This is a genomic window from Actinomadura sp. NPDC048394 (assembly GCF_040651755.1).
Classification (GTDB): Bacteria; Actinomycetota; Actinomycetes; order Streptosporangiales; family Streptosporangiaceae; genus Spirillospora; species Spirillospora montaniterrae.
On the sequence record NZ_JBEZJL010000007.1, the window covers coordinates 1 to 113831 of the forward strand.

Annotated in this window: 100 protein-coding genes and 1 rRNA gene (1 of these 101 running past the window's edge); 58 read left to right on the top strand and 43 right to left on the bottom strand. The window is 72.8% G+C overall.

The genetic code is table 11. The features are described from left to right. A 5S ribosomal RNA gene (gene rrf, locus AB0C78_RS06045) occupies nt 1-95 on the top strand; the annotation flags it as partial. Between the two features lie 52 nt (nt 96-147). Here the strand turns inward: rrf and AB0C78_RS06050 are convergent. Beyond that, complete coding sequence (locus tag AB0C78_RS06050; protein WP_360742368.1) at nt 148-984, bottom strand: NAD(P)H-binding protein; 837 nt, start codon at nt 982-984, stop codon at nt 148-150. A gap of 82 nt (nt 985-1066) precedes the next feature. Between AB0C78_RS06050 and AB0C78_RS06055 the strand changes: the two genes are divergently transcribed. Next, nucleotides 1067-2011, top strand: coding sequence for an AraC family transcriptional regulator (locus AB0C78_RS06055; protein WP_360742371.1), 945 nt, complete (start codon nt 1067-1069; stop codon nt 2009-2011). Nucleotides 2012-2027: 16 nt separating this feature from the next. On the opposite strand, the gene AB0C78_RS06060 is transcribed toward AB0C78_RS06055, so the two are convergent. Next, nucleotides 2028-2750, bottom strand: a complete 723-nt coding sequence (locus AB0C78_RS06060) for an SDR family NAD(P)-dependent oxidoreductase (protein WP_360742374.1) — start codon at nt 2748-2750, stop codon at nt 2028-2030. Nucleotides 2751-2829: 79 nt separating this feature from the next. On the opposite strand from AB0C78_RS06060, the gene AB0C78_RS06065 reads away from it, so the two are divergent. Continuing rightward, on the top strand, nt 2830-3462 hold the full coding sequence (locus AB0C78_RS06065) for a TetR family transcriptional regulator (protein ID WP_360742377.1): 633 nt from the start codon (nt 2830-2832) through the stop codon (nt 3460-3462). Here AB0C78_RS06065 and AB0C78_RS06070 read toward each other — a convergent pair whose 3' ends face one another. Continuing rightward, a complete protein-coding gene (locus tag AB0C78_RS06070; protein WP_360742380.1) occupies nt 3463-3960 on the bottom strand; it encodes a DUF523 domain-containing protein in 498 nt (165 codons plus the stop codon). It lies immediately after the preceding gene. 94 nt (nt 3961-4054) lie between these two features. Here AB0C78_RS06070 and ctaD point away from each other — a divergent pair, with 94 nt between their 5' ends. Beyond that, entirely contained in the window at nt 4055-5722 is a 1668-nt protein-coding gene (gene ctaD / locus AB0C78_RS06075; protein ID WP_360742384.1) for a cytochrome c oxidase subunit I, read from the top strand. 71 nt (nt 5723-5793) lie between these two features. Here ctaD and AB0C78_RS06080 read toward each other — a convergent pair whose 3' ends face one another. From AB0C78_RS06080 to AB0C78_RS06095, 4 genes are all read right to left on the bottom strand, one after another. Then, on the bottom strand, nt 5794-6606 hold the full coding sequence (locus AB0C78_RS06080) for an SDR family oxidoreductase (RefSeq protein WP_151544768.1): 813 nt from the start codon (nt 6604-6606) through the stop codon (nt 5794-5796). Nucleotides 6607-6699: 93 nt separating this feature from the next. Further along, nucleotides 6700-8280 (bottom strand): NAD(P)/FAD-dependent oxidoreductase, encoded by a 1581-nt coding sequence (locus AB0C78_RS06085; RefSeq protein WP_360742388.1) that lies wholly within the window; start codon nt 8278-8280, stop codon nt 6700-6702. Nucleotides 8281-8283: 3 nt separating this feature from the next. Further along, a complete protein-coding gene (locus tag AB0C78_RS06090) occupies nt 8284-9285 on the bottom strand; it encodes a diiron oxygenase (protein ID WP_360742391.1) in 1002 nt (333 codons plus the stop codon). A gap of 61 nt (nt 9286-9346) precedes the next feature. Further along, complete coding sequence (locus AB0C78_RS06095; RefSeq protein ID WP_360742394.1) at nt 9347-10093, bottom strand: TetR/AcrR family transcriptional regulator; 747 nt, start codon at nt 10091-10093, stop codon at nt 9347-9349. Between the two features lie 292 nt (nt 10094-10385). On the opposite strand from AB0C78_RS06095, the gene AB0C78_RS06100 reads away from it, so the two are divergent. From AB0C78_RS06100 to AB0C78_RS06110, 3 genes are all read left to right on the top strand, one after another. Beyond that, entirely contained in the window at nt 10386-11114 is a 729-nt protein-coding gene (locus AB0C78_RS06100; RefSeq protein ID WP_360742836.1) for an ABC transporter ATP-binding protein, read from the top strand. Beyond that, the gene (locus tag AB0C78_RS06105) at nt 11111-13621 is read left to right on the top strand and encodes an FtsX-like permease family protein (protein WP_360742397.1); all 2511 of its coding nucleotides are present in this window, start codon (nt 11111-11113) and stop codon (nt 13619-13621) included. Before AB0C78_RS06100 ends, AB0C78_RS06105 begins: the two co-directional genes overlap by 4 nt. Nucleotides 13622-13707: 86 nt before the next feature. Then, nucleotides 13708-14919: a pyridoxal phosphate-dependent aminotransferase gene (locus tag AB0C78_RS06110; protein WP_360742400.1), complete on the top strand. Its 1212-nt coding sequence runs from the start codon at nt 13708-13710 to the stop codon at nt 14917-14919. A 35-nt stretch (nt 14920-14954) separates the two neighbouring features. Here AB0C78_RS06110 and AB0C78_RS06115 read toward each other — a convergent pair whose 3' ends face one another. Further along, nucleotides 14955-17021 (bottom strand): ATP-dependent DNA helicase, encoded by a 2067-nt coding sequence (locus AB0C78_RS06115; protein WP_360742839.1) that lies wholly within the window; start codon nt 17019-17021, stop codon nt 14955-14957. A 183-nt stretch (nt 17022-17204) separates the two neighbouring features. Here AB0C78_RS06115 and AB0C78_RS06120 point away from each other — a divergent pair, with 183 nt between their 5' ends. From AB0C78_RS06120 to AB0C78_RS06130, 3 genes are all read left to right on the top strand, one after another. Further along, entirely contained in the window at nt 17205-17702 is a 498-nt protein-coding gene (locus AB0C78_RS06120) for a phosphoribosyltransferase (RefSeq protein WP_151544774.1), read from the top strand. Between the two features lie 61 nt (nt 17703-17763). Then, entirely contained in the window at nt 17764-18771 is a 1008-nt protein-coding gene (locus AB0C78_RS06125) for a DUF4192 domain-containing protein (protein ID WP_360742403.1), read from the top strand. A 147-nt stretch (nt 18772-18918) separates the two neighbouring features. Beyond that, entirely contained in the window at nt 18919-19524 is a 606-nt protein-coding gene (locus AB0C78_RS06130; RefSeq protein WP_360742406.1) for a TetR/AcrR family transcriptional regulator, read from the top strand. Nucleotides 19525-19864: 340 nt separating this feature from the next. On the opposite strand, the gene AB0C78_RS06135 is transcribed toward AB0C78_RS06130, so the two are convergent. Beyond that, on the bottom strand, nt 19865-20236 hold the full coding sequence (locus tag AB0C78_RS06135; protein ID WP_360742409.1) for a hypothetical protein: 372 nt from the start codon (nt 20234-20236) through the stop codon (nt 19865-19867). 172 nt (nt 20237-20408) lie between these two features. Here AB0C78_RS06135 and AB0C78_RS06140 point away from each other — a divergent pair, with 172 nt between their 5' ends. The 4 genes from AB0C78_RS06140 to AB0C78_RS06155 all read left to right on the top strand — a co-directional run bounded on the left by AB0C78_RS06140 (nt 20409) and on the right by AB0C78_RS06155 (nt 24731). Next, nucleotides 20409-21239 (top strand): polysaccharide deacetylase family protein, encoded by an 831-nt coding sequence (locus AB0C78_RS06140; protein ID WP_360742412.1) that lies wholly within the window; start codon nt 20409-20411, stop codon nt 21237-21239. A 35-nt stretch (nt 21240-21274) separates the two neighbouring features. Next, on the top strand, nt 21275-21796 hold the full coding sequence (locus AB0C78_RS06145) for a DUF1707 and DUF4870 domain-containing protein (protein WP_360742415.1): 522 nt from the start codon (nt 21275-21277) through the stop codon (nt 21794-21796). A 210-nt stretch (nt 21797-22006) separates the two neighbouring features. After that, nucleotides 22007-23374, top strand: a complete 1368-nt coding sequence (locus AB0C78_RS06150) for an FAD-binding oxidoreductase (RefSeq protein ID WP_360742418.1) — start codon at nt 22007-22009, stop codon at nt 23372-23374. Nucleotides 23375-23465: 91 nt separating this feature from the next. Then, nucleotides 23466-24731, top strand: coding sequence for a class I SAM-dependent methyltransferase (locus AB0C78_RS06155; RefSeq protein WP_360742421.1), 1266 nt, complete (start codon nt 23466-23468; stop codon nt 24729-24731). A gap of 346 nt (nt 24732-25077) precedes the next feature. Here AB0C78_RS06155 and AB0C78_RS06160 read toward each other — a convergent pair whose 3' ends face one another. Continuing rightward, complete coding sequence (locus AB0C78_RS06160) at nt 25078-27075, bottom strand: BTAD domain-containing putative transcriptional regulator (protein WP_360742424.1); 1998 nt, start codon at nt 27073-27075, stop codon at nt 25078-25080. 108 nt (nt 27076-27183) lie between these two features. Between AB0C78_RS06160 and AB0C78_RS06165 the strand changes: the two genes are divergently transcribed. Beyond that, the gene (locus AB0C78_RS06165) at nt 27184-28062 is read left to right on the top strand and encodes an alpha/beta hydrolase (RefSeq protein ID WP_360742427.1); all 879 of its coding nucleotides are present in this window, start codon (nt 27184-27186) and stop codon (nt 28060-28062) included. A gap of 65 nt (nt 28063-28127) precedes the next feature. Here AB0C78_RS06165 and AB0C78_RS06170 read toward each other — a convergent pair whose 3' ends face one another. Further along, entirely contained in the window at nt 28128-29021 is an 894-nt protein-coding gene (locus AB0C78_RS06170) for an alpha/beta hydrolase (protein ID WP_360742430.1), read from the bottom strand. A 205-nt stretch (nt 29022-29226) separates the two neighbouring features. Between AB0C78_RS06170 and AB0C78_RS06175 the strand changes: the two genes are divergently transcribed. The 3 genes from AB0C78_RS06175 (at nt 29227) to AB0C78_RS06185 (ending at nt 34237) form a co-directional block, all read left to right on the top strand. Continuing rightward, nucleotides 29227-30618, top strand: a complete 1392-nt coding sequence (locus tag AB0C78_RS06175) for an aspartate aminotransferase family protein (protein WP_360742433.1) — start codon at nt 29227-29229, stop codon at nt 30616-30618. A 216-nt stretch (nt 30619-30834) separates the two neighbouring features. Further along, nucleotides 30835-32079 (top strand): cytochrome P450, encoded by a 1245-nt coding sequence (locus AB0C78_RS06180; RefSeq protein WP_360742436.1) that lies wholly within the window; start codon nt 30835-30837, stop codon nt 32077-32079. Nucleotides 32080-32239: 160 nt separating this feature from the next. Beyond that, complete coding sequence (locus AB0C78_RS06185; RefSeq protein ID WP_360742439.1) at nt 32240-34237, top strand: glycosyltransferase; 1998 nt, start codon at nt 32240-32242, stop codon at nt 34235-34237. Nucleotides 34238-34243: 6 nt separating this feature from the next. Here the strand turns inward: AB0C78_RS06185 and AB0C78_RS06190 are convergent, their stop codons facing one another. After that, a complete protein-coding gene (locus AB0C78_RS06190) occupies nt 34244-34984 on the bottom strand; it encodes an SDR family NAD(P)-dependent oxidoreductase (protein ID WP_360742442.1) in 741 nt (246 codons plus the stop codon). Between the two features lie 113 nt (nt 34985-35097). Between AB0C78_RS06190 and AB0C78_RS06195 the strand changes: the two genes are divergently transcribed. Further along, nucleotides 35098-35940, top strand: coding sequence for a helix-turn-helix transcriptional regulator (locus AB0C78_RS06195; protein ID WP_360742445.1), 843 nt, complete (start codon nt 35098-35100; stop codon nt 35938-35940). 55 nt (nt 35941-35995) lie between these two features. On the opposite strand, the gene AB0C78_RS06200 is transcribed toward AB0C78_RS06195, so the two are convergent. Further along, nucleotides 35996-36739 carry an SDR family oxidoreductase gene (locus tag AB0C78_RS06200; RefSeq protein WP_360742448.1) on the bottom strand — a complete coding sequence of 248 codons (744 nt, stop codon included), beginning with the start codon at nt 36737-36739 and terminating at the stop codon, nt 35996-35998. 113 nt (nt 36740-36852) lie between these two features. Here AB0C78_RS06200 and AB0C78_RS06205 point away from each other — a divergent pair, with 113 nt between their 5' ends. Beyond that, nucleotides 36853-37695, top strand: a complete 843-nt coding sequence (locus AB0C78_RS06205; protein ID WP_360742451.1) for a helix-turn-helix transcriptional regulator — start codon at nt 36853-36855, stop codon at nt 37693-37695. A 124-nt stretch (nt 37696-37819) separates the two neighbouring features. Here AB0C78_RS06205 and AB0C78_RS06210 read toward each other — a convergent pair whose 3' ends face one another. Continuing rightward, nucleotides 37820-39364, bottom strand: coding sequence for a long-chain fatty acid--CoA ligase (locus tag AB0C78_RS06210; RefSeq protein WP_360742454.1), 1545 nt, complete (start codon nt 39362-39364; stop codon nt 37820-37822). A 166-nt stretch (nt 39365-39530) separates the two neighbouring features. Further along, nucleotides 39531-40154, bottom strand: coding sequence for a lytic polysaccharide monooxygenase (locus AB0C78_RS06215; RefSeq protein ID WP_360742457.1), 624 nt, complete (start codon nt 40152-40154; stop codon nt 39531-39533). A 357-nt stretch (nt 40155-40511) separates the two neighbouring features. On the opposite strand from AB0C78_RS06215, the gene leuS reads away from it, so the two are divergent. Further along, complete coding sequence (gene leuS, locus AB0C78_RS06220) at nt 40512-42980, top strand: leucine--tRNA ligase (protein WP_360742460.1); 2469 nt, start codon at nt 40512-40514, stop codon at nt 42978-42980. 144 nt (nt 42981-43124) lie between these two features. On the opposite strand, the gene lexA is transcribed toward leuS, so the two are convergent. Then, on the bottom strand, nt 43125-43823 hold the full coding sequence (lexA, locus tag AB0C78_RS06225; protein WP_151541018.1) for a transcriptional repressor LexA: 699 nt from the start codon (nt 43821-43823) through the stop codon (nt 43125-43127). A gap of 175 nt (nt 43824-43998) precedes the next feature. Between lexA and AB0C78_RS06230 the strand changes: the two genes are divergently transcribed. The 3 genes from AB0C78_RS06230 (at nt 43999) to AB0C78_RS06240 (ending at nt 48001) form a co-directional block, all read left to right on the top strand. Continuing rightward, nucleotides 43999-44352 (top strand): LysM peptidoglycan-binding domain-containing protein, encoded by a 354-nt coding sequence (locus AB0C78_RS06230; protein WP_360742464.1) that lies wholly within the window; start codon nt 43999-44001, stop codon nt 44350-44352. A 251-nt stretch (nt 44353-44603) separates the two neighbouring features. After that, nucleotides 44604-45077, top strand: a complete 474-nt coding sequence (nrdR, locus tag AB0C78_RS06235) for a transcriptional regulator NrdR (protein ID WP_151541020.1) — start codon at nt 44604-44606, stop codon at nt 45075-45077. Nucleotides 45078-45196: 119 nt separating this feature from the next. Next, a complete protein-coding gene (locus tag AB0C78_RS06240; protein WP_360742467.1) occupies nt 45197-48001 on the top strand; it encodes a vitamin B12-dependent ribonucleotide reductase in 2805 nt (934 codons plus the stop codon). 99 nt (nt 48002-48100) lie between these two features. On the opposite strand, the gene AB0C78_RS06245 is transcribed toward AB0C78_RS06240, so the two are convergent. Together AB0C78_RS06245 and AB0C78_RS06250 are read right to left on the bottom strand one after the other, a co-directional pair. Further along, entirely contained in the window at nt 48101-48856 is a 756-nt protein-coding gene (locus AB0C78_RS06245) for a hypothetical protein (RefSeq protein WP_360742470.1), read from the bottom strand. A gap of 73 nt (nt 48857-48929) precedes the next feature. After that, on the bottom strand, nt 48930-49418 hold the full coding sequence (locus AB0C78_RS06250; RefSeq protein ID WP_360742473.1) for a MarR family transcriptional regulator: 489 nt from the start codon (nt 49416-49418) through the stop codon (nt 48930-48932). Nucleotides 49419-49499: 81 nt separating this feature from the next. On the opposite strand from AB0C78_RS06250, the gene AB0C78_RS06255 reads away from it, so the two are divergent. Further along, nucleotides 49500-50201, top strand: a complete 702-nt coding sequence (locus tag AB0C78_RS06255) for a DUF4386 domain-containing protein (protein ID WP_360742476.1) — start codon at nt 49500-49502, stop codon at nt 50199-50201. An 82-nt stretch (nt 50202-50283) separates the two neighbouring features. Here AB0C78_RS06255 and AB0C78_RS06260 read toward each other — a convergent pair whose 3' ends face one another. After that, the gene (locus tag AB0C78_RS06260) at nt 50284-50646 is read right to left on the bottom strand and encodes a hypothetical protein (RefSeq protein ID WP_360742478.1); all 363 of its coding nucleotides are present in this window, start codon (nt 50644-50646) and stop codon (nt 50284-50286) included. A gap of 273 nt (nt 50647-50919) precedes the next feature. Between AB0C78_RS06260 and AB0C78_RS06265 the strand changes: the two genes are divergently transcribed. The 21 genes from AB0C78_RS06265 (at nt 50920) to AB0C78_RS06365 (ending at nt 73145) form a co-directional block, all read left to right on the top strand. Next, complete coding sequence (locus AB0C78_RS06265; RefSeq protein ID WP_360742481.1) at nt 50920-51948, top strand: oxidoreductase; 1029 nt, start codon at nt 50920-50922, stop codon at nt 51946-51948. After that, on the top strand, nt 51929-52801 hold the full coding sequence (locus AB0C78_RS06270; protein ID WP_360742484.1) for a TIM barrel protein: 873 nt from the start codon (nt 51929-51931) through the stop codon (nt 52799-52801). The genes AB0C78_RS06265 and AB0C78_RS06270 overlap by 20 nt, the downstream gene beginning before the upstream one ends. After that, a complete protein-coding gene (locus AB0C78_RS06275; RefSeq protein WP_360742487.1) occupies nt 52798-54096 on the top strand; it encodes a M20/M25/M40 family metallo-hydrolase in 1299 nt (432 codons plus the stop codon). The genes AB0C78_RS06270 and AB0C78_RS06275 overlap by 4 nt, the downstream gene beginning before the upstream one ends. Continuing rightward, nucleotides 54093-55268 (top strand): Ldh family oxidoreductase, encoded by a 1176-nt coding sequence (locus tag AB0C78_RS06280; RefSeq protein ID WP_360742490.1) that lies wholly within the window; start codon nt 54093-54095, stop codon nt 55266-55268. The genes AB0C78_RS06275 and AB0C78_RS06280 overlap by 4 nt, the downstream gene beginning before the upstream one ends. Then, complete coding sequence (locus tag AB0C78_RS06285) at nt 55265-56251, top strand: Gfo/Idh/MocA family oxidoreductase (RefSeq protein WP_360742493.1); 987 nt, start codon at nt 55265-55267, stop codon at nt 56249-56251. The genes AB0C78_RS06280 and AB0C78_RS06285 overlap by 4 nt, the downstream gene beginning before the upstream one ends. After that, nucleotides 56248-56664 carry a hypothetical protein gene (locus tag AB0C78_RS06290; protein ID WP_360742496.1) on the top strand — a complete coding sequence of 139 codons (417 nt, stop codon included), beginning with the start codon at nt 56248-56250 and terminating at the stop codon, nt 56662-56664. Before AB0C78_RS06285 ends, AB0C78_RS06290 begins: the two co-directional genes overlap by 4 nt. 257 nt (nt 56665-56921) lie before the next feature. Beyond that, nucleotides 56922-57449, top strand: a complete 528-nt coding sequence (locus tag AB0C78_RS06295) for an EF-hand domain-containing protein (protein ID WP_360742499.1) — start codon at nt 56922-56924, stop codon at nt 57447-57449. Between the two features lie 157 nt (nt 57450-57606). Next, nucleotides 57607-58767: a DegT/DnrJ/EryC1/StrS family aminotransferase gene (locus tag AB0C78_RS06300; protein WP_360742502.1), complete on the top strand. Its 1161-nt coding sequence runs from the start codon at nt 57607-57609 to the stop codon at nt 58765-58767. After that, entirely contained in the window at nt 58764-59915 is a 1152-nt protein-coding gene (locus AB0C78_RS06305; protein WP_360742505.1) for a DegT/DnrJ/EryC1/StrS family aminotransferase, read from the top strand. Before AB0C78_RS06300 ends, AB0C78_RS06305 begins: the two co-directional genes overlap by 4 nt. Beyond that, nucleotides 59912-60868 carry a UbiA family prenyltransferase gene (locus AB0C78_RS06310; RefSeq protein ID WP_360742508.1) on the top strand — a complete coding sequence of 319 codons (957 nt, stop codon included), beginning with the start codon at nt 59912-59914 and terminating at the stop codon, nt 60866-60868. Before AB0C78_RS06305 ends, AB0C78_RS06310 begins: the two co-directional genes overlap by 4 nt. Continuing rightward, entirely contained in the window at nt 60865-62346 is a 1482-nt protein-coding gene (locus tag AB0C78_RS06315; protein ID WP_360742511.1) for an FAD-dependent oxidoreductase, read from the top strand. Before AB0C78_RS06310 ends, AB0C78_RS06315 begins: the two co-directional genes overlap by 4 nt. Before the next feature lie 5 nt (nt 62347-62351). Next, on the top strand, nt 62352-63971 hold the full coding sequence (locus tag AB0C78_RS06320; protein ID WP_360742514.1) for a class I adenylate-forming enzyme family protein: 1620 nt from the start codon (nt 62352-62354) through the stop codon (nt 63969-63971). Further along, entirely contained in the window at nt 63968-65707 is a 1740-nt protein-coding gene (locus AB0C78_RS06325) for a CoA transferase (RefSeq protein ID WP_360742517.1), read from the top strand. Before AB0C78_RS06320 ends, AB0C78_RS06325 begins: the two co-directional genes overlap by 4 nt. Next, nucleotides 65704-67380 (top strand): fatty acid--CoA ligase family protein, encoded by a 1677-nt coding sequence (locus tag AB0C78_RS06330; RefSeq protein WP_360742520.1) that lies wholly within the window; start codon nt 65704-65706, stop codon nt 67378-67380. Before AB0C78_RS06325 ends, AB0C78_RS06330 begins: the two co-directional genes overlap by 4 nt. Beyond that, a complete protein-coding gene (locus AB0C78_RS06335) occupies nt 67377-68189 on the top strand; it encodes a class I SAM-dependent methyltransferase (RefSeq protein ID WP_360742523.1) in 813 nt (270 codons plus the stop codon). Before AB0C78_RS06330 ends, AB0C78_RS06335 begins: the two co-directional genes overlap by 4 nt. Continuing rightward, nucleotides 68186-68620, top strand: a complete 435-nt coding sequence (locus AB0C78_RS06340) for a carboxymuconolactone decarboxylase family protein (RefSeq protein ID WP_360742526.1) — start codon at nt 68186-68188, stop codon at nt 68618-68620. Before AB0C78_RS06335 ends, AB0C78_RS06340 begins: the two co-directional genes overlap by 4 nt. A 45-nt stretch (nt 68621-68665) precedes the next feature. Beyond that, a complete protein-coding gene (locus tag AB0C78_RS06345) occupies nt 68666-69292 on the top strand; it encodes a GntR family transcriptional regulator (RefSeq protein WP_360742529.1) in 627 nt (208 codons plus the stop codon). Between the two features lie 49 nt (nt 69293-69341). Further along, complete coding sequence (locus AB0C78_RS06350) at nt 69342-69812, top strand: OsmC family protein (RefSeq protein ID WP_360742532.1); 471 nt, start codon at nt 69342-69344, stop codon at nt 69810-69812. Between the two features lie 28 nt (nt 69813-69840). Continuing rightward, entirely contained in the window at nt 69841-70743 is a 903-nt protein-coding gene (locus AB0C78_RS06355) for a LysR family transcriptional regulator (protein ID WP_360742535.1), read from the top strand. Nucleotides 70744-70852: 109 nt separating this feature from the next. Beyond that, complete coding sequence (locus tag AB0C78_RS06360) at nt 70853-72016, top strand: alpha/beta fold hydrolase (protein WP_360742538.1); 1164 nt, start codon at nt 70853-70855, stop codon at nt 72014-72016. A 142-nt stretch (nt 72017-72158) separates the two neighbouring features. Beyond that, nucleotides 72159-73145 carry a hypothetical protein gene (locus tag AB0C78_RS06365; RefSeq protein ID WP_360742541.1) on the top strand — a complete coding sequence of 329 codons (987 nt, stop codon included), beginning with the start codon at nt 72159-72161 and terminating at the stop codon, nt 73143-73145. Between the two features lie 122 nt (nt 73146-73267). Here the strand turns inward: AB0C78_RS06365 and AB0C78_RS06370 are convergent, their stop codons facing one another. Both AB0C78_RS06370 and AB0C78_RS06375 read right to left on the bottom strand, forming a co-directional pair. After that, nucleotides 73268-73849 carry a TetR/AcrR family transcriptional regulator gene (locus AB0C78_RS06370; protein WP_360742544.1) on the bottom strand — a complete coding sequence of 194 codons (582 nt, stop codon included), beginning with the start codon at nt 73847-73849 and terminating at the stop codon, nt 73268-73270. Nucleotides 73850-73931: 82 nt separating this feature from the next. After that, the gene (locus AB0C78_RS06375; RefSeq protein WP_360742547.1) at nt 73932-74897 is read right to left on the bottom strand and encodes a pirin family protein; all 966 of its coding nucleotides are present in this window, start codon (nt 74895-74897) and stop codon (nt 73932-73934) included. 146 nt (nt 74898-75043) lie between these two features. Here AB0C78_RS06375 and AB0C78_RS06380 point away from each other — a divergent pair, with 146 nt between their 5' ends. Continuing rightward, a complete protein-coding gene (locus tag AB0C78_RS06380) occupies nt 75044-76093 on the top strand; it encodes a biotin/lipoate A/B protein ligase family protein (RefSeq protein ID WP_360742550.1) in 1050 nt (349 codons plus the stop codon). A gap of 80 nt (nt 76094-76173) precedes the next feature. On the opposite strand, the gene AB0C78_RS06385 is transcribed toward AB0C78_RS06380, so the two are convergent. Beyond that, nucleotides 76174-77301, bottom strand: a complete 1128-nt coding sequence (locus AB0C78_RS06385) for a Gfo/Idh/MocA family oxidoreductase (RefSeq protein ID WP_360742553.1) — start codon at nt 77299-77301, stop codon at nt 76174-76176. A 228-nt stretch (nt 77302-77529) separates the two neighbouring features. On the opposite strand from AB0C78_RS06385, the gene AB0C78_RS06390 reads away from it, so the two are divergent. Beyond that, entirely contained in the window at nt 77530-79095 is a 1566-nt protein-coding gene (locus AB0C78_RS06390; RefSeq protein ID WP_360742556.1) for a TerD family protein, read from the top strand. A gap of 93 nt (nt 79096-79188) precedes the next feature. Here the strand turns inward: AB0C78_RS06390 and AB0C78_RS06395 are convergent, their stop codons facing one another. The 6 genes from AB0C78_RS06395 to AB0C78_RS06420 form a co-directional block, all read right to left on the bottom strand. After that, nucleotides 79189-79818 (bottom strand): endonuclease, encoded by a 630-nt coding sequence (locus AB0C78_RS06395; RefSeq protein WP_360742559.1) that lies wholly within the window; start codon nt 79816-79818, stop codon nt 79189-79191. Nucleotides 79819-79891: 73 nt separating this feature from the next. Next, on the bottom strand, nt 79892-80605 hold the full coding sequence (locus AB0C78_RS06400; protein ID WP_360742842.1) for a ribonuclease HII: 714 nt from the start codon (nt 80603-80605) through the stop codon (nt 79892-79894). An 89-nt stretch (nt 80606-80694) separates the two neighbouring features. Beyond that, complete coding sequence (locus tag AB0C78_RS06405; protein WP_151541036.1) at nt 80695-81300, bottom strand: response regulator transcription factor; 606 nt, start codon at nt 81298-81300, stop codon at nt 80695-80697. A gap of 133 nt (nt 81301-81433) precedes the next feature. Further along, nucleotides 81434-82684, bottom strand: a complete 1251-nt coding sequence (locus AB0C78_RS06410; protein WP_360742563.1) for a sensor histidine kinase — start codon at nt 82682-82684, stop codon at nt 81434-81436. A gap of 47 nt (nt 82685-82731) precedes the next feature. Next, nucleotides 82732-83460 (bottom strand): ABC transporter permease, encoded by a 729-nt coding sequence (locus AB0C78_RS06415; RefSeq protein ID WP_360742566.1) that lies wholly within the window; start codon nt 83458-83460, stop codon nt 82732-82734. Continuing rightward, the gene (locus tag AB0C78_RS06420) at nt 83457-84434 is read right to left on the bottom strand and encodes an ABC transporter ATP-binding protein (protein ID WP_360742569.1); all 978 of its coding nucleotides are present in this window, start codon (nt 84432-84434) and stop codon (nt 83457-83459) included. Before AB0C78_RS06420 ends, AB0C78_RS06415 begins: the two co-directional genes overlap by 4 nt. A gap of 185 nt (nt 84435-84619) precedes the next feature. On the opposite strand from AB0C78_RS06420, the gene AB0C78_RS06425 reads away from it, so the two are divergent. The 3 genes from AB0C78_RS06425 to AB0C78_RS06435 all read left to right on the top strand — a co-directional run bounded on the left by AB0C78_RS06425 (nt 84620) and on the right by AB0C78_RS06435 (nt 89124). Beyond that, complete coding sequence (locus AB0C78_RS06425; protein ID WP_360742572.1) at nt 84620-87214, top strand: AAA family ATPase; 2595 nt, start codon at nt 84620-84622, stop codon at nt 87212-87214. A 48-nt stretch (nt 87215-87262) separates the two neighbouring features. Beyond that, nucleotides 87263-88348, top strand: a complete 1086-nt coding sequence (locus AB0C78_RS06430) for a winged helix DNA-binding domain-containing protein (protein WP_360742575.1) — start codon at nt 87263-87265, stop codon at nt 88346-88348. Nucleotides 88349-88428: 80 nt separating this feature from the next. After that, nucleotides 88429-89124, top strand: a complete 696-nt coding sequence (locus AB0C78_RS06435; RefSeq protein WP_360742578.1) for a histidine phosphatase family protein — start codon at nt 88429-88431, stop codon at nt 89122-89124. A gap of 62 nt (nt 89125-89186) precedes the next feature. On the opposite strand, the gene AB0C78_RS06440 is transcribed toward AB0C78_RS06435, so the two are convergent. The 10 genes from AB0C78_RS06440 to AB0C78_RS06485 all read right to left on the bottom strand — a co-directional run bounded on the left by AB0C78_RS06440 (nt 89187) and on the right by AB0C78_RS06485 (nt 99690). Beyond that, nucleotides 89187-90035 (bottom strand): biotin-dependent carboxyltransferase family protein, encoded by an 849-nt coding sequence (locus tag AB0C78_RS06440; RefSeq protein WP_360742581.1) that lies wholly within the window; start codon nt 90033-90035, stop codon nt 89187-89189. Further along, a complete protein-coding gene (gene pxpB, locus AB0C78_RS06445; protein WP_360742584.1) occupies nt 90032-90646 on the bottom strand; it encodes a 5-oxoprolinase subunit PxpB in 615 nt (204 codons plus the stop codon). Before pxpB ends, AB0C78_RS06440 begins: the two co-directional genes overlap by 4 nt. After that, a complete protein-coding gene (locus AB0C78_RS06450; RefSeq protein WP_360742587.1) occupies nt 90643-91395 on the bottom strand; it encodes a 5-oxoprolinase subunit PxpA in 753 nt (250 codons plus the stop codon). The genes pxpB and AB0C78_RS06450 overlap by 4 nt, the downstream gene beginning before the upstream one ends. Before the next feature lie 47 nt (nt 91396-91442). After that, nucleotides 91443-91811 carry a hypothetical protein gene (locus tag AB0C78_RS06455; protein WP_151541046.1) on the bottom strand — a complete coding sequence of 123 codons (369 nt, stop codon included), beginning with the start codon at nt 91809-91811 and terminating at the stop codon, nt 91443-91445. After that, nucleotides 91808-94051, bottom strand: a complete 2244-nt coding sequence (locus AB0C78_RS06460; RefSeq protein ID WP_360742591.1) for an SseB family protein — start codon at nt 94049-94051, stop codon at nt 91808-91810. The genes AB0C78_RS06455 and AB0C78_RS06460 overlap by 4 nt, the downstream gene beginning before the upstream one ends. Before the next feature lie 62 nt (nt 94052-94113). Further along, nucleotides 94114-96036 (bottom strand): hypothetical protein, encoded by a 1923-nt coding sequence (locus AB0C78_RS06465; RefSeq protein WP_360742594.1) that lies wholly within the window; start codon nt 96034-96036, stop codon nt 94114-94116. 97 nt (nt 96037-96133) lie between these two features. Beyond that, nucleotides 96134-97684 carry a hypothetical protein gene (locus AB0C78_RS06470; protein ID WP_192808773.1) on the bottom strand — a complete coding sequence of 517 codons (1551 nt, stop codon included), beginning with the start codon at nt 97682-97684 and terminating at the stop codon, nt 96134-96136. A 157-nt stretch (nt 97685-97841) separates the two neighbouring features. Next, the gene (locus tag AB0C78_RS06475; protein ID WP_360742597.1) at nt 97842-98090 is read right to left on the bottom strand and encodes a hypothetical protein; all 249 of its coding nucleotides are present in this window, start codon (nt 98088-98090) and stop codon (nt 97842-97844) included. 138 nt (nt 98091-98228) lie between these two features. Then, nucleotides 98229-99002, bottom strand: a complete 774-nt coding sequence (locus AB0C78_RS06480; protein ID WP_360742600.1) for a cytochrome b/b6 domain-containing protein — start codon at nt 99000-99002, stop codon at nt 98229-98231. Next, complete coding sequence (locus AB0C78_RS06485; RefSeq protein ID WP_360742603.1) at nt 98989-99690, bottom strand: molybdopterin-dependent oxidoreductase; 702 nt, start codon at nt 99688-99690, stop codon at nt 98989-98991. Before AB0C78_RS06485 ends, AB0C78_RS06480 begins: the two co-directional genes overlap by 14 nt. 150 nt (nt 99691-99840) lie before the next feature. Here AB0C78_RS06485 and AB0C78_RS06490 point away from each other — a divergent pair, with 150 nt between their 5' ends. From AB0C78_RS06490 to AB0C78_RS06500, 3 genes are all read left to right on the top strand, one after another. After that, complete coding sequence (locus AB0C78_RS06490) at nt 99841-100422, top strand: HhH-GPD-type base excision DNA repair protein (RefSeq protein ID WP_360742606.1); 582 nt, start codon at nt 99841-99843, stop codon at nt 100420-100422. Between the two features lie 404 nt (nt 100423-100826). Further along, nucleotides 100827-102959, top strand: a complete 2133-nt coding sequence (locus AB0C78_RS06495; RefSeq protein ID WP_360742609.1) for a SpoIIE family protein phosphatase — start codon at nt 100827-100829, stop codon at nt 102957-102959. A 267-nt stretch (nt 102960-103226) separates the two neighbouring features. Then, nucleotides 103227-104882 carry an RNA polymerase sigma factor gene (locus AB0C78_RS06500; protein ID WP_360742612.1) on the top strand — a complete coding sequence of 552 codons (1656 nt, stop codon included), beginning with the start codon at nt 103227-103229 and terminating at the stop codon, nt 104880-104882. A gap of 102 nt (nt 104883-104984) precedes the next feature. On the opposite strand, the gene AB0C78_RS06505 is transcribed toward AB0C78_RS06500, so the two are convergent. Continuing rightward, a complete protein-coding gene (locus tag AB0C78_RS06505) occupies nt 104985-105725 on the bottom strand; it encodes a peroxide stress protein YaaA (RefSeq protein WP_360742615.1) in 741 nt (246 codons plus the stop codon). 26 nt (nt 105726-105751) lie between these two features. On the opposite strand from AB0C78_RS06505, the gene AB0C78_RS06510 reads away from it, so the two are divergent. Then, nucleotides 105752-106495 carry a GNAT family N-acetyltransferase gene (locus tag AB0C78_RS06510; RefSeq protein WP_360742618.1) on the top strand — a complete coding sequence of 248 codons (744 nt, stop codon included), beginning with the start codon at nt 105752-105754 and terminating at the stop codon, nt 106493-106495. A gap of 188 nt (nt 106496-106683) precedes the next feature. Here the strand turns inward: AB0C78_RS06510 and AB0C78_RS06515 are convergent, their stop codons facing one another. The 3 genes from AB0C78_RS06515 to AB0C78_RS06525 all read right to left on the bottom strand — a co-directional run bounded on the left by AB0C78_RS06515 (nt 106684) and on the right by AB0C78_RS06525 (nt 109027). Then, nucleotides 106684-106914 (bottom strand): hypothetical protein, encoded by a 231-nt coding sequence (locus AB0C78_RS06515; RefSeq protein WP_151540381.1) that lies wholly within the window; start codon nt 106912-106914, stop codon nt 106684-106686. A 140-nt stretch (nt 106915-107054) separates the two neighbouring features. Further along, the gene (locus AB0C78_RS06520) at nt 107055-108128 is read right to left on the bottom strand and encodes an ABC transporter permease (protein ID WP_360742622.1); all 1074 of its coding nucleotides are present in this window, start codon (nt 108126-108128) and stop codon (nt 107055-107057) included. Next, nucleotides 108125-109027, bottom strand: a complete 903-nt coding sequence (locus AB0C78_RS06525; RefSeq protein ID WP_360742625.1) for an ABC transporter ATP-binding protein — start codon at nt 109025-109027, stop codon at nt 108125-108127. Before AB0C78_RS06525 ends, AB0C78_RS06520 begins: the two co-directional genes overlap by 4 nt. 250 nt (nt 109028-109277) lie before the next feature. Between AB0C78_RS06525 and AB0C78_RS06530 the strand changes: the two genes are divergently transcribed. After that, nucleotides 109278-111344 carry a DNA topoisomerase IV subunit B gene (locus AB0C78_RS06530; protein ID WP_360742845.1) on the top strand — a complete coding sequence of 689 codons (2067 nt, stop codon included), beginning with the start codon at nt 109278-109280 and terminating at the stop codon, nt 111342-111344. A 111-nt stretch (nt 111345-111455) separates the two neighbouring features. Here AB0C78_RS06530 and AB0C78_RS06535 read toward each other — a convergent pair whose 3' ends face one another. Continuing rightward, on the bottom strand, nt 111456-112328 hold the full coding sequence (locus tag AB0C78_RS06535) for a hypothetical protein (protein ID WP_360742628.1): 873 nt from the start codon (nt 112326-112328) through the stop codon (nt 111456-111458). Between the two features lie 256 nt (nt 112329-112584). Here AB0C78_RS06535 and AB0C78_RS06540 point away from each other — a divergent pair, with 256 nt between their 5' ends. Both AB0C78_RS06540 and AB0C78_RS06545 read left to right on the top strand, forming a co-directional pair. Next, a complete protein-coding gene (locus AB0C78_RS06540) occupies nt 112585-113067 on the top strand; it encodes a hypothetical protein (RefSeq protein ID WP_360742631.1) in 483 nt (160 codons plus the stop codon). Continuing rightward, nucleotides 113064-113831: the 5' portion of a sensor histidine kinase gene (locus tag AB0C78_RS06545; RefSeq protein ID WP_360742634.1), read on the top strand. Its footprint extends 369 nt past the window's final position; the window shows 768 of its 1137 coding nt (coding positions 1-768); it begins with the start codon at nt 113064-113066; its stop codon lies off the right edge, out of view. The genes AB0C78_RS06540 and AB0C78_RS06545 overlap by 4 nt, the downstream gene beginning before the upstream one ends.

Genomic DNA, 113831 nt, shown 5'->3' on the forward strand with positions numbered 1-113831 from the left:
AAACACCCGGTCCCATTCCGAACCCGGAAGTTAAGCCCTTCAGCGCCGATGGTACTGCATGGGAGACCGTGTGGGAGAGTAGGACACCGCCGGACTCATATTAGAAAGGCCCCGCCGGAAACGGCGGGGCCTTCTGCATTTCCGGGGTCAGTCCCAGTGGCCCGCGGCGGCGGCTTCGGCGACGTAGTCCTCGAATGGCGTGGCTGGGCGGCCGAGGGCGCTTTCCACGCCGTCCGACACTGTGGCCCTCCGGTCGTCGCGGATGTCCTCCAGGAGGCCGGCGAGCATGCGGGCGGCGTCCGGGTGGACGCCGTTCGCGGCGAGGCGTTCGGCGAAGGCCTCCGCGGTGACGTCGACATGGCGGATCGTGCGGCCGGTGGCCTTGCCGATCAGTTCGGCGGCCTCGGCGAAGCTGATCGCGCGCGGTCCGGTGAGCTGGTAGATCCGGCCGCTGTGCCGGTCGTCGGTGAGCGAGTCGGCGGCGACCTCGGCGATGTCCTCGGCGTCGACGAACGGGGTGCGGCCGTCCCCGGTCGGCACCGCGAGGGTGCCGCTGAGCACCCACGGTTTCCAGAACGACTCGCTGAAGTTCTGCGCGAACCAGTCGGGACGCAGGATCGTCCAGCCGACACCGGATCCGCGTACCGCCCGCTCGGCGGACTTGAGAGGGTGATCGTCGTCGGCCTCGCCGACGCCGTGGGCGGACAGCAGGACGAGCCGCCGCACTCCCGCGGAGGCCGCCTCGGTCACGAACTTCGGGATGCGCGCGTCTCGGTCCGGGACCGGCTGGAGGACGGGCTCCAGGAGGTAGACGGCCGTGACGCCGTCGAGAGCGGCGGGCCAGGTCGCCGGATCGCCGAGATCGACGGCCACGTCGCTGCCCGAACGGGACGCGGTGCGGACGGAATGCCCGGCGGCACGCAGGCGCCGGACGATACGGCGGCCGGTCTTTCCCGTGGCGCCGAGGATGAGCGTGTTCTCCATGCCCCCTACGCAACCGCACGACGGTCAGACGATCCATGAGAGAACGTCTCGGATTCCTTTGTCATCGTCTAGCGTGTGCGGCATGGACGTCCTCAGCGATCTGCTGCACCGGGCGCGCGCCGGCGACGCGCTGGTGAGGCAGCTGGTCCAGCGGCCGCCGTGGGCGCTGACCTTCGCCGATGCCACGGCGCTGACGGTCGTGGCCACGCTCGGCGGGACCGCCGCGATCCGTTTTGATGAGACCGGCGCCGCACCGGTGGCCCTCGCCGCGGGAGACATCGCGCTGATCACCAAGGCCGGGGAGTACACGATCGCGGACGACGCGTCCACGCCGTCCCAGGTCGTGATCAGGCAGGGGCGGAAGTACCGGGCGGACAGCGGTGAGCCGGTCGAGCGAGAAGGGTGGAACCTGGCACCCCGCACCTACGGTGACGGGCTGCCCGGAGCCACGGTCATGCTCCGCGGCGCCTACGAACTGCACGGTGACGTGGGCGGACGGATCCTCGCGATGCTGCCTCCGGCGGCGGTGGTGCCGGCCGGGCCGCGGACGCGCGGCGCGCTGGATCTGCTCGCCGCCGAGGTCGGCCGGGACGAGCCCGGTCAGGACGCCGTCCTTCACCGGCTGCTGGACCTGGTACTCGTCCTGGCGCTGCGGGCGTGGTGCGCGCGGCCGGGGTCGGACCTGCCGTCCTGGTACCGGGCGCTGGCGGATCCGGCGGTGGGCGACGCGCTGCGGCTGCTGCACGAGGACCCGGCGCGTCGCTGGACCATCGCGGCGCTCGCCGCCGAGGTCGGGATGTCCCGTGCGGCGTTCGCCGCGCGTTTCGCCGGGCTGGTGGGCGAGCCGCCGCTCACCTACCTGACCGGGTGGCGGATGACCCTCGCGGCCGACCTGCTGCGCGACACCGACGCGACGGTCGCCGCCGTGGGCCGCGAGGTCGGCTACGAGGACGCGTTCGCGTTCAGCGTGGCGTTCAAGCGCACAAGGGGCGTCAGTCCGTCCCGCTGGCGGCGCGGGACGGACTGACCCCCCGGGCGCACGCTCAGGATGCGAAGGCGTTGAAGGTCGCTTCGGCTCTGTCGCGGTTCTTGTAGAGGTCCCAGGCGGTGTCGGCGAGGTCGTCCGGGTTCAGCGTCCCGACCGTCATGCCGTCGAGCCGGTCCGCCTCGCCGACGATCATGCGATGGATGTCGCCGCGCTCGATGAGGCCGCCGATGGTGAGCGTGCCGGCGTACACGCCCTGGTCGGCGAGCGCGGCGTGCAGGGTGATCGCGTAGTTGCGGAGGGCGGCGGACGAGAGCGCCAGGTTCCCGATCATCGGCAGCGGGACGACGGAGCTGAGTCCGCCGGCGAACAGCAGCCCGCCGTCTCCGCGCTCCAGCATGCCGGGCAGGACCGCGCGGACCGCGTCGATGGCCGGATACACCCAGCTCATCGCCTCCTGGGCGGCGGGCACGTCCGTCTCGGTGATGGGCGCGGGCCGCGCGGCGGGGTCGGCCGCGCCGGGGCCGTAGTAGACGACGTCGACGGCGCCGTGCCGTGCGGTGATCTCGTCGAGGGCACCGAGCAGGGCGTCGTGGTCGCGGACGTCCGCCGGATGGGATGTCGCCTCGATGCCCGCGGACGCGAGCGAGGCGAGATAGCCGGGGTGGCGGTCGCCGTTGCGGGAGATGAGGGCGATGGCGTGCCCTTCCCGGCCGAAGCGGTGGGCGATCGACATGCCGAGCCCGGGGCCGGCGCCGATGACGACGGTCGTCGCGGTCATGGTCGGAACCTCCAGAAGTTGAGGGGACCCTCAAGTTAGCCGAAAGTCGAGGGTTTCCTCAACTTCGTAGGATGGCGGTATGTCCAGGAGCAGGCCGGCGCGGGCCGACGCCGCGCGGAACCGCGAGAAGCTGGTGGCGGCCGGGGCGCAGGTGTTCGGGGACCGCGGTCTCGACGCGCCGCTGGAGGAGGTCGCGCGCCGCGCCGGGGTCAGCATCGGCACGCTCTACAACCACTTCCGCGCGCGGCAGGACCTCCTTGACGCGATCTTCCCCGTCCGGCTGGCCGAGCTCGACCGGCTCGCCGCGCAGGCCCTGGACGACCCCGATCCCTGGACGGGGTTCGCCGGGTTCGTCGAGGGGATCGTCGCGCTGCAGGCGCAGGACCGGGGGCTGAACGACGTGCTCGCGCGCCGCTTCCCGCTCGCGTCCGAACTGAGCGAGGCATGCGATCGCGGCTTCGCGCACCTGGCCCGGATCGTTGAACGGGCCAAGGGCTCCGGCCGGCTGCGGAGCGACTTCGAGGTCACGGACATCGTGCCGCTGATGTGGGCGATGTCCCAGATCATCCGCGAGTCGGGGGGCGCGGAGCCCCCGGTCTGGCGCCGGTTCCTCGCCCTCTTCCTCGATGGCCTGCGGGCGGACGCCGCGCGCCCGCTGCCCGTCCCCGCGCTGTCGCCGGATCAGATGGCCGAACTCATGGGCGGCCGCTGATCAGTCCGCGCGCTCCAGGGCGGTCAGGAGCTCCTGGACGGCGTCGAGGTCGTCCTCGCCGAAGACGCGGATGCCCTCGCGGCGCAGGAGGGCCGTCGTCACGCCCGTGCCGGGGACGGACGCGCCTGAGAATGTCCCGTCGTAGACGCGGGCGCTGCCGCAGGACGGGCTGCCCTCCTTCAGCAGGGCGATGCGGGCGCCGGCGCGCTGGGCGGCGGCCAGCGCGAGACGTGCGCCCCGCAGGAACTCGGCGGTCACGTCGGCTCCGCCCCTGGTGACGACCCGAGCGGTGCCGTCGAGGACGGCGCCACCGTCGCCGCCGACGATCTCGGCAGGCGGCCGGGGGACCGGAAGCCCGCCGGACACCTCCGGGCAGAACGGTACGAGCCGCCCTTCCGCGCGCCACCGCTCGAAGAGGCCGCCGGCCACCGGTTTGGCGGCTCCGTCGTATCGGACGGGCCGTCCCACGAGGCAGGAACTGACCAGTATGCGCTCCACGCCTTTCAGCCTATGCGGGACGCGGAGACGTCTTGCGCCCCCCTGATCCCCGGCGAATAGTTGTGGGCATTCCCCCGTCGATTGGGAGCCCGGCATGGTCCTTCTCGGCCGTCCGCTCCCGGAGGCGCCTTCCGAGGGACGTCCCCGGGGTTCGGTTCTGGTGTCCTGGCTGACCACCACCGACCACAAGGTGATCGGATATCTGTATCTGACCACATCGTTCGTCTTCTTCCTGCTGGCCGGCCTGATGGCGATGGTGATGCGGGCGGAGCTCGCCTCCCCGGGCCTGCAGATCGTCTCCAACGAGCAGTACAACCAGCTGTTCACGATGCACGGCACGGTGATGCTGCTGCTGTTCGCGACGCCGTTGTTCGTCGGCTTCGCGAACGTCGTGATGCCGCTGCAGATCGGGTCGCCGGACGTGGCGTTCCCGCGGCTGAACATGCTGAGCTACTGGCTGTTCCTCCTCGGCGGGCTGATCGTGTTCGCGTCGTTCATCTCGCCGGGCGGCGCCGCGAGTTTCGGCTGGACGGCGTACGCGCCGTTGAACAGCGCGCTGCGGAGTCCGGGCGTCGGCGGCGACATGTGGATCATGGGCCTGGCGCTGTCCGGATTCGGGACGATCCTCGGCGGCGTCAACTTCATCACCACGATCATCGGGATGCGGGCGCCGGGAATGACGATGTTCCGGCTGCCGATCTTCACCTGGAACGTGTTCCTGACGAGCCTGCTCGTGCTGATGGCGTTCCCCGTGCTGGCGGCGGCGCTGCTGTGCCTGGAGGCGGACCGCCGGCTCGGCGCGCACGTGTTCGACGCGGCCTACGGCGGCGCGCTGACCTGGCAGCATCTGTTCTGGTTCTTCGGGCATCCCGAGGTGTACATCATCGCGCTGCCGTTCTTCGGGATCGTCACCGAGGTCATCCCGGTGTTCAGCCGCAAGCCGCTGTTCGGCTATTTCGGGATGGTCGGCGCCACCATCATGATCGCCGGGCTGTCGATGTCGGTGTGGGCGCACCACATGTTCACCACGGGCCAGGTCCTGCTGCCGTTCTTCTCGTTCATGTCGTTCCTCATCGCCGTGCCGACCGGGGTGAAGTTCTTCAACTGGGTCGGGACGATGTGGCGCGGCAATCTCAGTTTCGAGACGCCGATGCTGTTCGCCGTGGGGTTTCTCGTGACGTTCCTGTTCGGCGGGCTGACCGGCGTCATCCTGGCGTCGCCGCCGCTGGACTTCCAGGTGCAGGACTCCTACTTCGTGGTGGCGCACTTCCACTACGTCGTCTTCGGGACGGTCGTGTTCGCGATGTTCTCCGGCTTCTACTTCTGGTGGCCGAAGATGACGGGGAAGATGCTCAGCGAGGCGTGGGGGAAGGTCCACTTCTGGACGCTGTTCATCGGTTTCCACACGACGTTCCTCGTCCAGCACTGGCTGGGCGCCGAGGGGATGCCGCGCCGGTACGCCGACTATGCCAAGCAGTTCACCGCCCTGAACCGCGTCTCCAGCGCGGGCGCGTTCCTGCTCGGGATCTCGACGCTGTTCTTCATCTACAACGTGTACCGGACGTCGCGTCACGGCACGCGGGTCCAGGCGGACGACCCATGGGGGTACGGCAATTCGCTGGAATGGGCGACGTCGTGCCCGCCGCCGCGGCACAACTTCACCTCGATCCCGCGGATCCGCTCGGAAAGACCCGCGTTCGACCTCCACTACCCGAAAGCAGCAGAGGTGGAAGCCAAGACCACGCCGGAGGAGGGCCCCTGACCGGGCACCGCCGGACGGGCGAGCGTGACGGCGCCCGCGCGCGCTTGGTGGGCGCGCGCGGGCGGGGAACGCTACTTGGAGATGCGGCTGACGGCTATCTGGGCGACGCGGACCGCGGCGGCCGGGTTGAGGCGGACGCCGCGCCAGGCGAGGCGGCCGTGCGCGGGCGCGACGATGAGCGCCTGGTTCTTGGCGACGCCGCGCATGATGTCGCGCGCGAGCTTCTCGGCGGTGTAGAGGCGCGGTGACGCCTTGGCGATGTCCTCGGTGGCGTTGCCGCTCAGCTGCGTCTCGGGCAGGTCCGGGTTGACGTTGTGCAGCAGCGGGGTGTCGACGAAGCTCGGGCAGACCACGCTGACCTTGACGCCGCGCCCGGCGGCCTCGGCGCGCAGGCCGAGCGACAGGCCGACGACGGCGTGCTTGGTGGCGGTGTAGGGGATGCCGATCGGCATCGGGACGAGCCCGGCGAGCGAGGCGGTGTTGACGATGTGCCCGCGGCCCTGCTCCAGCATGATCGGGTAGGCGGCGTGCACGCCGTGCACGACGCCCTTGAGGTTGATGTCGATCGCGCGGTTCCAGTGGTCGAGGGTGAGCTCCTCGGCCAGCCCGCCGATCGCGATGCCGGCGTTGTTGAACACCAGGTCGAGGGTGCCGTTCTCGGCCTTGACGCGCTTGTAGAGGTCGGTGACGGCCTCGGCGTCGGTGACGTCGAGGGGGGCGGAGGACGCCTTGCCCTTGCCGAGGGTGTTCAGCTTGTCCGCGACGGCGGCGGCGCCGTCGGCGTTGATGTCGCTGACCACCACGGTGTCGCCGCGCGCCACCAGGGACGTGGCGATCGCACGGCCGATGCCGGATGCGCCTCCGGTCACGATCGCGATGCTCATTCTGCGCGCTCCGCTCGATGCTGGGCTAATTGGATGTTCTGTTCAATTGCGGGGATTCTACGGGGTGGGACGGCATGGCCGACACTCACCCGGCTACGAAACGGGGACCGCCGGCTCGTCGTCGCGCCCCTCCACCCGGAAGTCGCGCGGGTCGAGGCGGCGCGTCCGCAGCCAGTAGTTCACGGTCGACGCGGGCCAGGCGGCCCGGTTGACGCCGTCGCGGTCGAGGTACCAGCTGTCGCAGCCGCCGGCCACCCACACCGCGCCCTCGGACTTGCGCTGCACCCAGGCGTTGAACCGGTCCTGCACGGACGGCTTCACCGAGATCCGCGCGCCGCCCGCCGCGTCCAGCATCGCCAGGCACTGCAGGACGTAGCGGACCTGCGCCTCGATGATGAAGATCATCGAGTTGTGGCCGAGGCCGGAGTTCGGGCCGAGCAGCAGGAACAGGTTCGGGAAGCCCTTCACCGTCACGCCGAGGTGCGCCTCGATGCCGTCCTTCCAGGCGTCCTGGATCTTCAGCCCGCCCCGGCCCACGATCCGCGCGTTCTCGAACGCGTCGGTGACGTGGAAGCCGGTGCCGAAGATGATCGCGTCGACCTCGTGCTCCCGGCCGTCCCGCGTGACGATCGAGTGCTCGCGGACCTCCGCGATCCCCTCGGTGGTCAGCTCCACGTTGGGCCGCATGAGCGCCGGGAAGTAGTCGCTGGAGACGAGGGTCCGCTTGCAGCCCATCGTGTAGTCGGGGGTGAGCTTGCGGCGCAGCTCCGGGTCGGGCACCTGGCGGGCCAGATGCCACTGCGCGATCGAGCTCGCGGCCTTCAGCAGCCGCGGGTTCTTGAACCCCAGGACGAAGCTCTCCTGCAGCAGGTAGATGCCGTTGCGGTAGCCGCGCTGGAAGCCGGGGACGCGCCGGAACAGCACTTTCTCCAGGCCGGTCACCTTGCGGTCCGGCTTCGGCATGATCCACGGCGGCGTCCGCTGGAACACCGTCAGCGACGCGACGCGCTTGGCGATCTGCGGGACGAACTGGATCGCCGACGCGCCCGTGCCGATCACCGCGACGCGCTTGCCGGTCAGGTCGTAGGAGTGGTCCCACTCGGCGGAGTGGAACGTCTTCCCCTCGAACGACGCGAGGCCGGGCAGGTCGGGGATGTTCGGCTGGTGCAGCGGGCCCATGCCCGCGGCGAGCGCCCGTCCCCGGACGACCTCGCCGGGCTCGGCGCCCGGGCCCTCGATCGACGCCTGCCAGGTGTCGGTGGCGTCGTCGTACTCGGCGGCGGTGACCTCGGTGCCGAACCGGATGTGCTGCTCCAGCTCGTACTTCTCGACGATGTCCTTGATGTACCGCAGCAGCTCGCCCTGCTTGGGGAACATCCGCGACCAGTCGTTCTTCGGCTCGAACGAGTACGAGTACAGCAGCGACATGATGTCGCAGGCGCAGCCGGGATAGGTGTTCTCCCGCCAGGTGCCGCCGACCTCGTCCGCCTTCTCCAGAATGACGAAGTCGTGCACGCCGGCCTTCTTCAGCCCGATCGCCATGCCGAGGCCGGAGAAGCCCGTCCCGATGATGACGACCTTGTACGGCCCGCCGCGTCCCGCCGCCGGCGTCACCACGGCGGCCCACCGCGCGGCGGGACCCTCCGGCCCCGCCGCGCCGTTCGCCCCGGCCATCGCTCAGGCGGCCTTGGGCTCGTCGACGGGGCGCCGCGTCCCCGGCCTGTCCCAGATGCCGAACGCCTTCCAGACCCGCTTGTTCACCGGGTCGATCACGCCGAGCTCGGCCATCAGGTCGCGGATCTTGCCGACCGAGTTGGAGATCTCCGCCTGCGAGGCCGGGCTCTTGTACGCCTGCCGGACGACGTCCTTCGGGATGTTGAAGTGCCGCACCATCGGGCCGGGCGGGGACAGCATGATCCGCGCCATCACGCCGAGCACGATCGGGGTCGCGAAGCCGAGGATCCGGCGGCGCGCCGGGTTCATGGTCGGGATCCGGTGCTTGAGGTAGTGGCGGGCGAAGGAGATGTGCCGCGCCTCCTCCGCGATGTGGATCTTCATGATCGTCTCTTCGAGGGGGTGCTTGATGTGCCCGCCCTTGAGGGATTTGCGCTGCACGTAGTCGATCGGGTCCTCGCCGCCGAGCACGAACACGAAGAACATCTCCGTGCTGACGAGCGGGATCCACGGCGCGGCCTGCGCGATGAGGCTGAGCGACCGCGGCATGCCGCGGATCGGCATCTTCGTCCGGTTCACGAACTCCTGGAACATCATCCCGTGGTGACATTCCTCGGTCGTCTCGTGGTAGACGTACCGGAACTCCGGCCGGCCGTTCGGCAGCCGGTAGGCGTAGTTGAGCAGGCCGCGCTTGAGCAGGTTCTCGAACTGCAGGCCGATCTTCATGGCGGTGGCGACCCGCCACAGCCCGATCTGCGACTGGATCTCCGGCGGCTGCGACCGGTACCACTCGGTCTCGCCGAGCCGGTCGAACTGCGGCAGCACCCAGCGCGGGTCGTTCTTGTCGACGGTGAAGTCGGGGTCGTCCCACGGGATGTCGGCGTAGGCCTCCCAGTGCTTGTCGACCGACGCCTTGTTCAGCCGGTCGACGACGCCGAGGTACGACTTCCTGTCCTTGACCTGCTCGCGGACCTCGTCGGCGAGTTCGGTGGGGGCTTTCGGCATGTGAGGCGCTCCCTCGGGGGTGGTGCGGCCTGCGGGGGCCGGGGGTGATCCTTCTTCGTGGCTAGGGCGCGCCCGCGGCGGTGGCCGCGGGCGCCTGCTGCGGTGGCGCGGTGCCGTCGTCGTCCGCCGCCGGGGCCGGGGCGGGCGCGGGGGTGGAGGCGGGGCCGCCGGGCTCCGGGACGATCAGCTGGGCGATCTCCTTGACCTGGCGCAGCACCGCGGCCTGGTGGCCGCGGGAGTCGTCGTCGAGGGCGTTCTGGATCGACAGCCCGACGAACATCGCGAACAGGCCGCGCAGCATCGTGTCGGTGAAGTCGGGGGGCAGCGTGTTCGCGGGGAACAGCTTCTCGAAGGTCTCGGCGATGGTCTGCAGGATCCGCTCGTTCAGGTCGACGCAGAGCGGGCGCAGCTCCTCGTCGGTGCGGGCGGCGACCGCCAGCTCCATCAGGGCCTTGGCGGGCCGGCCGCGGAAGACCTCCCAGAGCAGGTCGAGCGCGCCGGTGACGTTGCGGCGCTCCTTCGGCAGCACCGCGAACGCCGTCTCGTACGCGAGCCGCTGCGCTTCGAGCAGGTGCTCCAGCGCCGCCGCGACCAGGATCATCTTGGTCGGGTAGTGGTGCTGCTGCGCCCCGCGCGAGACGCCCGCGCGGCGGGCCACCTCGGTGGTGGACGTGCCGGACCAGCCGAGGTCCACCAGGCACTCCATGGTGGCCTCGAGGAGCCGGGCCTGCGTGCGCGACCGGCGCTCCTCCTGGGTCCGGCGCGTCCCGCTGCTGTGGCGCCGACGCCGGCGGCTGCTCACTGACACGCCTCCGACGGTACGAGCCCACTTACAAGCAAGCAAGCCTGCTTGTATGTTGCCCGCATCACAATTGGACAACGCGTCTTATTGATCTCGCGGCGAGGACGTACCCCCTGCGCGGTACCCGGCCCGGCTCCGCTGCCGCCCCCGTCGTACGCGCGGGCGCGCCGGTGCCGCCCACGGGGTAGGCGCGGTGCCTCTCGCAGCCGGACGACGCGGGCCGTACCGGCGCGTGACGATCCCGGCCATGGGAAACGCGGCAGAGGCAAGACGAACCATCAACGAGGCGGACGCGGACATGGGCGGCGCCCGCACGGAACGGCTCACCAAGGTCTACGGGACCGGCGACATGGCGGTGCGCGCGCTCGACGAGGTGAGCGTGGCGTTCCCCGCCGGGCGCTTCACCGCCATCATGGGCCCGTCCGGCGCCGGCAAGTCGACCCTGATGCACTGCGTGGCGGGCCTGGAGGACGCCACGTCCGGGAAGGTCTACGTCGGCGACCAGGAGCTCGGGTCCCTGTCGGACCGGCGCCTGACGCGGCTGCGGCGCGAGCGCATCGGCTTCGTGTTCCAGGCGTTCAACCTGCTCCCGACGCTCACCGCGAAGGACAACATCGTCCTGCCGATGACGCTGGCCGGGACGCGTCCCGACAGGGAGTGGCTGGACACCGTGGTGCGGGTCCTGCGGCTGGGGCAGCGGCTCACGCACAAGCCGTCGGAACTGTCCGGCGGGCAGCAGCAGAGGGTGGCGCTCGCGCGCGCGCTGGTCACCCGTCCGCAGATCGTGTTCGCGGACGAGCCGACCGGCAACCTCGACTCCCGTACGGGCGCGGAGGTGCTGGACCTACTGCGCGGCGCCGTCGACGACCTTGGCCAGACGGTCGCGATGGTGACCCACGACCCGGTCGCCGCCGGCTACGCCGACGCGGTCGTGTTCCTCGCCGACGGGCGCGTCGTCGACGTGATGGACGAGCCCACGGCCGACCGGGTCCTCGACCGGATGCGCGGGCTGGGGGACCGGTCATGACCGGGCTCGTCTTCAAGGAGCTGTGGGGGCGCAAGCGCCGCATGGCCGGGTCGCTGGTCGCGGTGTTCCTCGGCGTGACGTTCCTCACCGGCACGCTGGTGCTCGGCGACACGCTCGCGTCCAGCATCGACGGCTACTTCTCCGGCGCCTACGGCAAGAGCGACGTCAGCGTCCGCAACGCCACCAAGGTGAGCGACTCGCCCTGGGGCGCGCGCGGGCAGATCGACGCGTCGGTGCTGGCGAAGGTGCGCGGGGTGGACGGCGTAGCGAACGCCGAACCCGTCATCCAGGGCTCCGGGCAGCTGCTCTCCAAGGACGGGACGACGATCCCGTCCCGCGGCCCGAGGACCGCCGGGAACTGGCTCAACGACCCGAAGCTCAACCCCTACCGGCTCGCCGAGGGACGCGCGCCGCGCGCCCCGGACGAGGTCGTCATCAACAAGATGTTCGCCGACGAGGGCAAGCTGAAGGTGGGCGACCGGACGGCCGTCCTCACGCCTGAGCGCGTTCCCGTGACGGTCGTCGGGATCAGCAAGTTCGGCAGCGAGGACGCGTTCGGCGAGACGTCGTTCACCGCGTTCAGCCTGGAGGGCGCGCAGCGGTACGTCGCGAAGTCGTCCGGCCGCATCAGCAGCGTCGCGATCCGCGCCTCCGCAGGGGTGAGCCAGGACGCGCTGGCCGCGCGCATCCGCCCCATGCTGCCCGCCGGGACCGAGGCCGTCACCAACCGCGCCCAGGTCGACGAGGGCATGACCGCCGTGCAGGACGGCTTCCTCAAGACGTTCCGGATCGTGCTCGGCGCGTTCGGCGGGGTGGCCCTGTTCGTCGCGGCGTTCAGCATCCACAACACGTTCGCCATCACGATGGCGCAGCGGACCCGCGAGTCGGCGCTGCTGCGCGCGCTCGGCGCCGGCCGCCGCCAGGTCGTGGCGTTCGCCGGGATCGAGGCGCTGATGATCGGCGGCGCCGCGACCCTGGCCGGGCTCGCCGGCGGGTTCGGCTTCGCCGCGCTGCTCCGGCTGCTGTTCACGACGTTCCGGATCGGGATCGCGATGGAAGGGCTCACCGTCTCCGCGACGACGCTGCTGGTGGCGGTCCCGGCCGGGCTGCTGGTGACGCTCGTCGCGGCGCTCGGGCCCGCGCTGAGGGCGTCCCGGGTGCGGCCTCTCGCGGCGCTGCGCGAGGTCGCGGCGGAGCCGTCCCGGCCGTCCGACACCCGGATGATCGTCGGCGGGGTGTTCGCGGCGGTCGCCGCCGGGACGGTCGTGCTCGGCGCGTCCGGCGGGCAGGTGGCGATGGCCGCCGCCGGCGCGGTGCTGTGCCTGGTCGCGATGGTCGTGCTCGGGCCCGCCGTCGCGCGCCCGGCCGCCGCCGTCGCCGGCGCCCCGGCCGCGCGGCTGCGCGGTGTCCCCGGCGCGCTCGCCCGCGGCAACGCCACGCGCAGCCCGCGCCGCACCGCCGGCGCCGCGACCGCGCTGATGATCGGCGTCGGCGTCGTCACCCTGCTCACGGTGTTCGTCGGCTCGCTCCGCGCGTCGCTGGAGGACGGCGTCGCCGGCTCGTTCAAGGGGCCGCTCGTCGTGGACGGCGGCGGCAACGAGACCGGCGGATTCGCCCCGCGGCTCGTCGACGAGGCCGCCCGGCTGCCGCAGGTCAGCGGGGTCGCCGGGCTCGGCACCGGCGGCATGCGGGTCGGTGGCCGCATCGCGACCGTGTCCGTCGGCGACCCGTCCGCGCTGCGCCGCGTCCTCGACCTCGACGTCTCGCAGGGTTCGCTCGCCGGGCCCGGCACCTTCGCGGTCTCCAAGAAGATCGCCGACGACCGCGGCTGGCATGCCGGTTCGCGCGTCGGCCTCACCTTCGCCGACGGCGTCGCGCAGGAGGTCACGGTCGGCGCCGTGTACGACCGGACCGACCTGACCGGCGACTACCTCGTGCCCTGGACGATCTGGGGCGCCCACACGAAGCAGCCACTCGTGACCAGGGCGTTCGTCGACCTCAAGCCCGGCGCGTCCGTCACGTCGGCGCGCGGCGCCCTCACCGCGCTCGCCAGGCCGTACGGGGCGCCCGACGTCGAGACCCGCGACGCGTTCGTCACGGCGCAGACGTCCGACATGAACGGGTTCATCGCCGTCGTCTACGGGATGCTCGCCCTCGCGATCATCATCGCGCTGCTCGGCATCGCCAACACGCTGTCGCTGTCGGTGCACGAGCGGACCCGCGAGCTCGGCCTGCTCCGCGCCGTCGGCGCGACCCGGGCGCAGATCCGCTCGATGGTGCGCTGGGAGTCGCTGATCGTCGCGCTGTTCGGGACCGCCGGCGGGCTCGGCCTCGGGGTGTTCCTCGGCTGGGGGCTCGGCGCCGCGCTCGGGAACCCGTTCACCGCCCCGCCCGTCCAGCTGGGCGTGATCGCGCTGGTCGGAGCGGTGGCGGGCGCGCTCGCCGCGATCAGGCCCGCCCGCCGCGCCGCCCGGCGGGCGATCCTCGCCTCGATCGCCGCGCCGTGATCACGCCGTCTGGAGCCCGCCCCGCAGGCCCTGCGGGGCGGGCGCCCGGGCGGATTCCGGCCCCGCGGCGCGGATATTGTGTGTCCATGCAGGTCAACCAGTCGGGCAAGCTGACCAACGTCTGTTACGACATCCGCGGGCCGGTGCTCAAGCGCGCCAAGCAGCTCGAGGCCGAGGGCCACAACATCCTCAAGCTGCACATCGGCAACCCCGCGCCGTTCGGGTTCGAGGCTCCGCCGGAGCTGCTCCAGGACATGATCCGCAACCTGCCGGACGCGCACGGCTACAGCGACTCCAAGGGGATCCTGCCCGCCCGCCGCGCCATCGTGCAGCGGTTCGAGGACAACGGCGTCACCGGCCTGGACGTCGAGGACGTCTACCTCGGCAACGGCGTGTCCGAGCTGATCGTGATGACCCTGCAGGCGCTGCTCAACGACGGCGACGAGGTGCTGATCCCGGCGCCCGACTACCCGCTGTGGACGGCGTCGGTGTCGCTGTGCGGCGGCACCCCCGTCCACTACCTGTGCGACGAGGCCGCCGACTGGGCGCCGAGCCTCGACGACATCGAGGCCAAGATCACCGACCGCACCCGGGCGATCGTGCTGATCAACCCCAACAACCCGACCGGCGCCGTCTACCAGCGCGAGGTGCTGACCCAGATCGTCGAGGTCGCCCGCCGCCGCAACCTGATCGTCTTCGCGGACGAGATCTACGACCGGATCCTCTACGACGACGCCGTGCACGTCCCGATCGCCTCGCTGGCCCCCGACCTGCTGTGCCTGACCTTCGGCGGGCTGTCCAAGAACTACCGGGTCGCCGGGTTCCGGTCCGGCTGGGTGGTGCTGTCCGGGCCGAAGGAGCACGCCGAGTCCTACATCGAGGGCCTGGACATCCTCGCCAACATGCGGCTGTGCCCGAACGTCCCCGGCCAGCACGCGATCCAGGCCGCGCTCGGCGGCTACCAGAGCATCGACGACCTCGTCCTGCCGACCGGCCGGCTCGGCGAGCAGCGCGACCGCGCCTGGAAGCTGCTCAACGACCTGCCCGGCGTCAGCTGCGTCCGGCCCAAGGGCGCGCTGTACGTCTTCCCGCGGCTCGACCCCGAGATGTACCCGATCGAGGACGACATGCGCTTCGCCCTCGACCTGCTCGAACGGCAGAAGCTCCTCGTCGTGCAGGGGACCGGGTTCAACTGGCCGACCACCGACCACTTCCGCGTCGTCACGCTGCAGTACGCCGACGACCTGGAGGAGGCCGTCGGCCGCATCGGCGACTTCCTGAGCACCTACCGCCGCTGACGGGCGTCACGACCGGTGTCGGGACCGGTGGGCCGTCACGATCCGGACGCGGCGGCGTCGAGGCGCTTGAGCGCGCCGCGCACCACGTCCGGGTCGGTCGTCGCCCAGAACGGCGGCAGCGAGTTCTTCAGGAAGCCGCCGTAGCGGGCCGTCGCCAGCCGCGGGTCGAGGACGGCGACCACGCCGCGGTCGTCCATCGACCGCAGCAGCCGGCCCGCGCCCTGCGCCAGCAGCAGCGCCGCGTGCGTCGCGGACACCGCCATGAACCCGTTGCCGCCGCGTGCCGCCACCGCCCGCGCGCGCGCCGACGACACCGGGTCGTCCGGGCGCGGGAACGGGATGCGGTCCATGATGACCAGCTGCAGCGACGGGCCGGGGACGTCCACGCCCTGCCACAGCGACAGCGTCCCGAACAGGCACGTCCGCTCGTCCTCGGCGAACTGCTTGACCAGCAGGGACGTGGAGTCCTCGCCCTGGCACAGCAGCGGGTGCGACAGGTGGTCCTTCAGCTCGTCGGCGGCCTGCCGGGCGGCCCGCATCGAGGAGAACAGGCCGAGCGTCCGGCCGCCCGCCGCCTCGATCAGCTCGGTGATCTCCGTCAGGTACGCGTCGGCGAGCCCGTCCCGCCCCGGCTGCGGCAGATGCCGCGCCACGTACAGGATCCCGGACTTCGGGTGGTCGAACGGCGAGCCGACGTCCAGGCCCGACCAGACGATCTCCTTGCCGTCCTTCCCGTCCTCGTCCTTGCCGTCGGTGGCGGTCTGCGCGAGGCCCTCCGCGGCCGTCTTCGCGTCCCGCGGCGCGTTCTCGCCGAGCGGCGGCAGCCCCCACTGGCGCGCCAGCGGCTCGAACGACCCGCCCAGCGTCAGCGTCGCCGACGTCAGGACGGCCGTGCGCTGCTCGAACAGCGTCGTCCGGAGCAGGCCTCCCACCCCGATCGGCGCGACGTGCAGCGCCGGCGGACGCTTCGGACGCCCCTCCTGGACGAACGGCTTCTCCAGCCACACCACGTCGAACCGCTGCGACATCTCCGGCTGGAACGACTCCAGCATCCGCACCGCCGTGTCGTGCAGCTCCTCCAGCGACGACCGTGCGGCCTTGCGGGCGGCCGCGTCGCCCGGATCGGCGTCCTTCTTCTCCGGGCCGATCGCCGTGAGGCAGGCGTGCAGCGCGTCACGCGTCGCCGCGAGCGTGCTGCCCAGCGAAGAAGGCAGAACGTCCATACGGCCCGCGGGCAGATCCTCAAGCAGGACGCCGAGGCCCTCCGCGGCCTCCTTGAGCCGGTCGGCGACGCCCTCCTCGACCAGCCGCCCGCAGCGCCGCGCCGCCGTGTCCACGCCGGCCGCGCTCAGATCGCCCGTCGCGACCGACGTCACCCGGTCGACCAGCTCGTGCGCCTCGTCCACGATCACCACGTCGTGCTCCGGCAGGACCTGGAACTCCTCCAGCGCGTCGATCGCCAGCAGCGCGTGGTTGGTGACCACGATGTGCGCCTCGCCCGCCTCCGCGCGGGCCAGCTCCGCGAAGCACTCGGTCCCCTGCGGGCAGCGCTGCGCGCCCAGGCACTCCTTCGCGGTGACCGCCACCTGCCGCCACGCCTGCTCGCTCACCCCGGGGACCAGCTCGTCGCGGTCGCCCGTCGTGGTCTCCTCGGCCCACTCGTTCAGCCGCTTGACCTGGCGTCCCAGCATGGACAGCTGCTGCGGGTCGAACAGCCCGGCGCCGCCCTCGTCCTCCTCCGGCGCGCCCGTCTGCACCCGGTGCAGGCACAGGTAGTTGCGGCGGCCCTTGAGGATCGCGAACTTCAGCTCCCGGCCGAGCAGCGGGTTCAGCGCCTCGGCCAGCCGCGGCAGGTCGCGGTCGACGAGCTGGCGCTGCAGCGCGATCGTCGCGGTCGACACCACCACCGTGGTCTGCTTCTCGACCGCGTACCGGATCGCCGGAACCAGGTACGCCAGCGACTTGCCCGTCCCGGTGCCCGCCTGCGCGGCGACGTGCTCGCCCGACGCGATGGCCTTCTCCACCGCCCCGGCCATCTCCACCTGCCCGGGGCGCTCGGCGCCCCCGATGGCCTCGACGGCGGCGGACAGCAGGGTCGGCATGTCCGGAATCTTGGCGTCGCTGTCGGTCAGCAGATCAGGGGCGGGCACGTCGCCCAACGCTACAGCCCGCGGCGGACACCCGCGCCCGGGTTCGGCCCGACGAGGACCGCCCGGCCGTCCCGCCGCCGGCCTCCGCCGGGTCCGGTTGACGCCCTTTGCGGAGGGTCGGCCAAGATAGGGGCCGTGTCTGCTGAAAGAGAAGTCCTAACCTGGGAGTTGTTCGGCACCGCCGGCCGCGAGCTGGCCCAGGAGATCGCGGCCAGCGGCTACCGGCCCGACCTGATCCTGTCCATCGCCCGCGGCGGCCTGTTCGTCGCCGGATCCCTCGGTTACGCCCTCGACGTCAAGAACCTGCACGTCATGAACGTCGAGTTCTACACCGGCGTCGACCAGCGCCTCGACCTGCCCGTGATGCTCCCGCCCGTGCCGAACGCCGTCGACCTGTCCGGCGCCAAGGTCCTGGTCGCCGACGACGTCGCCGACACCGGCGCCACCCTCAAGCTCGTCCGCGACTTCTGCGCCGACCACGTCGCCGATGTCCGCTGCGCCGTCGTCTACGAGAAGCCGCATTCCACCGTCAAGTGCGAGTACGTCTGGCGGCACACCGACCGCTGGATCAACTTCCCCTGGTCGACCGAGCCGCCCGTCGTCAGCCGGCCGCAGCAGATCCTCGACGCCTGAAGTTATCCACATTCTCGGCGGCGCTTTCGCCCCGCCGGGCCCGGCTGCCAGTGTCGACGGCATGACAGCACTGGTCATCCGCTCCGCTCAGGACGCCATAGCCGCCGTTCCCTACCTGCTGGGGTTCCACCCCTCCCGCAGCCTCGTCGTCATCGGCCACGACGGCCCGCACGGAACCTGCGCGGTCCGGCTCGACTTACCGGTCCCCGCCGCGGCCGGCGAACGCGTCGCCGGGCTGCTGGCCGGCAACGGGTTCCGCAAGGCGCTCCTGCTCGGCTACGGCCCGGCCGGCGAGGTCGAAGGCTCCGCCGGCTCCATGGCCGCCGCCCTCACCGCCGCCGGCGTGGACGTCCTGGAATCCGTCCGCGTCTGCGACGGCCGCTGGTGGTCCCTCACCTGCACCGACGGCTGCTGCCCCGCCGAAGGCACTCCCTACGACATCTCCACCAGCCTCATCGCCGCGCAGGCCACGCTCGCCGGGCACGTCGCCCTCGCCGACCGCGACGAGCTCGTCCGCTCCGTCCAGCCGGTCGGCGGCCTGGCCCGCGAATCCATGCGCCGCGCCACCGAGCGAGCCGAGAGACGCTTCCTGCGATGGGCCCGCGAACCCGCGTCCCGGTTCCGTTCCCGCACCACCGAGGAGGGCCTCGACCACGTCCCCCGCATCCTCGCCCGCGCCCGCGGCCGCACCCGCCCCACCGACGACGACGTCGCCCGGCTCGGCTTCCTCCTCACCGACCTGCGCGTCCGCGACGAGGCGTGGATCCGCATCGACGAGGACGCCCCCGCCGCCGACATCGCCTTCTGGCGCGACGTCCTCCGCCGCGTCGAACCCCCGTACGTCCCGGCCCCGGCGTCCCTGCTGGCCTTCGCCGCCTACACCGCAGGCGACGGCGGCCTGGCCAACGTCGCCCTGGAACGCGCCCTGGAGGCCGACCCCGCGTACTCCATGGCCGTCCTGCTCCGCAGCCTGATCGACGCCGGCGTCCCACCCGCCCAAGCCCGCATAGGCATGACCCCCGACCAACTGGCCGCCGCCTACCACGAACCAACCCAAGAGGCCAGCTAACCCAACCTCCCCCTCAACCAATCCCACCTGGCCACCCACCGAGCTGCCGGCGCCCCCAGCAAGGAACGCGCGGGCGGGGTTGCGTGGGGGTGCGGAGCGGGTTGCCTAGGGAGATTAGGTTGGGGGGATGGTCAGTGAGGGGGGCGGATGACGCGGGCCGGGTTGAGCGCGGAGCTGTTGACGCGGGCGGCGGCGGAGCTGGCGGACGAGGTCGGCTTCGAGAACGTGACGGTGTCCGCGCTCGCGCGCAGGTTCGGCGTCAAGGACGCGAGCCTGTACTCGCACGTCAAGAACGTCCAGGATCTCAGGGCGCGGGTGGCCGTGCTGGCGCTCGCCGAGCTCGCGGACGAGGCCGCCGGCGCGCTCGCGGGCCGCGCGGGCAAGGACGCGCTGGTCGCGTTCGCGGGCGCCTACCGGAAGTACGCGAAGGAGCATCCGGGGAGGTACACGGCGGCGCGGCTGCGGCTCGACCCCGAGACGGCCGCCGCCAGCGCCGCCGGCCGGCACGCGGAGATGATGCGGGCGATCCTGCGCGGCTACGACCTGGCCGAGCCGGACCAGACGGACGCGGTGCGGCTGCTGGGCAGCGTCTTCCACGGCTACGTGAGCCTGGAGGAGGCGGGCGGCTTCGACCACTCGCGCGCGGCCCGCGACGTCGACACGTCCTGGCAGCGGTCCCTGGACGCCATCGACACCCTCCTCCGCAACTGGCCACCCCCCACCCCCGACACCAAAGAGCACCCCACCCCCTAAAGCCCGCACGCCTCAAGGACCGGGCGGCCGGCTCACTTAGGACGACGGGACGCCTCACGGCCGGGCGCCTCAGGGGCCAAGCGCCCTGGGCCGACCGCGCACCTCGAGCCGGCCAGCCGTCTCGGGTGACACCGGACGCCTCAGAGCGGCCGTGTGTGTCGAGGCGGGGCCGCTCCCCGCGGCCAGCCGCCATAAGGCGGCGGGGCGCCTCGGGGTCGGGCGGCTCCGCGGGCCGCGCATCTTAGGTGGCTGGACGCTTCAGGGCGGCCAGCTTGCTTGGGGCGGCGGGGTGGCCCGTGGCCGGACGGTTCCGGGGGCCGCGCGTCTCGGGGGGCTTGGGTTAGGGGCGGACGGCTTGGCCGGGGGTGCCGGGGTCGATGCGGCGGTCGCGGTTGCGCTCGTTCCAGGCGCGCATCCGCGGCGGGTAGCCGACGATCTGTACGTCGTAGGCGGGGACGCCGAGGTCGCGGGCGACCTTGCCGATGACCTTGGGGGAGCCGACGCGGCGGCGGGTCCACTCGCCGTCGTGGGCGACCGCGACCGCGGTGGTGTCGGTGGCGAAGGTCTCCGGCTCGATGTAGAACTCGACGCCGCGGCGGTCGCGCGCGAAGGCGATCAGCGCCTCGATGTCGGCGGCCGTGGCCTCCCGGTCGAGCTTGGCCACCGTCGTGCCGCGGTGCCGGCGGATGCCGAATCGGTCCCGGAACCTCATCGCCTGTCCTGTCGTCGGGCGGCCCCGGAGGGGGAACGGGACCTGGTCGGGTGTCTGCGGACAACGAACACGCGGCGCGGCCGGGTTCCCGACACAGCGGCGGCGTCCCCGGCGAGCCGGGCACAGCACCCTAGACTGGCCGGGCCTGGGAGATCAACAGCGGGGGGTGTTGATGGACGGGCCGATTGCGGTCCGGCGGGCGGCCGTCGCCGTGCTGGCGGCCACCGTGTGCGGGGCGTTGAGCACCCTGGGCCCGGGGCCGCCGCGGGTGGGGCTCGCCGCGGCGTCAGCGCCGGCCGGCGGGGCCGGGCACGCAGGCCGCAAGGGCGCACCGCGCCGGCAGGCGCCGCCGCCCGCGCCGCCGCGGGTGGACTGCCTGCGGGCCAAGTGCGTGGCGCTGACCTTCGACGACGGACCCGCCGAGAGCACGGGCCGGCTGCTGGACATCCTCGCCGCGCACCATGTGCGGGCGACGTTCTTCATCGTCGGGGAGCAGGCCGCCAAGTTCCCCGAGCTGGTGCGGCGCGAGCACGAGGCCGGGCACCAGATCGCCGACCACAGCTACACCCACGCCGACCTCGGCCGCGCGTCCACGAAGAAGATCATGTCGGAGCTGACCAGGACGCAGGAGGCGATCCGGCAGGCGTCCGGCTTCACGCCGACCATGCTGCGGCCGCCCTACGGGTCATTGTCGAAGCGGCTGACTGCCATCACCAGGCAGATGGGGCTGGCGCAGGTGCTCTGGACCGTCGACCCGCTCGACTGGGAGCACCACGACACGAAGTACGTCGAGCGGCGCGTGCTGAAGGCGGTGAAGCCCGGCTACATCGTGCTGATGCACGACATCCATCCGACGACGGTGGCGGCCGTCCCGACGATCATCGAGAGGCTGGCGGCGGAGGGGTACTCGTTCGTGACGGTGCCGGACCTGTTCGGCGGGACGCTCACCCCAGGGAAGGAGTACCTCCGGCTCGACTCAGGGGATCGTCAGGGTCTTCCCTGATGGTCGGCGGCGCGCGCGCCGCTCAGCATGGAGACATGGACAGCACTGACGCGGTGGGGCGGTTGCGGGTCTCCGACGCCGAACGGGACGCGGTCGTCCGGCAGCTCCAGGACGCGTACGCCGAGGGCAGGCTCGACCACGACGAGTTCGACATGCGCGCGCATCTGGCGATGACGTCGAAGACGCGCGACGACCTGGCGGCGGTCACCCGGGATCTTGAGCCGGTGCGGGGGCGCGCGGGGCAGAGCCTGGAACTCGCGGAGCCGACGGGGGAGGACCGGATGCTCGCCGCGGCGGCGCACGCGGTCGCGGTGCCGACGCTGTTCGTGGGCCCGCTGGTGCTGATGCTGGTGAGCGGCAAACGCTCGGAGTACATCCGGCGGCAGGCGATGGAGGCGCTGAACCTCCAGGTGACGCTGCTGCTGATCACGATCGTGACGTTCGGCGTCGGGGGCGCGCTGTACGGGGTGACGTGGATCCTGTCGGCGATCGCGGCGGTGTTCGCGCTCGCCGGGCGCGGTTTCCGCTACCCGTGGATTCTGCGGCTGGTGAAGTAGCGGCCCGCGGACGGCCCGGACGGGTTTGTCGGCGCGGACGGCGGGGGAAAGGTCAACGTTGGCCGCCCCGCCGGCGGCCCGCCCCGAGGAACCGGACCGCACATGATCATGGCCGTGGCTTTATTCCCCCTCCTACCTGTGATGACCCTAACGTCCGGGTTATGTGGACGGTACATGGGATCATGGATTAACTATGCAAGGGAGGGGTAGATGACGGAGCTTGCGCTCAAGGGCGATCACCAGCGGGCGGTGGAGGCGCTCAGGCGATCGTACGAGGCGATCCCGGCCGGCACGCCGGTGCGGCTGGCGAAGAAGACCTCGAACCTGTTCCGGTGGCGCGACCCCTCGGCGGCCCCGGGGCTGGACGTGTCCGGCTTCGACCGGGTGCTCAGCGTCGACGCGGACGAGCGGACCGCGCAGGTCCAGGGCATGACCACCTACGAGGACCTGGTCGACGCGACCCTTCCGCACGGGCTGATGCCGACCGTCGTCCCGCAGCTGAAGACGATCACGCTGGGCGGGGCGGTGACGGGGCTCGGCATCGAGTCGACGTCGTTCCGGGACGGCCTCCCGCACGAGGGCGTCCTCGAGCTGGAGGTGCTGACCGGCGACGGCCGCGTCATCACCGCGACGCGCGACAACGAGCACGCCGACCTGTTCTACGGCTTCCCGAACTCCTACGGGACGCTCGGCTACAGCCTGCGGCTGAAGATCGAGCTGCGGCCGGTGAAGCCGTACGTCCGGCTGCGGCACCTGCGGTACCGGGACGCGGCGGAGCTCGCGAAGGCGATGGGCGAGATCACCGAGTCCGGCGTGTACGAGGGCGAGACCGTCGACTTCGTCGACGGCACGGTCTTCGGCGCGGACGAGCAGTACATCACGCTCGGCTTCTTCGCCGACGACGCGCCCTACACCTCCGACTACACCGGCCAGGGGATCTACTACCGGTCGATCCAGGAGCGCTCGGTCGACTTCCTGACGGTGCGCGACTACATCTGGCGCTGGGACACCGACTGGTTCTGGTGCTCGGGCGCGTTCGGCGTGCAGAACCCGACCGTCCGGCGGCTGTGGCCGGACAAGTACAAGCGGTCCGACGTGTACCGCAAGATGGTCGCCTACGACCGGCGCTACCAGCTGCTCGCGCGCGTGGAGCGGTGGCGGGGGCTGCGCCCGCGCGAGGACGTCATCCAGGACATCGAGGTGCCCGTCGAGCGGCTGCCGGAGTTCCTGGAGTTCTTCCACGACAAGATCGGGATGAGCCCGATCTGGCTGTGCCCGCTCCGTGCGAAGGAGCAGTGGCCGCTGTATCCGCTGGAGGTCGGCCGCCCGTACGTGAACGCCGGGTTCTGGGGGACGGTCCGGCTGCCTCCGGGGCAGATCCCGGAGTACCACAACCGGCTGATCGAGCGCGAGGTCGCCAAGCTTGACGGCCACAAGTCCCTGTACTCGACCGCTTTTTACAGCAGGGACGAGTTCTGGCGGTACTACGACGGGGAGACCTACCGGCGGCTCAAGGGGGAGTACGACCCCGGCGAGCGGCTGCTGGACCTCTACGACAAGTGCGTGCGCGGACGCTGACCGGCGTCCGCGGATTCGGGGGTGGGGCCCCGGACGGGCCGGTGGTCGACCATCGTCGTCCCGTCCGGGGCGAAGAGACAGGAGGATCAAGATGACGCTGGCCAAGGTCTTCGAGCAGCTCGCCGGGGCTGAGGCGCCAGTGGAGTTCACGGCGTACGACGGTTCGCGGTCGGGCGTGCCCGGCGCGCCCATCCGGTTCGACGTGCGCTCGCCCTACGCGGTGTCCTATCTGGTGCACTCGCCGGGGGCGCTCGGGCTGGCCCGCGCGTACGTCACCGGCATGATCGACGTCGACGGCGACATGATCGAGGCGCTGACGACGATGCAGCAGGTGCTGAGCGACGTGACGCCGCGGGACAAGGCGCGGATCGTGGGCGGGGTGCTGGGGGATCCGCTGCTCCGCGCGGCGATGTCCCGCCGGCTGGACCCGCCGCCGCAGGAGGCCCCCTTCAGCCGCATCCCGTCGTGGCTGCGGCACTCCAAGCGGCGCGACGCGAAGGCCATCTCGCACCACTACGACGTGTCCAACACGTTCTACGAGTGGGTGCTGGGGCCGTCCATGGCCTACACGTGCGCGTGCTACCCCGAGGAGCACTCGACGCTGGAGGAGGCGCAGTTCCACAAGCACGACCTGGTGGCCAAGAAGATCGGGCTGAAGCCGGGGATGCGGCTGCTGGACGTGGGCTGCGGCTGGGGCGGCATGGTGATGCACGCCGCCAAGGAGTACGGCGTGAAGGCGCTCGGCGTGACGCTGTCGAAGCAGCAGGCCGAGTGGGCGCAGAAGGCCATCGCGGACCGGGGCCTGTCGGACCTCGCGGAGGTCCGGCACCTGGACTACCGGGACGTGACGGAGACGGGCTTCGACGCGATCAGCTCGATCGGGCTGACCGAGCACATCGGCAAGAAGAACCTGCCGTCGTACTTCTCGTTCCTGTACGGGAAGCTGAAGCGCGGCGGGCGGATGCTGAACCACACCATCACCCGCCCGGACAACCTGGCGCCTCCGCGCAAGGAGAACGGGTTCATCAACCGGTACGTGTTCCCGGACGGTGAGCTGGAGGGCCCCGGGTACGTCCAGCAGCAGATGAACGACGCGGGCTTCGAGATCCGGCACCAGGAGAACCTGCGCGAGCACTACGCGCGGACGCTCACGGGCTGGTGCCGGAACCTGGACGAGCACTGGGACGAGGCCGTCGCCGAGGTCGGCGAGGGCACCGCCCGGGTGTGGCGGGTCTACATGGCGGGCTGCGTGCTCGGCTTCAACCAGAACTGGATCCAGCTGCACCAGACCCTGGGCGTGAAGCTCGACGAGGACGGACGCAGCCACATGCCGCTGCGTCCCGACTGGGGCGTGTGACGCCGCGAGCGCTCCCGCGAAACGCCGCTGATGGGCCGGCCGGAACACTCCGGCCGGCCCGTCGCCGTTGACACCCCGCGCCGCCGTCATCCCCGCGTTGCCGTCATCCCCGCAGCGCCGTCATCCCCGCAGCGCCGTCATCCCCGCAGCGCCGTCATCCCCCCGCGCCGCCGTCATCCGCCCCGCGCTGGCGTCCTCCGCCCCGCGCCGGCGTCATCCGCCCCGCGCCGGCGCTGACCGTGCGCGTCCTCCGCTCGCGTGCGCAAGGCGGGTGTGTGGTCGGGGGTGTGCGTTCGGCCTGGCAGGCGGCTCTTCCGGTCGGGGGAGCGGGGCGTGCGGGGGCGGGTCAGGTCTCGTGCAACGCGGCGTCCAGGCGAGTGAGCCAGGTGTCGACGGGGCCCAGGGTCAGCAGGCCGCTTCCGGCGCCCGCGAGTTCTCCGGCGGCGGGCCGGAGACGGTCGCGGGCACGCCGCAGGACGGGTTCGTCGCCGAGCTCCAGCGCGGCCTCGGCCTCGAGGCAGCACATCGCCTCGTACATCAGGTCCGCGGGCGGCTGCGGCAGTGCGCGCAGGGCCGTACGCGCCTCCTCTCCGCGGTCGGCGTTCAGCAGGGCGAGCGGTTCGGCCCAGGGACGGTACGGCCCCCAGTCATCTTCCAGGTCTACCGAGACCAGGCCCTGACCTCCGGTCGGCCGCGAGTTCAGCCGGGCGCTCAGCAGTGCGAGGGGCAGCAGGCCTTCGGACAGGCCGGGCATCCCGGCGCCTTCCAGGTGCGCGGCCGCCGCCCGGTACGCCGCCTCCGTCTCCGCGACCGTGGCCCGCCCGGACGCGGCGTCCCGCAGCGCGGCGTACCACCGCGTGAACACGCCGACCAGCGGCAGTTCGTGGCGTTCGGCCAGCCGGTCGGCGGCGGCGGCGTGGCCGTCCGCCGACGTGAAGTCGCCGAGCGCGCTGCGCGCCTGCAGCCTGACGAGGTGGCCGAGGACCTCGAAGGTCACCATGCCGTGCCGGGCCGACAGGTCGACGAGTTCGGCGCCGATCGCGTCGCGGCGGGCGGCGAGCCCGGCCCGCGTGCACGACTGCATGTACGCGCCGTTGAGCGCGAACGCCAGCACCGCCGGGTCGTCCAGGTCGCGGGCCATCGCCTCCGCCTCGGCGGCGGCCTCCGGCCCCCGCGGCGACCGGGTGCCGCGCATCTCCAGCGCGATCGTGGCGAGCAGCCGCGCCCGCGTCGCGTCGTGCGCGGGCCCGGGCGGCAGCCGGGGCAGGACGCGCTCGGCCGCCGCGACGATCTGCCGCGCGGCCTCCGGGTCGTCGCTGCGCGTCCAGTTCGCCGGGACGTCGTAGGCGCCGATCACCCGGGCGGTCAGCTCGGGGTCGCCGAACTCCTCCGCCGCGGCGACGGCCGCCAGCCGGTGCCCCCGGGCGGCCTCCAGCCCGCCGCCCCCGCGCACCGCCAGGTCGCGGAGCAGGCCGACCGTCGACTCCAGCCGCGTGCGCGCCCCCGTCGCGACCGTGCGGTCGTAGTCGGCCGCGGCGCGCGTCCACAGCCGCGCCGCCGCCGACTCCGGCTCGGCGGGACGGTCCAGGCCCGGGGCCTGCGCGAGCACGTCCGCCTCCATGCGCCGCAGCTCCGGACCGGGGTCGAGACCGAGCTGCCCGGCCAGGATGTCGCGGGCCCGGCGCAGCACCGCGAGCGCGTCCGCCTGCCGGCCCGTCCGGTACAGGGCGAGCGCCAGCAGCCGCCAGCCCGACTCGCGCCATGGATGCTCGCTGACGTGCGCGTCCAGGTCGGGGACGGTCTCGGCGGCCAGCCCGGCGTCGAGCCGCGCCTGCGCCCGCCGCTCCACCGCGTGCAGCCGCAGCTCGGCCAGCCGGGACCGCTCCGCCCGGGCCCAGGGCTCGTCGGCGAAGTCGGCGTAGGCGGGGCCGCGCCACCAGCCCAGCGCCTCGTCCAGCCGGGCCTGCGCCCGGTCGGGCGGCAGGTCGGCGGCGTCGGACACGGCCTCCTCGAACCGCCAGGCGTCCACCTGCCCGGGCCCGGCGCGCAGCGCGTACCCGGGGCCCTCGGTGACCAGCAGCCGGGACGGCGTCCGCGGCGGACGGCCGGGCTCCAGCGCCCGGCGCAGCGCCGCCACGAACGTCCGGACCGCGCCGACCGCCCCCTCCGGCGGGACGTCCCACAGATCCTCGACGAGCAGCCCGACCGGGACGACGCGCCGCCGGGCCACGATCAGCCTGGCCAGGACCGCCCGGTGCCGCGGCCCCTTCAACGCGATCGGCTCGCCCGCGGCGTCCCAGGCCGTCACGGGCCCCAGCACCCCGAACACGACCCCCACTGGCATGCCCCTCCCCGGTGACTCCCTGCGACCTCACGCTAGCGCGCTGACCGGATGCTCATTCGCGGACGGCAATCTGTGGATAACCGATCGACGAGAGAGAAGGACCCCTTCATGACCACGACCATCAGCGGTTTCGACTACCAGCGCGTGCCCGTCGCCGACGGCGTGTCCCTGAACGTGGCCGTCGGCGGCTCGGGCAGCCCGATCGTGCTGCTGCACGGCTTCCCGCAGACGCACCTGATGTGGCGGCACGTCGCCGCCGACCTCGCCGCCGACCACACCGTGATCGTCCCTGACCTGCGCGGATACGGTGCGAGCGACAAGCCGGCGGAGGACGGCCCGGACACCTACTCCAAGCGCACCATGGCCGCCGACATCGTCGCGCTGGCGCGCGCGCTCGGGCATGAGCGGTTCGCGCTGGCCGGACACGACCGCGGCGCCCTGGTCGCCTTCCGCGCCGGCCTGGACCACCCGGACACGATCACGCATCTGGCCTCCCTGGACGTGTTGCCCACGCTGGAGATGTGGGACGCCATGCACGGGGTGAGCGCCGCCGTCGGCTTCCACCTCTTCCTGATGGCGCAGCCGCCCGGCCTGCCCGAGCAGATGATCGCCGCGACCGCCGACGCGTTCTTCGGCCACTTCCTCGACGTCTGGGGTGCGGACCCGGAGGCGATCCCCGCCGACGTCCGCGCCGCCTACCTGGACGCCTGCCGCGCCGCCGTCCCGTCGATCGTCGCGGACTACCGCGCGTCCGCCGGCATCGACATCGAGCACGATCAGGCCGACCGCGACGCCGGTAACCAGCTGCGGATGCCGGTGACGGTCCTGCAGCAGGACTGGGGCGCCGCGCTCGGCTTCGACGCGCGCGCGCTGTGGTCGGCGTGGGCGCCGGACCTGGTGCACGGGACGGTCGACTACGGCCACTTCATGGCCGAGCAGGCGCCCGCCGAGATCGCCAAGACCCTGCGCGAGCTCATGGACCGCTGAGCGCTGGCAAGGGAACGGTTCAGCGTTCTTGCTGGGGGGTCCTCCCCCCAGCTGGGCGCTGAGGGTTAGGAGGAGAGCCAGGCGAGGATCCGGCGGTTGACGTCGGCGGGGCGGTCGAGCTGGAGGAAGTGCCCGCCGCCGGGGACGAGCTCGGCCTGCGAGCCGGCGGGGAGCCCGGCCAGGACGCCGCTGAGATCGTCCCCGGGGACGACGATGTCGGGCCCCAGGCAGCCGTCCTCGGCGCCGTGCAGGTACAGGACGGGGCGTACGCCGACCGAGGTGGCCGCCTTCTGCTCGGCCGCATAACGCTCGATGTGGCGCGAGGTGTCCAGCATGGCGCGGTAGTAGCCGAGCGCGGCGGAGAGGTTGTCCGGCGTGCGGAGGCAGTCCATGACGTGGTCGACGTCCTCGGCGGCGTAGCCGGCGTCCTTGGGGGACCAGTCGCGCCACAGGCCCTCGATGAAGGCGCGGTTCACGGCGGCCTCCGCCAGGGGCGTCTGGAACACGAAGATGTAGAACGAGCGCTTGAGCTGCTCGTAGTCGAAGAAGGCCGTCGCCATCACCGAGATGGGCGGGACGGACATGGCGACGGCCTTGCGCCAGCGGTCGGGGGCCGCGGCGGCGGCGCCGTAGGTGGCGAAGGCGCCCCAGTCGTGCCCGATGACGACGGCGTCGGAGCCGCCGCCGAACGCGTCGTGCAGGGCGTTGGCGTCGGCGGCGAGGGCGCCGCCCTGGTAGGCACCGTCCTCGGGGACGGAGGTGGGCGCGTACCCGCGCATGAAGGGGGCGACCGCCCGGTAGCCGGCGGCGGCGAGCTCGGGGAGCAGGTGCCGCCAGGTGTGCGCCGAGTCGGGGAAGCCGTGCAGGCACAGCGCGAGCGGGCCGTCCTCCGGCCCCGCCGCGAGGTAGCCGAATTCCAGGCCGTTCGCCTTGACCGAACCGGTCGTGATGTCGCCCATGCGGTGTTCGCCTCCTTGATCCCGGGGCGACGCTACCCCGGGCCGGTGTCCGGCGGCTCGGCGGGGGTGCCGGTCATGTGACGGCATCGCTACGGATACATGTGTCTGAATACGTATTTACATCGGATTTCGTCGTCGCTTAGCATCGAGACAACTGGATCGCTCGCATCTGCGTGCGTCCTCGGGTCGTAGCAAGGGAAGCGTGATGACGGAGCCGGACGTGACCAGCCAGCAGAACGAACCGATGCAGAGGGCGGCCCGCGACCACCTGTGGATGCACTTCGCGCGGCACTCGGCGTCCCAGGACGGCGGCGAGATCCCGGTGATCGTGCGGGGCGAGGGCCCCTACGTCTACGACGCCGCGGGCCGGCGGTACCTCGACGGGCTGTCCGGCCTGTTCACCGTCCAGGCGGGGCACGGGCGCGAGGAGCTGGCGCAGGCCGCCGCCAAGCAGGCCGCCGAGCTGGCCTACTTCCCGATCTGGTCCTACGCGCACCCTAAGGCGGTCGAGCTGGCCGAGCGGCTCGCCGGGCTCGCGCCCGACGGCCTGGACCGGGTGTTCTTCACCACCGGCGGCGGCGACGCCGTCGAGAGCGCATGGAAGCTCGCCAAGCAGTACTTCAAGCTGACCGGCAAGCCCACCAAGCACAAGGTGATCAGCCGCGCGGTCGCCTACCACGGCACCCCGCACGGCGCGCTGTCGCTGACCGGCCTTCCCGGGCTGAAGGCGCCGTTCGAGCCGCTGGTGCCGAGCGCGTTCCGGGTGCCGAACACCAACATCTACCGGGCGGCCGAGCACGGCGACGACCCGGAGGCGTTCGGCCGGTGGGCCGCAGACCGGATCGAGGAGGCCATCGAGTTCGAGGGCGCCGACACGGTCGCGGCGGTGTTCCTGGAGCCGGTGCAGAACGCGGGCGGCTGCTTCCCGCCGCCGCCCGGCTACTTCCAGCGCGTCCGGGAGATCTGCGACCGCCACGACGTGCTGCTGGTGTCGGACGAGGTGATCTGCGCGTTCGGCCGGCTCGGCACGATGTTCGGCGCACAGCGGTTCGGCTACACGCCCGACATCATCACCTTCGCCAAGGGCGTGACGTCGGGGTACTCGCCGCTCGGCGGGATGCTCGTCGCGGACCGGCTGTTCGAGCCGTTCAAGCACGGTACGACGATGTTCGCGCACGGCTACACCTTCGGCGGGCACCCGGTGTCGGCGGCGGTGGCGCTGGCGAACCTCGACCTGTTCGAGCGCGAGGACCTGCTCGGGCACGTCATGCGCAACCGGGACGCGTTCCGCGCGACGCTGGAGCGGCTGCGGGACCTGCCGATCGTCGGGGACGTCCGCGGCGACGGCTACTTCTACGGCATCGAGCTGGTGAAGGACCGGGACACCCGGGAGACCTTCGACGACGACGAGTCGGAGCGGCTGCTGCGCGGGTTCCTCGACAAGGCGCTGTACGAGGCGGGGCTGTACTGCCGCGCCGACGACCGCGGCGACCCGGTCGTGCAGCTTGCGCCGCCGCTGACCTGCGACCAGTCGCACTTCGACGAGATCGAGCAGATCCTGCGCTCGGTGCTGACGGAGGCGTGGGCTCGGCTGTGATCCTTCCGGGCGCGCCCCGGGCCCGGCGCGGGGCGGGGCGCGCCCGGAGGCGGGACGATCCACCGCGAACGTGCGGAACCGCCCCGGACCGCCGGAGTTGGGGCTACGCTCGGGGGCACGTGTGATGCGGGTCACCGCGCTGTCCGGTGTCGGTCATGCACTTTACTTTGAGACAGTGCATGTAAACCGAATCACGTTCGGACGAGGTGATAGCACGTGCTCGAGGTCGCTGACATCAACCTGACGGACTGGGAGTTCTGGCGCCGCCCGCACGACCAGCGGCACGAGGCGTTCAAGGCCCTGCGGTGGCATCCCGAACTCGTCAGGTTCGAGGAGCCCGACATCATCATCGCGCCGCAGGGGCCGGGCTACTACGCGCTCACCCGGCACGCCGACGTCGTCGAGGCGTCCCGCCGCCCGCAGGACTTCTGCTCCGGGCGCGGCGCGATCAGCATCCCGGACATGCCGGGCGACATGCACGAGTACTTCGGCTCGATGATCAGCATGGACGACCCCCGGCACGCGAAGATCCGCCGGATCGTGTCCCGGGCGTTCTCGCCGCGGATGATCCAGCGGTTCGAGGACCGCGTCGAGGCCGTGGCCGCCGAAATCGTCGGGAACGTCGCCGCGGGCGGCGGCACCGGCGACTTCGTCGCGGACGTGGCCGCCCGGCTCCCCCTGAAGATCATCTGCGACATGATGGGCATCGCCGAGGACCAGTACCAGACCGTCCTCGACGCGACCAACGTCATCCTCGCCGGCAACGACGCCGAGTTCGTCCCGTCCGGCGACCCCGAGCAGCTCGCCCTCGCGCTGCTGAACGCGGGCGAGACGCTGCGCGGCCTGGTCGAGGAGCTCGGCCGGCGGCGCCGCGAGGACCCCACCGACGACCTGACGTCCGCGCTGGTCAACGCCAACATCGACGGCGAGTCCCTGACCGACCAGGAGCTGGGCTCGTTCTTCATCCTGCTCGTCGTGGCGGGCAACGAGACGACCCGCAACGCGATCGCGCACGGCCTGGACCTGTTCACCCGCAACCCCGACCAGCGCGCCCTGCTCGTCGAGGACTTCGAGGGCCGCATCGCCGGCGCCGTCGAGGAGATCGTCCGGTACGTCTCGCCGGTCATCTGGATGCGCCGCACCGCGACCCGCGACACCACGCTGAACGACCACGAGATCAAGGAGGGCGACAAGCTCGTCCTCTACTACTGGTCGGCGAACCGGGACGAGTCGGTCTTCACCGACCCGGCGACGTTCGACATCCTGCGCGACCCCAACCCGCACGTCGGGTTCGGCGGGCCCGGCCCGCACTTCTGCCTGGGCGCGCACCTGGCGCGGCGGGAGATCACCGTGATGTTCCGCGAGCTGCTGGCGAAGGTCCCCGCGATCAAGGCGGGCGAGCCGGACCGGCTGGAGTCCAACTTCATCAACGGGATCAAGCGCCTGCCGTACACGATCTGACCCGGCCCCGGCGGGCCCGCCGGGCGCTTCGGCGGCTTTGTCCGGAACGCGGCAACCGGCGGTCGACGGCTCGGTGAACGTTGCGTGGCGGGCCGCCGGGACGGCGCGCAGGGCGGTTAACGTGCGGAGAGGCCCAGTTCCGCACGTTCCGGGAGCGCCCGTGCCCGAGACCGACCCGACCGCCGAGCCGCGCGTGGCCCGGGAACGGGGCGACCGGCTCGCCGCCGACAACGCGGCCGTCCGGCTGCGGCTCGCCGAGCTGGAACGCGAGCAGGCCGACCGGGACGACCAGATCGGGCGGCTGATCGGCGCGCTGAACGAGGCGGCCCGGCGGATCGGCGACCTCGACCGCCGCCGGGCCGTGGCCGAGCACCGCGCCGAGCTGGCCGCGTGGGAGCACGAGACGCTGCGGCTGCGGCGCTGGTCGCGGCTCGGGCCCGCGCTGGCCGCGCTGCGCCGCCGCCCGCTGGCGCCCCGCTCGTACCGGCGCGTCCGGGAGGCGCTGCGCAGCGTCCCCCTGCCGCCCGAGCCTCCCGCCGAGCCCGCGCGGACGCGCCGTCCGGACGTCCTCGTCGCCGAGACCGAGCCGATTGAGGTCACGTCGGCGGCGGCGCCGGACGGCCCGGTGAACCGGCCCGGCCTCGTCGCGGCCGTCGTCCTCGGACCCGTCCTGGAGACGAACCTCCGCTACGAGTGGACGCAGGTCGCCGCGTCCGGCGGCTGGCGGGAGACGTTCGAGGAGCGGCCACCGGACCTGCTGCTCGTGGAGTCGGTCCGGACGGCCCTGCCCGTCGCGGAGATGGCGGCGTGGTGCCGGGAGCACGGCGTCCCGACCGCCTACTGGGACACCGGCGCCGGCCTCGACGACGCCGCCGCGCACTTCGACCACGTCTTCACCGTCGACGCCGCGGCGGTGCCGGAACACCGGGAGAGCCTCGGCCACGACCGCGTCCACCACCTGCCGTTCGCCGCGCAGCCCCGCCTGCACAACCCGACGCGCGTCCAGGACCACGGCCGCTACCCCCTGCTCTACGAGGGGGAGTACGACCAGGCCGCCGAACCGCTCATCGCGCCCGCGCCACGGCTCGGCGCCCACTTCTTCGCCACCGGGTTCCCGCGCCTGTACCGGCAGCGGGTCGCGCCACCGCGCCCGTACGAGGAGGCCGTCGCGATCCGCAAGCGGTTCCGCGTGCTGATCGCGCCCGGGCCGCGCCTGGCGTACGAGGCGGCGGCGGCCGGCGTGCCCGTCGTCCACCACCGTGCGGACGCGAGCCCGGCGTTCGGCCCGGCGGTGCAGGACGACACCAAGGCGGCGCAGCGCAGCCTGCGCGCGCTCCTGCGGTCCCCGGAACTGCGCGACCGGCAGGCGCATCTGGCGTTGCGCCGGGTGCACGCCGAGCACACCTACCGGCACCGGGTCGACTCCCTTCTGGAACACCTCGGAACCGGGCCCGCGCCCGCGGCGCCGCCGGGGGTGTCGCTGGTCCTGTCCACATGCCGGGCCGAGCAGATCGCCTCGTCGCTGGAGCAGATCGCGGCGCAGGTATGGCGACCCCTGCAGCTCGTGCTGGTGCTGCACCGCCTCGACCTCCATCCCCGGGACGTCGAGAAGCAGGCGATCGCCGCGGGGATCGACGACATCGTCGTCCGCAGCGCCGACGCGTCGATGTCCCTGGGGGAGTGCCTCAACCTCGGCATAGAGGCCGCCGATGGCGCCTACATCGGCAAGGTCGACGACGACGAACTGTACGGGCCGCACTACGTGTCCGACCTGCTTCCCGCGTTCTCCTACACGGACGCCGGTGTCGTCGGGAAGCTCGCCCACTACGCCCTATTGGAATCCATGAACGCGACCGTGCTGCGCTACCCCGAGCACGAGCACCGCTATGTGGACGTCGTGCGCGGCGGGGCGCTGCTCGGGGACGGCGACCTGATGCGCACGTACCGGTTCGCCGACCGCGGATGCGGCGAGGACACCGACCTCTTCCGGCGGCTGCGCGCGGACGGCGTCCGGGTGTACGCGGCCGACAGGTTCTCGTTCGTCACCATCCGGCACGCGGACGCCACCCGCCACACCTGGCGGCCCAGCGACCTGGAACTCCTCGACTCCGGCCGGCTGGCGCTCTACGGCCTGCCCAAGGAGCACATCCTTTTCTGACCCGCCCTACCAGGGCACCGGGCCGTCCTCCGCGACGAACGCGCCGTTCGCGGCGCCGCCCATCGCCGCCGCGGCGATGACGGCCGCGCCCTGGGCCGGCGTGCGGGGACCGGTGTGCCCGTTCAGGTCCGTGGCGCAGTACCCGGGCGCCGCCGCGACCACGGTGACCGTGGTGTCGGCCAGTTCCTTGGCGTAGGCGACCGTGACCGCGTTCAGCGCCGACTTGGACGCGTTGTAGGGGAGCAGGTTGACGCGGTGCACGGGCGCCGACGGGTCGCTGTGCAGCGTCAGCGAGCCGAGTTCGCTGGAGACGTTGACGATGCGGCCGGCGGGGGAGCGGCGCAGCAGCGGGAGCATCGCGTTGGTGACGGCGACGAAGCCGAACACGTTCGTCTCGAACGTCTCCCGGACCTGCGCGACCGCCGTCCGGCTCGGCGGGGTGGAACGGCCGAGGTCGGAGGCGTCCGTCGAGGTGATCCCGGCGTTGTTGACGAGGATGTCCAGCCGCCCGTGCTCGGCGCCGATCAGCTCGGCCGCGGCCGTGACGGCGGCCTCGTCGGTGACGTCGATCCGGACGAACCGCGCGTCGATGCCCTCGCCGGCCAGTTCGGCCGCGGCCTTCTCCCCGAGTTCCTCGGAACGCGCGCCGATCAGCACCGTCCTGCCGCCGGAGCCGAGGATGCGCGCCGTCTCGAAGCCGATTCCCTTGTTGGCGCCCGTGATGAGCGCGATCTGTGCAGTGGTCATGCCCTCAGCCTGTGGCCGCCGGGCGCGCGCGAGGAGAGACCGCCGGAAGCTGGGATCGGCGATACCACCCTCCACGTGGCGGCCCCACGGCGGCATCGGTCATCCTGGGACGTATGGACAGGCAGGAGTTGGCCGCGTTCCTACGCTCGCGACGAGACCGCGTACGGCCCGAGGACGTCGGGCTGAAGGCGGGGACGCGGCGGCGGACGCCGGGCCTGCGCCGCGAGGAGGTCGCCCAACTGGCCGGCATGTCGGTGGACTACTACATCCGGCTGGAACAGGGACGCGGCCCACGGCCGTCCAGGCAGATCCTTGCCGCGCTGGCGCGCGCGCTGAGGCTCACCGACGACGAGCGCGGCCACCTCTACCACCTGGCGGGCGAGGCGCCGGAACCTCCGGCCGGACCGTCCCGGGATGTCCCGCCCGGCATCCTGCACCTGCTGGAACGGCTCGACGACACGCCCGCCTACGTGCTGAACGCCCGCCACGACATCCTCGCCTGGAACCCGCTGGCCGCCGCACTGATGACCGACTTCGCCGCGCTGCCGCCGAAGGACCGCAACGTGATCCGGTGGCTGTTCACCGGCCCGGTCGCCGACCGGTACGACACCGACGAGTACGTGGCGGAGCTGGCCGGCGACTCGGTCGCGGACCTGCGCGCCGCCGCCGGCCGCTACCCGGGCGACCCCGGCATCGCCGAGCTGGTGGCCGAGGTGTCCGCGCGCAGCCCGCTGTTCGCCCGCCTGTGGGACTCGGGCGAGGTCGGCATCCGGCGCAGCAGCCGCAAACGCATGGTCCACCCGGTCGTCGGGCCGCTGGAACTGCACTGCGACGTCCTGTACGTGCCGGAACGCGACCAGCGCGTCGTCCTCTACACCACCACGCCCGGCACGCCGTCGCACGAGGCCCTCAAGGCGCTGCGCGAGACAAGGCAGGACGCACTCGCTGCACACTAGCCGCCGCACCCTGCACCGGCGCGCGCTGGGCTCGGCCCCGGCGCGCGAGCGGGGGTCACCAGGGGACGGGCTGTCCCGGCTCCTCCGCGCCGCCCTGGAAGGCGCCGTTCGGGCCGTCCTCGTCCAGCGTCGCGAGCAGCACGACCTCCGTCGCGCCCTGCACCGGCGTGCGGAACCCGCTGTTGCCGTTCAGGTCGGTGGCGCAGTAGCCGGGGTTGGCGAGGTTCACCTTGATCGCGGTGTCCGCCAGCTCCTTGGCGTAGGCGATCGTGACGGCGTTCAGCGCCGTCTTCGACGAGTTGTACGCCAGCAGGTTGAACGGGAAGAACGGGCTGGACGGGTCGGTCAGCAGCGTCAGCGAGCCGAGTTCGCTGGAGACGTTGACGATGCGGCCGGCGGGGGAGCGGCGCAGCAGCGGGAGCATCGCGTTGGTGACGGCGACGACGCCGAACACGTTGGTCTCGTAGGTCTCGCGCAGGCCGTCGAGCGAGGTCTCGCTCGGCGGGCCGTACGCGGAGGCCGGCGAGATGCCGGCGTTGTTCACCAGGACGTCGAGCCGCCCGTGCTCCTCGTCGATCCCCTTCGCGGCGGCTTCGACGCTCGCCGCGTCGGTGACGTCGATCCGGACGAAGCGGGCGTCGATGCCCTCGCCGGCCAGGACGGCCGCGGCCTTCTCGCCGAGTTCGGGATTGCGGGCACCGACCAGGACGGTCATGCCCTTCCCGCCGAGGAGGCGGGCGGTCTCCAGGCCGATTCCCTTGTTGGCGCCGGTGATGAGCGCGATCTGTGCAGTGGTCATGCCCTCAGCCTGTTGTCGCTGGGCGCGCGCGAGGAGAGACCGCCCGAAGCTGGGATCGGTGATACCACCCAGGGGACGGCCGTATGGTCGTCCCGTCCGCCATGCTGGGAGGCATGAACAGGCAGGAGACGGCCGCGTTCCTGCGTTCCCGCCGCGCGCGCGTGCAGCCCGCGGACGTCGGACTGCAGGCCGGGACGCGCCGGAGGACGCCGGGCCTGCGCCGGGAAGAGGTCGCCCGCCTAGCCGGTATGTCGGTGGACTACTACATCCGGCTGGAACAGGGACGCGGCCCGAGGCCGTCCAGGCAGATCCTCTCGGCGCTGGCGCGCGCGCTGAGGCTCTCCGATGACGAGCGCAGCCACCTGTTCAACCTCGCCGGTGAACAGCTCGGCCCGCCGCCGGGACCTCCTCAGGAAGTGCCCGCCGGCATCCTGCATCTGCTGGAACGGCTCGACGACACCCCCGCCTACGTCCTGGACGCCAAATACGACGTCCTCGCTTGGAACGACATGGCGGCGGCGCTCATTGTCGACTTCTCGAAAATCCCGCCAGGCGAACGCAACCTCGTGCGGGCCTTCTTCCTCTACCCCGCCGCCTGCCCCATCGAGGACGAGGACGAATACGGGAAATTCGCTCAGCAGAGCGTCGCCGATCTGAGGGCGGCGTCCGGGCGCTATCCGCACGACCCCGGAATCAAGGCGCTCGTCGGCGAGCTGAAGGACAAGAGCGAACCGTTCCGCCGGCTATGGGACCGGCACCAGATCGAGGTGCGGCGCGGCAGCACGAAACGCATGCGGCACCCGGTCGTGGGCGACCTCGAAGTGTTCTGCGACGTCCTCGTCGTCCCGGATCGGGACCAGAAGGTCGTCCTCTACACCGCCGCGCCCGGCACCCCGTCGCACGAGGCGCTGAAACTGCTCCGCGTCATCGGCACCCAGGACCTCACTCCCCGCTGACGCCGACGCCGACGCCGACGCCGACGCCGACGTTGACGCCGACGTTGACGCCGACGTCCCGTGCGGCGAGCCGTCGTCATGAGGCCACTCACAACGACGGCTCGCCGCACGTCAGCGCGTCCGGCTAGCGGAGCTCGCGCTTGAGGATCTTGCCAGTGGCGGTCATCGGGAGCTTGTCGCGGAACTCCACGATCCGGGGGTACTTGTAGTTGGCGAACTGCTCCTTGCCCCAGGCGATCAGCTCGTCCTCGGTGACCGTGGCGCCCGGCTTGCGGATGATGTACGCCTTGACCTCCTCGCCGTGGCTCGGGTGCGGGACGCCCACCACGGCGGCCAGCGAGACGTCCGGATGGGTCATGAGGACCTCCTCCAGCTCCCGCGGGTACACGTTGTAACCGCCCCGGATGATCATGTCCTTGGAGCGGTCGATGATGTAGTAGTAGCCGTCCTCGTCGCGGCGGGCCACGTCGCCGGTGCGGAACCAGCCGTCCTTGATCGCCTCGGCGGTCGCCTCGGGCCGGTTGTAGTAGCCCTTCATGATGTTGTGGCCGCGCACGGCGATCTCGCCGGGGCCCTCGCCCTCGACGTCCTTCCACTCGTCGTTGACGAGCTTCATCTCCACGCCCCAGACCGGTAGCCCGATCGAGCCCGGCTTGGTCGGCCGGTCGGGCCGGTTGAACGAGCAGACCGGCGACGTCTCCGACAGCCCGTAGCCCTCCAGCACGTTCATGCCGAACTTGTCCCGGACGCCCTTGATGACCTCCATCGGCAGCGCCGCGCCGCCGGACACCGCGACCCGCAGGTTCTCCCGGATCGCCGCGACGTCCTCGGCGGAGGTGTCGTCGCTCAGCAGCGCCCAGTACATGGTCGGGACGCCGGCGAAGATGGTCACCTTCTCCTTCACCATCAGCTCGACCGCCTCCTTGGCGTCGAACCGCGGCTGCATGACGAGCGTCCCGCGCCGGTAGAACCCGACGTTCATCACGCACGTCTGCCCGAAGATGTGGAACAGCGGCAGCGTCACCAGCGACGTGTCGTGCGGCGTCCGCGCGAACAGCGTGTCGTCCACCATCGCGTTCATCAGCAGGTTGCCGTGCGTGAGCTCGGCGCCCTTCGGCTGCCCGGTCGTCCCGCTGGTGTAGATGATCACCGCGGTGTCGGTGCCCTCGGTCCGCTCGCTGTCGAAGGTGTCGGGCTGCCCGGCGAGCGCCGCCCAGAACAGCTCGGCGCCCTCGATCGGCGACTCGGCCGCGGCGGGGTTCGCGGGCAGCAGGAAGAAGTGCTCGCAGCCCTCGGCCTGCTGGAACCCGGCGTGCCCGGTCTCGCCGAGCGGCAGCTGCGGCGTCCCCTCGAAGCAGAAGAACGCCTTCGCGTCGGAGTCGCTCAGGTGGTAGCCGATCTCGCGCGGCTTGAGAAGCACGTTCAGCGGGACGACCACCGCGCCGGCCTTGAGCGCCCCGAAGTACACCATCGGGAAGTACGGCAGGTTCGGGCTGGACAGCGCCACCTTGTCGCCGGGGCGGACGCCGCGCGACCGCAGCAGGTTCGCGACCTGGTTCGCGACCGCGTCGACGAAGGAGTAGGAGAGCCGCAGGTCGCCGAAGACCACGGCGTCGCGGTCGGGCGTCTCCCTGGCGGCGTCCTCCAGCAGCACGGACAGGTTGAGCATGGCACTCCTCGCGCGGAACGGTGACCGGCCGGTTGGTTACCGAGGAGTCTATGACCAGGTGGCCAGGTGGGACGCGGGGTCCCACCCGGCCGCCTGGGGGCGGGCGCCTGGAGCGGGGCGGCCCGCCGGGGGGTGGTCGGTCACGGCCGTCCGGCCGCCGCGGAGATCAGCCGAAGTCCACGTCCGAGCACTGGTAGAAGGCGTTGCCGGTGTCGGCGATGTCCCACACCGCGAGGATCATGTGCCGGCCGTGCTTGGCGGGGAGCGAGCCGCTGTGGCTGACGTCGTACGGCGGCCGCTGACCGCCGTAGTTCACCTGCAGGAACGGCGTCAGGTCGAGCTGCGCGCGGGTGAGCGGCTGGGCGGGGTTCCAGCCGTCCTTGGTGATGAAGTAGCGGAACGAGGTGGTGGCGTGCGCGGCGGTGAGATGCCAGGTGAAGGTGTACGGCCCGCTCGACACCTTCGTCGCGGGCCAGGTGCCGCCGCGCGGGTCGTCGAGCGGGGCCCAGCGGCTGTCGCCGGCCGCGCAGATCGTCCCGTCCGCGGGGCCGGACTGCGGGAAGCCCTTGGGGCCTTCCGTGCTCTGCGGCTCCCACTGGATGGGGCCGCAGTTCTGCACCGCGCCCTGCTTGCACAGGAGCGCCCGGCTGGGCGGGTTGCTGGTGTAGCCGTGGGCGAGGGCGGGAGCCGCGGTGAGGAGCGAGGCGCCGGCGCCCACGGCGGCGGCGACGGCGAGGGTCCTCTTGCGGGGCATGCCGGGCCTGCCGGGCATGCGGAATCGGCGGGGCATACGCGATCCTCCTTGGCGGGGGGTGGGTCGGAGTCGGCAGCCGCTCACGAGGCGGGCGGGTGGGAGCGCCCGTCCGCTTCTAATAGGAAACTTTCCTTTTGAATAAGAGCATCGACGATCCGGCCCCGCGCGTCAACCCCCTCCCGCGCCGCGCGCCGGGCCGCCCGCACGCCCCTTAAGCACCGCGTGAAGGCTTGCGGTTGCGCTACTCTTGATGTATGTCGGCCAGGCTGCTCCTTCAACGACCACGTTGACGCATAGACGTCGACGTGGTGGCCCCTCCTTCGCGAGGGGTCGTTTCATGTGACGGACGGCCCGTTGGCCCTGTGAACCCCAGATGGAGACCGGAGCGGAAGCGTGAGCAGCGACGAGCAGTACGACCCACGGGCGGTTCAGGACAAGTGGCAGGCCCGCTGGGCGGAGCTCGACCCCTTCACGGCCGAGGACAAGGACGACGGCCGCGAGCGGCGCTACGCGCTGGACATGTTCCCCTACCCCAGCGGTGACCTGCACATGGGCCACGCCGAGGCGTTCGCCATCGGCGACGTCGTCGCCCGCTACTGGTTCCAGCGCGGCCACAACGTCCTGCACCCCATCGGCTGGGACTCCTTCGGCCTGCCCGCCGAGAACGCCGCGATCAAGCGCGACTCGCACCCCGCCGAGTGGACCTACGCCAACATCGAGACGCAGGCCGCCTCGTTCCGCCGCTACGCCCCGTCCTTCGACTGGACGCGCCGCCTGCACACCTCCGACCCCGAGTACTACAAGTGGACGCAGTGGCTGTTCCTGCGCTTCTACGAGCGGGGCCTGGCCTACCGCAAGGGCGGCCACGTCAACTGGTGCCCGAAGGACCAGACCGTCCTGGCGAACGAGCAGGTCGTCGGCGGGCACTGCGAGCGGTGCGGCGCGCTGGTCGAGAAGCGCGTGCTGACCCAGTGGTACTTCAAGATCACCGACTACGCGGACCGGCTGCTGGACGACATGGCGCAGCTGGAGGGCAAGTGGCCCGAGCGCGTCCTGCTGATGCAGCGCAACTGGATCGGCCGCTCCACCGGCGCCGACGTCGACTTCGTGATCGAGGGCCGGGACGAGCCCGTCACCGTCTACACCACCCGTCCCGACACCCTGTTCGGCGCCACGTTCATGGTCGTCGCCGCCGACGCCGCGCTGGCCGAGGAGATCTGCCACCCCGACCAGCGCGCCGCGTTCGAGGCCTACCGCGAGGAGGTCTCCCGGGAGAGCGAGATCGAGCGGCTGTCCACCGAGCGCGAGAAGACCGGCGTGTTCCTGGGCCGCTACGCGGTCAACCCGGTCAACGGCGAGCGGCTGCCGGTCTGGGCGTCGGACTACGTGCTGGCCGAGTACGGGCACGGCGCGATCATGGCGGTGCCCGCGCACGACCAGCGCGACCTGGACTTCGCGCTGAAGTTCGGCCTGCCCGTCCGCGTCGTGGTGGAGACCGGCCTGCCCGACCCCGCCGAGACCGGCATCGCCACCCCCGGCGACGGCCGGCTGGTCAACTCCGGCCCGATCGACGGGATGGGCAAGTCCGACGGCATCGCCCGCATCATCGAGGTGCTGGACGAGCGCGGAACCGGACGCGCCTCCGTCAACTTCCGGCTGCGCGACTGGCTGGTGTCCCGGCAGCGGTTCTGGGGCTGCCCGATCCCGATCGTGCACTGCGAGGCGTGCGGCGAGGTCCCCGTCCCCGACGACCAGCTGCCCGTCCGGCTGCCGGAGAACCTGCGCGGCGCCGACCTGGCGCCCAAGGGCACCTCGCCGCTGGCCGCCGCGTCCGACTGGGTCAACGTGGACTGCCCGAAGTGCGGCGGCGCCGCTCGGCGCGACACCGACACCATGGACACCTTCGTCGACTCGTCCTGGTACTACTTCCGGTACTGCTCGCCGGGGTACGAGGACGGCCCGTTCGACGTCGAGCAGGTCCGCCGGTGGATGCCGGTCGACCAGTACACCGGCGGCGTCGAGCACGCCATCCTGCACCTGCTGTACAGCCGGTTCTTCACCAAGGTCCTGTACGACATGGGCATGGTCGACTTCACCGAGCCGTTCACCCGGCTGCTGAACCAGGGCCAGGTGATCCTGAACGGCAGCGGGATGTCGAAGTCGACCGGCAACCTGGTCGACCTGGGCGACCAGATCGGCGAGTTCGGCGTGGACGTGGTCCGGCTGGCGATGCTGTTCTCCGGCCCGCCGGAGGACGACATCGACTGGGCCGACGTGTCGCCGCACGGCATGTCGAAGTTCCTGACCCGGGTGCACCGCATCGCGTCCGAGGTGTCCTCCGCGCCCGGCGCCGACCCGGCGTCCGGCGACACCGAGCTGCGCCGCGCCACCGCCCGCACCGTCGACGAGGCCACGAAGATGGTCGAGACGCAGCGGTTCAACGTGGCGATCGCGCGGATCATGGAGCTGGTCACCGCGACCCGCCGGGCGATCGACTCCGGGCCCGGCGCCGCCGACCCGGCCGTCCGCGAGGCCGCCGAGGCGATCGCGGTGCTGCTGTCGCTGTTCGCGCCCTACACCGCCGACGAGGCGTGGGAGCTGCTGGGACGCACCGCGCCGGTGATCCGCGCGGGCTGGCCGCAGGCCGACCCGGCGCTGCTGGTGGAGGAGTCGGTGACGTGCGTGGTGCAGGTCGCCGGCAAGGTCCGTGACCGGCTGGAGGTGCCGCCCGGCATCGCCGCCGAGGAGCTGGAGCGGCTGGCGCTGGCCTCCGGCAAGGTCCAGGACGCGCTGGGCGGCGCGGAGATCGCCAAGATCATCGTCCGGGCGCCGAAGATCGTGAACATCGTCCCGAAGCGCTAGCGGACGGCTCGACGGCGCGCTGAGGCGGCCGCGGGGATCGTCTCCCGCGGCCGACTCTCAGCGTCGCTCGCGCGCCCCCAGCGGGCCGCGCGCCATACATCGTGCCGCGCGCCCCCAACGGGTCGCGCGCTACACCTTGCCGCGCTACATCTTGCGCAGGACCGCCACGACGCGCCCGAGCACGGACGCCTCGTCGCCGGGGATCGGCTCGTAGGCCGGGTTCTGCGGCATCAGCCAGATGTGGCCGTCCTTGCGCTTGAACGTCTTCACCGTGGCCTCGCCGTCGATCATGGCGGCGACGATGTCGCCCTGTTCGGCGACCGGCTGCTGCCGCACCACGACCCAGTCGCCGTCCGCGATCGCGGCCTCGATCATCGAGTCACCGGTGACCTTGAGCAGGAAGTGCGTGCCCTCGCCGACGAGCTGCTTGGGCAGCGTGAACACGTCCTCCACGGCCTCCTCGGCCAGGATCGGGCCACCGGCGGCGATCCGGCCGACGAGCGGCACGTAGGCGGGCGCGGGCCGCGTCGAGGTCTCCTGGCCGCCCACGGCCTCGTAGGAGTCGGGCTCGGTGCGCACCGGCGTCGCGCCGGGGACGCGGACCTCGACCGCGCGCGGGCGGTTCGGGTCGCGCCGCAGGTACCCCTTGCGCTGCAGGGCCCGGAGCTGGTGCGACACGCTGGAGGTGCTGGTCAGGCCGACCGCCTCGCCGATCTCGCGCATCGAGGGCGGGTACCCCCGGCGCTGGACCGAGTCGCGGATCACCTCCAGCACCATGCGCTGCCGCTGGGTCAGGCCCGTCTCGTCCATGGGCCCGTCGGGCAGCTCCCGGACCTTGCTCATCGCTCGTCGCCTCCCGGGCGCCTCGATCCGTCACTCCTTGTCATGAACGCTATCGCGTCCGGACGAAATGATCAAACAATTGTTCGAAGATGTGCTCGCGTTTCGCGGGTGGGCTGCGGTACAACATCGTACAGGCGTTCGATCGAAAATTCATTCGAAGTCGAGGAGGGTGGAGATGCCCGATTCGCCGTCCGGTGAACGCGCCCCGCTGCGGGCCGAGCGCGCCCCGATCCGGCTGACCCGCCGCGGCCGCGCCGTGCTGGTCCTGTTCGCCGCCGCCGGCACGCTCGCCGCCCTCTGGCTGGACGGCGGCACCGGTGCCTTCGCGGGCGGCCGCGCCGACCACCACGGGCGCTCCGGCCACGTCCGGACCGCCGTCGTCGAGCCCGGCGACACGCTCTGGCGCATCGCCACGGACTGTGACCCCGGCGCCGACCCGCGCGTCACCGTCCAGCGGATCATCGACCTCAACGGGATGGGCGGCGACCCCACGGTACAGCCCGGCCAGCGGCTCGTCCTGCCCGGCTGAACCCCCTCCCCGGCGCCCTCGTCCGGACGCCCGCGGCGACACGCCCGGGACCGGGAACCTGATCGTCCGGCGTGACCTGGATCTACGTGGCGGATGTGACGCGGGTCCCCTCCCGAGGCCCCGGATCAGGTTGCGCAGCCGTCCGCCGAGCCGTACGGTTGACCACAACATCTAGTAGTCACACTGATGTAAGTCACCTATATATGGCGTGCAGTCGGGGTGACTCGTTTCCGTCAGGGGAGGGATAGCGCGTGCACTGCCCGTTCTGCCGCAACCCTGACACCAAAGTGATCGACAGCCGTTCCACCGACGACGGCAGCGCCATTCGGCGCCGCCGCGCGTGCGCGGAATGCGGCAAGCGATTCACCACGCAGGAGAATGTGCTCGTGATGGTGGCCAAGCGCAGCGGGGTCACCGAGCCGTTCTCCCGGGAAAAGATCATCGCCGGGGTGCGCAGGGCCTGCCAGGGCCGCCCGGTGGACGAGGATGCGCTCGCGAAGCTGGGGCAGCGGGTCGAAGAGGCGATCAGATCGTCCGGATCCGCGGAAATCCCCTCGCACGAGGTCGGCCTCGCGATCCTGGGGCCCCTTCGTGAACTCGATGAGGTCGCCTATCTGCGATTCGCCTCGGTCTACCGGAGCTTCGAGTCGCTGGACGACTTCGCCAAGGAGATCGAAGCGCTGCGGAAGGCCGGTTCCTCGGGGGAGCCCGGCCCGCCCCGGTAGGGGCGGTTCCGGAAATACGAGAAGCACATAGTGAAGGCGCCTCCGCACGGGCATGGCCCGGGCGGCGGCGGAGTTGTTCCTGTACAGGGCCCGGCGGGAGGGCCCGGGAGGGGGAAGGCATGACGGAGACGGTCAGCGGGCCGGCACGGCGCGGCAAGGGGGGCCGCAAGGGGCTGAAGGTGGAGCGGATCTTCACCACGCCCGGCGTGCACCCCTACGACGAGCTGCGCTGGGAACGCCGCGACGTCGTCATGACCAACTGGCGCGACGGCTCGGTCAACTTCGAGCAGCGCGGTGTGGAGTTCCCCGACTTCTGGTCGCTGAACGCCGTCAACATCGTCACGTCCAAGTACTTCCGCGGCGCCGTCGGCACCCCGCAGCGGGAGTGGAGCCTCAAGCAGCTCGTCGACCGCGTCGTCGGCGTGTACGTCCGGACCGGCCTCGAGAACGGCTACTTCGCCTCCGAGCAGGACGCCGAGGTCTTCGACCACGAGCTGAAGTACGCGCTGGTCCACCAGCTGTTCAGCTTCAACTCGCCGGTCTGGTTCAACGTCGGCACCAAGTCGCCGCAGCAGGTGTCGGCCTGCTTCATCCTGTCCGTGGACGACACGATGGAGTCGATCCTGGACTGGTACAAGGAAGAGGGCGTGATCTTCAAGGGCGGCTCCGGCGCCGGCCTGAACCTGTCCCGCATCCGCTCCAGCAAGGAGCTGCTGTCGTCCGGCGGCACCGCCAGCGGCCCCGTGTCGTTCATGCGCGGCGCCGACGCGTCCGCCGGGACGATCAAGTCGGGCGGCGCCACCCGCCGCGCCGCGAAGATGGTCGTGCTGGACGTCGACCACCCCGACATCGCCGAGTTCATCGAGACCAAGGCGCGCGAGGAGGACAAGATCCGCGCGCTGCGGGACGCCGGGTTCGACATGGACCTCGGCGGCAAGGACATCGGCAGCGTCCAGTACCAGAACGCCAACAACTCCGTCCGGGTCTCCGACGAGTTCATGCACGCCGTCGAGTCCGACGGCGAGTTCGGGCTGCGCGCCCGGATGACCGGCGAGGTCGTCGAGACGATCAAGGCCAAGGAGCTGTTCCGGCTGATGGCGCAGGCCGCCTGGGAGTGCGCCGACCCCGGCATCCAGTACGACGACACGATCAACGACTGGCACACCAACCCCGAGTCGGGCCGGATCACCGCGTCCAACCCGTGCTCGGAGTACATGTCGCTGGACAACTCGTCCTGCAACCTCGCCAGCATCAACCTGCTGAAGTTCCTCACCGACGAGGGGACCTTCGACGTCGCGAAGTTCGTCAAGCTCACCGAGCTGATCATCACGGCGATGGACATCTCCATCACCTTCGCCGACTTCCCGACCGAGAAGATCGCGCAGACCACCCGCGACTACCGGCAGCTCGGCATCGGCTACGCCAACCTGGGCGCGCTGCTGATGGCGACCGGCCACGCCTACGACTCCGAGGGCGGCCGGTCCCTCGCCGCGGCCATCACTTCGCTGATGACCGGCGTCGCCTACCGCCGCTCCGCCGAGATCGCCGGCGTCGTCGGCCCGTACGCGGGCTACGCGCGCAACGCCGAGGGCCACAAGCGCGTCATGCGCAAGCACGCCGCCGCCAACGACGACATCCGCACCCTCGACGACATGGACAAGGCGATCCACGCCGCCGCCGCCAAGCAGTGGCAGGAGTGCCTGAAGGCCGGCGAGAAGCACGGCTACCGCAACGCGCAGGCGTCGCTGCTCGCCCCGACCGGCACCATCGGCCTGATGATGGACTGCGACACCACCGGCATCGAGCCCGACCTCGCGCTGATGAAGTTCAAGAAGCTCGTCGGCGGCGGCTCGATGCAGATCGTCAACCAGACGGTGCCGCGCGCCCTGCGCAAGCTCGGCTACCAGCAGGAGCAGATCGAGGCGATCGTCGAGTACATCGGCGAGAACGGCCACGTCGTGGACGCGCCCGGGCTGCGCCCCGAGCACTACGAGGTGTTCGACTGCGCGATGGGCGAGCGGGCGATCAGCCCGATGGGGCACGTCCGGATGATGGCGGCGACGCAGCCGTTCCTGTCCGGCGCGATCTCCAAGACCGTCAACATGCCGGAGCAGGCCACCGTCGAGGACATCGAGAAGGTGTACTTCGAGGGCTGGCGGCTCGGCCTGAAGGCCCTGGCGATCTACCGCGACAACTGCAAGGTCGGCCAGCCGCTGTCGGCCGCCGGCAAGAAGGAGGAGGCCAAGACCGAGGCCGCCCCGGTGGAGGTGCGGCCCGTCCGCAAGCGGCTGCCGAAGCAGCGGCCCGCGACCGTCACCCGGTTCTCCGTCGCGGGCGCCGAGGGCTACATGACCGCCTCGTCCTACCCGGACGACGGTCTCGGCGAGGTGTTCCTCAAGCTCGGCAAGCAGGGCTCCACCCTCGCCGGCGTGATGGACGCCTTCTCCATGGCGATCTCCATCAGCCTCCAGTACGGCGTGCCGCTGGAGACCTGGGTGGAGAAGTTCACCAACATGCGGTTCGAGCCCGCCGGGATGACCGACGACCCGGACATCCGCATGGCCACCTCGGTGATGGACTACATCTTCCGCCGCCTGGCGCTGGACCACCTGCCCTACGACGAGCGCGCGGGCCTCGGCATCTTCACCGCCGAGGAGCGCGCGATGCAGGCCAACGGCGAGGACCCGGCGACCCTGCACGCCGAGGAGGAGATCGAGCACGAGACCCTCGCCCAGTCGGCGGAGATCACCCGTCCGGCGGTCCCGGCGCCCGCGCCCGAGGCGCGCTCGTCGATGGAGGTCATCGAGAGCCGCCAGGGCCGCACCGCCGACGCGCCGCTCTGCCTCACCTGCGGCACCAAGATGCGCCCGGCGGGCAGCTGCTACGTCTGCGAAGGCTGCGGCTCCACCAGCGGCTGCAGCTGACACCGAGCACGGCCGCGAGGGACGCGGCGTCCGGCACTGAGATGCCGTAGGCGCCGGTCAAGGGCGGTGGCGGGACGATGCGTCTCGCCACCGCCCGACTCATTCCGGCACTCGGTGCACCGCGCCGCCACCCGCCGCTCTCCTGGTCTCCAAGGCGGACGCGGGGGAGAAGATCGCACCGCAGGCGCCGCATTCCGCGCCGCCGAAGACGTGCCTCAGGCCCCAGGCGAGCCTCGGCTGATCGTCCCGCACCGCTGCGTGGTGCAGCCGCCTCGCGATGCCCAGCAGGTCGTCCGGGACCGCCGGCCGCAGCGGGATTGGATGGACGTCACCGAGGTCCCAGTCGCGAATCGACGAGTAGCAGCCGAAGTCCCCGATCACGATGCCGACCTTGTCGGAGCACCCGGGGCAGCGGACCTCGACGCAGAAATCGACGAAGTCGTCGAGGGCGTCGCTCAGCACCGGAAACCCGTCCAACGCGAGCTTCGCTCGGAAGGACGTCCGGTAGTCGGCCGGACGTTCCGACAACCATCCGTCAGCCGCGGCGCTCAGCAGGGCCAGCGGCCGCTGAAGTTCCTCGGTCCCTTCCAGAGGCCGGCCCTCGCGAAGAGCAGCCCCAACGATCTCGCCCGCGAGCTCGATCGCCGGGTGCCTCACCGCTCGGTCCGTGTGCTGGGCGAGGGAGGCCAGCGCGGGCAGCGCGGCGATGCCCGCCTCGCAGGTGTTCCCCTGGTGCCAGAGCTGTGCCCAAAGCTCGCTCCAGGCGTCGTCGGCACCGGTCCCCGCAGCCTTGAGAAGTGCTGGGACGTCCTGCGCCGGCCCGTAGACGCCCTGCAGGCGCGCCCAATCGATCACGCCTCGGAGTAAAGCACGCCCCAGGTAGACCCGGCCGTCGCGCAAGCGCTGTCGCGATGACCGCTGGCGGGGGTCAGGGTTTGGGTTTGGGGCGGAGGGTGCGGTAGCCGGGGTGGACGTCGGGGCGCAGGCCTTGTTGGTCGGCCATGCGGCGGAGCAGGGCGAGGAGACGGTCGTGCTCCTCGTCGGTGAGGGCCTCGCAGAGCAGCTGTTCGTGCGCCATGCCCGCCTGGGCGAGTTCGGTGAGGAGGGCCTCGCCCTTTTCGGTGAGGTGCAGCGCGTAGACGCGGCGGTCGGTGGCGTTCCTGCGGCGTTCGATGAGGCCGCGCTCCTCGAGCTCGTCGGCGAACGGGACGAACCGGCTCGGCGGCATGCCGAGGTCGCCGGCGAGCTCGCGCTGGCTGCGGCCGGGGGCGGCCGCGAGCATGCGCAGCAGCCCGGCCTGCGCGGGCGTCAGGTCCAGGCCGGCGATCCGTTCGGCGAACAGGCCGGCGGCGTGCGCCCCGAGCTGGGCCAGCAGGAAGGCGACGCCCGGCCGGGGCGTGGGTGGGCTCGCGGTCATGGCGATATCGTAGCCTCTTGACAATCGTTCCATCTTGTAATCATTATCAGATGTATACGGTTCGTCGAGAGGGAGAGATCCATGAACACGCAGACCACCGCGCGGGCCGGCCGCCGCCCGCAGTCCGGGCCGCCGCTGCTGGTGCCCGTCCTCGCCTTCACCGCGCTGACCATCGCCTACGTGGTCGCCAACCGGTCCACGCCGCACCCGGACGCGTCCGGCGCCGAGGTGCTGCGGTACGCCCAGGACCACGGGACCGCCATCAAGGCCGGGACCTTCCTGCTGCTCGGCTCGGCGTTCCCGCTCACGGTGGCCGCCGGCGTCCTCTACCGGCGGCTGCGCGCGCTGGGCATCACCGCGCCGGGTTCGGCGATCACCCTGGCCGGCGGGATCCTCGCGGCCGGCATGCTCGCGCTCAGCGCGATGTTCGGCTGGGCCGGCGGACGGCTCCCCGCGGACGCGAGCCCGGCGCTGGCGCGGGCGCTCGCGGACCTGTCGTTCCTGTCCGGCGGTCCCGCCTACGCGGCGACGTTCGCCCTGCTCGTCGCGGGTCTGTCGGTGACGGGCCTGCTCGCCCGGCTGCTGCCGCGGCCGATGTGCTGGGTCGGGCTGGCGATCGCCCTCGCGGGCATGGCCGGGACGCTGACGCTGGTGGGTTCCGGCTTCGCCTACCTGGTTCCGGTCGTCCGGTTCGGCGGGCTGCTGTGGCTGATCGCCGCCGCCGTGATGATGCCGCGCACCCGCCACGAGGTGCGGTCCCGGGACGGCGCCGCAGCGGAGTGAGCAGGCGATTCCCCCGTCCGAGGCGGGACGTGCCAGGAAACCGGCGGTGGACGAGTCCACCGCCGGTTTTCCGTTCGTGCCGTCAGCCGGTCCGGAAACTGCCGGTGGGGGAGACGTGCGCGCCGTAACCGGGGGCGATGAAAGTGAACGGCGGCGGTACGGGGACGGCGCAGAACGGGTCGGAGTAGAACAGCAGGCGGGCGGTGCTGTCGTTCACGGCGACGTGCGCGCCGGGCGGGAAGGATTGGCAGTTCGGCGAGGGCGGATATTCCTTCAGCCTGGTGCCGGCCCAGGAGATCTGCGCGCCCTCGCTGACGAAGACGATGATCTTGCCGTCCGGTGGCGCGGCCCGTTCCTGTGCTTTGGCGGCGGGTGCCGCCGACGCGGCGAGAAGTGCTGCTGTGATCGCGGTGGCGCAGGTGGCCAGGCGTGAGGGGATGGGCATGCGGCTCCTCGTGAGTCGAGTGGGGAACGCGGCGATGATGCCCGGTCCGCCCGGCCATATAACGCTGAGCAAGTGCCTTGTCACCCTTAGTGGTCAATGTTCGCGAGGCGTCGCGCTCTGACGTGCGGTTTTCTCGAGGATGGCATTTTCCGATCACGGAACGTCATTGACCGGTGACCGTGCGGCAATTAGCTTGACTCGCTGTCAGGAAGGCCTGTTCCCGGCCGCCTGGACCGCCTCCCGCGTGCGCACCGGAAAGGGCTTTGACCTGCCATGTTGCATACCCTCATCGTCGGGATGGGCAGGGCCGGCCAGGGCCTGCACCTGCCGTCGCTGGTCAAGGTCCGCGCGGCCGCGCCCGGCCTGCTGGCCCGCGCGCCGATCGTCGCGTTCGACCCGCTCGGCCCGCCGGCCGACGTGCCCGGGCTGGTGCGGGCGGCGTCGCTGGAGGAGGCGGCCCGGTGCTGCCCGCCCGCGCGGACGGTGGCGCACCTGTGCACGCCTCCGCAGGTCCGCGCCGCGCTGCTGGACCGGCTGGCCGGGCTCGGCTACCGCAAGATCATCGTGGAGAAGCCGCTGGCCGTGGACCTGCCGGGACTGGCGGAGGTGGCCCGGATCCGGCGCCGCTGGGGGCTGGACGTCACGGTCGCCACGCACTGGCTCGACAGCGGCCTCACCCGGCGGCTCCGGGCGGCGGTCGCCGCGGGCGAGTTCGGCGCGCTGCGGCGGATCCGCGTCGTCCAGAACAAGCCGCGGTTCACCCGCAGCATCGCGGCGCGCGATCACCCGACCGCGTTCGACGTCGAGCTGCCGCACGCGCTCGCCGTCGTGCTCAGCCTCGCCGGGGGCGCGCGGGTCGCCGACGCGTCCTGGGAGGACATGGTCCTCGGACGGACGCGGGTACCGCGCCTAGGGCGGGCCCGCTTACGGCTGGAGCACGCCGCGGGCGTCCGCAGCGAGATCGACTCGGACCTGACGTCCCCGGTCCGCGAGCGGAGCATCACCCTGCACTTCGACCGGGCGGTGCTGGTCGGCCATTACCCGTGCAGCGACGCCGACCACACCGCGCAGCTGCGGACCGTGCGGCCCGGCGGCGACGCGACCAGGGACGTGTTCGCCGACGACGCGTTCCCGGCGTTCCTGTACGGCGCGTACGTCCGCTACGCGCGGTCGGTGTCGTCGATGCACCGGACGCTCCCGGTGCAGGTCGACGCGGTCCGGCTGCTCGCCGAGGCCAAGCGGATGTGCGCCGCGGACGGCGACAGGCGAGAGGAGGCCCGGGGTGCCGCGGCGATCCGGTGAGGCCCTGCCGGACGGGATCCGGCTCGCCGGCATCGGCGACGAGGCCGCGCCGGGCCTCGCGGACCAGATCGGCGCGGTCGCGGAGCTCGGCTGGAACCGGCTGGAGCTGCGCACGATCGGCGGCACCCCCGTCGCGCGGCTGGACGAGCGGGCGTTCCGCGGCGCGGCCGAGCGGCTGGGCACGGCGGGGACGGACGTGGCGGCCGTCGCGTCCAAGATCGGCGACTGGTCGCGCCCGGTCACCGGCGACTTCGCGCTCGACCTCGACGAGCTGGAGGTCCTCGCCCGGCGCTGCGCCGTCCTCGGCACGCGGCTGGTGCGGGTCATGTCGTACCCGTCCGGCGGCCTGGACGACGCGGAGTGGGGCCGCCGCGCCCGCGAGCGGCTGCGCGAGCTGGCCCGCCGCGCGGAGGACCGCGGCCTGGTCCTGGCGCACGAGAACTGCACCGGCTGGGCGGGCGACCGCGCCGACCGGATGCTCGACCTGGTCACCGGCATCGGCAGCCCGGCGCTGCGGCTGCTGTTCGACATCGGCAACGGCGTCGCGCACGGGTATCCGCCGCTGCCGATGCTGCGCGAGATCGTCCCGTACGTGGTGCACGTCCACGTCAAGGACGCGCGCGCCGGGAAGGACGGCGAGGCCGAGTTCGTGTCGCCCGGCACCGGGCACGCGGAGGTCGCCGAGTGCCTGCGGCTGCTGCTGCGGAACGGCTACTCCGGCGTGCTGTCGATCGAACCGCACATCGCGCTGCGCCCCCACCTCGGCTCGGGCGCGGGTGACCCGGCCGCGTTCGTCGCGTACGGGCGGGCCCTCGAAAGCCTGATCGCCGACGTCTTCGGAGGCGTGCGGTGACCGCCGCGGACCTGCCGGCGCCGCTCGGCCCCGACGACCGCGACCTGCTGCTCCGGCTCCTCCGCCTGCCCACCGCCGGGCCGCTGGAGCCGGGCGCGCCGCCGCCCCGGCTCGCCGAGGCACAGGTCGCCTACCGGCGGCACGCCGCCCGGATCGGGCTGCGGGCCGTCCGGCACGCTCCGGCCGACCCCGCCGATCTGGACGGCGGGCCGGTCCCGGCGGCGGTCCGCGCGGCCGCGTCCCGTCCCGGGTTCCTCACCTGCCAGCCGAGCCTCGTCCTCCGCCTCGGACCGGACGGCCTGCCCGCCGCCCGCACGGTGATGTTCAACGTGCACCTGGACACCGTCGCGGGCCGGCAACCCGTCTCGTTCGACGGCGACCGCTTCCACGGACGCGGCGCGATCGACGCCAAGGGCCCCGCCGTCGCGCTGCTCGCGGGGATCCGCGCCGCGCGCGCCGAACGTCCCGCCCTTGGCCGCGACGTCGGTGTGCTGGTGCAGGCCGTCGCGGGGGAGGAGGGCGGGGCGATGGGCGTCTTCGGCACCCGGCCGCTCGTCCGGCGCGGCTACACCGGACGGCTCAACGTCTTCTGCGAACCGACCGGCGGACGGTTCCTGACGCGCAGCACCGCGGCGATGACCGCGCGGATCGTGGTGGACGGTGACGACGCCGTCGACGACCGGCCGGGGCACGGCCACAACGCCAGCGTCCTGCTGGGGTTCCTGGCCCAGCATCTCGGCGGTGCGCTCGGTGCCGCGATGCCGGACGCGAGCGTCTGCGTGGCGGGCCTGAACACCGGCACCCAGCACAACAAGGTCTATGGCGGCGGTTCGCTGCTGCTCAACCTCGCCTACGGGTCGCCGGAGACCGCGCGCCGCCTGGAGCGGCGCCTGAGGGAGGCGCTGAGCGAGGGGCTGACCGAGTTCGCGTTCGCGTTCGCGGGCACGCCGCTGTTCGGCCGCACCGCCGCCGACGCGCGCGCCGTCACCCGGCTCGAATGGCTCAAGCGCGGTCTGCCTGTGCTCGACGACCGGGACGCCTGGGGCCACGCGCTGCTGCGCGACCGCGCGGGCATCGCGCCGTGGCCGTCCGGCGAACCCGCCTTCACCTGCGACGCGATCTGGATGTCGCAGGTCCCCGATGCCTGCACGGTCGTGCTCGGCCCCGGGGACCTCGCCGCCAACAACGCCCACGCCGACGGGGAGTTCGCCTGCGCCGGCCAGCTCGCGGACTTCGCCGCCGCCGTCTCCCGCATCCTCACCGCCTTCACCGACGACCTGAATGGATCACCGTGACCACGACCTCGCCGTTCCGGCATCTCTCGCCCGTCCCCACCCGGCCGGACCATCCCGGCACCGGTCCCCGGACGGCCGCCCCGCGCGTCCGGGTGGCCTACACCGACCTGCTCGACTTCACCGTGGCCGTCTTCCGGCGCCATGGTCTGCCGTCCGCGCGGGCGGACGCGGCGGCGCGCGCGCTGTGCTACGGCGACCTCACCGGGATGACGTCCCACGGGCTGACCAACCTCACCCGCCTCTACCTGCCGCTGTTCGAGGAGGGGCGGGTCGACCCCGCCGCCGAACCGCGGCCGGTCGCCGACCGCGGCGCGTCGGTGCTGCTGGACGCCCGGCGCGCGCTGGGCCTGTGGGCGGGAGAGGCCGCCATGGACCTCGCCGCCGAGCGCGCCGCCACCTTCGGGATCGGGATGGTCGCGGTGCGCGGGGCGACGCATTTCGGCTGCGCGGGGCACCACGCGCTGCGCGCCGTGCAGCACGGCATGATCGGGCTGGTCGCCGCCAACTGCGGCGGGCAGCGGATCGCCCGGCCGCCCGGCGGCGCGGTGGCGATGCTCGGCACCAACCCGCTGAGCGTCGCCGCGCCGGCCGGCCCGCATCCGCCGTTCGTGCTGGACATGAGCACGACCGCCGCCCCCACCGGACGGATCAGGCAGGCGGCCCGCGAGGGCCGGCCGGTCCCCGCCGGCGTGCTCCGCGACGACGACGGCACCCCGGTCACGGACCCGACCGCCTTCGACGAGGGGCGGGCGCACCTGATGTGGCTGGGCGGCGACGCGGGCCAGTACAAGGGGTTCGGGCTCGGCATCGCGGTCGAGGTCCTCGCGGCCGTGGTGTCGGGCGCCGCGCTGGGCGCGCACCCGGACGCGTTCGGCGGCGACGGCGGCCCCGGCGGCCGCGACGACGACATCGGCTTCTTCACCGCCGCGATCGCCCCGGACGCGCTCCGCGCCGGCGCCGCCCTCGACGCGGGCACGCTGTTCGGCGCCCTGCTCGGCTGCCCGCCCGCCGACCCGTCCGAACCCGTCCGGTATCCCGGCTGGCACGAGCATCGCCGCGCCCAGGAACGCCTGCGCAACGGCGTCCCGCTGGGCGAGGACCTCTACCGGGAACTGCGCGAGACCGCCGCGCGCCTGGGCATCGCCGCCCCCGCGGCACTGGAGCGGACATGACCGCGCCGCTGCGGGTCGCCGTCATCGGCCTCGGCGTCATCTCCCGCTTCTACCTCGCGGCGCTGCACCACTCGCCGTCCATGCGGCTGGCCGCCGTGTGCGACAGCGACCCGTCCAAACCGGGCTCCTGCGGCGTGCCCGGCTACACCGACCACGTCCGGCTGCTCGACGGCGAACGTCCGGACGCCGTGGTCGTCACCGTGCCGAACGACGTGCACCTGCGGGTGTGCGCCGACGCGCTGGAACGGGGCGTCGCCGTCTGCGTGGAGAAGCCCCTCGCCCTGGACGTCGCGCAAGGGGACGCGCTGCGGCGGCTGGCCGACCGGCGGGACGTCCCGCTGTTCACCGCGTTCCACCGCCGCTACAACGCGGCGGTCGCGCGGCTGCGGGACGAATGCGCCGGCTCCCGGGTCACCGAGGTGACCGTCCGCTACTTGGAGCGGATCGAGGACCACGCCGGCGACGACGGCTGGTATCTGGACCCCGGGCGCTGCGGCGGCGGATGCGTCGCCGACAACGGCCCCAACGCGTTCGACCTGCTGCGCCTGCTGCTCGGACCGGCGGAGGCGGCGCCCGAGGTGGTGTCGGCCCGGATCGAGCGGGACGGCCGCGGCATCGACCGCCGCGCCGACGTCCTCCTGCGGAGCCGGACGGCCGCCGCGCGGATCCTGCTCGACTGGTCGTACCCCGGCGAGCGCAAGGACGTCGAGGTGCGCCTCGCCGACGGGCGCACGCTCCGCACCGACATGCTCGACGGCCATCCCGGCTTCAAGGCCTCCCTGTGGCACGAGTACGTCGGCGTGCTGCGGGACTTCGAACGCCGCATCCGGGCACCCCGGGCGCCCGACGGCGGCCTCGCGGCCCTCCGGTTCGTCCGGGCGGCCTACCACCTCGCGGAATCCCCGCACGCCGGGCGCGGCGCGTCCGTCCCGCCGCAGGCCAGGCTGATCGGGGACGGCGCACGCACGGGGGGCCGGGGATGAACCCGCTCGAGGACGGGCCGAAGAGCGCGGTCGCCGCGACCCTCGTGAAGGTCCTGGCGCATCGCCGGACGGACCGGGGCATGCGGCTGGAGCCGTTCGCCAGCCGCTGCGTCCGCGCCGGGGAGGTGCACGAGCTGGTGGCCACCGACCACGGCGAGACCGCCGCCGGCGCGCGCATCGACCGGGTCGCGTTCCTCGGGTTCGCCGAGATCAACGCGGCGGGGGTGCTCGACCGCGGCGACGAGCTGTGGATCGCCGGGCGGCGCGTCGGCGTCCTGCTCGGCTTCGACGGCTGCCACCTGCCGAACCACTACAACGTGCTGGTCCGGACGGAGCCGGCGCGGACCGGGACCGAGCTCGGCCTGGCGCCGGGAGAGCGGCTGGCGTTCCGCCAGGGCGCCCCGCCCACCTGAGGAACCGGCCGAAAAGGCGTCGGCGCCCGAAATGCCGGGGCCGGCGATTCGGCATGCCGCAATGGCGGTCCATTTCCGTGACGCCGCATTCGTCGACGGGATATCAAGGCCTAACCCGAGGCGCATGGTCCGCGGCAATGCACTCGGGCAGAGTTGGCAGCGCGAAGCGGAATCCGGACCCGGCCGGCACGGAATCCGCACGGAGATTCGCTCGTCCACCGTTCACCGTTCACCGAATCGTGCAGGAGGAGAACGAAATGGTCATGGCCACCACCCAGTCCGATCGCCTGGAAGAACGGTTCCGGCTGTGGGACCGCAACGGCAACGGCGTCATCGAGCGCGCCGACTTCGAGCGCGAGGCCGATGACATCATCGCCCGGCTCGGCGCCCAGGGCACCCCCCAGGCCGACAGGCTCAAGCAGACCTACCTCGGCATGTTCGACAAGCTGGCGGAGGCGGCCGGCTCCGCGCGGATGAGCCGCGGGGAGTTCCTGAGCGCCGCGGAACAGGAGATCATCAGCAAGGGCGACGCCGGGTTCTCCAACGTGGTGAAGCCGACCATCGAGGCCATCGTCGGCATCCTGGACCGCGACGGCGACGGTGAGGTGTCCCCGCTGGAGATGCACGGCTGGTTCGCCGCCATCGGCCTGGACGGCGCGGTCGCCGACCAGGCCTTCCGCGAGCTCGACACCGATGGCAGCGGGAAGCTGTCGGTGGACGAGCTGGTCGACGCGGTCCGCGACTACCACCTCGGCCGCAACGACATCCCGCTGCTCGGCCGCTGACCGGGTCACCGGAAAGAACGCCGTCCGGGAAGACCCGCCGCCATTCGACCCCCGTCGAACAGCCCGGCGGGAATCTTCCCGGGCGGTCCCCCGCCGCCCTCTCACCCCCGTGTAGGAAATCGTGCAGAAAACACCGTCGGCAGCCCATTGTCCCGGCGTGCCGGTTCCCATTCCGTTCTTCGACCAGGCCGCGAGTTTCCAGGATCACTGGGAGGGGATCAGGAAGCACCTCGATGACGTTCTGGACAACGGGAAGTTCTCGCACGGCGCGAAGGTCGCCGAACTGGAGGACCGGCTCGCGGACCGGACCGGGGCCCGCCATGTCGTGGCCGTCAACTCCGGTACCGACGCGCTGATCCTGCTGCTGCGCGCCGCGGGGCTGGAGCCGGGCGACGAGGTGATCGTCCCCGCGTACTCGTTCATCGCGACGGCCAGTTCCGTCGTGCTCGCGGGCGGCGTCCCGGTCTTCGCCGACATCGAGGAGCGCGGCCACGGCCTCGACCCGCGCGCGGCGGACGCCGCGGTCACCGCCCGCACCCGGGTGATCATGCCGGTGCACCTGTTCGACCGGATGGCGGACCTGCGCGGGCTGGGCGCGGTGGCACGGCGCCACGGCCTGACGGTCGTCGAGGACAGCGCCGAGGCGATCGGCATGCGGATGGACGGCGTGCACGCCGGGCTGCACGGCGCCGGCGGGGTGCTGTCGTTCTTCCCCGCGAAGACGCTCGGCGGCATCGGGGACGGCGGGGCGGTGCTCACCGATGACGAATCCGTCGCCGAGACCGTGCGGATGCTCTGCCACCACGGGCGCGGCGGCCGCACGCTCGACAACTTCCCCGGCATTTCCAACCCCACGGTGGTGCCGGGACGCAACAGCAAGATGGACGACGTCCAGGCGGCCGTCCTGCAGGCCAAGCTCACCACTCTCGACGCCGACATCGCCCGCCGCGCGGAACTGGCGGCACGCTACGACGCGCGGCTGCGCGGGGTGCCGGGCGTCCGCGACGTTCCCGGCTCGCTGCCGCCGCGTCCCGGGAGCAACCGCGTCTCGTACGTCCATCTCCTGCGGGTCGAGGACCGCGACGCCCTCGCCGCGCACCTGGCCGCCCAGGGGATCGAGACGGAGATCTACTATCCGATCCCGCTGCACCTCCAGCCCTGCTTCGCGCATCTCGGCCACCGGCCCGGCGACTTCCCGCACGCGGAGGCGGCGTGCGCCGAGGCGCTGGCCGTGCCGCTCTATCCCGACCTGCCCGACGAGCACGTCGACCGCGTCTGCGACGAGATCGAGCGCTTCTCCACAGGGAGGCCGCGGTGACCGCCCCGCCCATCGCGACCATCCCGTTCTTCTCGCCGGAGCTGTTCGAGCAGGACCGCGACGTGCTGCTCGACATCGTCCACGCCGTCGGGACGGGCCGCGACCAGAAGTTCATCCTCGGCGAGCGGACGGCGCGGCTCGAACGCGCGCTGGCCGCCCGGATCGGCGCCGGTGACGCCGTCGCCTGCTCCAGCGGCACCTCGGCGCTCACCCTGATCCTGGCCGCGATGGACGTCGGTCCCGGCGACGAGGTGATCGTCCCGGCGTTCGGGTGCGCGCCGCTGGCCGCCACCGTGATCGACGCCGGCGCCCGGCCCGTGTTCGCCGACATCGACCCGGTACGGCTCACCGCCGACCCCGCCGCCGCGGAGCCGCTGATCACGCCGCGCACCCGGGTGCTCATGCCCGCTCACATGTTCTCGGTGATGGCGGACATGCCCGCGTTCCGCGCGCTGGCCGACCGGCGCGGGCTGCGGCTGGTCGAGGACTCGGCGCTCGCCCAGGGCGGGACCCTGCGCGGACGTCCGGCGGGACGCTGGGGCGACGCGGGCCTCTACTCCTTCGTGCAGGTGAAGACGTTCGGCATGCCCGGGGAGGGCGGCGTCGTCATCACCGACGACGGCAGGCTCGCCGTGGACGTGCGGATGCTCCGCAACCACGGCCAGGACGGCGCCCGTCGCTTCGTCCACCACCGGATCGGGCACAACAGCCGGTTCGACGAGGTGATGGCCGCGTTCCAGCTGCACCGGCTGTCCGGCCTGGAGGACCGGCTCGCGCGCCGCGCGGACATCTCCGCCTACTACTCCCGCCGTTTCGCTCCGCTCGCGGAGCGCGGCCTGGTCGCGCCGCCTGAGGGCGGGGACGGCCGCTTCCACTACGTCTACACCGTCCTCACCGACCACCGGGACGCGCTGGACGCGCACCTGGCCGCGCACGGCGTCACCGCGCACGTGTACTACCCGCGGCCCCTGCCCGCCCAGCCCGCCTTCGCGCCCTACGCGCAGCCCGGCGGGACGTGGCCGAACGCCGAGTCCGCCGCGCGGCGCACCATCTCGCTGCCGCTGTATCCGAACCTGACGGATGCGCAGGTCGAGCACATCGCCGACACCGTCTGCGCCTTCACCGACGTCCACGGGGGGACAAGATGAGCCAGCAGACCGCTCTCCGGCGGCCCGGCGTCACCGGGCGCGGCGACCTCGCCGCCTACGCGCGCCTGGCCAAACTCGACATCTACGACTACTACCTCGGGCTCCTCGTCGTGTGGGCGCTGCTGGCGTCCACCCTGCGCTGGAAGCCGCAGACGCTCGGGCTGCTCGCGCTGATCCTCCTCGCGGAGGTCGTCGTGGTGGCGGCCATGGTCGGCTTCGACGACGTCACCGGATACCGCGACGGCAGCGACGCGGCCAACTACGGTTCCGACGCGGCGCGGCGCCGGCTGGCCCGCAAGCCCCTCGTCGCGGGCACGCTCAGCGAGGCGCAGGCACTCCGGTTCTCGTGGGCGGCCACGGCGGCCGGATCGGTGCTGTGGGCGCTGGTCGTCGCGACGGCACCGCACCGCCCGGTCTGGGCGGTCGTGCTGGCGGCGGCGTGCGTGGCGGCGTCCGTCCAGTACTCGTGGGGCTTGAAGCTCAGCTACCGCGGGTTCCAGGAGCTGTTCCTCATCGGCCTCGGCGTCGGCTGGACGCTGGTGCCGTACGCGCTGCTCACCGGCGGGGCGAGCGGCTTCGTCATCGTGCAGGCGGTGCTGTTCGGGTCCGGGCCGATGCTGTTCGGCCTCTACTCCAACACCAACGACGCCGACGGCGACCGCGCCGCCGGGCGCGTCACCGTCGCCACCCTGGTCTCCGCGCGGGCGCACCGGGTGTTCGTCGCCGCGATGACCGGAGCGCAGGTCGTGCTCGTCGCCGGGACGGCGGTGGCGGGCATCGCCCCGTGGTGGTTCCCCGTCGTCCTGCTCCCGCTCGTCGGGATGCGGCTGGCCCACCTGGTGATCGGCTTCCGTGGCGACATCCTGCGCGCGCGCCGGATCGCCATCCACGCCCACCGCGTCACGGTGGTGCTGCTGGTCGCCGCCGACCTGACCGCCGGAGCACTGGCATGACGGCCGGGCGGCCCGCGCTGGACGTTGCCGTGGTCGGGGCGGGCCCCGCCGGGCTAGCCACCGCCTACGCGCTGGCCGAGGCCGGGTGCACCGTCCGGGTCCTGGAGGCCGCCGACGCCGTCGGCGGGCGGATGCGGACGGTCCGCGAGCACGGCTGCCTCATCGACACCGGCGCCGAGATGTTCCCGGGCCGCGCCGGCTACCCCGCGACCTGGCGGCTCATCACCGCGCTCGGGCTGGACCGCGACCCGGAAGCCGTCCCGAACGTCCGCCGCGCCCTTGCCGTGTGGCGCGACGGCCGGCCGCGCCCGAACGTCGGCCGCCCCCTCGGGCTGCTGACCGGCGCGGGCCTCGGGCCGCGGGCGCGGCTCGACCTGGTCCGGCTCCAGGCGCGGCTGGCGCGGCTCGGCGACCTCGACCCCGCCCGGCCCGAGGCGTCCTCGCTCGGCGCCGCCACCGTCGCCGACCTCGTCCGCCCCTACCACCGGGACGTGTCCGAGCACCTCGTCGGCCCGCTCGTCAGCGGCTTCTTCGGCTGGGACCCCGAACGCTCCGCCGCCGCCCCGCTCGCCGCGCACCTGGTCACGTGCGGTGGTTCCGCGTCCTGGCACACCTACCGCGACGGGATGGACACCCTGGCCCGCGCCCTCGCCGGACGCCTGGACGTCACGACCGGCCATCCCGTCACCCGGGTGACCGAGCAGGGCGGCACGGTCCGGCTGGCGTCGCCGCGCGGCACCGTCGCCGCACGGGCCGCGGTGCTGGCCGTTCCCGCTCCCGTCGCGGCGCGCCTTCACGCCGACGAACGTCCCGCCGTACGGACCTTCCTGGACACCTGCGGTTACACGCCGATGCTCCGCGTCAGCCTCGTCCTGGACGTGCCGCTCGCGCCCGGCGGGTCCCGGTCCGGCTTCGCCACGCTCATCCCCGACGCCGACGACCGGCTCCTCGGCGTCATCACCGCCGACCACCGCAAGCATCCCGGGCGGGCGCCCGCCGGCGGCGGCCTGGTGTCGCTCATCGCGTCGCCGCTCGGCTGCGCCGACCTCTTCGAGCGGCCCGACCGGACGGTCGCGGAGCGGCTGATCGCCCGCGCCGAGCGCTTCGTCCCCGGGCTGTCGGCGCACGTCGCCCACGTCCGGGTGCACCGGTTCGAGCACGGGCTGCCCGAGGCGACGCCGCGCGCGCTCCGGCTGCGCGGCGTGTTCGCCCGGCGCCCGGTCTCGGCGGTCGAGTACGCGGGCGACTGGGTGATGCTGCGCCCGTGCAGCGAGGGCGCCGTCGCGTCCGCCGCCCTCGCCGCCGAACGGGTCCTGGCCTGCCTCGCGGCGCGCTCGGGCCCGCCGTGGACGGCCTCCGGCGGCAGGCCCGCCCGTCCCGCGGCCCTGAGCGCGACGGCCGACGCCAGGACCACGGCACTGAGCGCGACGGCCGACGCCCCGACCGCGGCCGATTCCCGTCCCGACGACCAGAGGTGAAGGCGATGGCTTCCTTCAGCAGACGGATCGAGCTGGGCACGCTGTTCGAGGACGTGGCCGAGCTCGGCCGCACCACGACCGTGCACCTCAGCCGCCCCTTGGACATCGCCCCTGAGCTGGGCACGGCGCTCGACGTCCCGGCGGCCGCCCGGCTCGTCCAGGACGCCGCCGGATGGTTCGCCGCCGCCGGTGCCGGGCCCGGTGAGCGCGTCGCCATCGTCAAGCGCAACCACTGGGACCTGGTGCTGCTGTGCTGCGCGGCGGCCCGGATCGGCGCGGTGCCCGTGCCGCTGTCGGCCCACCTGGACCCGGACGCCCTGGAGATCCTGCTCAAACGGCTGGATCCGGCGCTGCTCGCCATCGGCTCCGCGCAGGCGGGGCCGGGCGGCGCGCTGACCTCCCTCGCCTCACGGACGCTGCTGCTCGACGGCACTGCCGGTGCCGCCGGATCGGCGCTGTGTCTCGACGACGTCCGTGGTCACGCGGCCCCGGCACCGCGCCGCCCGCCGGTCGACGACCCGCTCGTCGTCCTGCACACGTCCGGGACCACCGGGGTGCCGAAGCTCGTCGTGCACTCCACGCGCACCCTGCTCAGGCGCCTCGCCGGCTTCGAAGCGCACCGCTGGCCCGTGCTCGCCAGCCGCCGGAGCGACGTCGTGGCGGGCGCCTTCTCCTTCGCTCACGGCCGCGCACTCGCCTGGACCGCGAGCGTGATGGCGCTCGGCCCCGAGAAACTGCTGGTGGTGTCCGGCTCCGGCTGGGACGAGGCACGGCCCCTGCTGGAGCGGCACCGGCCCACCACCGTGGAGGCCCAGCCTTCGACGTACGTGCGGTGGCGCCCCCATGCCGCCGCGCAGGACGAGCCCGCGCGGAGCCGCGCGTTCGACCGCGTCCGCCTGTACATCAGCACCTTCGACGCCGTGCATCCGCCGACCGTGCGGACCTTCCTCAACGCCACCGGGCATCCGCGCCCGATCTGGCTGCAGGGCTGGGGGCAGAGCGAGACGGGCCCGCTCACCTTCCGGTTCCTGACCCGCCGCGCCATGCGGGCCGAGCGCGAACGGCATCCCACGACCCGCGACCTCGGGCGCCCCGTCCCCGGACGCAGCCGGCTCCGCGTCGTCGACCGCGAAACGCTGCGGCCCGTGCCGCGCGGCACTGCCGGCCTGCTGCTGTGCCGCACGAAGGCGCTGTGCCTCGACTACGTCGGCGAGCGGCAGCGGTACCAGCGCAAGCGGACGGGGGAGTGGTTCGTCACCGGGGACATCGGCGTCCTCACCCGGAGCGGGCGCCTGCTCCTGCTGGACCGCGAGGCCGACGGCCTGCCGGAGGGCAGCTGCGTCGAGCTGGAGGACGTGCTCGAAGACCGGTTGCCCGGCGTCTCCGAATGCGTCGTCCTCGGTGTGCCCGGCGGCCGCTGCGTGCCCGTGCTCGTCACCGAGGACGGCGCCCCGGACCCGGCCCTGTGGCGCGCGGCGACCGCCGACCTGCCCGAACTCGCCGACCCGGTCGCGCTCGCCTGGGACCGGATACCGCGCACCGGGACCGGCAAGGTCCGGCGCGCGGCGCTGCGCGAGCGCCTCGGCGTGACCCCCGAGACCTACGGGACGGGGAAGTGGACGTGAAGACGACCGCGCGTCCCGTGGCGGCGCCGGCGTCCCGCCCGCTGGACGGGACGGTCGTGCGCGCGTCCGGCGGCTCGGTCGCGGTACGCGTCGCCGCGGCCCGGCTGCGGGCGCTCGGCTGCCTGATCGAGACCGCTGATGGGCCGCCGCCACCGGACGCGCCCGCCGGGCTGCTGCGCGTCGTCCGGGCACCCTGGACCGCCGCCGGCGGCGCGCTGCCCGAATGCCGCATCGGCTGGTCCGGGCCCGTGCGGGTTCCGATGGCCGGTGAGCGCGACGTGCAGGCCGCCTGCGGCATCATGCACGTCCACGGACGCGCCACCGGCGGACCGCGCGCCCTGCGCATCGACTACGCCTCGGTATGCGCGGGCGTGCTCGCGGCCCAGGCCGTGACGGCGGGCATGCTGGCCGTGCTGCGGGGCGGGATGGCCGTGCGCGCGGCGACCTCGGTCGCCCAGGCCGCGGCGCTCGCCCTCACCCAGTACGTCGCCGTCGCCACCACCACCGACCCCGGCTCCGGCTCCTCCCGGCCGGAGCCGGGCCCCTCCCGGCCGGAGCCGGGTCTGGAGCGGACGCCGCCGTTCCGCTCGGCCGTCGGCGTCCGCTTCGAGATCGAGACGTTCCGGGCCGAGGCCTGGCTGCGCTTCTGGACCGAGGCGGGCGCCGAACGCTCCGCGATCGCCGCAGGCTGGACGCCGTTCCAGCAGCGCTTCGCCACCGCGACCTGCACGCTTCCCTCCGGCTTGCAGGCCACCGCCGCGGCGCTGGAGTACGCCGCGCTGCGCCGCGCCGCCGAGGCCGCCGGGGTCAGCATCGTCGCGGTGAACGGCGCCGGAACGCCGCTTCCGCCCGCGCCCTCCTCCCCTTGGCGGCTCCGCCCGCTCCCCTCCGCGCCCGCGACCGAGCCGGTGCACGCACCCGACGACCTGGCACAGCGCGAGGACGGCCCGCTGGCCGGGATCCGGGTCGTCGAGGCCGCCAACCGCGTGCAGGGGCCGCTGGCCGGGCACGTGCTCGGCCTGCTCGGCGCCGACGTCGTCCGCCTCGAACCGCCCGGCGGCGACCCGATGCGCGGCGTCCCGCCGATGGCGGGCCCGTTCTCGGCCCGGTTCCTCGCCCTCAACCGCGGCAAGGACGCCGTCGAGGCCGACCTGAAGTCGCGGGCGGGCCGCGCGACGGCGCTGCGGCTCGCCGCCTCGGCCGAGGTGTTCCTGCAGAACTGGGCGCCGGGCCGCGCCGCCCGGTTCGGGCTGGACGCCGCGGACCTGGCCGCCGTGCGGCCCGGCCTCGTCTACGCGTACGCGGGCGGCTGGGCCGACGTCCTTCCCGCGCCGCAGCCGATGGGCACCGACTACCTGGTCCAGGCGCACACCGGTGTCGCGGCGCTGCTGTCGGGACCGGGCCGCCCGCCCGCGCCGACGCTGATGACGATCATCGACGTGCTCGGCGCGCTGATCAGCGCGGAAGGCGTCGTCGCGGGCCTGCTCGGCGCCGCCCGGACCGGTGCCGGAGTGCGGGTCGAGACCGCCTTGGCCGACGCCGGCCGCCTCCTGCGCGAGAACGCCGCCGCCGGTCCCAGCACGGCCGGGGAGGCGGTGCCGGTCGTGTCCGATCTCGCGGTGATGGCGGCCGATCCCGCGTACGCCGCCCTTTTCGAAACCGATGGAGCCGCCTGCTACAGCCGCGCGCCGTGGACGTTCACGCGGGCCGCCGACCACCACAGAGGGGGATCATGAGAACCGCCGCTTCTCCTGCCTGGACATCGGCCAACGGCGTCACGCTGGCCGACCGGGTGCCCGCCGAGCTGCGGGCCGCCTGGACCGCGGACGGGCTGTGCCCCGGCCGGGACCTGTACGCGCTGTTCCGCGAGCACGTCCGTGCCGCGCCCGAAGCGGAAGCCGTCGTCGACGACGCGGGCGCGCTCACCTATGCCGCGCTCGACGGCCGCGTCCGCCGCGCCGCCGCCGCGCTGCACGCCGCGGGACGGGGGCCCGCCGACATCATCGCCGTCCTCCTGCCGAACGGGCGTGACGCGGTCGCCGCCGAACTGGCCGTCGCGGCGATCGGCGCCGTCGCCCTGCCGATCCCGCACACGCACGGGCCGATCGGCGTCGCGGGCCTCGTGCGGCGGTCGCGCGCCGCGGCGCTCATCGCGGCCGGGGACGCGATATCGACTTTCGGAGACGTCCCTGACCTGCAGCTATGGACGCCAGACGATGCGCCGCGTGCGGACGTCCACGGGCTGGACGAGGCCGGCACCGAGCAGGTCCGGGCATGGCGGCCGGCCCGTGTCGATGCGGAGGCACCGGCCCGCATCCTCGTCTCCTCGGGGTCGGAGTCGGAGCCGAAGATGGTGGCGTACTCCCACAACGCCATGGCGGGCGGGCGAGGCAACTACGTCGCCGCCCTGCGGCGCGGCGCCGACCGCATGCGCGCGCTGGTCCTGGTGTCCCTGGCCTCGTCGTACGGGTCGCTCGGGACGTCGGTGATCCTTGCCCGCCATGGCGGCACGCTGGTGCTGTTGCCGCGCTTCGACGCCGCCGCCGCGCTCGAAGCCGTCGGACGGCACCGTCCCACCCACGTGTTCGGCGTCCCCACGATGCTCTGGCGAATGGCCGAGTGCGACACCGATGCGGACCTCTCCTCGCTGCATGCCGTCGTTTCCAGCGCCGGTCCCGTGCACCAGCACGTCATGGACGCCTGCGTCCGCCGGTTCGGCATGCCGCCCATCAACATCTACGGGTCCAGCGACGGAGTGAACTGCCACACCGGACGCGGCCCGGACCGCTGGGAACCCGGGCTGGCCGGCGTCCCCGATCCCGACGTCGCCCGGATCAGCGTCCGCGACCGGCGGGGACGGTCGCTGCCGCCCGGCGAGGCGGGCGAGATCTGGGCGCTGGGCCCGATGACCCCGCTCTGCTACGTCGCGGCGCCGGACCTCGACGACCGGTACCGCGCGCCCGGCGGCTGGGTCCGCACCGGCGACCTCGGCAGGCTGGAGCGGGACGGGACGCTGCGGGTCCTCGACCGCCTCAAGCGCACGGTGATCCGCGGCGGCGTCAGCCTCTTCCCCGCGCAGGTCGAACGCGCGCTCATCGCCCATCCCGACATCACCGACGCCCACTGCGTGCCCGTGCAGGACCTCGACCTGGGCGAACGCATGTGCGCCTGCGTGGCCCCGCGCCCGGGGGCCCGGCCGCCGTCCCCGGCCGCCATCCTCGCCTGGCTGTCGGAACTCGGCGTCGACCGGCGCCAGCTGCCCGAACGGTTCCTGATCCTCCCGGAGCTGCCGGTCGGCCCCACGGGCAAGGTGAGCGTCAGCGCCCTCACCCGCCTCGCCGCCGAATCGGCCGTCCCCGCCGACGGTGTGCGATTGCCGGCCGGCTCGGATGCGGGGACCGGCCGGTGAACCGGGTCGCGGCCCCAGCGCCGTCCCACATCTTCGGCGACCGGGACGAGCACAACGGCGAACAGCATCGCCTGCTGAGCCTCGCCTACGACCCCTTCACCACCGAACGGCTCGCCCGGACGGGCGTCGGACCGGGATGGCGATGCCTGGAGGCCGGCGCGGGCAACGGGACCGTGGCGGTGTGGCTGGCCCGGCGCGTCGCCCCGACCGGCCGCGTCACGGCGACCGACGTCCGCCCTTCCGGCATCCCGGACGCTCCCGGGCTCGACGCCGTCCGGCACGACATCGTCCGCGACCCGCTGCCCGAAGGCGAGTTCGACCTCGTCCATGCCCGGCTCCTGCTGAGGCTGCTGCCCGAGCGCCTCGCGGTGCTGGACCGGCTCGTGCGCGCGCTCAAACCCGGCGGCATCATGCAGATCGACGAGTTCGACGCGGCGCGCGCCCCGGCCCTGCAAGCTCCCGACTCCGCCGCGCACGACCTGTACCGAACGTTCACGACGGCCAAGAACCGGCTCATGGCCGGGAGGAACGTCGACGTCGCCTGGGGACGCAAGGCGGCCGGCGCGATGCGTCGGGCAGGGCTCGTCGACGTCTCGTCGCAGTGCCGCCTGGAGCTGTGGACCTCACGCTCGCCGGGCCTGCAGCTCCTCGCCCACCACACCCGCCACCTGCGCGACGAGTTCGTCCGCGCGGGGATGACCGACAGGCAGCTGGCCGACGTGCGGGCGCTGCTGGCGCACCCCGGCTTCCGCGCCTGCTCATACGCGATGCATTCGGTGCAGGGGCGCCGTCCCGAGGAGGTGCGATGACCGGGAAGCGAATCGACGTCCATGCGGCGGCCCCCAGAGTTCATGCCGCGATGGCCGGGGTCGACGCGGCCGCGAGCGGGCCGCTCGAGCCGGCGCTGGCCGAACTCGTCCGCATCCGCGTCTCCGAGATCAACGGGTGCGCGGTCTGCCTCTCCCTCCACACGCGAGCGGCCCTGACCGCGGGGGAGGGGCAGGACCGCCTCCAGGCCTTGGCCTCTTGGCGCGAGAGCCCCCTGTTCACGGGACCCGAACGCGCCGCCCTCGCCCTCGCCGAGGCCATGACCCTGATCACCGCCGCAGGCGTGCCCGACGAGGTGGTCGTCGCCGCCCGCCAGCACTTCGACGAGACCCGGCTGACGCACCTGGTCTGGACGATCGCCGCCATCAACGCCTGGAACCGCGTCGGCATCGCCGCATCGGCCCCGGCCTGACCGCGTCGGGTTGCATGCAAAGCATCCATTGCATACATTGCATGCGTGCAGACGGACGTGGTGTACAGGCGGCTCCGTGACCTGATCGTCGCGGGACAGTACACGCCGGGCGAGCGGCTGACCGAGCTGTCGGTGAGCGCCGCGCTGGAGGTGAGCCGGACGCCCGTGCGGGAGGCGCTCCGCCGGCTGGAAGGCGACGGGCTCGTCGAGGGGACCGGACGGGGCGTGGTGGTCAATGCGCTTACACCCGAGCGGCTCGGCCACGCCTACGCGGTGCGCGCCGCGCTGGAGGCGCTCACCGCGGAACTCGCCGCCGACCGGCAGCGGGCCGGCCGCGTCCCGCCCGCCGACCTGGACGACCTCGAACAGCACGCGGCGCTGCTCGAGGAGGTCACGGCCGCCGGCGACCTCGACCGGGCCATCACCCTCAACCGGGGGTTCCACCGCGCGATCGCGGAGATGGCCGCGAACCCGATCGCGCTGGAGACGCTCGACCGGCTGTGGGACCAGATCATCGTCTCGACCCGCGACTCGCTCGCCCCACCGGACCGCCCGGACACGGTCGCCGACGAGCACCGGCGCCTCCTGCGGGCGATCGTCCAGGGCGACCGGGCGCTCGCCGGCCGCATCGCCGCAGACCACGCCAGCGCCACCGGCGCGACGCTCACCTGAGTAACGCCCGCCCGACCGACCGATTCGGATGACCAGAGGAGGACCCGCGATGCCGAAGACCCATCACTACGAGGTGACGGTGACCTGGACGGGCGACACCGGAACCGGGACGAGCTCGTACCGCGCCTACGAGCGGGCCCACGACGTGGAGGCCGCCGGCAAGCCGCCGATCGCGGGCAGCGCGGACCCCTCGTTCCGCGGCGACCCGTCCCGCTGGAACCCCGAGGAACTGCTCGTCGTGTCGCTGTCGCAGTGCCACATGCTGTCCTACCTCAGCCTTTGCGCGCGTGAGGGGATCGCCGTCACCGGCTACGTCGACCGGCCGCACGGGACGATGATCGAGACGCCGGACGGCGGCGGCCGGTTCGAGGAGGTCGTGCTGCGCCCCGAGGTCACTCTCGCGGACCCGGCGCGGGCCGACGAGGCGGCGCGGCTGCACGAGCGTGCCCACCAGGTGTGCTTCATCGCCGCCTCGATGAACTTCCCGGTCCGGCACGAGCCCGAGATGATGATGGTCTGACAACGTCACCGGGTGAGATGCTGGCGTGATGATGGGATCTCGCCAGCTCGAATACTTCCGGGCCGTCGCACGGGAACTGCACTTCACCCGGGCCGCGGAGGAGCTGCAGATAGCGCAGCCCGCGCTGTCCCAGCAGATCCGCAAGCTCGAACGGCAGCTCGGCGTCGCCCTGTTCGACCGCGACAACCATCGCGTGGAGCTCACCCCGGCCGGGGCAGCCCTCCTCGAGCACGCCGAACGGATCCTCGCCGACATCACGGCGGTGGAGGAGGAGATGCACGGCTGGGCCGCGGGGACGCGCGGCCGCATCCGGCTCGGCATCGCGCGCGGGCTGACGGTCAGGTTCGCCCGCCTGCTGGCCGAGTTCTCCGCCGGGTTCCCCGCGGTCGACGTCGAGCTGCGGGAGAACAACACCGAGGAGATGATCGCCGGGCTGCACGGCGGGCGGCTCGACGCGGCGACCGTCGTCCGGCTGCCCCCGCAGGAGGAGGGCCGCCGGCTCGCGTCGCTGCCGCTCGGCGAGGAGCCGCTCGTGCTCATCACGGCGGAGTCGGCGCCGCTCGCCGGCCGCTACCGGGTGCCGGTGGCGGCGCTGGACGGCATCGAGCTCGCCTGCTTCGCGCCGGGGTCGGCGATCCGGGAGATCGTGCTGTCGGCCCTCGCCGCGGCGGGGGCGGCGGCGCGGATCCGGCTCGAGACCCGCGAGTACAGCACGGCGCGGGCGATGGCGAGCGTCGGACTCGCCGCGGCCGTCGTCCCGCGCTCGATCGCGGAGGAGCCGGGGCTCCCGGTCGCCGTCGTCCGGCTGGATCCGGAGCCGACCTGGGCGCCCTCGCTGGCCTGGCCGGCGGGCCGCAGGCCCGGACCCGCGCTGTCGGCGTTCATCGCCTTCATGCGGGACCATCCGGACCTCGCGTCCGTCGCGTCATAAGCCAGAGATCTCACCAGCAGCTCATTCATGTCTTGGACATCTGACGCCGCGGGCGCGACGATCAACGTGTCCCGCACAGCGCGGGGGTTACCGGAAGAGGAGCGGCACGATGAACCGTGACGAGCGTGGGCGCAGGGCGTACGAGGGCCTGATGGGCGTGCCGGCCGAGCAGGCCTTCGGCGACGTGCGCCGCATTTCTCCGCAGATGTACGAGACCGTGCTCGACGGGGCGTTCGGTGGCCCGCTGGCGCGCGCGGAACTGTCCCGCCGGGACCGGGAGATCGCGAGCGCGGCGATCGTGGCGGCCCTCGGCGGCGCCGACCGGCGCCTGGCCAGCCACGTGCGCGGCGCGCTCCACCAGGGCGTCGAGCCCCACGAACTGCTCGCGCTCGCGGAGCACCTCGCCGTCTACGCGGGCTTCCCGCGCGCGCTCAACGCATTGGACGTCGTCAATGAGGTGCTGAAGGAGGCGGACGTCCCGGACCAGCCGGCCTTGCACCGCGTCCAGCTGGCCGACCACGAGACCGTGGTCGCGCAGAAGGGCGACCACGGGCCCGCGGTGATCCTTTCGCACTCCCTCGGCGTGGACTGGCGGATGTGGGAGCCGATCATGGATCGCCTTTCGCAGGGCCGCCGCGTCTTCGCCTACGACTTCCGCGGCCACGGCGCGGCGGCCGGCGCGCCCCGCCCGTTCTCCATGGACGACCTCGCCCGCGACATGGGCGGCGTCCTCGACGCGTTCGGCGTGGAGCGGGCGCACGTGGTCGGGCTGTCCATGGGCGGCGGCATCGCGCAGACGTTCGCGGTGCGCTCGCCCGAGCGCGTCGAGTCGCTGGCGCTCCTCGCCACCACCGACCACGCGTTCGGCGCCTTCGAGGGACGGGCGCGCTCCGGCGAGGTCGACGGCATGGAGGCGCAGATCGTCCCGACCCTGACGCGCTGGTTCACCGCCCCCGCGCTCGCGACGAACGGGTGGGGCGTGCAGTACGCGCGCGAGCTCATCCGGCGCTTCGACCCCGCCGACTGGGCCGCCGCCTGGCGCGCCTTCAAGGACGTCGACGTCCAGGGCAAGCTCGCCTCGCTCGACGCGCCGACCCTGGTCCTGGTGGGGGAGGAGGACTACTCGACCACGCCGGAGATCATGTCGGGCGTCGCCGAGCGCATCCCGGGCTCCACGTACGAGGTGCTGCCGGGGACGCCGCACATGCAGACGCTCGAGCAGCCCGGCCTGGTCGCCGACGCCCTCGACCGCTTCCTTCCGGCCGACCGCTAGAGCGCGCGCGTGGAGCCGTCCCCTGGGGGGCGGCTCCACGCGTTCTCGCCCGTGCGGGTGAGGCGAATGGCCCCCGCGGGGGAGGCGGCGGCTGGGCGCTCGCCGGGAGGCTCGCCACCATGAACACGGGTTGGACGCACCGGTGAGCGGCACCGCGGCACCGGTCGAGACGGACCAGGTCGGTGCCAGATGGTCGACGCTGCGCGTGGCGGGCGGCTACGGCGCCGCCCTGTCGCTGTCGCTGTATCTCCTGGTCAAGGTCGTATGGGTGGTCGCGGCGCTGCTCGGGCACACGCCGTCGTCCTTCAGCGACGGCGACTGGATCCTGCTGAACGCGGTCACCGTCGCCATGGCGGTCGTCGGCGTCGTCCTGGGGCTGCTCCTCGCGCAACCCCGGGGACGCCGCGTCCCGGCGGCGCCGGTGGTCTTCTTCGCCTGGATGGCGGCCGGGTTCCTCATCCCGATGATCCCCTACATGGTCGCCAGCGCATTCCTGGGCGGGGACTCGGGAGGCGGCTCCGGCAACTCGGGCGGCTCGGGCGGCGGGGACGCGATGCCGCCGTGGGAGGTGGTCTTCATCACCATCGGCTTCGCGGGCATGGCCGTGGGGCTCGCCATCGCGCTCCCCGTCTACCTGCGCGAGAGATGGCCGGCCGCGTTCCTCGGACGGGTCGGCGACCGCCCGCCCGCGCGCCTCGGCCGGACCCACCTGGGGGTGCTGTACCTCCTGGTCACAGCACTGGTCGTCCTCTGGACGTACTGGACCGCGGGCGGCACGCTCGGTCTCGCCCCCGCGCACCGCGACGTCATGAACGTCAACGGGCGACTGCTCATCGGCAACTCCGCCCTCTGGGCGGCCATGGGCGCCGCTGCGATCCGCGTCGTCGCTACAGGACGACCAAGGATGCCCTTGTGGATCCCGATGGCCGTCGCCTTCACTTCTTCGGGATCGTTGTTCGCATGGGCGGCGTGGAAGCTCCCTTGGGCGCTGATCAGGCCCGGCGGTTACGAGGCGCCCGAGTACCCGGCCGTCTCCGTCGTCCAGTACGGGCTGAGCATCGCCGCCGGAATCGTCATGCTCGCCGCACTCCTCAAAGCCGTCCGGTCACGCGACAGCGAACTCCGATGACCCGCGACCCGACGAAACGCCGCCCAAGGCCCGCCCCACCAGGTCCGCGCCGCACAAACCACCACCGCCCTCACCACCGGCTCTCGGCGTCGGGCGTCAGCGCCGGGCTTCGGCGGCCGGTCTTAGCGTCCGGCTTCGATGATGGGTGTCAGGAGCAGGTCGAGGCGGTCGCTGGTGCGGTCCGGTCGCAGCCGGTGGCCGTGCGCGAGGGTGGCGAGGCCGTGCAGCGCCCCCCAGGTCACCTCCGCGAGCGTCTCCACGTCCCGCTCGCCCGCGAGCGGCTCCAGCGCGGACACGAACTCCCCGAACGCGTCCCGGAGCTGCTCGGGCGACTCGCCGGTGCCGAACGTCACGTCGATCTGCTGGACGAACATCGCGTCGTACAGGGCCGGCCGCTCCCGGGCGAAGTCCAGGTAGGCGCCGGCGACCGCGCGCAGGACCTCCTCGGGCGCGGGCCTCGCCGTCCGCGCCTCCCGCAGGAGGCCCGCCAGCTCGCCGAACCCGTCCACTGCCACCGCCGCGACGATCGCGTCCTTGCCCTTGAAATGGCTGTAGAGGACGGGCTGGCTGTACTCGACGGCCTCGGCCAGCCGCCGGGTGGTGACCGACTCCCAGCCCTCGGCTTCGGCCATCTCCCGGGCGGCTCTGACGATCAGCCGGTGACGTTCTGCTCGCTCGCGCTCTCGGCGTTCTTGTACAGACATCCAGTGAATTCTAGCGTTGCTAGTGTATCGAGCAAGGCTATTGCTAGCCGAAATCGATGCTAGCAGTGCTAGGAAGTGGCTGTCACCGGACGCGTCCTCGCGGCTTGAGCGGGACGTCCGGAAGGGGCGGCGCCGGGATCGGCGGCCCGTCGTAACCGTGCACGACGCCGAACCCATCACCGGACGTCCAGTCCTCCCGCGCCCGGCGGATCTCCTCGCCCGACCGCGCGACGAAGTTCCACCACATGACGAGCTTCTCCGCGAACGGCTCGCCGCCCAGCAGCACCAGCCCGCTCGCCCCGTCGGCGCGCAGCCGCAGCTCGCGGCGGCCGCACCCGAGGTACACCATCGAGCCCGGCTCGGCCCGCACCCCGTCCACCTCCGTGACACCCGACATCGTGAGCGCCGCGTACTCGAAGTCCGGCTCGACGGGCAGCCGGACGTCCGCCCCGTCCGCCAGGGCGATGTCCGCGCCGACGATCGGGGTGAACACCGTGCCGGGCGAGGCGGCCCCGTCGAACTCGCCGAGGATCACCGTCCCGCTGAACCCGGGGCCGGTCACCACCGGCAGGTCGCCGTGGTGCTCGAACGCCGGGTCGGTGCGGCGGTGCGCGTCCGGCAGCGCCACCCACAGCTGCGCCCCGTGCAGGACGCGCGGATGATCGCGCGGCGACTCCTCCGAGTGGGCGATGGCCCGCCCCGCCGTCATCAGCCCCAGCTCGCGCGACCGGACGGTCTGCAGGCTCCCGAGGCTGTCGCGGTGCAGCACCTCGCCGTCGTGCAGCCAGCTCACCGTCTGCAGCCCGATGTGCGGATGCGGCGGCACCTGCATGCCGGGCTGATCGGCGATGTCGTCGGGGCCGTAGTGGTCGACGAAGCACCAGGCGCCCACCATCCGGCGGCCCAGGCTCGGCAGCAGCCGCCGGACGAACGTGCTCTCGCCCAGAGGCACACGGCGCGGCGGCAGCACCTCGTGCACCGGCCCACCCGGGACGTCCTCCCGGCCCCCGCACGCGACGGCGCTGGGCCGCACATCAAGATTGCTCACGGCACCGACTCCCTCCTGAGGAACACCGTATGCAACGCCGCCGCCACGGCCCCGCCCGGGACCGCCGGTGTGCACGCCGCATCGCTCCGCGCGCCGCTCCCGGGGCGCGGAATCGGAAGTGGTGCGCGGGGGTTTGAACGAACGTGATGCACGGTGAGTACAAGGTCCCCGGCGGCAAGCTCGTGGTCGCCGACGTCGACGTCGTGGACGGCCTGCTGCGCCGCCCCAGGATCAGCGGCGACTTCTTCATGGAGCCCGACGAGGCGCTCGAGGCCATCAACGCCGCCCTGGACGGGCTGCCCGCGGGGCTGGAGGCCAGGGAGATCGGCGCCCGCGTCCAGGCGGGGCTGCCGGCCGGGACCGTGATGCTGGGCATCACCGCCGAGGCCGTCGGCATCGCGGTGCGGCGGGCCATCGCCCACGCGTCGGACTGGCGCGACCACGAGTGGCGGCTGATCCACGAGCCGCCGCAGGAGCCCGCGCTGCACATGGCGCTCGACCAGGTGCTCGCGGAGGAGGTCGGCGCGGGACGCCGGCCGCCGACGCTGCGGGTGTGGGAATGGGCGTCGCCGGCCGTGGTCATCGGCAGCTTCCAGTCGCTGCGCAACGAGGTCGACGCCGAGGAGGCCCGGCGGTACGGCGTCGAGGTCGTGCGGCGCATCAGCGGCGGCGGCGCGATGTTCGTCGAGCCCGGCAACACGATCACCTACTCGCTGTACGCGCCGGGCTCGCTCGTCGCGGGCATGTCGTTCGCGGAGAGCTACGCGTTCCTCGACGACTGGGTGCTGGGCGCCCTCGGCGAGCTCGGGATCCGCGCCTGGTACCAGCCGCTCAACGACATCACCTCCGACGAAGGGAAGATCGCGGGTGCGGCGCAGAAGCGCCTCGCCGGCGGCGCCGTGCTGCACCACGTGACGATGTCCTACGACATCGACGCGGCGAAGATGCTGCGCGTGCTGCGGATCGGCCGGGAGAAGATCTCCGACAAGGGCATCGCGAGCGCGGCCAAGCGCGTCGACCCGCTCCGCCGGCAGACCGGCCTGCCCCGCGAAGAGATCATCGACCGGATGATCGCGCACTTCCGGAGCCGGTACGGCCTGGTCGCGGACGGGCTGACCGAGGACGAACTCCGCCTCGCCGACAAGTACGCCGCCGACAAGTTCACCGCGCCGGAGTGGACCGCCCGCGTCCCCTGACGGCGCCGCCGCTCGGCCCGGAGTTCGGCTCGGCACTCGGCTTGGTATTCGGCTCGGTGCTGGGCGCCGAGGTGGAGAGGTCACGGCTGCGCCACCTCCCGCCGCGTGCCGGTCTCGGCTGACAGGCGGACGGCGTCGAGGAGCCGGTGCACGCGCAGGCCCGCGTCGAAGCCGGGGACGCTCCGGCCGCCCGTCCGGATGTCGTCGGCGAAGCGGGCGTAGAACTGCGCGACGTTGAGGACCTCGACGCCGCGCGCCGGCTCGGGGACCCACAGGTACTCGTCCGGGATGCGCAGCTCTTCGCGGGGCGATCCGTGGCCGCGGGCGCCGCGGAGCGCCAGGGCGCCGATCTGGACGCCGGCCGCCGCGCCCGGGCCGGGGGAGACGAGGGCGAGGTCGCCGTCCGTGCCCGCGATCTCGATCTGGGTCCGGGCGGCGGTGACCTTGGCGTCGTGGACGTGCACGACGGCGGTGGCGCCGCCGGCGAGGACGGCGGCGACGGCGATCTGGTCGGGGCTCGTGACCTTCACCGTCTCGTCCGTGCCGGCCACCGTGTACGCGGTGCGCTGCACGGCCAGTTCCGCCGACAGGGCCGTGACGTCCCCCGCGAGGTGTTCCAGGACGTCGAGGGTGTGGCCGGCGCCGACCTCGAGCGTCCCGGCTCCGTTGGACGGGTCGAGCGTGTAGGCGGCGAAGCCGGGGATCTCGCCGGTGCCGCCCTTGCCGCGCGCCGCGTACACGTTCACCGAGGTCACCCGGCCCACGTATCCGTCGGCGACGAGGTCTCGCGCGTATCGGACGGCCGGGGAGAAGCGCGCCTGCAGGCCCACGGCGTGCCGGACGCCGGCGTCGCGCGCGAGGCGCAGCAGCCCCTCGGCCTCCGCGGTGGTGAGCGCCAGGGGCCATTCGCAGTAGACGTGCTTGCCCGCGCCGAGCGCCGCGCGGATGAGCGCGTCGTGGGCCGGCACCTTGACGGTGATCACCACCAGGTCGACCTCGGGATGCGCGGCGAGTTCGGCGGCGTCGGTGAAGGCGTGCGGGACGCCGAACCGGTCGGCCGCCGCGCGGGCGCTGGCGGCCCGGCTGGTGCCGACGGCTGTGATCTCGTAGCCGGGCAGGGCGCGGAGCGCCGGGATGTGCGCCCGCGCGGCCCAGCCCCGGTCGGGATTCGCTCCGACGACGCCCACCCGGATCCTGCCGTCCGCCATGCCGCCCCCTCCGTCAACCGGACGTGTCTCGTCCGCTTCCGAGGAGGGTAGCGCAATCGGACGCGGCTCGTCCACTTAAACGGAGAGTCGGCGTCCGATTGGCGGGGCGGGCGTTCGGGCGGGGTGCGCGGAACTCCGCGGCCGTGTCGTGCGTCCACCTCACATGCAGGTCGCCGTGCCGTGCGCCTGCCCGTAGGTTGTCGGCATCGGTTGACGACGAGGAGCGTTATGTCCATGCAGAAGGGCGCCAACACCGCGGTGCCGGTCGCCGCGGTGCGCGTCGAGGTCGGTTGGCAGGGCGGCCCGGGGGTGCCGGACGCCGACGCGTCGGCGCTGCTGCTGACCGAGTCCGGCCGGGTGCGCTCGGACGACGACTTCGTCTTCTACAACCAGCCGGCGCACGCGTCCGGCGCGGTGCGGCACGAGGGCAAGCAGCAGGGGCCCGTCATCGTGGACGCCCTCTCGGCGGACCTGGACCGGGTCGAGCCGGGCGTGGACAGGATCGTGATCGCGGCGTCCGCGGACGGCGGGACGTTCGGCCAGTTCCAGGGGCTGTACGTGCGGGTCGCCGACGCTTCGGGCGGTACCGAGATCGCGCGGTTCGACAGCCAGGGCGCGACGAGCGAGACCGCGTTCGTGCTCGGCGAGCTGTACCGGCGCCAGGGCGGGTGGAAGTTCCGCGCGGTCGGGCAGGGATACGACACCGGGCTCGCGGGCCTGGCCACCGACTTCGGCATCTCCGTCGACGACCCGGGCCAGGGGGCGGCCCCGCAGGCCCCGCCGCCTCCGCAGGCGCCCGCTCCCGCGCAGCCTCAGCCGCAGGCGCCGCCGCCTCCGCAGGCCCCGCCGGAGCAGTACGCGCCGCCCGGCGGCCAGTACATGCCGCCTCCGCCCGGCCAGTACGCGCCGCCCCCTTCGGGGCCGGGCCAGTACACTCCGCCGCCAGGGCCGGGCCAGTACGCGCCCCCTCCCGGGCCGGGCCAGTACGCGCCCCCTCCCGGCGAATACGCGCCGCCACCGCCGCCCGGCGGCCAGTACATGCCGCCTCCCCCTCCGGGGCAGTACGCTCCTCCGCCCGCGCCCGGATACGGACAGCCGCAGGGGCCGCCTCCGCAGGGACCGCCTCCCCAGGCGGCGCCTCCGCAGGCCCCCGCGCCGGAGGGCGGGAAGATATCCCTGACCAAGAGCAAGCCGACGGTGTCGCTCACCAAGCACGGCGCGACCTCCGGCCACATGCGCGTCAACCTCAACTGGACCGCGCGCGAGGGCGTCGCCAAGGGACGGCTCGGCAAGCGGCGCCGCGGCGTCGACCTTGACCTCGACCTGTGCTGCCTCTGGGAGCTGCAGAGCGGCCGCCGTGGCATCATCCACGCGCTCGGCGACATGGGCGCGCTGGACCGGCCGCCGTTCATCAAGCTCGACGCCGACGACCGCACCGGCGCGATCGAGAGCGGTGAGAACCTCACCATCAACCTGGACCACACCGCCGACTTCAAGCGGATCCTGGTCTTCGCCGAGATCTACGACGGCGCGGACGACTTCCGCGGCCTGGACGCGATCGCCACCCTGTTCCCGGTGAACGCGCCGCCGATCGAGATGCGCATGGACGACTGCATGGACGGCTCCCGCGACGCCGTGCTCGCGCTCATCGAGAACGTGGGCGGGGAGCTGGTCGTCCGCCGCGAGGGCCGGTTCGTGCTGCCGCCGCCGGGCCGTCCCCGCTGGGGGAAGATGTCGGTCGACGAGGCGTACGGCTGGAACCTGGAATGGGTGGCCGCCCGCGGCAAGGACTGAGCACGGGTACGGCAGGGGGCGCGCGAAGGCCTGTGGCGTGCGCCCCCTGCCGTGGGACGGCCGGTGACACTGGCGAACGCGCGTCCGGGGTCGTCAGGCCTTGACGGCGTCGGCGAGCTTCTTGTCGCGGGCCACCCGCACCAGCGCGGCGCTCAGCCGCGCGAGGTCCTTTTCGGGGACCTTGGAGGCGAGCTTGCCGGCGTCGGTGGGCAGACCCACCCGCTCCGCGCCCTTCTTGACCTGCGAGTCGACGTAGGGGCGCAGCCACGGCCACATCGCCTGGGCCTCTCGGCAGAAGATGTCCACGCCCGTTGGCCCGATGCCGGGGAACTCCTGGAGCAGCTCGGCGGCCTTGTGCGGATCGCGTCCCGCCTCTATGGCTAGCTTGCGCAGGTCGCCCTTGTACTTGTCCTGGACTATCTCCGCCATGTCCCCGAGCCGCGTCGCGGTGCTCTCGTCATAGCGGACGTAGTGGCCGCGCCCCAGCGCGTCCACCCGTTCCTGCCAGGTCAGCTTGGCCATACCGCGGGGCGTACCGCCGCCCGCCTCGAACAGTTCCCGTGCGGCCGCCAGCGCGATGTCCGACGAGATCCGGGCGCTCAGCAGGTTCGCCATGACAAGCAGTTTGAAGAGCGCGGCGGGCTGGTCCTTCAACGGAATCCCCGCCTCCTCGGCGAACGTCTCCCCGGACTCGCGCAGCAGCTTCCTGACGACAGCGTCCATGGCTTGCACCTCCCGTAACGCGACGCGTACCCGGGCTGAGGGGGATGACTCATGCGCCCGCGCGGGAGCGCCGTCACAGAAGGCTGAGCTGTCCCTCCCCGGCGAGCGGGTCGCGGTGCTTCTTCAGGTGCCGCCACCGGGGCAGATCGTCGAGGTAGGACCAGGAGAGCCGGTGATGCGGGGTCGGCCCGGACTCCTCCAGGGCCCGCTGGTGGACGGGCGACGGGTATCCGGCGCTGTCGGCGAACCCGTAGCCCGGGTGCTCGTCCTCCAGGTCCGCCATCAGGCCGTCCCTGTGGACCTTCGCCAGGACCGACGCCGCCGCGACCGTCACCGACCGCTGGTCCGCCTTGATCTCGCAGCGAACCCGCCACGGGCGGCGCAGGAAGTCGTGCTTGCCGTCCAGGATCACCACGTCCGGCGTATGCGGCAGCGCCTCCAGCGCGCGGACGGCGGCGCGGCGCAGCGCCTCGGTCATGCCGACCTCGTCGATCTCCTCAGGGGCGGACGCGCCGATCGCGTGCCCGGCCAGCCAGCCCGGCAGGACGTCGGCGAACGCGGCGCGGTGCGCGGCCGTGAGCAGCTTGGAGTCGGTCAGCGCGACGGTCCGGTCGCCGCGCCCGCGCAGCACCGGCGGCGCGCTGAGGTCGGTCATCGCCGCGCACACCACGACCGGGCCCGCCCAGGCGCCGCGGCCGACCTCGTCCACGCCCGCGATCCGGACCGGCCCGCCGCCGAGCGCGTCCCGCAGCTCCCGCTCGATCTCGTATCCGGCGGTACGGGGCACGCCCCCGGGCGCCGGGGAAGCGGGATCGAGGCCGGGCAGCGCGTCGGCCGCGCCGGTGGAAGGGGCGTCCTCAGGGACGTGTTCGGTGGTCACAGCCAGCCATTGTGGCGGGCCGTGCCCACCGCCTCGATGCGATTGCGCGCACCCGTCTTGCCGATCGCCGAGGACAGGTAGTTGCGGACGGTGCTCTCCGACAGGTGCAGGCGCCCGGCGATGTCGGCGATGGTCGCGCCGTCGGACGCGGCCGACAGCACGTCCCGCTCCCGCTCGGTCAGCGGGTTCGGGCCCACCGACAGCGCCGCGGTCGCCAGGGCCGGGTCGACGACCTGCTCCCCGGCCAGGACGCGGCGGAGCGCCGCGACGAGGTCCTCGATCGGGCCGTCCTTCACGAGGAAGCCGCTCGCGCCCGCCTCCATCGCCCGGCGCAGGTAGCCGGGACGGCCGAACGTGGTGACGATGAGGACCTTGCAGCCGGGCAGGTCGCGGCGCAGGTCGGCCGCGACGTCCAGGCCGCTGCGGCCCGGCATCTCGATGTCGAGCACCGCCACGTCCGGACGCGTCCGCAGGGCCTCCTCGAGCACCCGCGCACCGTCACCGACCTGGGCGACGACCTCCAGGTCCTCTTCGAGGCCCAGCAGCAGCGCGAGCGCGCCGCGCATCATGCCCTGGTCCTCGGCGAGCAGAACTTTGATCACGGGCTTCCTCCCGGCCCCATTGTCCACCGGCGCCACGGAGGCCGCCGTCCGGCTCCGGACCGCGGCCCCGCCGTCCGGCTCCGGACCGCCGCCGCGGCCGTGCGCCGCCTTGCCGTCCGCTGGGCGGCGCCCATCAGATCGGCACGGTCGCCGTCAGCAGGAACCCGCCGCCGGGCGCCGGCCCGGTCTCGAGGGTGCCGCCGGCGGCCTCCATCCGTTCCGCGAGGCCCCGCAGGCCGTGCCCGCCCGGGCCGAGCGAAAGGCGGAGGGCGTCCGCGCGGAGCCGATCGCCGTTCCCGCCGGCTTCGTCCGCCTGCATGGTGTCGACCGCTTCCGCTGTGTGCCGGCCAGGGCCGGTCCCGTCGTCGATGATCTGCACGGTCGCGCTGCCGCCGTCATTGCGGATCGTGATGGTGCAGTGCCGGGCGCCGCTGTGCCGGATCACGTTCGTGACGCCCTCTCGCACCGCCCAGCCGAGCAGCGCGTCCGGTTCCGGCGGCAGCGGCGGCCCGGCCCGCCGGACGGCCGCGTCCACGCCGGAGTCCGCCAGCGCGGTGACCGCCGCGTCGAGCTCGTCGCCGAGGCCGCGCCCGCGGTACCCGGAGACCGCCTGCCGCACCTCGCCGAGGGCCTGGCGCCCGACGTTCTCGATGTCGGCGGCCTGCTCGGCGGCCACGGCGGGATCGCGCTCGGCGACCAGCCGGACGGCCTGCGCCTTCACGACCATGAGCGACAGCGTGTGGCCGAGCAGGTCGTGCAGGTCCCGGGAGAAGCGGAGCCGTTCCTGCTCGACGGCCGCCTTCGCGAGTTCCTCCCGCGCCTCGCGGAGCATCCGGATAACGGTGAACAGGCGCAGCAGTACCGCCGTCACCAGGGCCGCGGTCACCACGCCGTACCAGCTGCCGAGAATCGTCTGGCCGTCCTCCCCGGCGGCCGCCGAGACGATGATGCACAACGCCGAGACCCCTCCGATCCCGACGAGCATCGGCAGTTCCGGGCCCTTCGTCTGGCGGGGCATGTGCCCCACCACGACGCCGGTGGCCAGCCCTAGCAGCGGCCATAGCGTGAACCACCGGTGCCCGAAGGCGGCGGTGGAGGCGGACGCCACGCCCGCCTCCACGATCAGCAGCCCCACCGGCACCTTGATGGGCACCCGCCCGTCGAAGGCCGTGCGAGCGACGGCGATGTGCACGACCGTGAACGCGAGCAGCGCGGGGACCGCCGCCCACACCGGCTGGGACCGGCCCTCGACGACGTCGCGCAGCGGCCACAGCAGGATGACCAGCCAGAAGACGAACGCGCCGCCCTCGGGGCCATTGCGGTCCAGCTTGTCCAGGTCAAGGTCGGGCGTCCGCCGGGGCGGGGCGTCCTTCCACAACTTCACCCGCTGCTCTCCTCGTTCACGCGGAAACGGTACGCGGGAGGCGGCGCTCACGCCGAACGCGCCGAGCGCCGGTAGCCGTACACGGCGATGACGGCGAACAGCGCCGCCCATCCCGCGAGCACCAGTACCCCGGTCAGGGACGGGGCGTCGCCGTCCGTCACGCGCCAGGAGAGCTCCCCGTAGCGGTTGATCGGCGTGGCGGTGGCGAGGCGCTCCAGCCAGCCCGGGAACTTCGAGATGGGAACCCACAGCCCGCCGAGCAGGGACAGCCCCATGTAGCAGACGAGGCCCGCCATCTGCGCCTGGTGGCCGGTGAGCAGGTAGCCGAGGCCGATGGCGAGGACGGCGATGGGCGCGATGCCAACCCAGAGCAGCACCAGTACCCCGGCCCATTGACCGGCGCCGAGCGACACCCCGTTAACCAGGGCACCCGCCAGGCACACCGACAGGATCGGCGGGAGCGTGACGACCATCGCGCACAAGGCCCGTCCAACGACGACCTCCAGCGGCCGTAGCGGGAGGAGGCGTAGTTGCCGTATCCAGCCGATCGGCTTGTCCTCGGCTATGGACACCCCGCTGCCCATGACCGCGCCGATCGCGCCGAACCCGGCCATGCCCACCATCGAGTACACCGAGCCGCCGTTCCCGGGCTCACCGGTGAGGTCCAGCGAGGTGAACACCAGGTACATGGTCAGGGGCGAGATCAGGCTCATCACCAGGTAACCCGGATCGCGCAGGAGCCGCACCATCTCCAGCCGGACGTAGTGCACGATCACCGTGCTCCTCCTTCGGCGCTCGCGGCGCGGCCATGGGGCAGGGTGAGGCGGCCATGGGTCAGGGTGAGGAACGCCTCCACCAGCCGGGCGCCCGTCACCTCAAGGTTCCGGACGCAGCCCGCGTCGGCGAGCGCCAGGACGGTCGCGTCGGAGTCGGTGGTGTGCAGCCTGGCCCGGCCGCCGCTGATCTCGCTGCTGACGACGCCCGGCAGCACGTCCAGGGACGGCGCTCGGCCCGCCAGGTCGAAGCTGACCGTGCGGCCCGGCACGCGCCGCTTGATGCTCTCGCTCGTGCCGTCGGCGACGACCCGTCCGCGGTCCAGGACGACGATGCGGTCCGCGTGGTCGTCGGCCTCCTCCACGTAGTGCGTGGAGAACAGCACCGTGCCGCCCTTTTCCGCGTACCCGCGGACCACGGCCCACAGTTCCCGGCGTGCCTCGATGTCGAGTCCCGTGGTGGGCTCGTCAAGGACGATCAGATCGGGCGCACCCGCCATGGCGATCGCGAACCTGACCCGCTGGGCCTGCCCGCCCGACAACCGATCGGCCTTCCGCCCGGCCAATTCCGCGATCCGCGCCGCCTCCATCAGCTCGGTAAGAGCGGGCACGGTGCGGGTGTGTCCGATTGCCTTGGCCTTCCTGGCATAGGCGAGCCGGACGAAACCGAGCAGTTCGCGTACGGTCACCCCGCCGATCAGCCTGCCGCTCTGCGGCATCGCCCCGACACGGCCCGCCCGCACGGCCTGCTCAGGGGTCGTCCCCAGGAGCGCGACCGTGCCGGAGTCCGGTTGCAGCAGGCCGAGCAGCATGCCGATGGCGGTCGACTTGCCGGCTCCGTTCGGCCCGAGGAGCGCTACGGACGTCCCCCGGTCGAGCCGTAGGTCGAGCCCGTCCACCGCCCGCACCGCCCCGTAGCTCTTGGTGACGCCGGCGAACTCGACCGCGCTCGCCGTCTCCGTCGTCTGGACTGTCATGCCGGTGACGCTACGGATCGCGCCATGGCCGGTTGCAGAGCCGAACCTCTGGTTCTTCGCAGGACAAATGTCCTGGTCTCCCGGCGGCGCGAACAGGACTCCCGACCGGGCGGCGTTCCCCGGAGTCAATGAACGCGGCGCGGGGAGTCCCGTTCGGGCCTGTCCTGCGCTTTACTCGCTTATTGATGGCTTTGTTTGGCAGGTCCCGCTCCCGCCCGGCGAAGGACGCCGCGGCACGGGATCTCTTCGAGCGCCTGCGCTGGCGCTACTTCCAGATCCCGGCGGGGCTGCGCTTCCTCGGCGGGGTGCTGCTGGTCGCCCTGGTGCTGTCGGCGGTGGTCGTCGTGGACGGGCCGGTCCTCGGCACGGCGGCGTTCGCGGTCATCCTGCTCATCGTCGTCCACCTGACGCTCCGCTCGCCCACCGGGATGGCGGTCGTCGCGGTCGTCGCGTCATGGCTGGCGCTGTCGGTGCCGCTGGGCCGGCTCTACCCGGACGGCGGGCACCCGCCCTACCTGAGCCCGGAACTGCTGCTCGCGCTGCTGGCCCTGCCGGTGGCGTTCATGGCGTTCCGCCTGCGCGGGTACGCGCCCTGGCGGACGGCGCTGCTGGCGCTCGCCGCGGCGGGCGTGGCGACCGCCGCGCTCGCGCACCCGCTTCCGCAGGCGAGCGTGCTGCCGGGATGGGCCGCCGCCTTCGCGGTGCTCGCCTACCGCTGGGACCAGGCGCGGCGCGCGGTGCCGGCCGAGGCGTACGAGACCGGCTGGGTCCAGGAACAGGCCACCCCGAAGGGGGACGGAACGGTGGGATCTCGGCGGAACCCCTCCGGCGCGGAGAAGCGCGACCGCCCGGACCGGCGCGATACCGGAGGGTCCGCCCGGCCCTCATCCGGCGCGTCGCGCGACGACGCGTCCGGGCCGTCCTCTGGAGCGGCGGCGGCCGCGCAGGCGGCTCACCGGCCGCGTGGGGCCGCTCAGGCGGCCGAAGCCGCCGGCGTCGCGGACCCGGCGGCGTCCGGTGACGCCTCCGGGGCGAACGAACCCGGCATCTCGGTCGCGGAGGCGCTCGCCGAGCTCGAGGCCATGATCGGGCTGGAACCCGTCAAGCGGCAGGTGCGCTCCATCGCCGCGTCCATCGAGGCCGCCCACATGCGCGCCGCCGCGGGCGTCCCGACGGAGAAGCCCATGCGGCACTTCGTGTTCGTCGGGCCGCCCGGCACCGGCAAGACCACCGTCGCGCGCGTGCTCGCGAAGATCTTCTATGCGTTCGGGCTGCTGCCCAAGCAGACGGTGGTGGAGGCCCATCGCGCCGACCTCGTCGGGGAGTTCCTGGGCGCCACCGCCATCAAGACCAACCGGCTCATCGACTCCGCCCTGGGCGGGCTGCTCTTCATCGACGAGGCGTACGCGCTCGTCAACTCCGCCGAGGGCCAGCCCGACCGGTTCGGCGACGAGGCCGTGCAGGCACTCCTCAAGCGCGCCGAGGACGACCGCGACAACCTGGTGATAATCCTCGCCGGATACGACGCGCAGATGGAGGAGTTCCTCGGCTCCAACCCCGGCCTCGCCTCCCGCTTCGGCACCCGCGTGCGCTTCCCGTCGTACCGGCCCGCCGAGCTGCTCCGGATCGCCGAGTACCACACGGGCCTGCGCGAGGACCGGCTCTCGGCCGGCGCCCGCAGCCGGCTGTCCGCCCGCTTCGAGGAGGTCGAGCGCCGCGGCATCGTCGACGAGCTGGGCAACGGACGGTTCGTCCGCACGCTCACCGAGGCGGCGGCGCGCGCGCGGGACGTACGCGTCGTCGACGCCGTCGCCTCCTCCGGCGATCCGGCCGCGCCCACCGCGGACGACCTCGTCACCCTGCTGGAAGAGGACGTCGAGACGGCCTTCGCGGAGGTGACCGAGCGGTACCGGGGCTACGCCGAGACGCCGACGCTGGACGAGGCGCTCGGCTCGCTGGACGCGATGATCGGGCTGGAGCCGGTGAAGCGGCAGGTCCGCGAGATCGCCGCGCAGCTGCAGGTGGCGCGGATGCGCCGCGAGCAGGGGCTCGTCACCCGGCCGCCGACGCGGCACTTCGTGTTCACCGGCCCGCCGGGCACGGGCAAGACGACGGTCGCGCGGGTCCTCGGCCGGATCTTCGCGGCGTTCGGGCTGCTCGCGCGGCCGGAGGTGGTCGAGGCGCAGCGCGCCGACCTCGTGGGCGAGCATCTCGGCGCGACCGCGCTGAAGACGAACAAGGTGGTCGACTCGGCGCTCGGCGGAGTGCTGTTCATCGACGAGGCGTACGCGCTGACCAACCCCGGCTACTCGGGAGGCGACGCGTTCGGCGCCGAGGCCGTGCAGGTCCTGCTGAAGCGCGCCGAGGACGACAGGGACCGCCTCGTGGTCGTCCTCGCCGGATACGAGGCCGACATGGAGCGCTTCCTGGCGTCCAACCCGGGGCTCGCGTCGCGGTTCGACGTCCGCGTGGGATTCCCCTCCTACGGTCCCGACGAGTTGCTGCGCATAGCCCAGCTGATAGCCGAGCAGGGCGGCGACCAGTGGGAGGAGCGCGCGCTCGACGACCTCGCGCTGGTCTTCCAGCGCGTCTGCGGGACGGGCCGCATCGACGAGCTCGGCAACGGCCGCTTCGCCCGTTCCCTGTACGAGAAGGCGTGCGCGTGCCGGGCGCTGCGGGCGGCCGGGCTCGGATCCGCCGCGACCGCCGACGACCTGACCGTGCTGACGGCCGACGACGTGCGCGACGCCTTCGCGGAGCTCACCCACCGCCTGGCCTGAGCCCCGGCCCGGGACGAATCCGTCGGTGGCCCGGTGTGTAATCAGGGGATGACCTCGGTTACGTGGGCGCAGGTGCTGGCCTGGCGGATGCGGCGGCAGTTCATCGAACCGCCCGGCGGCGCGTCGGCCGTCGAGATCGCCCGCCGATTGGCGGGCGTGCAGGCGCAGGTCGCGTCCGCCGCCGAGCTCGCCGTCGCGGTGCGTCAGGCGAAGCCCAGTCCGGGTGAGGTGGCGAGCGCGGTCCTGGGTAAAAGGACGCTCGTTAAGACGTGGGCCATGCGGGGCACCCTGCACCTGCTTCCGGCCGACGAGGCCGCCGCCTATCTCGTGTTGTGCGCGGCGATCCGCAACTGGGAGAAGGCCGCCTGGCAGCGGACCTTCGGCGCGACCCCCGCCGATCTGGAGGCGATCGCCGGAGCGGCCGCCGAAGCGCTCGCGGGCGGGGACGCGCTCACGCGCGAGGAGCTGACCACCGCCGTGGTGGAGGAGACGGGCTCGCGGCATCTCGCGGAGGTGCTCGGCTCCGGGTGGGGCGTCCTCCTCAAGCCACTGGCCTGGTGGGGCGTCCTCTGTTACGGGCCGCCGCAGGGAACGCGGGTCACCTTCACGTCGCCCGAGCACTGGCTTCCGGCATGGAAGGGGCTGCCGCCCGTCGACGAGGCCGCCCGTACGGTCGTCCACACGTACCTCGGTGCGCACGGGCCCGCCACCCCGGAGATGTTCGACAACTGGCTCATGCGCAAGGGCAACCGCAAGAAGGACGTGAAGGGCTGGTTCGCCGCCGCCGCGGACGGCCTGTCCACGGTCGACGTCGAGGGCGTCCCCATGTACGTGCAGGAGGAGCACGTCGAAGAGCTCCAGGCGACCGCGCCCGCCACGTCGGTACGGCTCCTGGGGGCGTTCGACCAGTACGTCCTAGGCGCGGGAACCGGCGCGCCCTACCTGATACCGGCCGAGCGCCGCGCCGAGGTGAGCCGTACGGGCGGCTGGATATCGCCGGTCGTCCTGCACGAGGGACGCGTCGCCGGAGTGTGGGAGGCCAAGGACGGAAACCCGTCCGTTACGGCGTTCGAAGACCTTCCCGCCGCGCCGCTGGAAACCGAGAGAGCCCGCCTAGGACGGCTGCTTGCCTGACCGTCGGCGGGGGCGCGCGCCGAGGTTCCAGAGGACCCCGGCGTGATGCGGCCTGCGGTCACCCGCATAGGGTGCGGTTCGTGGACGAGCGGGACGAGCCGGTCGAATACCGGCAGAAGCGTTACCAGCCGCCGGAAGGCGCGACCGAGCTGCTGCTGATCCGCCACGGCGCCTCCGCGCCGGCCCGCCCGGACGCGCCGTTCCCGCTGGTGGACGGCCAGGGCGACCCCGAGCTGGCACCGGAGGGCCGCGAGCAGGCCGACCGGGTCGCCGAGCGGCTCGCCACGACCCGGCTGGACGCCGTCTACGTGACACCGCTGCGCAGGACCGCGCAGACCGCCGCCCCGCTGGCGCGCAAGCTCGGCATCGAGCCGCGCGTCGAGCCCGCCCTGCGCGAGGTGCATCTCGGCGAGTGGGAGGGCGGCCTGTTCCGCAAGATGGTCGCCGAGAACGACCCGGTCGCCCAGCGCATGGTCGCGGAGGAGCGCTGGGACGTCATCCCCGGCGCTGAGAGCGACGAGGCGTTCGCCGAACGGGTCCGGGAGGGGCTCGGGCGGGTCGCGGCCGCTCATCCCGGCGGGCGCGTCGCGGTCTTCACCCACGGCGGCGTGATCGGGCAGGCGCTCGCGGCCGCCACCGGGTCCCGGCCGTTCGCGTTCCTCACCCCCGACAACGGGTCCATCTCGGTGCTGGTGTGGATGAACGGCCTGTCGTCGATCCGCGGGTTCAACGACGTCTCGCATCTGGACTGGTCCGCGCCCGCGCCGCTGTCCTGACAGGAGGCGTGTCCCTAGAGGCTCCCTAATGCTCCCTAGAGGCTCCCTAGCGCGAACCGCCGTCAGCTCCGGAACCGGATGTGCTGCCCTGGACGCAGTTGCGCCGCGTCCGGCACCGACGCCGCAGCGAGCACCGCGACGACCGGGTAGCCCCCGGTCGTCGGATGGTCGGCCAGGAAGATGATGGGCAGGCCGCTCGGCGGCACTTGGATCGAACCGGTGACCATGCCCTCGCTGCCGAGTTCCCCGCCGCGCGACCGCGCCAGCGGCGGCCCGTCGAGCCGGACGCCCACCCGGTTGCTGTCCGGCGACACCTGATACGGCGTCGATGTGAGCGTCGCCATCGCGTCCTCGGTGAACCAGTCGCCGCGTGGGCCGGCCAGGATGCGCAGCACCGGCGTCTCGGGCATGCGCGGGACCGGAGCCACGTCGACGGTCAAGGCGCCCAGGTCCACAGCAGGCCCCACCGGAAGCCGAGTGCCGGGCGACAGCGGCGCGGGCCCGAGACCGGACAGCAGATCGGTCGACCTACTGCCGAGCACACGGTCGACCGTTATGCCGCCGCGTACGGCGAGGTAACTGCGCAGGCCATGCGAGGGTGTGCCCAGCTCCAGTACGGCCCCGTGCCGCACATGGCACGGCGCGTTCGTCCCGTGCGTACGCCCGTCGATGCACACCGGCAACGGCGCGCCCGTGACCGCCACCCAGGCGTCCACGTGGAAGCGCACGGAGCCGCCGCCGAAGGTGAACTCCACGCACGCCGCGCCCTCCGGATTTCCGACGAGCCGGTTGGCGAGCCGAAGCGCGCGCTCGTCGGCCGCACCGGAACGCGGCACGCCGAGATGGGCGAGGCCGGGCCTGCCGAGATCCTGGACGGTCGCCAGCGGCCCGGGCCGGACGACCTCGATCAAGAAGGCTCCTCGGGGACGAACCGGACGCGCGTCCCCGGCCGCAGCAGGGACGGCGGGTCGCGCGTCACGTCCCACAACGGCAGCCGGCTCCTCCCGAGGAGCCGCCAGCCGCCCGGCGACCGGGACGGGTAGACGGCCGCGTACCGTCCCGCGATCGCCACGGACCCCGCCGGGACCGCGGTGCGCGGCGACTCCCGGCGCGCCACGTGCAGCGCCGGGTCCAGGCCCGTCAGGTAGCCGAACCCGGGGGAGAAGCCCAGGTAGGCCACCGTGTACGCACCGGCGGCGTGCCTCCGGACGACCTCGTCGCGCGACAGGCCGGTGAGGCGCGCCACCTCGTCCAGGTCCTCCCCGTCGTAGACCACCGGGATCTCGACCGGTTCGGCGTCGCCCTCCGCGTCGGCGCGCAGCGGGAGGTCGGGCAGGCGCGCCGCGAGGCGGTCGAGGTCGGCGGACGGGTCGGCCACCACCAGCACGGTCTGCTCCCCGGGGACGACGTCCACGACGCCGGGCCAGGACGCCTCGCGCAGCGCAGCGTTCAGCCGGTGGGCCGTCGCCAGGTCGCCGGTCTCCACGAGCAGGGCCGTGTCACCGGCCCGCAGGACTCTCACGCGAACGGCTCCAGCGCGACGCCCGCGCCGGACAGCGCGGACCGGACCGCCTGCGCGAGCGCCACCGCGCCCGGTGTGTCCCCGTGGACGCAGATAGAGCGTGCCTGGAGCGCAACCTCGGTGCCGTCAGCCGCGACGACCGTTCCCTCGACGGCCATACGGACGGCCCTCCGCACGACCTCGTCCGCATCGTGCACCACGGCTCCGGGCTCGCGGCGCGACACCAGACCACCGGACGGCGTATAGGCGCGGTCGGCGAAGCATTCGGCCACCACCGTCAGCCCCTGGGCCACCTTGTGCACCGCCGAACCCGGAAGCGTCAGCAGCGGCAGCGTCGCGTCATAAGCCCGCACCGCGTCCGCGACCGCCGCGGCCTGCACGGCGTCTCGGGCAATGCGGTTGTACAGCGCGCCGTGGGGCTTCACATAGCTCACACGGCCGCCCTCCGCGCGCGCTATGCCGTCGAGAGCGGCGATCTGGTAGAGGACCTCGGCGGTGAGCTCCGGCGCCGCCACGTCCATCTCGCGGCGGCCGAAACCCGCCAGGTCCCGGTAGGAGACCTGGGCGCCGATGGTCACACCGCGCTCCACCGCCGCGGCGCACACCCGGCGCATGATGAGCGGATCGCCGGCATGGAACCCGCACGCCACGTTCGCGCTCGTGATGACGTCGAGCAACGCCAGGTCGTCGCCCAGCTCCCAGATGCCGAACCCCTCACCGAGGTCGGCGTTGATGTCGATGACCGCCATGCCCAAGACCTACCACCGATCGCCCCGCCCGCCGGGAGCGGCCCGCCTCAGACCGACTCTTCGCGCACGTCCTCGACCTCGTGCTTGGACGCCCACGCCTGGTAGACGCCGCGGTCGAACAGCTCCAGGCCGAGGCTCTCGGCCACCGGCGCCCTGCCGCCCGTGTACTCCACCCGCAGCCACCCCTGGTGCTCGCCGAGCACCACGAACGGCTCGCCGCGCCACGTGCAGTACGTGCTGACGTAGCGGACGTCCTCGACCTCCGAGGCGGGCACCACCTGGACGAACCTGCCCGGCCCGATCTGCCGGAACCCGTCGGCGTGCTCGCCGACGTAGAGCCGCACCTGGTCGCCGTCGGGGCTGGCCTCGTACTCGGTGCCGCGCCAGCGCGCGAAGAAGCCGTGCCGGATCCTCATCCGCGTCCTCCCGGCAGCCTGACGAGCCAGCGGCGCAGGTCGGCGTCGTACGCCGCGACCAGCGACTCGCGCGCGCCCGCGTCGAGCCGGTACAGCTCGGCGCCGTGCGGCAGCCGCTGGCTCTCGATCTTGAACTCGGGGACGGCGGGGCCGTCGCCCGGCGCGTACCCCGAACCGGGGAACGGCGCCTTCTCGATCACCCAGCCGCCCGGGATGATCCCCATGCTCCACTCGTCGATCCCCCCGAGCGGCCGCCGGAACAGCGACGGCTTCACCGCGGGCCACCGGACCACGAAGATCTCCTCGTCGCCGGGCGAGAACGGCGACCCCTCGTACACGAGGCCGAGGCCGCGGATCAGGGCGGCGGGCGTGTTCAGGTCGGCCACGTCCTGGAGCCGGTGCACGTAACCCGCGACGAGGTCGTAACCGCCCTCCAGGTAGTGCTGCACGTGCTCGCGGCGGAGGACCTTCTGCATGACCACCGTCCCGGAAGCGGCGTCCATGGGCCCGGCGCCGTCCGGAGCCGCATCGCCCTGCGGGGCGGTCTCGCGGCCCTGCGGGACGGTCTCGCGCGGAACGTCGCCCACCGGCGGGGGCACGTCCTGCCGGGGCGCCGCAGTGGGACGCGTCGGTCCCGGCGGGTCCACCGGCATCGGGCTCGGCGTCGTCTCACGCGGTGCCAAGGGCTCGGCCCGGTCGAAGGCCGGAGGCTGCGGCGGTGGTGCGCTCTGGAGGAGGGGCTCCTCGTGCGGGCGCGCGGGGGCGGCGGGCTCCTGGAACCTGGACGCGGCCGGTGTCTCCACGGGCGGAACGGCAGCGCCTCTGCGGTCCGTCTCCGGTGGCCGGGGGATGTCCCGCGCCGTCTGCTGCGGTCCTGCGGCCGGTCCCGGCGCCACCGGAGGTGAGCCATGCGGCTGGGGCCGTGGGGGAACGCCTTGCGGATCGAACGGCGCGGGCTGCGGCGCGGTCGGCCGGGCGGCGGGCGGTCCCTGCGGGACGCTCCGCTCCTGCGGCGCGGGCGCCGGGTGCGGGCCGCCGTGCAGCGGCGGGACGGGGAGGCCTTGGGGATCGGCCGGCGTCTCCCGCGCGGTCGCCGGCTCGGGACGCGGCGGCGGCCCCGGGCGCTCGTGCCGGCGCGGGAGCGCGCCCGGATCGGCGCCCGGCCGTGAGGGCGCCTGTGCGGCCGCGGGAACGCCCTGGGGACCGGCGGGACGGTCCTGCGGGCGAGCGGGCGCCTGCGGCGCTCTGGCGGCGGTCCGGGAGGGTCCCGCGTCCGGTTGCCGGCGCCGCCGCCCCGGCGTCCGCGACGACCGCCCGGCCACCCGGACGTCGGCCGGGTCCGGCGGCGCCGGACGGGCGGCCGGTTTCGGACGGGCGGGCGGCTCCTCCTGGACCGGCTCGAACAGGGCGTTCGCGTCCAGGTACGAGGCGCTCGGCAGCCCCGGGTCGATCGCGAGCTGCCACTCCGGATGCGGCCAGTGCCGCGACAGCTCCGACAGCGTCGCCTCCCGGTGGTGGACGGCCTGCCCCTGCAGGGACCGGTCCATCGCCTCGGGGGAGGTGAACGCCAGCACGAACGTCCCGTCGCCGAACTGCGCCGTGGCGAACCGGTGCTCGGCGGTCGGATCGCCGGACGCTGGCAGGTAGAGGGTGGCCCGTGCCAGCAGCCGCAGGTACGCCTGCTGGTCGCCGCGCTCGCGCGCCTCGGCGAGCGCGATCTCCAGGTCGGTGCCGGACGGACGCTCCGCCCGGGACGCGTCCTGCGCGGCGGGACGGCTCTCGGACTCCGGCACGGCCAGCGGGATGCCGAGGCCGGGAAGGGCCAGTGGCCCGCCCTCCGGTCCCGTCTTGCTCGCCTGATAGACGAGTTCTAGCGGGGAGTCGATCCGGTACACGTCGCGGAAGGCGCCGACCATCTGGCCCGCGAGCATCGCGGCGCACTCCAGCAGTTCGGCGGCCGCGCGGTTGCCGCGCTCACGCCAGGTGTAGCGGTTCCACCAGTTCTGCCGCTCCTCGCCGTCCGGAGGCTCCCAGCCGAGGGTGGTGAGGCGCCGCTCCTGGCGCGGCGCGAGTGGCCGGGGCAGGAACGCGCTGCCGACCGCTTCGGCGTCCAGCCCGCCCTCGATCCGCATGGCCTGCACGTACGGCAGTCCGCTGGGCCCCTGCACGATGAGGAACGACTTGACGGGGAGCCGCGACAGCTCAAGGGTCAGCCGTTTGTCGAAGTCGTTCCAGTCCACTCGGGGTCCACTCTCGCGTCCGGGGGTGGGATTGCCGTACTCGACGGTAGCCGAACGCTCCGCTACTCGGCCCTGGGCGCCGGGACGGCGTCGGCCCGCGCCGGGCTCCAGACGCCGCCGATGGCGTCGTAGACCGCGACGGGGACCTCGTCGTTCTCGCCGAGGGAGCGCCACAGGCGGGTGCCGTGAGGCGGTTGCATCGGAATGCCGGCGGGCGGCTGCGGCACGGGCTGCTGTCCGCCGGGCGCTTGCACGCCGGGCTGCGGCGGCTCGGGCTGCGGCGTTTCCGGCTTCGCCTCGGGCTGCGGTGCGGCGACCTGAGGTGTTCCGGGCTGGGCTACGGGCGCCTGGGGTGCGGCGGCCTGAGGGGTTGCTGCGGCCTGAGGGGATGGGGCCTGGGGCACGTCGGGCTGCGGGGCACCGGGTCGCGGGGCACCGGGTTGCGGGGCACCGGGTTGCGGGGCACCGGGTTGCGGGGCACCGGGTTGCGGCGCTGCACCGGGTTGCAGTGTCCCCGGTTGCGGCGCGTTGGATTGGGGCTGGTGCGCGTCGGGTTGCGGCGCGCCGGGCTGGTGGGTCTCGGCAGGCTCGCCATCGGCGGGCGTGCCGTCCGTCGGGGCGCCCAGAGGCGCGGCCACAGCGGGTTCGGACCCCTGCTCCGGGGTCTCCGGCTTGGCCCTGCCCAGGTCCGGTGGTGTACCGGCTTCCAGTGCCGCCCTCAACTCCTCCGCCGTGTACGGGTCGATCGCGGTACCGGAGTCGTCGTGGGGGTCGTCGGCCCCGGCCAGTCCGTTGACGCCGTGGATCCCGTTGAGGGACGGCATCCCGTTCGGCGCGGACGAGCCGTTGGCGGCGGACGACCCGTTGACGCCCTGGGACGGCCCATGGGCGCCGGGGAACCCGGACATGCCGGAACCGTTGACAGCGGACGGAGACCCTCCGGCAACGGCCCCGGGCCCGGACAACGCGCCCGGATCGACGGTCCCGTACGGATTCGAAGGCTCTGGCGCGGCCGACGACGCTTCCCGCTGCGCGGCCTCAAGGCGGCCCAATGCGGACGCGTCCAGCAGGACCTCGCTCGGCAGGCCGGGGTTGACGGCGAGCTGCCAGGACGGGTCGGGCCAGCCGGCCGCCAGGAGCGCGAACGACGTGCGCCGGTAGAGCGGGTGCTGGTCGCCGGTACGCGCAAGTGCGCCGGGGGATGTGTACAGCGTGACGTAGGTTCCGGTGCCGATGGTGATGGTCGGCAGTTCGGCGCGGTCGGGGTTCTCCACTGCGTGCGCGGTGGCCGGGAGCACCAGGTCGGCGCCCGCCAGCAGGCTGAAGTAGGTGGCGTGGTCGCCGCGCTCCTTCGCCTCGGCCAGGCGCGGTTCGAGCAGGTCGGCGTCGCTGCCGGGGACCCCGGCGGGAGGCACCGGCATGGGCGGGCCGGCGGGCGGCGGGCCGGGCGCCGGGCGCGCGCTCTCTGCGGCGCTCTCCGGCGGGGCGATCGCGGCGGACGAGCGGCGCTTGCTGACCCGCGACGGGTCGGCGGTCTCGATGCCGAAGTCGAGCAGCTCGATCAGGCCGCTGCCGTGCCGGTGGAACGACTCGTACACCAGGTCGGAGGGGCGGCGGACGCCCTGGACGTCGCGCAGCGCGGTGACCATCACGTCGGCGAGCCGCGAGTAGTCGCCGCCGGCGACCGACCGCATCCCGCCGGGCGTGCCGGCCTCGGGCAGCTCGGTCCACCAGTTGCGGGGCGCGGGGTCGGCGGGCGGGCGCCAGCCGGCGTCGCTCATGACCTCCTCGTCGGCCGGGGTGAGCAGCAGCGGGCCGTCAAGGAAGTTGTTGCTGACCGCCTCGGCGTACAGCCGGTCGGGCTCGCGCATCGCCTGGACGTAGTGCCGGCTCTCGTCGCGTTCGCGCACGATGAGGATGGTGTCCCGGTCGAGACCCGCCAGTTCACGGCCCAGCCGGCGGGCGAACTCGGACCACTCCAACAAGATCACTCCCTACGACCGGGGGCGGCCCCGGACCCCCGCGAGACCATGCCCGGGATCCGATGATTGTCGCCGGGGACGCCGCGCGCAAACCGGGAGTTCACTCGGGCGGCGGTTCGTGACGCAGCACACGCAGCGCCTCCCGGAGGGCGTCCGCGTCGTCGCCGCAGCGATCGAGGACGCCGATGAGTTTGTGCAGGATCTCGTGCCGTTCGTAGCCGATGTCGAGCAGTGATTGGGCGGTGTCCCACAGCTGCGGCGGGTCGCCCCGCCACAGCCGGTCGGTGAGCCTCTCGTGCGCGTCGAGGTGCTCCTCGTCCGCGCCGGGATGCTCGAACTCCAGGATGACGCGCCGGTCGTCGGGGTCGGAGGGGTCGAGCGCCGACAGGTCGACGGAGCCGTGCCGGCCGGAGCGCCGGTGGGTGCCGGACAGGAACGGCAGCGCGAACGCGCGCCGGGGGAGCGCCTCCAGCTCGCCGTCCGGGAGGAGCCGGGCGACGAGGTCCCGGTCGAGGCCGAAAGCGGACGGGTCGCGGTACGCCTCAGCGAACTTCGCGGTGGCGTCCCATACCGCGTCCAGGGTCGCCCTTACGCCCTCCTCGGGCAGCCCGGTGCGCTTGCCTGCCCACCGCACCCAGGCGGCCAGGACGTGCGGTACGGCCTCCTGCTCGGCGGGGGACAGGAGCACCTTGCGGGGCAGCCAGTCGAGCAGGAACATCTCGCATTTGATCGGGCTGACCCGCAGCGGCCGCCCGAAATCGTGCGTGCAGCCGTAGGCGATGATGCGGTCCACGCAGCGGCTGGCGGCGGACAGGTCCGAGAGCCCTTCCGCCTCGTCCGACGCGAGGAACCGCGCGGCGATCGTGGCGCGCCGGTCGCGCCCGTACACCGGAGGCTGCGGCAGACGCCCTCCCGGCGGGAGGATCCCTATGCGCGCGCGTACGAAGGCGTGGTACGAGCCGAAGTTGTCGTTGACCGGCGGCTCGGTCGTGTCGTTGGTGAGGGCGAGGGCGCTCTGCAGGAGCGCCTTGGTGTCGCGCGGGTCCAGTTGCTCGAACCGCATCAGGGCGTTGTCGCGGCCCTCGCGGCGGCAGTGGTCGAGGAGTTTGTCGACCTGGGACGACACCCACGCGTCCCGGACCATCCCGCACGCCGGGGGGCGCGCGGCGCGCAGCGCGGGCGGCGCGGCGGAGGGGAACGGGGCGTCGGCGTACTGGACGGCCCCGGCCTTGTTCCTGTCCACGAGGATGACCAGGGCGTGCCGGTCGGCGCCGCCGTAGGTGTAGGTGCAGACGATCGAGTCCTGGTCGCCGTACACGTCGCGGGACACGAAGCACTCGTCCGGTGCGACCATGCCGACGCGGTCGGCCCATCCGGGACGGGCGACGCCCCGGTCCATCAGTTCAAGCGCGGCGCGCTCGGCCTTGGCGGCCTGCCGCGGAGTGCCCAGGTAGGCCATCCCGGTGAGCAGGGCCAGCGCCGCAGGGGTCGCGGCGCGCGCCGCGTGGTCGACCAGCGCCTCGCCGATGACGACCTCGACGTCCCCGCCGGACACCCGGTGCCCCCACCAGGACCCGAGGATCTCGCTGACGATCAGTTCGGCGTCCAGCGGGCTGCGCACGGCGAGCAGCTCGCGGGCGTGCCGCAGCATCCCGTCGAAGATCTCGGAGACCTCGCCGGGAGCGGATGGGGGGCCGTCCCGCGCCGGATCTCCGGACGAGGAGCGGCGGCTGCGAGGACTCACGGGCCCTAGTTTCTCAGATCCCGCGGCGGCGCGTGCCCGTAAGGCGCGGGACCGTCCGGCGGGTTCAGCCGTCCAACCCGGCTCCCTGGGGCCGCCCCGAGGGCGGCTCGGATTTCAGCATGCCGACGAGGTGTTCGCGCGCCATGCGCTCCACGCGCGCGGGCGTGGGGTCGAGCCCCAGGTGGGCCATGCACGCCTGCACGTCGGCGATGCACTGGTGCACCGCGTCCGAGGAGACGTGCGAGAACTCGTCGGTGAGCCGCCGCGTGAGCGCGTTGCGGGTCTCGCTTCGGTGATCGGCCAGTGCGGGCATCTGCGTAGCACCTCCGCGCACGGGGTTCCGGCGGACGGGGAGACCGCCGGCCGAGACGGAGCGCGCGCGGACCTTGGTTTCGGGGCTTCCGCCCGAACCTCGCCTCGATGTCTCATTCCAGCGCGTTCGCGGGGAGAGTCAAGACATACCGGGGCGTCGTTTCGCAAATTCTGGACCACCTTCTCCGGACGTGCCGGTGGCCGTCCCGCCGGAACCGCCGCCGGATGGGCCGCCGGACGGGCGGTGCGGCGGCCGCGCGGCGATCCGTTGGACGGCGTCCGCCCAGCCCGCGTGGTGCCTCGCCGCCCAGCCTCGGTCGACGCGGCCGGTGAGCATCCCGCCGAGCGCCCCCGGGTCCCGGAACGCCTCCCACAGGTGCCCCACGACGACGAGGACGATGACGACGAAGAGCCAGTCGTGCACGAAGGTGGCGCCGGTGCGCCAGCGGTCCGGCCATGGGCCGGGGAACGTCAGCACCTCGCCGGTGCCGAGCATGACGAGGATCGCGCCGGCCGTGAACGCCGCGTTCAGCTTCTGGCCGGCGTTGAACTTGCCCACCGGCAGGATCCCCCGGCCCTGCCGTACGGCTCTGCGGTCCCCGCGCTTCAGCCACTCCCAGTCGTGCGGTGCGAACCTGTTGAGGCGCCGTACGTCCGCCCTGAACGCCCTGGAGGCGAGGCCCAAGATGATGGGGGCCGGCAGCGCGAAACCGCACCACACGTGGATGGTCTTGAGCAGTTCGCGGTGCCCGACCAGGGTGGACAGCGTCGGCAGGTAGAGCATCCCCGCCGTGGCCAGGCACACCAGCATCAGCAGTGCGGTCACATGGTGGATCGACCGTTCGGCCCACGTGAACCGGAGCAGCCTGGTAGAGCGTGCCGGTTCGGGACGGGGCACGTCATGTGGGTGCATCGTCACGTCCGTTCGACCGGCCGACCCAGGCGTCCACGTCGTAGCCGAGGTCCTCCCAGTAGCCCGGCTTGACCTTGTCGGTGAGCTCGATGCCGCCGAGCCACTTCAGGGACTTGTATCCGTACATGGGGGCGACATAGAGGCGGGTGGGGCCGCCGTGGTCGTGGGTTACCGGCTTCCCGTCCATCTGGGTCGCGACCATGACGTCGCGGCGCCGCGCCTGTTCGAGCGTCAGCGACTCGGTGTAGACGCCGTCGAACGACTTGAACCGGACGGCCACGGCGTTAGGGGAGACCCCCACCACGTCCAGGAGGTCGGGTAGCGCGACGCCGGCCCACCGGACGTTCGGTACCCGCCAGCCGGTCACGCACTGGAAGTCCTTGTCGAGCGTCGTCTGCGGCAGGCGGGCAAGGTCGGCCATGGTGAACGCCTGTGGCTTGTCCACCAGGCCGCCCACGGTCACCCGGTGGGTGGCGATGCTGGGCCTCTTCACGCTTCCGGTGACGGAGTAGTAGCGGAAGCCCCCGGCCGCCGGAAGAACGTCCTGGATGCCGCCTACGGGCGCCAGGGCGCGGTTCACCTTCTGCTGGAGGGATGCGCCCACGGCGACACCGGCGACGCCGAGGCCGAGCATCCCGAGCACGACCCGCCGCCCTACGGGACTGCCCTCTTCCGGATCCTCGTTCACGCCTCCATTCGAACACCGTGGCCTGCGGGCCGCCAGGCTTCCGCCGGGCTCGTAAGACTTCCGACAGATTCGCCGCGCCGGCCGGGCGGTCGCGGTACGCGGTTTCCGTGCGCGCAGGACCTGCCTTCGCGGCGGTTCTAAGCTGACCCCATGGCCACGAAGGTTCAACTAGCGCAGCGCCCCGAGGCGGACGAACTGCTGGGCCGCAGCCCGCTCGCCGCATTGGTGGGGATGCTGCTCGACCAGCAGATCCCGATGGAATGGGCGTTCTCGGGCCCGTACACGATCGCTCAGCGGCTCGGGACGGACGATCTCGACGCCCACGAGATCGCCGCCTGCGATCCGGAGCGGTTCGCGGCGCTGCTGTCGGAGAAGCCGGCCGTGCACCGTTATCCGGGGTCGATGGCCAAGAGGGTGCAGCAGTTGTGCCAGTACCTCGTCGAGAACTACGACGGGGACGCCGAGAAGGTGTGGAAGGGCGTGGACGGCGGCAAGGAGCTGTTCAAGCGCCTGAACGGGCTGCCCGGCTTCGGCAAGCAGAAGGCGCAGATCTTCCTGGCGCTGCTGGGCAAGCAGTACGGGGTCCGGCCGGAGGGCTGGCGGGAGGCGGCCGGCGCGTACGGCGAGGAGGGCTCGCACCGGTCGGTGGCCGACATCACCGGGCCGGAGTCGCTGGCGAAGGTGCGTGCCTTCAAGCAGGAGATGAAGGCCGCCGCCAAGGCCGGAAAGTAGGGCTCCCGGGTAAGGACCAGGCGATCCCAAAAATGGTCTTTACCGTCTTTTTATGGACCAAATCGGACGGAGTCTGGCCGGTTCGGCCCCCGGCCGGAACTCGCCGAACCGGCGGGGTTGGCCGCCCATGACGCTCCGGGCGCCGTAACATCGCCTACTCGCCCCCTTCATGGGCCGCCACCGGCGGCTCGTGGAGAAGGCGTCCGAATCCCGCGCCCTCACGCGGAGGCACAGAGACGACGATGTCCATCAGGGCTTCCGTACGCGGCGAACCATCGGGATGATGAATACCTGACTCCGACCGGTGTTGTGATGGAGGCGGGAGCGCTAGCCTGCTCCCATTCACTCATAGTGATGAAAACTTGCCGCGCGGTACGGGACCCTCTGGGGCGGAGGTGTTGTCCATGAGCACCGAGACGTCCGTTCCGCAACCCCGCGTCTCAGGGGTGGAGGGGCAGCCCATGGATGCGTCCGACTCCGCGCTGTACGCGACCCTGCTGAAGGAAGCCCCCGGCGGGCTGGCGTTCTTCGATGGCGACCTGCGCTGCCGCAAGGCCAACGACGCGCTCGCGGCGCTGCTCCGCGTGCCCGTCCGCGACCTGCAGCGGCGGCGCCCCGCCGAGGTGCTGCCCGCGGACCTCGCGTCCGCGTTCGAGACGGCGCTGCGCACGGTGCTCGCCGAGGACCGCCCACTGAGCGACCTCGACCTCGTCGTCCCGGCCGAGCCGGCCGGACGGGCGGGCGACGCCCAGGCGCTCGCCACGGCGACCGAGGAGCGCATCCTCGCCTGCACCTGGCTGCCCGCCCGCGGACCCGGCGGTGAGCGCCTCGGCGCCGTCCTGACCGCACTGGACGTGACCGAGCGGCGCCGCGCCGAGGAGGTCATCCGGCGCAAGGAGCAGCGCTACCGCTCGCTCGTGGAGGCCAGCGCCCAGGTGGTGTGGGTGGCCGCGCCCGACGGCGCCGTGATCGACGACGCGCCGGAGTGGCGCGCGATCACCGGCCAGGCGCCCGACGACTACGCCGCCGGCGGCTGGATGGCCGTGGTGCACCCGGAGGACCGACCGCGCATCGAGGCGGCCTGGCGCGAGTGCGTCGCGGAGAACCAGGTCTTCGAGACCAACTACCGGATCCGCACCAAGAGCGGCACGTACCGGCACTTCGACGTGCGGGCCGTGCCGATCCGGCAGGGCGACGCGGTCATCGAGTGGGTCGGCGCCAACACCGACGTCACCGGCCAGCGCGAGGCCGAGGAGATGCGCGGCCGGCTGACCGAGCAGCTCTCGGCCGCGGCGCTGCGCACCGCGCGCCTCCAGCAGGCCACCTCCATGCTCGCCGAGGCGCTGACGGTCTCCCAGGTCGTCCAGGTCATCACCGAGGTCGGACGGTCCGCGATCGGCGCCGACTACTCCGCCGTGGCGCTGCTGGACGACGACAAGCTGCGGCTGAGCATCGTCGCCCCGTCCCAGCCCGGCGGCGAGGCCGACGGCCGGCCGCCGGCCCGCGACGACATCAAGGTCGCCGACCAGACCGTCATGTCGGTGGCGGTGCGCGAGAGCCGGCCGTTCCTGGCCGAGCATCCCGACAGCCTCCGCCTCCAGCTCGGCCGCGACGAGAAGGAGCTGTTCGCCCAGCATCCCGAGGAGCGCGCCTGGGTCGGCCTGCCCCTGCTGGCGGCGGGCGCCCCGATCGGCGCGCTGCGCTTCTCCTTCACCCGCCCCAGGGAGATCACCGAGGAGGAGCGGGTCTTCCTGGAGGCGCTCGCCGGGCAGTGCGCCCTGGCGGTCGAGCGCGCGCTGCTCTTCGAGCGCGAGCACAGGACCGCCGAGGAGCTCCAGCGCAGCCTGCTGCCCAGCGACCTTCCGCAGCTTCCCGGGATGGTGCTTGCCGCCCGGTACAACCCGGCCACCCGCCACGTGCAGGTCGGCGGCGACTGGTACGACGTGTTCCGCCTCCCGGACGACCGCCTCGCGGTCGCGGTCGGCGACGTCATGGGCAAGGGCGTGCTCGCCGCGGCCGGAATGGGACGCGTCCGCAACGCGCTGCGCGCGCTCGCGCTGAACGACCCGCGGCCCGCCGCGGTCCTCGCCGGCCTCGACCGGCTGTTCAGCGCCACCGAGGACGAGGAGCAGTTCACCACGGTCGCCTACGCGGTCATCGACCCGGAGACCGGCCGCGGCGCCTTCAGCAACGCGGGGCATCCGCCACCCCTGCTGATCTCCCCGGACGCGCCCGCGCGCGTGAGCACGCGGGAGCCCGGCACGCCGCTCGGCTGGCCGAGCCAGCGGCAGCAGACAAGTTTTTCCATCGAGACCGGCAACACTGTGGTCTTCTATTCCGATGGACTTGTGGAGAACCGTAGGCGTGGGGTGGACGCCGGGCTGGAGGAACTCGTGGCGACGGCCGCGGACGCCCCACCTGAAGTGGTAGGAGATCCAGAAAGACTCGTCGACTTCCTGGTCGATCGGATGCTTGCCGGGTACGAGCAGGTAGACGATGTGACCGTGCTTGCCCTGCACGTCCCGCCCAAGCCCTAGTGAAACCCGAGTGAAGCCCGCCGGAGACGGTGAGAAGTCGGTCCCGTCCGTACGAAGGACCGTCCCGCGCCCTCTAAGGTGGAGAGTTACCGGGTAGGACATCAGGGCGGAATGCGCAGCAGTGCCAGAATGCTTGACCCAGTGAGAGCGGGTACGCTGCGGTCCCGCACCGGGAGGTCCGCCCAGTGTGTGGTCCCACCCAGTGTGAGGCCGGGCCCGTCAGGGCACTTGGGTCAACCAAGCCACACGTTCGTTCGAGAGGTATTTGTGTCGCCTGCTAGCTCGACCTCGAAAGCGTCAGATCTGCACGATCACGTCATCGCGCAACTGATCGAGCGTGGACGGTCCCAGGGTTACCTCGAAGCCGACGACGTACGCCGTACGTTCGAGGAGGCCGACATCCCCGTGTCGAAGGCCTCCAGCATTCTGCGGAGCCTCAGCAAGGAGGGTGTGACCGTCGTGGTGAGCGCTGCCGATTCCGCGGCGCCCAAGCGTTCGCGCAAGCGCGCGGCGCCGCCGGCGCGTAGGCCCAGGACCACCGCTGCCGCGAAGGAGCAGCCCGACACGGTGACCGCGGTCGTCGGCGACGACGCGGCGCCCGAGGAGCCCGCGCCGCGCCCGGAGGCCCCGAGGCCCGCGGCGCCCAAGCCGGCCCCGCCCAAGTCCGCCAAGGCCAAGCCGAAGAAGGCCGCGCCCGCCAAGAAGGCCGCGCAGCCCGCCGCCGCCAAGGCGGCCGCCCCGGCCAAGAAGGCCGCCGACGACCCCGAGCTCGAGGACGACGTGGACGTCGACCTCGACGAGGACCTGAACGACCTCGAGGTCGACCTCGAGGAGGACGCGCCCGAGGTCGAGGAGACGCCCGAGGCCGACGAGGAGGAGGCCCCGGCCGCCGTCGCGGACAAGGCCCCGGCCGCCGGCAAGAAGCCCGGCGACGCTCCCGCCGAGGAGGAGGGCTTCACCCTCGGCGACGACGACGAGGACGCGCCCGCCCAGCAGATCGCCGCGGCCGGCGCCACCGCCGACCCGGTCAAGGACTACCTCAAGCAGATCGGCAAGGTCCCGCTGCTCAACGCCGAGCAGGAGGTCGAGCTCGCCAAGCGGATCGAGGCCGGCCTGTTCGCCGAGGAGCGGCTCGCCGCCGACGGCCCCGCGCTGTCGGAGGAGGACCTCGAGGACTTCGAGTGGATCGCCGAGGACGGCCGCCGCGCCAAGAACCACCTGCTGGAGGCCAACCTCCGGCTGGTGGTCTCGCTGGCCAAGCGCTACACCGGCCGCGGCATGCTGTTCCTGGACCTGATCCAGGAGGGCAACCTCGGCCTGATCCGCGCGGTCGAGAAGTTCGACTACACCAAGGGCTACAAGTTCTCCACGTACGCCACCTGGTGGATCCGGCAGGCGATCACCCGCGCGATGGCCGACCAGGCCCGCACCATCCGCATCCCGGTGCACATGGTCGAGGTCATCAACAAGCTGGCCCGCGTGCAGCGCCAGATGCTCCAGGACCTGGGCCGCGAGCCCACCCCGGAGGAGCTGGCCAAGGAGCTCGACATGACCCCGGAGAAGGTCGTCGAGGTGCAGAAGTACGGCCGCGAGCCGATCTCCCTGCACACCCCCCTCGGTGAGGACGGCGACAGCGAGTTCGGCGACCTGATCGAGGACTCCGAGGCGATCGTCCCGGCCGACGCGGTCAGCTTCACGCTGCTGCAGGAGCAGCTGCACTCGGTGCTCGACACGCTGAGCGAGCGCGAGGCGGGCGTGGTGTCGATGCGGTTCGGCCTGACCGACGGCCAGCCGAAGACGCTGGACGAGATCGGCAAGGTGTACGGGGTGACCCGGGAGCGCATCCGGCAGATCGAGTCCAAGACCATGTCGAAGCTGCGCCACCCGTCCCGCTCGCAGGTCCTGCGGGACTACCTCGACTGACACATTTCTCTTACCGCGAAGGCCCCCGTCCACCCGGTGGACGGGGGCCTTCGCGTACGCGGACGGAGTCTTCGCGTACGCGGGTCCGTGGTCGGGGCCGGTTCAGGACGGAAGGATCACGTCGAGGTTGGTGCCGTTGAGCTCGACGGTGTGGCCGAGGTCGGCGACGGCCTTCAGCAGTTCCTCGGGCGTCGCGGGGTCGGCGCCGGCCTTCAGCAGGTCGTGGGCGATCGCCCCGCGGGTCGCCTTCGCCATGTGGCTGACCACCGTCCGCTTGGGGACGCCGCCGGAGATCGTCTCGCGGAAGACGCGGACCGCCACGGCGGGCTGCGGGGCCTTCCAGGCCGCCGCGTACGGCCCCGACCGCATATCGACGATCAGCCCGGACGGCCGGATCGCCTTGTTCATCGCAGGCTTCCAGAACGTCCCCAGACGGCCGAGGGGCGGAAGCGAGACCGACATGGACAACCGGTAGGGCGGGACGCGGTCGGTGAGCCGCAGCGCGCCCCACAGGCCCGAGAAGACCACGATGCGTTCGGCGGCGGCTTCCAGGTCCAGGCTCGGCAGGTCGAGGTTGTCGTAGAGGACGCCGGTGTAGAGCCGCGCCGCGGGCAGCGCGGGAGCCTCCTTCAGCGCCCGGTTGCGGGCGAGGGCCTCGTCGATCTGCCCGGCCGGGAGGTCGAGCGTCTCGGGCGCGTCCTTGCGGCGGCACGCCCTGGTCAGGGCGGTGATGACCCGCCTGCGCGCCGCGGTGAGTTCCGGGAAGCTCAGCGAGGCCAGGTCGAGGGGCGGGCCGTCGCCCTCGGTAGCCTTCTTCTCCGACGGCGGCAGCAGGATGTGCACGATCCCCCCGAAAGCGGTGCTCTTCGATGACTCGATGCTCGACGGTCCCCGGGCCGCGGGACCTGGACGGACTCGTGGCCGCGGCGTGGCCGGCGCGGTCCGTCCAGGATATTGGCGGGTGGCTGCTGCGCCACGCCGGAGGCGTCACCAAGCGCGCCAACTCCGTCCTTCCCCTGGAGGCTCCCCACGATCTGGAGGCCGCCCTCGCGCGCGCGGAGGGCTACTACACGGATCTGGGGCTGCCCACGGTGTTCTCGTTGAGCGACAGGGCGCGGCCTGAGGGACTGGACGCCGTCCTGGAGGCGCGGGGCTATGAGCTCGTCGACCCCACGCTCGGCATGGTGGCCGAGATCGCGGGCCCGTACGAGCGGGACGGCGTGGAGATCGCGGACGAGCCGTCCCCGGACTGGCTGGACGTGTGGTGGTCCGTGGACGGCCGGTACGACGACGAGCTGCCGCTCGCGACGGAGATCCTCACCGGCGTCCCGGCGGGATACGCCTCCCTGGACGGTGTGGCCGTCGGGCGCGGCGTGCCGCAGGGGGAGTGGCTCGGGATCTACGCGATGGCGGTGGCGCCGGAGGCGCGCCGGCGCGGGCTGGGGCGGCGCGTCCTGCGCGCGCTGCTCGGCTGGGGCCGCGAGCAGGGGTGCGAGCGGGCGTACCTGGTGGTGGTCGAGCGGAACGCCCCGGCGCGGGCGATGTACGCGGCCGAGGGGTTCACCGAATCCGGCGGATACCACTATCGCGTGAAGACGGTCACCGGCGGGTGAGAAAAGCGGTGAACGCGTGACCCGCCTCACTTCGGTGACACCAATTGAATACCCAGCGTGATTGATCGATCACGCTGCGAATCCATTTCGCATTGCCCTGGGTTGGGGGCCGATGGGGGCGGCGACGGAAATGCGAACGGCGGCCGCCGTCTCCGGTGGCCGCCGCTGCGGGGTGTGCTATTCGATCCCTACCGCTCGTCTTCCGATGCGGTAGCCGGGGTTTCGTTGAGCCTGTCGGTCTCGTCCTGAATGTCGGCCCCGTTGGCGCGCAGGGCCTCCGCGTACTTACGCCCGTGGTGGGCGCAGAACAGAAGGTCGCCGCCGCCTACAAGGACCGCACGGACGTAGGCCTGGGCGCCGCAGCGGTCGCACCGGTCGGCGACGGTCAGCGGCTTGGTCGGGGCAAGGGCTCCAGTCACGGCACCTTCCTCATGCTCGGGGTCGGTACTTAGGACAACATCTAACCCGACGTGGACGTTCCCAACCTGTTTCTTCGTACGCCCACAGCGGAATGGCTCGATTAGTGACCGAGATCACACCCCCGCGCCACGGTGGAATGTCAGGCGCTGTCCCACCGGAAGAGGCGCATGGCGACGAGCCCGCCGACCACCGCGAAACCGAGCAGGATTCCCATCTGCGGCAGCGCGGACATCGGGCCCAGCCCGCGGCCCATCACGTTCAGCATCCCGGTGTTCAGGTACCGCAGCGGGAAGATGTACGCCAGCGTCCGCATCCAGGTCGGCGAGGCGTCCAGGGGGAAGAACGAGCCGCCCAGGAACGCCATCGGCAGCACGACCAGCTGCGTCACCGCCTGCGCCGTCTCCTGGGTCTTCGCCCAGGCGCCGATCACCATCCCGATCGCCAGGAAGGCCAGCACCCCCGACAGCACCATCGGGACGGCCATCCACCAGTAGTGGCCGAGCTTCAGGCCGAAGAACGGCAGCTGCGCGACCGCCACGAACAGCGCGAACTGCACCAGCGCCACGGCCAGGCTCACCGCGACCCGCGCGGCGAACACCGTGGGTATCGGGGCCGGGGACAGCTGGAGCCGGCGCAGGATGCCCTTGGTCCGCCACGTCACGAGCGTCTGGGACGCCCCGAACACGCCGGCCGACGCCAGCGCCCAGCCCAGCAGGCTCGGCGTGAAGAACTGGATCGCCTTCAGCGAATCGTCCTCCACCTGCTGCGAGGTCACGTGGTAGGCGGGCGGCTTGCCGGTCGCCGCCTGGTTCGCGCCCTGGACGATCGAGTTCATCAGACCTTGCACGGTCCCGGACTTCACCTGGTCCGCCGCCGAGTAGTGCACGACCAGCTGGTTCCCGACCTGCTCCACCGCCGCGTCCGCGTCGCCCTTGGTGACCTTGTGCAGCGCGTCGTGCTTGTCGGAGGACTTGGACAGCTTCATGGTGTCGCCGAGCTCGTCGCCCCCGTGCGCCATCGCCTGGTCCAGGATCGGCACCCGCCCGATCTCCAGCACCTTCACCTTGGACGTGCTCTGGTGGCCGAACACGCCACCGAAGATCACCAGGAACATCAGCGGGAACAGCACGGTGAAGAACAGCGCGCCCCGGTCCCGCCGGAAGCCCAGGAACATCGCCCGGGACAGGCTCTTGAAACTCTCGAGTGTGCTCACGCCCTGTACTCCCGTCCGGTGAGCTCCAGAAAGACGTCCTCGAGGGTCGCGCCGCGGATCTGCACCCCGTCCAGCGCGTCCTTCGCGGCCATGGCGGCCACCACCGCGGAGGGGTCCCGGGTGGAGATGACCAGCGAGACGCCGTCGTCCTCGACGTCGTCGGCGCCCGGCAGCTGGCGGGCGTCCGCCGCGTCCAGCAGGCCGCTGGCGATGCTGATCCGGGCCGGCGCGTCCAGCCCGCGGACCAGCACGGCGGGCGGGCCGAGCTCCAGGATCCGGCCCCCGTCCATGATCGCGACGCGGTCGCAGAGCGCCTCCGCCTCGTCCATGTAGTGGGTGGTGAGGACGATGGTGCGGCCCTCGGTGTTGATCGCGCTCAGCACGTCCCACAGGTTGCGCCGGGCCTGCGGGTCCAGCGCGGCGGTCGGCTCGTCCAGGAAGACCAGCTCGGGGTCGTGCACGAGCGCGCACGCGATCGACAGCCGCTGCGCCTGCCCGCCCGACAGCTTCTCCACCCGCACGTCCGCCTTGTCGGCGAGGCCCACGGTCTCCAGCATCGCGTCGGCCTTCTTCGCCGGGACCCCGTACAGCGACCCGAACGTCTGGAGCTGCTCGCGCGCGGTGAGCCGCTCGAAGAACGACGACGCCTGCAGCTGCACGCCGATCCGGGGGAGCAGCCGGGGGTTGCGCGGCCACGGGGGCAGGCCGAGGACGGAGACCGCGCCCTCGTCGGCCTGGCGCAGCCCCTCGACGATCTCCAGGGTCGTCGTCTTGCCGGCCCCGTTGGGCCCGAGGATCCCGAAGAACTCGCCCTCGGCGACGGAGAACGTCACCCCGTCGACCGCGTTGACGTCCCCGTAGCGCTTGCGGAGCCCGCTGACCTCGATCGTTTCTGCCATGACCAGGACATTAGGGAAACGGGGCGACCTCGTGCACCCACCTATAGGTGGACCTTGCGGTACTCCACCCTGGGTTGGGCGGGAACCTCCGGACCTGCGGCCGGACGCCTGCAAGATCGACGGCGAGGACGTGCCCGGAGGGCCGCGGCGGCGAGCCTTTCGAACGTTTGTCGGTGCCCGGGGGTACCCTCTTGCCGAATGTCCTACCCCCGAGGAGCACACGCAGTTGACCGCCGCGACCGCCGAAGCGATGACCGATGACCCGCACGGCTACTCCGCCCGGCACCTCTCGGTGCTGGAGGGGCTGGAGGCCGTGCGGAAGCGACCCGGAATGTACATCGGGTCGACCGACAGCCGTGGCCTGGCACACTGCCTGTGGGAGATCGTCGACAACAGCGTCGACGAGGCACTGGCCGGGTACTGCACGCACATCAGCGTCACCATGCACGCCGACGGGTCGTTCGAGGTGGGCGACAACGGCCGCGGCATCCCGGTCGACCTGGAGCCCAAGACGGGCCTGCCCGGCGTCGAGCTGGTGATGACCCGGCTGCACGCGGGCGGCAAGTTCGGCGGGGTGTCCTACACCGCCTCCGGCGGCCTGCACGGCGTCGGCGCGTCCGTGGTGAACGCGCTGTCCGCCCGGCTGGACGTGGAGGTCGACCGCGAGGGCCACACCCACGCGATCAGCTTCCGGCGCGGGCTGCCCGGCGAGTTCGCCGACGACGGCCGCCCGAACGCGCGGTTCAAGAAGAAGTCGGGGCTGCGGCAGACCCGCAAGGTCGCCAGGAAGGTCACGGGCACCCGCACCCGGTTCTGGCCCGACATGCAGATCTTCCTGCAGGACGCGACGGTCGAGCAGTCCCTCGTCCTGGACCGGATGCGCCAGACCGCCTTCCTCATCCCGGGCCTCACCATCGACGTCCGCGACGAGCGCGGCGAGGAGGTCGTCGAGGAGACGTTCCGCTTCGACGGCGGCATCAGCGAGTACTGCACCTACCTGGCCAAGGACGCCGCCCTCGTCGAGGTGCTGCGGCTGCAGGGCCGCGGGCACTTCACCGAGACCGTCCCGGTGCTGGACGAGCAGGGCCACCTCACCCCCACCGACGTCGAGCGCGACCTGGAGGTCGACGTCGCGCTGCGCTGGGGCACCGGCTACGACACGACCACCCGGTCGTTCGTGAACGTGATCGCCACCCCGAAGGGCGGCACCCACGTGCGCGGGTTCGACCGGGCGGTGCTCAAGGTCGTCAACGAGCAGCTGCGCGCGACGAAGCTGCTGAAGAACGGCGACGAGGACGTCATCAAGGAGGACGTCCTGGAGGGCCTGACCGCCGTGGTGACGGTCCGGCTGCCGGAGCCGCAGTTCGAAGGGCAGACCAAGGAGATCCTCGGCACCTCGGCGGCGACCCGGATCGTCTCGCAGGTGGTCACGCGGGAGCTGAAGGCGATCTTCGAGAACCCGCCGCGCGGCCAGAAGCAGCCGCTGCGCGCCGTGCTGGAGAAGGTCGTGGGGGCGGCCAAGACCCGGATCGCGGCCCGCACGCAGCGCGACAACCAGCGCCGCAAGAACGCGCTGGAGAACTCGGCGCTGCCGGCGAAGCTGGTCGACTGCCGCAACGCCGACGACCGCAGCGAGCTGTTCATCGTCGAGGGCGACTCGGCGCTCGGCACCGCGAAGCTGGCCCGCAACTCCGAGTTCCAGGCGCTGCTGCCGATCCGCGGCAAGATCCTCAACGTGCAGAAGGCGTCCGTCGCGGACATGCTGAAGAACGCCGAGTGCGCGGCGATCATCCAGGTGATCGGGGCCGGGTCGGGCCGCACGTTCGACATCGACGCCGCCCGCTACGGCCGGATCATCCTGATGGCGGACGCCGACGTCGACGGGTCGCACATCCGCACGCTGCTGCTGACGCTGCTGTTCCGCTACATGCGGCCGATGCTGGAGGCCGGGCGGGTGTTCACGGCGGTCCCGCCGCTGCACCGGATCGAGCTGGTCAAGCCCAAGAAGGGCCAGGACAAGTACGTCTACTGCTACAGCGACGGCGAGCTGACCCGCAAGCTGGTGGAGTTCGAGCGCAAGGGGCAGCGCTGGAAGGAGCCCGTCCAGCGCTACAAGGGCCTCGGCGAGATGGACGCCGACCAGCTCGCGGAGACCACGATGGACCCGCGCCACCGCATCCTGCGGCGGATCCGGGTGGAGGACGCCGACGAGGCGGCGAAGATCTTCGATCTGCTGATGGGCAGCGAGGTGGCGCCGCGCCGGGAGTTCATCACCGCGGGCGCGTCCGAGCTGGACACCGAGCGCATCGACATGTAGCCGCTCCCTCCGGGGGTGGTGCGGGCGCCACCCCCGGCGAGCCGGTCCGCGGTGCGCGCCCGGTGCGGGGCCGGGGCCGTAGGTCGTGCACGGCTCCGGGGAGGGGGCGCGTCAGCCGGTGATGTGCAGGTTGCGCAACTGCTGGACCGGGTCCTGCGCCGCCTTGCGCTGCACGGAGGCCGTGGGCCACGGGGCGTACGGCGCGAGCGCGAGGTAGGTGTCGAACGACGCGGCGTTGTTGCCCGACGCCGACGGCAGCCCGGCCTTCCAGTCGATCACCGGCCCGAACAGCCCGCAGCCGTCCGTCTTCGGCACCGCGAACGTCGTGTCGGCGGCGGGGGTGTGCAGGACGGGCGGGTGGTGGAACGAGTCGGCGGGGTCGCCCTCGTCGACGACGCTGATCTGCCCGAGGTCGACGCCGAGGTTCAGCTTGACCGGGTCCTTCTTGGAGCCGATCGAGCAGCCCTTCCCGACCGCATCGTTGATGATCTTGATCTTCATCTCCAGCCCCGCGTTCGGGAGGTCGAAGGTGAAGCCGCCGGTGTACTTCGGCTGCACCTGCACCTTGTTGAACGGCAGGCCGTCGAGACCGGGGACGTTCAGGCCGAGCAGGCCGAGCACGCCACCGGGGATGGTCATCGGCTTGCCGGTCAGCGTGACGCTGGTGAACTCGGAGTTCGACGAGGCGTCGGCCTGGACCGACTGGACGGTGATCCGCATCGGCTGGGTGATGGTCTGGCTGAGCCCGCCGAGCTTCATGGAGCCGCCGGTCACCACCATCTGCATGCACAGGCCGAGGGTGGGGTCGATGCCGGCGGGCAGCGGCGGGCAGTCCTTGGCGAAGTCGAACGCCGGGACGCCGGGGGCCGGTGCCGCGGCGGCCGTCGCGGGGGCCTGGGGGGACGCCTGGGCCGGTGCGGCGACCGCGCCGAGCGCCAGGGTGAGGGGCGCCGCCACGGCGGCGGCGCGGAGGATGGATTTCACGGGTTCTGGACGCGCCTTTCGTCGATGGTGCGCGGACCGCGTTGGAGCGATCCACGCGAGGGTGTGCACCCGATTCAAAAACGTGAGTGTTTCTCGAAGCAAGATCGCACAGCTGACCGGATGAGGCCAGCTTTCACTGGCACTGTTCGCCGGGTGAGTGGCCGCTCACCGAGGGTTCTCCACCCGCCGGTGGAGAACCCCGGCTCCAGCCCCGCGCCGATCCCCGGACCGGCCGCCCCGGCCTAGCGTCGAGTCCATGAACACCGCCGACAACGTGCTCATCGCGCTCGCCGTCCTCGCGCTGGTCCTCTACCGGCAGCTGCGCGCCCGGCCGGTCGGCGAGCGCCGGCTCTACACCCTCCCGGCCGTCCTCGCCGTGATCGGCCTCGCGCAGGGCGGGCTGCTCGACGACGCGCACGCGGCGCTCAGCGTCGCGCTCCTCGCAGCCGAGGCCGTCGCCGCCGTCGCGTTCGGCGCCCTGCGCGCCGTCACCGTCCGGCTGTGGCGGGAGAAGGACGGCGAGCTGTGGCGGCGCGGCACCGGCTGGACCCTCGTGGCCTGGCTGGTGTCGATCCTCAGCCGCGTCGGGTTCCTCGCCGCCGGGCACGCCCTCGGCCTCAAGCTCGGCTCGAGCGTCTTCCTGGTCTTCCTCGCGCTCACCCTGATCGTGCAGAACCTGCTGGTCGCGTGGCGCGGAAGGCGGATCGGCGGGACCGCACCGGCTAGCGTCGCATCGTGAGGTTCGGACCCTTCGCTCCCGAGGACCGGCTCGTCCGCACGATCGCGATCACGGTCGCGCTGATCTGGGGAGCCGTCGCCTACCTGCGCGGGCTGCTCAACTCCACCCCCGCGCCGGCCCTGCACGGCACCGGCCTCGCGGTGATCCTGCTCAACACCGCCACGTTCGTCCTCCTGGGGGCGGGCCTGTGGGTGGGGCGCAAGAAGGACTCCCGCTGGCGCTTGATCGGGAACGTGCTGCTCCTGGCCGCGATGGGGACGTCGCTCTCGCTGTACGCCGTCGCCCCGCACGGCGGCGGCGGGTACTTCTTCTCGCTGGCCGCGATGTGGGCCCTGATCATGCGGACGAGGGTGCGCTGGGGCCTCGCCATCGGCGCCGCCACCGTGGTCGTCGTGGCGGCGCTGGGGGAGGCCTACGACCGCGGCCCCGACTACGGGCTGCTGGCCGCGTTCATCGGCCTGACCCTCGGCGCCCTCGCGAGCCGGCAGAGCGCCCTCGCGCAGGAGGCCACCCGCCGCGCCGAGGCGGCCAACGCGGTGCTGGCCGAGCGGTCGCACATCGCGCGCGAGATCCACGACATCCTCGCCCACTCGCTGTCGGCGCAGATCGTCCACCTGGAGGGCGCGCGCCTGCTGCTGTCGCGGGACGGCGACCGGGTGCAGGCCCTCGACCGGGTCGAGCGCGCGCGCAACCTCGCCAAGTCCGGCCTGGAGGAGACCAGGCGCGCGCTGGCGACGCTGCGCGGCGAGATCCCCGAGCCGAAG

What these genes read in the sequence shown, in the direction of transcription:
- AB0C78_RS06230 (WP_360742464.1), top strand. Translation starts at nt 43,999, where the DNA reads ATGCCCGATTCGCCGTCCGGTGAACGCGCCCCGCTGCGGGCCGAGCGC.
- AB0C78_RS06455 (WP_151541046.1), bottom strand. Translation starts at nt 91,811, where the DNA reads ATGAGGATCCGGCACGGCTTCTTCGCGCGCTGGCGCGGCACCGAGTAC.
- AB0C78_RS06380 (WP_360742550.1), top strand. Translation starts at nt 75,044, where the DNA reads ATGCACGGTGAGTACAAGGTCCCCGGCGGCAAGCTCGTGGTCGCCGAC.
- AB0C78_RS06140 (WP_360742412.1), top strand. Translation starts at nt 20,409, where the DNA reads ATGGACGGGCCGATTGCGGTCCGGCGGGCGGCCGTCGCCGTGCTGGCG.
- AB0C78_RS06060 (WP_360742374.1), bottom strand. Translation starts at nt 2,750, where the DNA reads ATGACCGCGACGACCGTCGTCATCGGCGCCGGCCCCGGGCTCGGCATG.
- AB0C78_RS06135 (WP_360742409.1), bottom strand. Translation starts at nt 20,236, where the DNA reads ATGAGGTTCCGGGACCGATTCGGCATCCGCCGGCACCGCGGCACGACG.
- AB0C78_RS06395 (WP_360742559.1), bottom strand. Translation starts at nt 79,818, where the DNA reads ATGGACGCTGTCGTCAGGAAGCTGCTGCGCGAGTCCGGGGAGACGTTC.
- AB0C78_RS06250 (WP_360742473.1), bottom strand. Translation starts at nt 49,418, where the DNA reads ATGACCGCGAGCCCACCCACGCCCCGGCCGGGCGTCGCCTTCCTGCTG.
- AB0C78_RS06195 (WP_360742445.1), top strand. Translation starts at nt 35,098, where the DNA reads ATGGACAGGCAGGAGTTGGCCGCGTTCCTACGCTCGCGACGAGACCGC.
- AB0C78_RS06160 (WP_360742424.1), bottom strand. Translation starts at nt 27,075, where the DNA reads ATGCCAGTGGGGGTCGTGTTCGGGGTGCTGGGGCCCGTGACGGCCTGG.
- AB0C78_RS06490 (WP_360742606.1), top strand. Translation starts at nt 99,841, where the DNA reads ATGGCCACGAAGGTTCAACTAGCGCAGCGCCCCGAGGCGGACGAACTG.
- AB0C78_RS06055 (WP_360742371.1), top strand. Translation starts at nt 1,067, where the DNA reads ATGGACGTCCTCAGCGATCTGCTGCACCGGGCGCGCGCCGGCGACGCG.
- AB0C78_RS06320 (WP_360742514.1), top strand. Translation starts at nt 62,352, where the DNA reads ATGGCTTCCTTCAGCAGACGGATCGAGCTGGGCACGCTGTTCGAGGAC.
- AB0C78_RS06315 (WP_360742511.1), top strand. Translation starts at nt 60,865, where the DNA reads ATGACGGCCGGGCGGCCCGCGCTGGACGTTGCCGTGGTCGGGGCGGGC.
- AB0C78_RS06050 (WP_360742368.1), bottom strand. Translation starts at nt 984, where the DNA reads ATGGAGAACACGCTCATCCTCGGCGCCACGGGAAAGACCGGCCGCCGT.
- AB0C78_RS06420 (WP_360742569.1), bottom strand. Translation starts at nt 84,434, where the DNA reads ATGACAGTCCAGACGACGGAGACGGCGAGCGCGGTCGAGTTCGCCGGC.
- AB0C78_RS06450 (WP_360742587.1), bottom strand. Translation starts at nt 91,395, where the DNA reads ATGGCGGTCATCGACATCAACGCCGACCTCGGTGAGGGGTTCGGCATC.
- AB0C78_RS06210 (WP_360742454.1), bottom strand. Translation starts at nt 39,364, where the DNA reads ATGCTCAACCTGTCCGTGCTGCTGGAGGACGCCGCCAGGGAGACGCCC.
- AB0C78_RS06540 (WP_360742631.1), top strand. Translation starts at nt 112,585, where the DNA reads ATGAACACCGCCGACAACGTGCTCATCGCGCTCGCCGTCCTCGCGCTG.
- AB0C78_RS06525 (WP_360742625.1), bottom strand. Translation starts at nt 109,027, where the DNA reads ATGGCAGAAACGATCGAGGTCAGCGGGCTCCGCAAGCGCTACGGGGAC.
- ctaD (WP_360742384.1), top strand. Translation starts at nt 4,055, where the DNA reads ATGGTCCTTCTCGGCCGTCCGCTCCCGGAGGCGCCTTCCGAGGGACGT.
- AB0C78_RS06080 (WP_151544768.1), bottom strand. Translation starts at nt 6,606, where the DNA reads ATGAGCATCGCGATCGTGACCGGAGGCGCATCCGGCATCGGCCGTGCG.
- AB0C78_RS06150 (WP_360742418.1), top strand. Translation starts at nt 22,007, where the DNA reads ATGACGGAGCTTGCGCTCAAGGGCGATCACCAGCGGGCGGTGGAGGCG.
- AB0C78_RS06360 (WP_360742538.1), top strand. Translation starts at nt 70,853, where the DNA reads ATGAACCGTGACGAGCGTGGGCGCAGGGCGTACGAGGGCCTGATGGGC.
- AB0C78_RS06470 (WP_192808773.1), bottom strand. Translation starts at nt 97,684, where the DNA reads ATGCTGCGGCACGCCCGCGAGCTGCTCGCCGTGCGCAGCCCGCTGGAC.
- AB0C78_RS06190 (WP_360742442.1), bottom strand. Translation starts at nt 34,984, where the DNA reads ATGACCACTGCACAGATCGCGCTCATCACGGGCGCCAACAAGGGAATC.
- AB0C78_RS06425 (WP_360742572.1), top strand. Translation starts at nt 84,620, where the DNA reads ATGGCTTTGTTTGGCAGGTCCCGCTCCCGCCCGGCGAAGGACGCCGCG.
- AB0C78_RS06130 (WP_360742406.1), top strand. Translation starts at nt 18,919, where the DNA reads ATGACGCGGGCCGGGTTGAGCGCGGAGCTGTTGACGCGGGCGGCGGCG.
- AB0C78_RS06340 (WP_360742526.1), top strand. Translation starts at nt 68,186, where the DNA reads ATGACCGGGAAGCGAATCGACGTCCATGCGGCGGCCCCCAGAGTTCAT.
- AB0C78_RS06530 (WP_360742845.1), top strand. Translation starts at nt 109,278, where the DNA reads ATGACCGATGACCCGCACGGCTACTCCGCCCGGCACCTCTCGGTGCTG.
- AB0C78_RS06240 (WP_360742467.1), top strand. Translation starts at nt 45,197, where the DNA reads ATGACGGAGACGGTCAGCGGGCCGGCACGGCGCGGCAAGGGGGGCCGC.
- AB0C78_RS06110 (WP_360742400.1), top strand. Translation starts at nt 13,708, where the DNA reads ATGCAGGTCAACCAGTCGGGCAAGCTGACCAACGTCTGTTACGACATC.
- AB0C78_RS06165 (WP_360742427.1), top strand. Translation starts at nt 27,184, where the DNA reads ATGACCACGACCATCAGCGGTTTCGACTACCAGCGCGTGCCCGTCGCC.
- AB0C78_RS06205 (WP_360742451.1), top strand. Translation starts at nt 36,853, where the DNA reads ATGAACAGGCAGGAGACGGCCGCGTTCCTGCGTTCCCGCCGCGCGCGC.
- AB0C78_RS06105 (WP_360742397.1), top strand. Translation starts at nt 11,111, where the DNA reads ATGACCGGGCTCGTCTTCAAGGAGCTGTGGGGGCGCAAGCGCCGCATG.
- AB0C78_RS06215 (WP_360742457.1), bottom strand. Translation starts at nt 40,154, where the DNA reads ATGCCCCGCCGATTCCGCATGCCCGGCAGGCCCGGCATGCCCCGCAAG.
- AB0C78_RS06265 (WP_360742481.1), top strand. Translation starts at nt 50,920, where the DNA reads ATGTTGCATACCCTCATCGTCGGGATGGGCAGGGCCGGCCAGGGCCTG.
- AB0C78_RS06065 (WP_360742377.1), top strand. Translation starts at nt 2,830, where the DNA reads ATGTCCAGGAGCAGGCCGGCGCGGGCCGACGCCGCGCGGAACCGCGAG.
- AB0C78_RS06175 (WP_360742433.1), top strand. Translation starts at nt 29,227, where the DNA reads ATGACGGAGCCGGACGTGACCAGCCAGCAGAACGAACCGATGCAGAGG.
- AB0C78_RS06510 (WP_360742618.1), top strand. Translation starts at nt 105,752, where the DNA reads ATGACTCGATGCTCGACGGTCCCCGGGCCGCGGGACCTGGACGGACTC.
- AB0C78_RS06115 (WP_360742839.1), bottom strand. Translation starts at nt 17,021, where the DNA reads ATGCCGACCCTGCTGTCCGCCGCCGTCGAGGCCATCGGGGGCGCCGAG.
- AB0C78_RS06330 (WP_360742520.1), top strand. Translation starts at nt 65,704, where the DNA reads ATGAGAACCGCCGCTTCTCCTGCCTGGACATCGGCCAACGGCGTCACG.
- AB0C78_RS06090 (WP_360742391.1), bottom strand. Translation starts at nt 9,285, where the DNA reads ATGCCGAAAGCCCCCACCGAACTCGCCGACGAGGTCCGCGAGCAGGTC.
- AB0C78_RS06100 (WP_360742836.1), top strand. Translation starts at nt 10,386, where the DNA reads ATGGGCGGCGCCCGCACGGAACGGCTCACCAAGGTCTACGGGACCGGC.
- AB0C78_RS06255 (WP_360742476.1), top strand. Translation starts at nt 49,500, where the DNA reads ATGAACACGCAGACCACCGCGCGGGCCGGCCGCCGCCCGCAGTCCGGG.
- AB0C78_RS06285 (WP_360742493.1), top strand. Translation starts at nt 55,265, where the DNA reads ATGACCGCGCCGCTGCGGGTCGCCGTCATCGGCCTCGGCGTCATCTCC.
- AB0C78_RS06430 (WP_360742575.1), top strand. Translation starts at nt 87,263, where the DNA reads ATGACCTCGGTTACGTGGGCGCAGGTGCTGGCCTGGCGGATGCGGCGG.
- AB0C78_RS06085 (WP_360742388.1), bottom strand. Translation starts at nt 8,280, where the DNA reads ATGGCCGGGGCGAACGGCGCGGCGGGGCCGGAGGGTCCCGCCGCGCGG.
- AB0C78_RS06260 (WP_360742478.1), bottom strand. Translation starts at nt 50,646, where the DNA reads ATGCCCATCCCCTCACGCCTGGCCACCTGCGCCACCGCGATCACAGCA.
- AB0C78_RS06155 (WP_360742421.1), top strand. Translation starts at nt 23,466, where the DNA reads ATGACGCTGGCCAAGGTCTTCGAGCAGCTCGCCGGGGCTGAGGCGCCA.
- AB0C78_RS06295 (WP_360742499.1), top strand. Translation starts at nt 56,922, where the DNA reads ATGGTCATGGCCACCACCCAGTCCGATCGCCTGGAAGAACGGTTCCGG.
- AB0C78_RS06125 (WP_360742403.1), top strand. Translation starts at nt 17,764, where the DNA reads ATGACAGCACTGGTCATCCGCTCCGCTCAGGACGCCATAGCCGCCGTT.
- AB0C78_RS06350 (WP_360742532.1), top strand. Translation starts at nt 69,342, where the DNA reads ATGCCGAAGACCCATCACTACGAGGTGACGGTGACCTGGACGGGCGAC.
- AB0C78_RS06495 (WP_360742609.1), top strand. Translation starts at nt 100,827, where the DNA reads ATGAGCACCGAGACGTCCGTTCCGCAACCCCGCGTCTCAGGGGTGGAG.
- AB0C78_RS06145 (WP_360742415.1), top strand. Translation starts at nt 21,275, where the DNA reads ATGGACAGCACTGACGCGGTGGGGCGGTTGCGGGTCTCCGACGCCGAA.
- AB0C78_RS06370 (WP_360742544.1), bottom strand. Translation starts at nt 73,849, where the DNA reads ATGTCTGTACAAGAACGCCGAGAGCGCGAGCGAGCAGAACGTCACCGG.
- AB0C78_RS06310 (WP_360742508.1), top strand. Translation starts at nt 59,912, where the DNA reads ATGAGCCAGCAGACCGCTCTCCGGCGGCCCGGCGTCACCGGGCGCGGC.
- AB0C78_RS06200 (WP_360742448.1), bottom strand. Translation starts at nt 36,739, where the DNA reads ATGACCACTGCACAGATCGCGCTCATCACCGGCGCCAACAAGGGAATC.
- AB0C78_RS06480 (WP_360742600.1), bottom strand. Translation starts at nt 99,002, where the DNA reads ATGCACCCACATGACGTGCCCCGTCCCGAACCGGCACGCTCTACCAGG.
- AB0C78_RS06290 (WP_360742496.1), top strand. Translation starts at nt 56,248, where the DNA reads ATGAACCCGCTCGAGGACGGGCCGAAGAGCGCGGTCGCCGCGACCCTC.
- AB0C78_RS06390 (WP_360742556.1), top strand. Translation starts at nt 77,530, where the DNA reads ATGTCCATGCAGAAGGGCGCCAACACCGCGGTGCCGGTCGCCGCGGTG.
- AB0C78_RS06475 (WP_360742597.1), bottom strand. Translation starts at nt 98,090, where the DNA reads ATGCCCGCACTGGCCGATCACCGAAGCGAGACCCGCAACGCGCTCACG.
- AB0C78_RS06355 (WP_360742535.1), top strand. Translation starts at nt 69,841, where the DNA reads ATGATGGGATCTCGCCAGCTCGAATACTTCCGGGCCGTCGCACGGGAA.
- AB0C78_RS06385 (WP_360742553.1), bottom strand. Translation starts at nt 77,301, where the DNA reads ATGGCGGACGGCAGGATCCGGGTGGGCGTCGTCGGAGCGAATCCCGAC.
- lexA (WP_151541018.1), bottom strand. Translation starts at nt 43,823, where the DNA reads ATGAGCAAGGTCCGGGAGCTGCCCGACGGGCCCATGGACGAGACGGGC.
- AB0C78_RS06170 (WP_360742430.1), bottom strand. Translation starts at nt 29,021, where the DNA reads ATGGGCGACATCACGACCGGTTCGGTCAAGGCGAACGGCCTGGAATTC.